The 114997-nt window shown below is 53.3% G+C and carries 111 protein-coding genes and 1 pseudogene (1 of these 112 cut by a window edge); 69 read left to right on the top strand and 43 right to left on the bottom strand.

From position 1 onward, the window contains the following. The 4 genes in view from P1S59_02730 to P1S59_02715 are tightly spaced (at most 39 nt apart) and all read left to right on the top strand, a layout consistent with a single transcriptional unit that may run on beyond the window. Positions 1-566, top strand: the 3' portion of a protein-coding gene (locus P1S59_02730) for a hypothetical protein (protein MDF1525175.1). 295 nt of this gene lie to the left of the window's left edge; the window shows 566 of its 861 coding nt (coding positions 296-861); its start codon lies beyond the left edge, outside the window; the stop codon is at positions 564-566. A 32-nt stretch (positions 567-598) separates the two neighbouring features. Then, positions 599-2770: an ankyrin repeat domain-containing protein gene (locus P1S59_02725; protein ID MDF1525174.1), complete on the top strand. Its 2172-nt coding sequence runs from the start codon at positions 599-601 to the stop codon at positions 2768-2770. A gap of 39 nt (positions 2771-2809) precedes the next feature. Then, positions 2810-3226, top strand: a complete 417-nt coding sequence (locus P1S59_02720) for a hypothetical protein (GenBank protein MDF1525173.1) — start codon at positions 2810-2812, stop codon at positions 3224-3226. A 32-nt stretch (positions 3227-3258) separates the two neighbouring features. Beyond that, on the top strand, positions 3259-3681 hold the full coding sequence (locus P1S59_02715) for a hypothetical protein (GenBank protein ID MDF1525172.1): 423 nt from the start codon (positions 3259-3261) through the stop codon (positions 3679-3681). Position 3682: 1 nt separating this feature from the next. Here the strand turns inward: P1S59_02715 and P1S59_02710 are convergent, their stop codons facing one another. Next, a complete protein-coding gene (locus P1S59_02710; GenBank protein ID MDF1525171.1) occupies positions 3683-3877 on the bottom strand; it encodes a hypothetical protein in 195 nt (64 codons plus the stop codon). Between the two features lie 190 nt (positions 3878-4067). Here P1S59_02710 and P1S59_02705 point away from each other — a divergent pair, with 190 nt between their 5' ends. From P1S59_02705 to P1S59_02695, 3 genes are all read left to right on the top strand, one after another. Further along, on the top strand, positions 4068-4550 hold the full coding sequence (locus P1S59_02705; GenBank protein ID MDF1525170.1) for a BCAM0308 family protein: 483 nt from the start codon (positions 4068-4070) through the stop codon (positions 4548-4550). Positions 4551-4800: 250 nt separating this feature from the next. After that, positions 4801-5718 carry an OmpA family protein gene (locus P1S59_02700; GenBank protein MDF1525169.1) on the top strand — a complete coding sequence of 306 codons (918 nt, stop codon included), beginning with the start codon at positions 4801-4803 and terminating at the stop codon, positions 5716-5718. A gap of 85 nt (positions 5719-5803) precedes the next feature. Beyond that, positions 5804-6127 carry a hypothetical protein gene (locus P1S59_02695; GenBank protein MDF1525168.1) on the top strand — a complete coding sequence of 108 codons (324 nt, stop codon included), beginning with the start codon at positions 5804-5806 and terminating at the stop codon, positions 6125-6127. 371 nt (positions 6128-6498) lie between these two features. On the opposite strand, the gene P1S59_02690 is transcribed toward P1S59_02695, so the two are convergent. Then, the gene (locus P1S59_02690) at positions 6499-6807 is read right to left on the bottom strand and encodes a hypothetical protein (protein ID MDF1525167.1); all 309 of its coding nucleotides are present in this window, start codon (positions 6805-6807) and stop codon (positions 6499-6501) included. Here P1S59_02690 and P1S59_02685 point away from each other — a divergent pair. The 3 genes from P1S59_02685 (at position 6782) to P1S59_02675 (ending at position 9177) form a co-directional block, all read left to right on the top strand. Next, the gene (locus tag P1S59_02685; protein ID MDF1525166.1) at positions 6782-7657 is read left to right on the top strand and encodes a hypothetical protein; all 876 of its coding nucleotides are present in this window, start codon (positions 6782-6784) and stop codon (positions 7655-7657) included. The two genes, P1S59_02690 and P1S59_02685, sit on opposite strands and share 26 nt — an antisense overlap. Positions 7658-7754: 97 nt before the next feature. Continuing rightward, a complete protein-coding gene (locus P1S59_02680) occupies positions 7755-8381 on the top strand; it encodes a hypothetical protein (protein ID MDF1525165.1) in 627 nt (208 codons plus the stop codon). Positions 8382-8430: 49 nt separating this feature from the next. After that, the gene (locus tag P1S59_02675; GenBank protein MDF1525164.1) at positions 8431-9177 is read left to right on the top strand and encodes a DUF4412 domain-containing protein; all 747 of its coding nucleotides are present in this window, start codon (positions 8431-8433) and stop codon (positions 9175-9177) included. 111 nt (positions 9178-9288) lie between these two features. Here the strand turns inward: P1S59_02675 and P1S59_02670 are convergent, their stop codons facing one another. Further along, positions 9289-9678 (bottom strand): hypothetical protein, encoded by a 390-nt coding sequence (locus tag P1S59_02670; protein MDF1525163.1) that lies wholly within the window; start codon positions 9676-9678, stop codon positions 9289-9291. Here P1S59_02670 and P1S59_02665 point away from each other — a divergent pair. The 4 genes from P1S59_02665 to P1S59_02650 all read left to right on the top strand — a co-directional run bounded on the left by P1S59_02665 (position 9650) and on the right by P1S59_02650 (position 12219). Further along, positions 9650-10267 carry a hypothetical protein gene (locus P1S59_02665; protein MDF1525162.1) on the top strand — a complete coding sequence of 206 codons (618 nt, stop codon included), beginning with the start codon at positions 9650-9652 and terminating at the stop codon, positions 10265-10267. The two genes, P1S59_02670 and P1S59_02665, sit on opposite strands and share 29 nt — an antisense overlap. 277 nt (positions 10268-10544) lie before the next feature. After that, the gene (locus P1S59_02660; GenBank protein ID MDF1525161.1) at positions 10545-10844 is read left to right on the top strand and encodes a hypothetical protein; all 300 of its coding nucleotides are present in this window, start codon (positions 10545-10547) and stop codon (positions 10842-10844) included. Positions 10845-10998: 154 nt separating this feature from the next. Next, positions 10999-11295, top strand: a complete 297-nt coding sequence (locus tag P1S59_02655; protein ID MDF1525160.1) for a hypothetical protein — start codon at positions 10999-11001, stop codon at positions 11293-11295. Between the two features lie 156 nt (positions 11296-11451). After that, positions 11452-12219 (top strand): DUF169 domain-containing protein, encoded by a 768-nt coding sequence (locus tag P1S59_02650; GenBank protein MDF1525159.1) that lies wholly within the window; start codon positions 11452-11454, stop codon positions 12217-12219. Positions 12220-12444: 225 nt separating this feature from the next. Here P1S59_02650 and msrA read toward each other — a convergent pair whose 3' ends face one another. The 7 genes from msrA to P1S59_02615 form a co-directional block, all read right to left on the bottom strand. Continuing rightward, entirely contained in the window at positions 12445-12990 is a 546-nt protein-coding gene (gene msrA, locus P1S59_02645; GenBank protein MDF1525158.1) for a peptide-methionine (S)-S-oxide reductase MsrA, read from the bottom strand. Positions 12991-13107: 117 nt separating this feature from the next. Then, complete coding sequence (locus tag P1S59_02640) at positions 13108-13239, bottom strand: hypothetical protein (protein ID MDF1525157.1); 132 nt, start codon at positions 13237-13239, stop codon at positions 13108-13110. 48 nt (positions 13240-13287) lie between these two features. Next, the gene (locus P1S59_02635) at positions 13288-13416 is read right to left on the bottom strand and encodes a hypothetical protein (protein ID MDF1525156.1); all 129 of its coding nucleotides are present in this window, start codon (positions 13414-13416) and stop codon (positions 13288-13290) included. Continuing rightward, positions 13403-13849, bottom strand: a complete 447-nt coding sequence (msrB, locus tag P1S59_02630) for a peptide-methionine (R)-S-oxide reductase MsrB (protein ID MDF1525155.1) — start codon at positions 13847-13849, stop codon at positions 13403-13405. Before msrB ends, P1S59_02635 begins: the two co-directional genes overlap by 14 nt. A 361-nt stretch (positions 13850-14210) precedes the next feature. Further along, the gene (locus P1S59_02625) at positions 14211-14636 is read right to left on the bottom strand and encodes a sensor histidine kinase (GenBank protein MDF1525154.1); all 426 of its coding nucleotides are present in this window, start codon (positions 14634-14636) and stop codon (positions 14211-14213) included. Positions 14637-14687: 51 nt separating this feature from the next. After that, positions 14688-15452, bottom strand: coding sequence for a hypothetical protein (locus tag P1S59_02620; protein MDF1525153.1), 765 nt, complete (start codon positions 15450-15452; stop codon positions 14688-14690). Further along, positions 15449-15994, bottom strand: coding sequence for a response regulator transcription factor (locus P1S59_02615; protein ID MDF1525152.1), 546 nt, complete (start codon positions 15992-15994; stop codon positions 15449-15451). The genes P1S59_02620 and P1S59_02615 overlap by 4 nt, the downstream gene beginning before the upstream one ends. A 136-nt stretch (positions 15995-16130) precedes the next feature. Here P1S59_02615 and P1S59_02610 point away from each other — a divergent pair, with 136 nt between their 5' ends. Beyond that, a complete protein-coding gene (locus tag P1S59_02610) occupies positions 16131-16535 on the top strand; it encodes a hypothetical protein (GenBank protein MDF1525151.1) in 405 nt (134 codons plus the stop codon). A gap of 53 nt (positions 16536-16588) precedes the next feature. On the opposite strand, the gene P1S59_02605 is transcribed toward P1S59_02610, so the two are convergent. Further along, positions 16589-16894 (bottom strand): rhodanese-like domain-containing protein, encoded by a 306-nt coding sequence (locus tag P1S59_02605; protein MDF1525150.1) that lies wholly within the window; start codon positions 16892-16894, stop codon positions 16589-16591. Positions 16895-16941: 47 nt separating this feature from the next. Here P1S59_02605 and P1S59_02600 point away from each other — a divergent pair, with 47 nt between their 5' ends. From P1S59_02600 to P1S59_02575, 6 genes are all read left to right on the top strand, one after another. Next, the gene (locus P1S59_02600; GenBank protein ID MDF1525149.1) at positions 16942-17334 is read left to right on the top strand and encodes a NifB/NifX family molybdenum-iron cluster-binding protein; all 393 of its coding nucleotides are present in this window, start codon (positions 16942-16944) and stop codon (positions 17332-17334) included. Beyond that, complete coding sequence (locus tag P1S59_02595; GenBank protein MDF1525148.1) at positions 17334-17660, top strand: DUF134 domain-containing protein; 327 nt, start codon at positions 17334-17336, stop codon at positions 17658-17660. The genes P1S59_02600 and P1S59_02595 overlap by 1 nt, the downstream gene beginning before the upstream one ends. Before the next feature lie 115 nt (positions 17661-17775). Further along, complete coding sequence (locus tag P1S59_02590) at positions 17776-19191, top strand: ATP-binding protein (protein MDF1525147.1); 1416 nt, start codon at positions 17776-17778, stop codon at positions 19189-19191. Continuing rightward, positions 19191-19841 carry a response regulator gene (locus P1S59_02585; GenBank protein ID MDF1525146.1) on the top strand — a complete coding sequence of 217 codons (651 nt, stop codon included), beginning with the start codon at positions 19191-19193 and terminating at the stop codon, positions 19839-19841. Before P1S59_02590 ends, P1S59_02585 begins: the two co-directional genes overlap by 1 nt. Before the next feature lie 244 nt (positions 19842-20085). Then, positions 20086-21138, top strand: a complete 1053-nt coding sequence (locus tag P1S59_02580) for a cytochrome c3 family protein (GenBank protein ID MDF1525145.1) — start codon at positions 20086-20088, stop codon at positions 21136-21138. Between the two features lie 422 nt (positions 21139-21560). Continuing rightward, positions 21561-22010 (top strand): DoxX family protein, encoded by a 450-nt coding sequence (locus tag P1S59_02575; protein ID MDF1525144.1) that lies wholly within the window; start codon positions 21561-21563, stop codon positions 22008-22010. 69 nt (positions 22011-22079) lie between these two features. Here the strand turns inward: P1S59_02575 and P1S59_02570 are convergent, their stop codons facing one another. Further along, positions 22080-22646, bottom strand: a complete 567-nt coding sequence (locus tag P1S59_02570; GenBank protein MDF1525143.1) for a TMEM165/GDT1 family protein — start codon at positions 22644-22646, stop codon at positions 22080-22082. Between the two features lie 695 nt (positions 22647-23341). On the opposite strand from P1S59_02570, the gene P1S59_02565 reads away from it, so the two are divergent. After that, on the top strand, positions 23342-24160 hold the full coding sequence (locus P1S59_02565) for an ion transporter (GenBank protein ID MDF1525142.1): 819 nt from the start codon (positions 23342-23344) through the stop codon (positions 24158-24160). A gap of 386 nt (positions 24161-24546) precedes the next feature. Here the strand turns inward: P1S59_02565 and P1S59_02560 are convergent, their stop codons facing one another. Beyond that, positions 24547-25374 (bottom strand): nitroreductase family protein, encoded by an 828-nt coding sequence (locus P1S59_02560; protein ID MDF1525141.1) that lies wholly within the window; start codon positions 25372-25374, stop codon positions 24547-24549. A gap of 518 nt (positions 25375-25892) precedes the next feature. Between P1S59_02560 and P1S59_02555 the strand changes: the two genes are divergently transcribed. The 5 genes from P1S59_02555 to P1S59_02535 all read left to right on the top strand — a co-directional run bounded on the left by P1S59_02555 (position 25893) and on the right by P1S59_02535 (position 29166). After that, positions 25893-26516 carry a TetR/AcrR family transcriptional regulator gene (locus P1S59_02555; GenBank protein MDF1525140.1) on the top strand — a complete coding sequence of 208 codons (624 nt, stop codon included), beginning with the start codon at positions 25893-25895 and terminating at the stop codon, positions 26514-26516. 152 nt (positions 26517-26668) lie between these two features. Further along, entirely contained in the window at positions 26669-26878 is a 210-nt protein-coding gene (locus tag P1S59_02550) for a hypothetical protein (protein MDF1525139.1), read from the top strand. A gap of 280 nt (positions 26879-27158) precedes the next feature. After that, complete coding sequence (gene hgcA, locus P1S59_02545) at positions 27159-28292, top strand: mercury methylation corrinoid protein HgcA (protein MDF1525138.1); 1134 nt, start codon at positions 27159-27161, stop codon at positions 28290-28292. Then, positions 28289-28666, top strand: coding sequence for a mercury methylation ferredoxin HgcB (gene hgcB / locus P1S59_02540; GenBank protein ID MDF1525137.1), 378 nt, complete (start codon positions 28289-28291; stop codon positions 28664-28666). The genes hgcA and hgcB overlap by 4 nt, the downstream gene beginning before the upstream one ends. Before the next feature lie 125 nt (positions 28667-28791). After that, complete coding sequence (locus P1S59_02535) at positions 28792-29166, top strand: hypothetical protein (GenBank protein MDF1525136.1); 375 nt, start codon at positions 28792-28794, stop codon at positions 29164-29166. Positions 29167-29255: 89 nt separating this feature from the next. On the opposite strand, the gene P1S59_02530 is transcribed toward P1S59_02535, so the two are convergent. Continuing rightward, entirely contained in the window at positions 29256-30545 is a 1290-nt protein-coding gene (locus tag P1S59_02530; protein ID MDF1525135.1) for an MFS transporter, read from the bottom strand. Positions 30546-30612: 67 nt separating this feature from the next. After that, entirely contained in the window at positions 30613-33066 is a 2454-nt protein-coding gene (locus tag P1S59_02525; GenBank protein ID MDF1525134.1) for an ATP-binding protein, read from the bottom strand. Positions 33067-33427: 361 nt separating this feature from the next. Between P1S59_02525 and P1S59_02520 the strand changes: the two genes are divergently transcribed. The 5 genes from P1S59_02520 (at position 33428) to P1S59_02500 (ending at position 37366) form a co-directional block, all read left to right on the top strand. After that, positions 33428-33592 carry a zinc ribbon domain-containing protein gene (locus tag P1S59_02520; protein MDF1525133.1) on the top strand — a complete coding sequence of 55 codons (165 nt, stop codon included), beginning with the start codon at positions 33428-33430 and terminating at the stop codon, positions 33590-33592. A gap of 172 nt (positions 33593-33764) precedes the next feature. Next, a complete protein-coding gene (locus P1S59_02515; GenBank protein MDF1525132.1) occupies positions 33765-34421 on the top strand; it encodes a LysE family transporter in 657 nt (218 codons plus the stop codon). A gap of 150 nt (positions 34422-34571) precedes the next feature. Further along, the gene (locus P1S59_02510) at positions 34572-35732 is read left to right on the top strand and encodes an MFS transporter (protein ID MDF1525131.1); all 1161 of its coding nucleotides are present in this window, start codon (positions 34572-34574) and stop codon (positions 35730-35732) included. An 847-nt stretch (positions 35733-36579) separates the two neighbouring features. After that, positions 36580-36990, top strand: coding sequence for a hypothetical protein (locus P1S59_02505; protein ID MDF1525130.1), 411 nt, complete (start codon positions 36580-36582; stop codon positions 36988-36990). A gap of 115 nt (positions 36991-37105) precedes the next feature. Beyond that, a complete protein-coding gene (locus P1S59_02500; protein ID MDF1525129.1) occupies positions 37106-37366 on the top strand; it encodes a thiamine-binding protein in 261 nt (86 codons plus the stop codon). Positions 37367-37505: 139 nt separating this feature from the next. Here P1S59_02500 and P1S59_02495 read toward each other — a convergent pair whose 3' ends face one another. From P1S59_02495 to P1S59_02485, 3 genes are all read right to left on the bottom strand, one after another. Further along, a complete protein-coding gene (locus P1S59_02495; GenBank protein ID MDF1525128.1) occupies positions 37506-37898 on the bottom strand; it encodes a hypothetical protein in 393 nt (130 codons plus the stop codon). 623 nt (positions 37899-38521) lie between these two features. Beyond that, positions 38522-39106, bottom strand: coding sequence for a hypothetical protein (locus P1S59_02490; protein ID MDF1525127.1), 585 nt, complete (start codon positions 39104-39106; stop codon positions 38522-38524). Positions 39107-39459: 353 nt separating this feature from the next. Next, complete coding sequence (locus P1S59_02485) at positions 39460-40899, bottom strand: PLP-dependent aminotransferase family protein (GenBank protein MDF1525126.1); 1440 nt, start codon at positions 40897-40899, stop codon at positions 39460-39462. 234 nt (positions 40900-41133) lie between these two features. Between P1S59_02485 and P1S59_02480 the strand changes: the two genes are divergently transcribed. From P1S59_02480 to P1S59_02465, 4 genes and pseudogenes are all read left to right on the top strand, one after another. Further along, complete coding sequence (locus P1S59_02480) at positions 41134-41418, top strand: DUF2917 domain-containing protein (protein MDF1525125.1); 285 nt, start codon at positions 41134-41136, stop codon at positions 41416-41418. Beyond that, positions 41415-42353, top strand: a complete 939-nt coding sequence (gene rarD, locus P1S59_02475; GenBank protein ID MDF1525124.1) for an EamA family transporter RarD — start codon at positions 41415-41417, stop codon at positions 42351-42353. The genes P1S59_02480 and rarD overlap by 4 nt, the downstream gene beginning before the upstream one ends. A gap of 252 nt (positions 42354-42605) precedes the next feature. Further along, positions 42606-43723: pseudogene (locus tag P1S59_02470) on the top strand (PQQ-dependent sugar dehydrogenase). Between the two features lie 316 nt (positions 43724-44039). After that, on the top strand, positions 44040-44906 hold the full coding sequence (locus tag P1S59_02465) for an epoxyqueuosine reductase (protein ID MDF1525123.1): 867 nt from the start codon (positions 44040-44042) through the stop codon (positions 44904-44906). Positions 44907-45200: 294 nt separating this feature from the next. Here the strand turns inward: P1S59_02465 and cynS are convergent, their stop codons facing one another. The 4 genes from cynS to P1S59_02445 form a co-directional block, all read right to left on the bottom strand. Next, the gene (gene cynS, locus P1S59_02460; GenBank protein ID MDF1525122.1) at positions 45201-45650 is read right to left on the bottom strand and encodes a cyanase; all 450 of its coding nucleotides are present in this window, start codon (positions 45648-45650) and stop codon (positions 45201-45203) included. 128 nt (positions 45651-45778) lie between these two features. Next, complete coding sequence (locus tag P1S59_02455; protein ID MDF1525121.1) at positions 45779-46096, bottom strand: hypothetical protein; 318 nt, start codon at positions 46094-46096, stop codon at positions 45779-45781. A gap of 655 nt (positions 46097-46751) precedes the next feature. Further along, a complete protein-coding gene (locus P1S59_02450; GenBank protein ID MDF1525120.1) occupies positions 46752-47099 on the bottom strand; it encodes a hypothetical protein in 348 nt (115 codons plus the stop codon). Between the two features lie 524 nt (positions 47100-47623). Continuing rightward, positions 47624-48052: a PaaI family thioesterase gene (locus tag P1S59_02445; GenBank protein MDF1525119.1), complete on the bottom strand. Its 429-nt coding sequence runs from the start codon at positions 48050-48052 to the stop codon at positions 47624-47626. A gap of 273 nt (positions 48053-48325) precedes the next feature. Between P1S59_02445 and P1S59_02440 the strand changes: the two genes are divergently transcribed. The 3 genes from P1S59_02440 to P1S59_02430 all read left to right on the top strand — a co-directional run bounded on the left by P1S59_02440 (position 48326) and on the right by P1S59_02430 (position 50335). Further along, a complete protein-coding gene (locus P1S59_02440; protein MDF1525118.1) occupies positions 48326-48988 on the top strand; it encodes a DUF2225 domain-containing protein in 663 nt (220 codons plus the stop codon). A 156-nt stretch (positions 48989-49144) separates the two neighbouring features. Continuing rightward, a complete protein-coding gene (locus P1S59_02435) occupies positions 49145-49378 on the top strand; it encodes a DUF2007 domain-containing protein (protein ID MDF1525117.1) in 234 nt (77 codons plus the stop codon). Positions 49379-49573: 195 nt separating this feature from the next. Beyond that, positions 49574-50335 carry a SagB/ThcOx family dehydrogenase gene (locus tag P1S59_02430; protein MDF1525116.1) on the top strand — a complete coding sequence of 254 codons (762 nt, stop codon included), beginning with the start codon at positions 49574-49576 and terminating at the stop codon, positions 50333-50335. A 339-nt stretch (positions 50336-50674) separates the two neighbouring features. Here P1S59_02430 and P1S59_02425 read toward each other — a convergent pair whose 3' ends face one another. Further along, positions 50675-52033 carry a VWA domain-containing protein gene (locus P1S59_02425; protein MDF1525115.1) on the bottom strand — a complete coding sequence of 453 codons (1359 nt, stop codon included), beginning with the start codon at positions 52031-52033 and terminating at the stop codon, positions 50675-50677. Positions 52034-52265: 232 nt separating this feature from the next. On the opposite strand from P1S59_02425, the gene P1S59_02420 reads away from it, so the two are divergent. Then, the gene (locus P1S59_02420) at positions 52266-52841 is read left to right on the top strand and encodes an RNA polymerase sigma factor (GenBank protein MDF1525114.1); all 576 of its coding nucleotides are present in this window, start codon (positions 52266-52268) and stop codon (positions 52839-52841) included. Then, positions 52838-54433: a zf-HC2 domain-containing protein gene (locus P1S59_02415; GenBank protein MDF1525113.1), complete on the top strand. Its 1596-nt coding sequence runs from the start codon at positions 52838-52840 to the stop codon at positions 54431-54433. Before P1S59_02420 ends, P1S59_02415 begins: the two co-directional genes overlap by 4 nt. Positions 54434-54607: 174 nt before the next feature. Here P1S59_02415 and P1S59_02410 read toward each other — a convergent pair whose 3' ends face one another. Further along, complete coding sequence (locus P1S59_02410; protein MDF1525112.1) at positions 54608-54994, bottom strand: hypothetical protein; 387 nt, start codon at positions 54992-54994, stop codon at positions 54608-54610. 136 nt (positions 54995-55130) lie between these two features. Here P1S59_02410 and P1S59_02405 point away from each other — a divergent pair, with 136 nt between their 5' ends. Further along, positions 55131-55607 (top strand): DUF169 domain-containing protein, encoded by a 477-nt coding sequence (locus tag P1S59_02405; protein MDF1525111.1) that lies wholly within the window; start codon positions 55131-55133, stop codon positions 55605-55607. On the opposite strand, the gene P1S59_02400 is transcribed toward P1S59_02405, so the two are convergent. Continuing rightward, a complete protein-coding gene (locus tag P1S59_02400) occupies positions 55543-55824 on the bottom strand; it encodes a hypothetical protein (GenBank protein MDF1525110.1) in 282 nt (93 codons plus the stop codon). The two genes, P1S59_02405 and P1S59_02400, sit on opposite strands and share 65 nt — an antisense overlap. A gap of 65 nt (positions 55825-55889) precedes the next feature. Further along, entirely contained in the window at positions 55890-56270 is a 381-nt protein-coding gene (locus P1S59_02395) for a DUF302 domain-containing protein (GenBank protein MDF1525109.1), read from the bottom strand. 638 nt (positions 56271-56908) lie between these two features. Here P1S59_02395 and P1S59_02390 point away from each other — a divergent pair. The 14 genes from P1S59_02390 (at position 56909) to P1S59_02325 (ending at position 78769) form a co-directional block, all read left to right on the top strand. Next, complete coding sequence (locus P1S59_02390) at positions 56909-57517, top strand: isoprenylcysteine carboxylmethyltransferase family protein (GenBank protein ID MDF1525108.1); 609 nt, start codon at positions 56909-56911, stop codon at positions 57515-57517. A 326-nt stretch (positions 57518-57843) separates the two neighbouring features. Then, positions 57844-58044 carry a cold-shock protein gene (locus tag P1S59_02385; protein ID MDF1525107.1) on the top strand — a complete coding sequence of 67 codons (201 nt, stop codon included), beginning with the start codon at positions 57844-57846 and terminating at the stop codon, positions 58042-58044. Between the two features lie 331 nt (positions 58045-58375). Beyond that, positions 58376-58744, top strand: a complete 369-nt coding sequence (locus P1S59_02380) for a hypothetical protein (protein MDF1525106.1) — start codon at positions 58376-58378, stop codon at positions 58742-58744. A 195-nt stretch (positions 58745-58939) separates the two neighbouring features. Continuing rightward, the gene (locus tag P1S59_02375; GenBank protein MDF1525105.1) at positions 58940-68140 is read left to right on the top strand and encodes a glucoamylase family protein; all 9201 of its coding nucleotides are present in this window, start codon (positions 58940-58942) and stop codon (positions 68138-68140) included. Positions 68141-68612: 472 nt separating this feature from the next. Then, positions 68613-69347 carry a hypothetical protein gene (locus P1S59_02370; GenBank protein ID MDF1525104.1) on the top strand — a complete coding sequence of 245 codons (735 nt, stop codon included), beginning with the start codon at positions 68613-68615 and terminating at the stop codon, positions 69345-69347. Positions 69348-69748: 401 nt separating this feature from the next. Then, a complete protein-coding gene (locus tag P1S59_02365; protein MDF1525103.1) occupies positions 69749-70030 on the top strand; it encodes an Lrp/AsnC ligand binding domain-containing protein in 282 nt (93 codons plus the stop codon). Positions 70031-70043: 13 nt separating this feature from the next. Next, positions 70044-70751, top strand: a complete 708-nt coding sequence (locus P1S59_02360; GenBank protein ID MDF1525102.1) for an indole-3-glycerol-phosphate synthase — start codon at positions 70044-70046, stop codon at positions 70749-70751. 4 nt (positions 70752-70755) lie between these two features. Beyond that, positions 70756-71439: a phosphoribosylanthranilate isomerase gene (locus P1S59_02355; protein ID MDF1525101.1), complete on the top strand. Its 684-nt coding sequence runs from the start codon at positions 70756-70758 to the stop codon at positions 71437-71439. A gap of 154 nt (positions 71440-71593) precedes the next feature. After that, the gene (locus P1S59_02350) at positions 71594-72265 is read left to right on the top strand and encodes a dihydrofolate reductase family protein (protein MDF1525100.1); all 672 of its coding nucleotides are present in this window, start codon (positions 71594-71596) and stop codon (positions 72263-72265) included. 44 nt (positions 72266-72309) lie between these two features. Beyond that, positions 72310-73425 (top strand): anthranilate phosphoribosyltransferase, encoded by a 1116-nt coding sequence (gene trpD, locus P1S59_02345; protein MDF1525099.1) that lies wholly within the window; start codon positions 72310-72312, stop codon positions 73423-73425. A 195-nt stretch (positions 73426-73620) separates the two neighbouring features. Beyond that, positions 73621-75852 (top strand): molybdopterin-dependent oxidoreductase, encoded by a 2232-nt coding sequence (locus P1S59_02340; protein MDF1525098.1) that lies wholly within the window; start codon positions 73621-73623, stop codon positions 75850-75852. 183 nt (positions 75853-76035) lie between these two features. After that, entirely contained in the window at positions 76036-76986 is a 951-nt protein-coding gene (locus tag P1S59_02335; GenBank protein ID MDF1525097.1) for an ABC transporter substrate-binding protein, read from the top strand. 104 nt (positions 76987-77090) lie between these two features. Continuing rightward, positions 77091-77978: an ABC transporter permease gene (locus P1S59_02330; GenBank protein MDF1525096.1), complete on the top strand. Its 888-nt coding sequence runs from the start codon at positions 77091-77093 to the stop codon at positions 77976-77978. Then, the gene (locus P1S59_02325; GenBank protein MDF1525095.1) at positions 77975-78769 is read left to right on the top strand and encodes an ATP-binding cassette domain-containing protein; all 795 of its coding nucleotides are present in this window, start codon (positions 77975-77977) and stop codon (positions 78767-78769) included. Before P1S59_02330 ends, P1S59_02325 begins: the two co-directional genes overlap by 4 nt. A gap of 336 nt (positions 78770-79105) precedes the next feature. On the opposite strand, the gene P1S59_02320 is transcribed toward P1S59_02325, so the two are convergent. From P1S59_02320 to P1S59_02310, 3 genes are all read right to left on the bottom strand, one after another. Continuing rightward, on the bottom strand, positions 79106-80266 hold the full coding sequence (locus P1S59_02320) for a hypothetical protein (protein MDF1525094.1): 1161 nt from the start codon (positions 80264-80266) through the stop codon (positions 79106-79108). Between the two features lie 128 nt (positions 80267-80394). Then, positions 80395-80859 carry a cytochrome C gene (locus tag P1S59_02315; GenBank protein ID MDF1525093.1) on the bottom strand — a complete coding sequence of 155 codons (465 nt, stop codon included), beginning with the start codon at positions 80857-80859 and terminating at the stop codon, positions 80395-80397. Next, entirely contained in the window at positions 80856-82133 is a 1278-nt protein-coding gene (locus P1S59_02310) for a hypothetical protein (GenBank protein MDF1525092.1), read from the bottom strand. Before P1S59_02310 ends, P1S59_02315 begins: the two co-directional genes overlap by 4 nt. A 623-nt stretch (positions 82134-82756) precedes the next feature. On the opposite strand from P1S59_02310, the gene P1S59_02305 reads away from it, so the two are divergent. After that, on the top strand, positions 82757-82957 hold the full coding sequence (locus P1S59_02305) for a cold-shock protein (protein MDF1525091.1): 201 nt from the start codon (positions 82757-82759) through the stop codon (positions 82955-82957). A 350-nt stretch (positions 82958-83307) separates the two neighbouring features. Here P1S59_02305 and P1S59_02300 read toward each other — a convergent pair whose 3' ends face one another. The 11 genes from P1S59_02300 to P1S59_02250 all read right to left on the bottom strand — a co-directional run bounded on the left by P1S59_02300 (position 83308) and on the right by P1S59_02250 (position 98761). Beyond that, positions 83308-86322 carry an NAD-glutamate dehydrogenase gene (locus tag P1S59_02300; protein MDF1525090.1) on the bottom strand — a complete coding sequence of 1005 codons (3015 nt, stop codon included), beginning with the start codon at positions 86320-86322 and terminating at the stop codon, positions 83308-83310. A 194-nt stretch (positions 86323-86516) separates the two neighbouring features. Further along, the gene (locus tag P1S59_02295; GenBank protein MDF1525089.1) at positions 86517-87221 is read right to left on the bottom strand and encodes a response regulator; all 705 of its coding nucleotides are present in this window, start codon (positions 87219-87221) and stop codon (positions 86517-86519) included. 394 nt (positions 87222-87615) lie between these two features. After that, positions 87616-89133 (bottom strand): DHA2 family efflux MFS transporter permease subunit, encoded by a 1518-nt coding sequence (locus P1S59_02290; GenBank protein ID MDF1525088.1) that lies wholly within the window; start codon positions 89131-89133, stop codon positions 87616-87618. 140 nt (positions 89134-89273) lie between these two features. After that, positions 89274-90455, bottom strand: a complete 1182-nt coding sequence (locus tag P1S59_02285; GenBank protein MDF1525087.1) for an HlyD family secretion protein — start codon at positions 90453-90455, stop codon at positions 89274-89276. Beyond that, a complete protein-coding gene (locus P1S59_02280) occupies positions 90452-91819 on the bottom strand; it encodes a TolC family protein (protein MDF1525086.1) in 1368 nt (455 codons plus the stop codon). Before P1S59_02280 ends, P1S59_02285 begins: the two co-directional genes overlap by 4 nt. 3 nt (positions 91820-91822) lie before the next feature. Beyond that, positions 91823-92425, bottom strand: a complete 603-nt coding sequence (locus P1S59_02275; GenBank protein ID MDF1525085.1) for a TetR/AcrR family transcriptional regulator — start codon at positions 92423-92425, stop codon at positions 91823-91825. Between the two features lie 463 nt (positions 92426-92888). Then, positions 92889-94370, bottom strand: a complete 1482-nt coding sequence (locus P1S59_02270) for a hypothetical protein (GenBank protein MDF1525084.1) — start codon at positions 94368-94370, stop codon at positions 92889-92891. Between the two features lie 342 nt (positions 94371-94712). Further along, the gene (locus P1S59_02265; GenBank protein ID MDF1525083.1) at positions 94713-95990 is read right to left on the bottom strand and encodes a 4Fe-4S dicluster domain-containing protein; all 1278 of its coding nucleotides are present in this window, start codon (positions 95988-95990) and stop codon (positions 94713-94715) included. A gap of 125 nt (positions 95991-96115) precedes the next feature. Next, the gene (locus tag P1S59_02260) at positions 96116-97009 is read right to left on the bottom strand and encodes a prenyltransferase (GenBank protein MDF1525082.1); all 894 of its coding nucleotides are present in this window, start codon (positions 97007-97009) and stop codon (positions 96116-96118) included. A gap of 124 nt (positions 97010-97133) precedes the next feature. Then, positions 97134-98078, bottom strand: a complete 945-nt coding sequence (locus tag P1S59_02255; GenBank protein ID MDF1525081.1) for an ABC transporter substrate-binding protein — start codon at positions 98076-98078, stop codon at positions 97134-97136. Beyond that, positions 98075-98761: a TetR/AcrR family transcriptional regulator gene (locus P1S59_02250; GenBank protein ID MDF1525080.1), complete on the bottom strand. Its 687-nt coding sequence runs from the start codon at positions 98759-98761 to the stop codon at positions 98075-98077. Before P1S59_02250 ends, P1S59_02255 begins: the two co-directional genes overlap by 4 nt. A 465-nt stretch (positions 98762-99226) precedes the next feature. On the opposite strand from P1S59_02250, the gene P1S59_02245 reads away from it, so the two are divergent. From P1S59_02245 to P1S59_02220, 6 genes are all read left to right on the top strand, one after another. Continuing rightward, complete coding sequence (locus P1S59_02245) at positions 99227-99454, top strand: hypothetical protein (protein MDF1525079.1); 228 nt, start codon at positions 99227-99229, stop codon at positions 99452-99454. 516 nt (positions 99455-99970) lie between these two features. After that, the gene (locus P1S59_02240; protein ID MDF1525078.1) at positions 99971-100117 is read left to right on the top strand and encodes a hypothetical protein; all 147 of its coding nucleotides are present in this window, start codon (positions 99971-99973) and stop codon (positions 100115-100117) included. Positions 100118-100246: 129 nt separating this feature from the next. Beyond that, positions 100247-101665 carry a YhjD/YihY/BrkB family envelope integrity protein gene (locus P1S59_02235; GenBank protein ID MDF1525077.1) on the top strand — a complete coding sequence of 473 codons (1419 nt, stop codon included), beginning with the start codon at positions 100247-100249 and terminating at the stop codon, positions 101663-101665. Positions 101666-102045: 380 nt separating this feature from the next. Further along, entirely contained in the window at positions 102046-102282 is a 237-nt protein-coding gene (locus P1S59_02230; protein ID MDF1525076.1) for a DUF6429 family protein, read from the top strand. Positions 102283-102582: 300 nt separating this feature from the next. Further along, a complete protein-coding gene (locus P1S59_02225) occupies positions 102583-103299 on the top strand; it encodes a diguanylate cyclase (GenBank protein ID MDF1525075.1) in 717 nt (238 codons plus the stop codon). Positions 103300-103329: 30 nt separating this feature from the next. Further along, positions 103330-103719 carry a hypothetical protein gene (locus P1S59_02220; protein ID MDF1525074.1) on the top strand — a complete coding sequence of 130 codons (390 nt, stop codon included), beginning with the start codon at positions 103330-103332 and terminating at the stop codon, positions 103717-103719. Positions 103720-104188: 469 nt separating this feature from the next. Here the strand turns inward: P1S59_02220 and P1S59_02215 are convergent, their stop codons facing one another. Further along, positions 104189-104407 carry a hypothetical protein gene (locus P1S59_02215; GenBank protein ID MDF1525073.1) on the bottom strand — a complete coding sequence of 73 codons (219 nt, stop codon included), beginning with the start codon at positions 104405-104407 and terminating at the stop codon, positions 104189-104191. Between the two features lie 251 nt (positions 104408-104658). On the opposite strand from P1S59_02215, the gene P1S59_02210 reads away from it, so the two are divergent. Beyond that, complete coding sequence (locus tag P1S59_02210; GenBank protein MDF1525072.1) at positions 104659-104865, top strand: hypothetical protein; 207 nt, start codon at positions 104659-104661, stop codon at positions 104863-104865. A gap of 132 nt (positions 104866-104997) precedes the next feature. Here the strand turns inward: P1S59_02210 and rmuC are convergent, their stop codons facing one another. Then, the gene (rmuC, locus tag P1S59_02205; protein MDF1525071.1) at positions 104998-106260 is read right to left on the bottom strand and encodes a DNA recombination protein RmuC; all 1263 of its coding nucleotides are present in this window, start codon (positions 106258-106260) and stop codon (positions 104998-105000) included. Positions 106261-106345: 85 nt separating this feature from the next. Beyond that, positions 106346-107665, bottom strand: coding sequence for a polysaccharide deacetylase family protein (locus P1S59_02200; GenBank protein ID MDF1525070.1), 1320 nt, complete (start codon positions 107663-107665; stop codon positions 106346-106348). 197 nt (positions 107666-107862) lie between these two features. Here P1S59_02200 and P1S59_02195 point away from each other — a divergent pair, with 197 nt between their 5' ends. From P1S59_02195 to P1S59_02175, 5 genes are all read left to right on the top strand, one after another. Continuing rightward, positions 107863-108027: a hypothetical protein gene (locus P1S59_02195; protein MDF1525069.1), complete on the top strand. Its 165-nt coding sequence runs from the start codon at positions 107863-107865 to the stop codon at positions 108025-108027. Positions 108028-108150: 123 nt separating this feature from the next. Next, positions 108151-109926 (top strand): aldehyde ferredoxin oxidoreductase family protein, encoded by a 1776-nt coding sequence (locus tag P1S59_02190; protein ID MDF1525068.1) that lies wholly within the window; start codon positions 108151-108153, stop codon positions 109924-109926. Then, the gene (locus P1S59_02185) at positions 109919-110542 is read left to right on the top strand and encodes a class II aldolase/adducin family protein (GenBank protein MDF1525067.1); all 624 of its coding nucleotides are present in this window, start codon (positions 109919-109921) and stop codon (positions 110540-110542) included. The genes P1S59_02190 and P1S59_02185 overlap by 8 nt, the downstream gene beginning before the upstream one ends. 111 nt (positions 110543-110653) lie before the next feature. Continuing rightward, entirely contained in the window at positions 110654-111928 is a 1275-nt protein-coding gene (locus P1S59_02180) for a sigma 54-interacting transcriptional regulator (protein MDF1525066.1), read from the top strand. A gap of 461 nt (positions 111929-112389) precedes the next feature. Further along, on the top strand, positions 112390-114654 hold the full coding sequence (locus tag P1S59_02175) for a hypothetical protein (GenBank protein MDF1525065.1): 2265 nt from the start codon (positions 112390-112392) through the stop codon (positions 114652-114654). Positions 114655-114997: the final 343 nt, after the last annotated feature.

Raw genomic sequence — 114997 nt, 5'->3', positions numbered from 1 at the left:
TTAACCTTGGGTTTAAATTCCACCGGATCACTGCTGCCGAAAGGCAAGTGGCCGCGCAAGAAAAGTCCGCCCAGGAACTCGAGAAGGAGATGATGGACGCGGCCATGACCGGGGATGTGGAAAAAATGCAGCAGGCTCAGCTGCAGCTTAACGCCATGCTCCAGAAACAGATGGAGGGGGCGATGGGTCAGGCTGCAGGGGGTGAACCGGGTTCACAACCGCCTGCAGGTAAGCCCTCCGAATTTTTTGTGAGGGTACTCGTTAACGATGGCGGAGAACATATCGGCAAGAAGTATGACATGACGGCGCCCGGCGTGACCCACGCGTTCCGTATCGACAAGAACAACCAGGATCATCTTGGTTACAAATATTATATCGGCGGGTGGGAGGTGAGCGAGTTTGACCGGGTGAACTGGAAAGTCATCTTTCCCAAGAGCGTCCAGACGCCTGCCAACCACCTCCGCGCGCTCGTCCTTTACGCCAATGTGTATGGTGACCGGGAAAGCGTTGAAAGTTATGTCAAAAATTCCCTGGACCTGAAGGGGCTTAACAGCGTTCTGGATTAAGCGAAAACGGGTTCTTTGGAGGAGTGTCAGGCATGAGTCTTTTGATAATGGGGCGGGCTTTAATAAAACAGGGCCCAGGAGCGGGGCGCTTTTATGTGTTTTCTTCAATGTTCCTTGCCTTGATGCTTGCTGCCGTCTCGCTTCAGCCGTTGGCCCTCGCTGCCAGCCCCCCTGACCCCGCCCAGAAAGAGTTTTTCAAAGCTGTTGGCAAGGGTGACCTGGAGCGTGTCAGGGGACTCATTACCCAGGGCGCGGATGTGAACATGAGTGTCAGCGGCATGCCGGTCATCATGGCCGCGCGTGATCCGGCCATGATCAGCCTCCTGGCCCAGGAAGGCGCTGATGTGAACGCCAGATCCGATCTCATGAACATGACGGTCCTCGTGAGTTTCGTCTCCCAGGGCAAGGCCGATGCCGTAAAGGCGCTTATCCAGGCCGGTGCCAATGTAAATACAAGGGACGGCAAAACCGGCGCGACGGCCCTTTCATCGGCGATCAAGCCAGGGAAGGTCGAAATCATCACGGCTTTGATCGAAGCCGGCGCGGACGTGAACGGTGTCGGGTTCCTTGGAATGAGGCCGCTGAGCCTGGCCGTCATGGCGGGGAAGGCCAACATCGTCGATATCCTTATCGAGAGCGGCGCGGATGTGGAAGCAAAGGATGAAGACGGGACGTCGCCGCTCATGCGAGCGGTCTCCATGAGGAAAACAAAGATAGCCAAAGCTCTAATCGAGGCCGGTGCGGATGTGAACGCTCCTGCGGGTTCCCCGGGCTCGAAAGGGAAGAAAAGGAAAGGTGGCGGGACGGCCATGGATATGGCCAGCTTGACCGGTGATGATGAGTTGAAAGAAACCCTGCGGGAAGCCGGTGCGAAAAAATCGCAGGGTGCACCCGAGCCCGATTACACAAAGCCCAATCCGGGTGGGATATACACCCTGGAGTGCGACCTCACCGGCTCTCCACCTCCCCAGGGTGCAGAGTTCTCATGCAGTGAGATAGATCAGATTGCCGACAGCGGAGTGGAAGAGGTTATTGCTTCAAGCGCCTATTTCGAGGGGAAACATTCGGTTCCCAAGAAAGAGGGATGCACGGTGGATCTGGGCCAGCCAGGTTCTTACACCATTAGAACCACGACCATAAATACCCCATGGGACCTGGTCTGCCGCACCAGGCTGGGAACGACAACCGGTGATACGAAATGGATCGCGTATATCGAGAGGAAAAAGCCGAAGATATTAAAAAGTGAGAAAACAATCGTGATCTCCGGGCCGCCGAAAAAAGAGCCCACCGAGAAGAAGGAACCCTCATCCATCAAGATCGTAACACCTGTAAAAGACGATCAGTTCACCTTTGGCAAAGAAAACCCTGGCGAACTTGAGATCGACGCAGAGGCGGAAGTCAAGGGGGACTGCGATGCCGACGCATCCTGGAAAATGGAGGAGCTAAGCGGGTCGAAGCAAAAGATTGATCCAGCGACGGCCTCCAACGCCGTGAAGATCAGTTTCGAAGGACTTCCCGGGAACACCTCACAATTGGGCAAAAAAAGGATCACCGCCAGCGCCTGCGGGAAGTCTGACTCTGTCGTGGTTCAACTGTTTTTCCCGCCGGATGCGTTAAACCACCCCGGTGCGGGGAGCGGAACGATACCCAACTGGTTCTTTTACTGGAAGCAAACGAAGGCCGGCAAGGGGTATAAACCGGCATACACGCCTGTAAAAATAGCTACGGATGGTTCGAAGGCTATCGGGCAGTACGATTACGCAGCAGACAAAGTGTTTCTTACCGATCGGATCATGCAGAAATCCTGTGCGCCGAGAGTAAAGGCTCTGGGTGGTAAAGAATCCAAGGGGATCGATTGCTTTGCGGAGACGGCCCGTCATGAAACCCGGCATCAAAAAGAGCGCTGGGAGTGGTGGGGGGCGACCAACCCTCAGGCCTTGTCATTTTTTGAACGCCATAAACTGGATTTTGACGGCGACCTGGTCCCGGACGAAGTGGAAAAAAAGCTGGACGGAAAAAACTGCAGCAAGTGGGATCCCACCAGCTGCGACGGAAGGCCGAAAGACAGCCTTTTTGATATAGAAATGAACGCTTACTGGATCGGCTGGGAGTGGCCGGTCGGATACGCTGATTCTGAGGATTGGTCGTGGTGCGGCAAACAGTGGGACGATATGGCTGTATGCCCGGGGAATAAACGGTGGTGATCTGAAAGATCGGATGCATTCCTGGAAATGAGGTGAAATATGAAGAAAATAGTAGTAGTTGCAGCAATGCTGCTGGGCATGGTTATGGTGGCCTCGGGACCGATGGCTGCTTATGCGGAGGATCTCTCGGCAGAGCAGGTAAAGGCCCTGGAAAGTGTCGGGGTCCAGGTGTATCCGGGCGCCAGTTACACCACCGGGGATAACGAGGTCGCCACCATCATGTGGTTCAAGTCCAAGGACTCCCCTGACAAGATCATGGACTGGTACGAGGAAAAGTTCTCCGACTGGTCTGAAATGGACGTCACGGGAGCAGGGTCATCTACAAGGGCCCCGGGGGTATGGAGGCCAAGGACCTTTCAACAAAGCCGTGCATCTTTACTCGGACCACGGATGAGACCCCGGGTTCAACAGATTCCGAGATCACCGTCCGGATACCCAAATAACGCGAAGTGTTGAGCTGATTAACTGAGGAGCGCAAGGAGATAGCCATGAAAAAAACATTACAGATATCCTTAATAATTGGCCTGGTGTTGATCTTATCGACCTTCATCGCTTTTGCGGCGGATCTGCCGGCGAAGGACGCGAAGATCCTCAAGGAAGCGGGGATACCGCTTTACAAGGGCGTGGAATTCATCAACGGAGGCCTGGGCGACGAAGTGGTCGGTGCCCGGTTCGCCAGTTCGGCACCCGTCGAAGATGTGCGGGCGTTCTACCAGGATAAATTTCCAGACTGGGCTTTAAACGCAGAGTACGGAGCCTGGATCCTTTACGTTGGTGAGCCCGGCGGCGGACCTGCCGCCTACATGGGCAAGCAGCAGATCTCGGTGGCGACCAACAAGAACCTCCCGGAATGGTTCGGGCTGGCCGGGAACATGACGACCGAGATCATAATCGTCGTGCCGCCGAAATAGCTTAATGCATTTGGGGTCCGACCCCCTGGTCTGGCAGTAGCACCGTCAGGTTGACGACAGTGTCGGCCCCGGCCAGGAAACGGACGTCGGGCAGGTCGGAGGCGGCCAGGAAAAGCCACCCCCCGGCGGTTGCGGCTGCCAAAGCTCCGGCCGCAAGGAGTAAGGTCAGGATCTTTCCGTACGCGGTTCTTTTCATTGGGGGAGGGTTATAGCACACCGCCGGGAAAAGGAAAGGGGAAAAGAGGAAAGAGGAAACCTATAAGACAGAGATGAATTCGAAAACCCCGCGGTTGGACCGGCCCCTGGATCTACCCCAGAGAGGTATAATTATTACAGGGGAATGGTTGGCTTGGAATGTCTCATGGCGTGGCCGGGGAGGTACGATCATGGCGAAGTGGAAGACCGGACGGGTAGACAGGATGAGGTTCAAGGGGGACAAGGATCCGTACAGGCTGGCGGAAAAGCCGCCCGGGGGGGCAGTGTGCAAGGATTGCGGTGCGACGGTGGTGGATGGCCGATGGACGTGGAGCGCACCTTCAGGGGAGGTTGTCAGTACGGTCTGTCCGGCGTGCAGACGGATCAGGGATAACTATCCGGCCGGATATCTTACCCTGGACGGGCCATTTTTCACGGAGAACCGCGAGGAGATCATGAACCTGGTCAGCAATGTGGCGGAAGCGGAAAAGGGGGAGCATCCGCTGGAAAGGGTCATGGCTATGGAGAATGACGGTGGTACCACCGGCATTACAACTACCGGCGTGCACCTCGCCCGCCGCCTGGGCGACTCCGTCCAAAGGTCCTATCGCGGGGAACTGACGGTCCACTATGAAGAGGGTGAAAACCGGGTGCGCGTGAACTGGGCAAGATGAGGAGGGGATCATCCCGGCCCATCTTGCCTGTTTTCGGAAGGGTGGGAGTTGGATCAATAAAGGGGTATCCGGGGCCGGTTAAGGCAAAAACGGCCCTGATCCCGCTCCGACCCCCTGGTGCGGGAAGGGTAAGCGGAGCGAAAAATGGCGGATGTGATCGCCTCCAGGACCTGCGAAGACAATGACGAAAAGAGCGTCAGAAATCTCGCGGGCAAGCTGCCTGCCGGGAACTGATAAAGGAGAATGAGCCATGTTGTATGGAAAATCATCGTTGACGGTATTTGTTCTCGTCCTGGTGGCGGCAATAATGTTCGCCTGGGTTCCCGGTTCCAGGGCCGAAGACGGCGACCATCCCTTGATCAAGCGTTATCCCGGGTCGAAGGGGGGCAAGTCCTTTGTCCGCGATTTCGACGAAGTGCAGATGCCCACGGGTAAATCAGGACGTGACGGTTTTGCTGACACCATAACCGTCAAGGGCAAGGCCACCGGGATCGTCTATCAGAACCCTAAAAAAAGGTCGACCCTGGAGATCTACCAGAACTACGAAGAAGCCATGAAGGCCGGCGGCTTCGAGTTTCTCTTTACCTGCGCCGACAAGGAGTGCGGCAAACCAGGCCCGGAGGATCCCATGCTCAACTACCGGTGGGCCTGTTTCGAGCAGCGACACGCCACGGCCAGGCTTGCGCGGCCTGAAGGTGACATCTTCGTAAACCTCCACGTGTGCAAGGGCACCGACAAGACCTTCCTGGGGATCGTGGAATCAAAGCCCATGGAAACGGGGCTGGTCAAGGTGGATGCCGATGCTCTGGCCGACGAGATCGACCGCACCGGGCACGCCTCCATCTACGGCATCTATTTCGACACCGACAAAGCAGATGTGAAACCGGAATCCGAGCAAGCGTTAGGCGAGATCGCGAAACTCCTCGCTCAGAGGCCCGATCTGAATCTTTACGTCGTGGGACATACCGACAGCGTCGGGAGCCTGGATTACAACAGGGATCTTTCCGTGCGCCGAGCCAGGGCGGTGGTGGAGGTCCTGACGGTAAAGTACGGCATCGCAAAAAGCCGCCTGCGAGGTGAAGGCGTTGGCCCCCTGGTGCCGGTGCTGGCAAACAGCAGCGATGGAGGGCGGGCAAAGAACCGGCGGGTGGAACTGGTGAAACAGTAACGCCGCAGGCTGTGATACGGCGTTCGATAGTGGCTGGTAAAAAGGTGTCTTACCAAACAGTTCCTAACCAAAAAGGAGAAAGAGGATGAAAAAGTTCGCATTTATCGTTTTTTCGCTGCTTGCGCTGGCAGTATTGGCTTCACCCTCATACGCGGTCATGCTAATGAAGCCGCAGATAGCGCCAAAACCTACACCGAGAATACCCGGTTCCATTACCAGTCCGTCGGCAGATGGGGATAAAAAATGTGATCCAGCAACTGCGGATTGGGTGGACGTTCCAGGTTCCTGCTTTGATCGCGGAACCGAAATCATTTGTCGTATCCAGAACACTTGCAGCGGCGAACAAAGAGCGGTGGTCATACAGAAAGGGAATTTGCCGGGGAAACCCTATGGCGGGATCGCCAGGTAGTCCCCCTGGTAATTAATGGAGTGGATCGCGGAGTTGTGAACAACGGGTCCGGGGCTGGAAAGGAACCGAGCCCTTAAGGTTACGCACTAGCTGAGCAATGCAATTAAGTCTGGAAGGGATTTCCAACCCGAAAAGCAATTTGTCCGGGGGGCCGCCACCTTCCAGCATCAGCCCCACGAGGAGCAATGTGTGAAAAATTTCCGGTTTAAATCCTTATTTCCCCTTACTGTAGCGGCGGGTGTGCTGTTTGGCAGCAGTTGGGCATCAGCCGGCAACCTTCCCGTCTGGGGCGGTGCGATGACCACCACGCAACCCCAGCAGATACAGCAGCCCACGCAGACCATCCCATCACAGCCAACTGCCAGCACAGTTCAAACTGTACAGGCGCCGCAGCCAGGTACATGGACGGCTCCTGCTGCAACTTCAAGTCCTTCCGTTTCAACTCCCGCCCAGCAGCAAAGCACGCAACCAACGGCCACCACACCGGTTGTGCAACCGCGCCCGGTGGGCACCACACCTGTTGCGCCACTGTGGCAGACACGCCAACCTGTCATCAGAACACCGGTCATCAGGACGCCGGCCGCAGGCACGTCTGCACCGCCTCCATCGACCTCTTCGACTCCACCACCGGCCCAGCAAAACGAGGCTGAACCGTTGCTGCCGAAGCTGACGGGTCGCAAAGCCGGGATCATCTTTTCCTATATGGCCGACAGTCCCTTCAAATCCTTTTTCCAGGAGACGGTCAAACTGAAAAAGATCATGGAACTTTACGATTTTAACGTTATTCTCAAGCATGACAATGTGGAACCGTGGCTGGATCTGTCCGAGCAGGATGAACGAACCGTCAACATCAAGGACGCGCCGACCAAAAACAACCTGTTTGCCTATATAAAGCGCCTCGCCGATGAGGGGTACACCATCGACATATGGATCATCTCTCACGGCGGGTCCGACGGAAGATTCCGGGCTAGCTTCGGGCCGTACAGCCTGACCAATAACGACCAGGTTACGGCAGCGGACATCGGTGGCCTCGCCGGACCCGACGGAGGGACGACCGGATACCGGTTCCTGCCCATCCGGCTGGTGCATCACACGAGTTGCTGGGGCAGCCGCCTCGCCTCCGCATGGCAGGGGATAGGGGTCAATACTGTTTTAGGATCGCGGTTCATCAATTTCTATCCGACCCAGACCGTTCCGTTTGCGAAACAGTGGATGGACGGGCGGACAGTCGCTAATGCCTATCTTAATGCCAATACAGCGTCCAGCCGGACGGTGGTGCAAACCTTTACCCTCGGAGACGCAGCCACAAGCAAAAAGAGTGAATGGGGGGGATGCAGCTTCGGGAATACGGTGCTCGGCAAGAAAGCGTGTGCCAAAAGGTACTTCATCTGGAGGTGGCATTTCCTGGATAGTGAATGGTCTAACACACTGTCCGGCAAGCAGAACATGAACCGCTCCTCCGAGATGTTGATCAGTGGGAATTCGGGCCTTACACATAACAATCTGTGGCGTCAGCCGCCTGCGAGGTGAAGGCGTCGGCCCCCTGGCACCGGTCATGGCAAACACCAGCGACGGAGGGCGGGCAAAGAACCGCCGTGTGGAACTGGTTAAACAATAGGAGAAACAAATGAAAAAAACCGTTATGTATATTCTGTTGGTCAGCTTTTATACAGCGATTGCCATCTCTTCCGTTCAGGCTGATGACTCAACCGCCCAATACAGCGCGACTCAGCGTATGAGTACAGAACGCGGTGATGTGGAATCGAAGGTCTTCGCAGCGCCCGGCATGAAGCGCATGGAGATGCACGATTCCATCCAGATCATCCGCTTCGACAAGGGGGTCATGTGGATCCTCATGCCCAAGCAGAAAATGTACATGGAAAAGCCCATCGCGGCGGCTCCCGGCGGGGGCGGCAACCTGAAATATCTGGAGAAGGAGAGCCTTGGCAAGGAGACGGTGAACGGCATCGCTGCGACAAAGTACAGGACGGTGGCCCAGGATCCCCAGGGCAACAGGCTCGAAGGCTTCAGCTGGCTCACCGACGACGGCATCCTGGTCAAGAACGACATGCAGGTTTCCGATGGAGCTCGCAATATGCAGGTCAAATCCGAGATCACGGAGCTGAATGTTGGAAAACAGGATCCGGCTCTCTTTGAAGTCCCCCAGGGGTTCAGCAAGTTTGCCATGCCTGCAGGAATGCCTGCAGGAATGCCTGCAGGAATGCCGGGTGGTATGAAGATACCGAGCAGGTAAAGTTAAAATTCCAGGGGGCGCCCCCATGGAAAAAACATAAGAGGAGAACATGATGAGATTTCGGAGAATTTTCAGTGCGGCCCTGGCCCTTTTGGTACTGTCTGCCTTCCCTGCTTTCGCCGGGTGGGTTGAAACGAGCCAGGAGGGTGTGTTCTACTACGGCGATGGTATTGTAAAACAGGTTCCCTCGCCGGAGGCCGGAGGCCCTGAATCGATCATGGATTTCAGGAAGGGCACCGTCACGATGGTAGATCACGATTCACGGACATACACGACCTTCAAGTTCGAGGAGTTCTGTCAGGTTCTCAAAAAGATGTACGCAGGCGCTCCTCCGGAAATGCTCGCCCAGATGAAGCAGATGAACGAATCAAGGCCGAAGCCCAATGTGACTGTAAAGAAGGTCGGCAAAGGAGAGCCCGTTGCCGGATACGCGACGACTAAATACCAGGTGATGGACAACGGCCAGCTGGAAAGAACAGTGTGGATGGCCGAGGACGCCCAGCTGGCAAATTTCTATAGATCTTTCGGGGACCAGGCAAATGAACACATGAAAAAAATGATGGTGTGCAAGGATCTCGGGATGAACGGGGACACCGTTGACATGTCATCTTCCTACCTTGATCTGATGAAAAAGGGCTGGCTCATGATGGAAGAGGTGGTGGATGAGGACTCTGTAAGCGGGGTATCGGCGCCCGTGGAAGAGCTGGTTGAGGAGAATCTGCCTGCCTCCACTTTCCAGGTCCCGCAAGGTTATAAGAAGGTCTCTCTCGATCAGTTCAATATGGGTGATCAATAGCCCTGGAATTAAATTTTTAGGGTTCGGCCTCATATTTTGCCGACCTACGGTTTGTCTTAAACTACCCTTCAGAAGCTGTGGTGGGTTAAAATTTATTATACGATGCTGTAGTTACAAACTATCGAATGAATGACTCAGGCGGCTTTCGGGCCGCCTGCTTCTTTTAGTAGCAAGTAAAATGTAAAAATAAAAAAGACTATCGTCTTCCTCGTCAATATTTTCCTCTGTTCCCTTTTGTGTGTTCATGTACCTTCCACCTTCCACTTTCCATTTTGCCCTCCGATTTCCATACACCCGTTCGAAATCCGAACGCTCATTGCAGTAGCCATGATCCTGTTCACATCCTGTGATTGTGCTCCAAGTGTCTGTTTTTATTCTACATTCTGCGTTCTTTTTTCTGCATTCTATATTTGGTCCAGCCCTTGCTCTTGTAATACCAACAGTAAGGCCAAACAAACACGGGAGCCTAACCATGAGAAGCACGTTCACAGCCATAGCCATGATCTTTATCCTGACGATCCCGGCTCTTTCCCAGGGGAGCATCGGCCCGGGTCCGTGTCTTGAACTTCCTGAACTCGAAACAGGCAGGTGGGATGCTTATCATCTCGAAATTGGCGCGGGTACTTTCAGTGTCGAAAGCCTTGATCATGGGGCGGCTGCCGGTAAAAGGAAAATGAACAGGCACTCCCTTAACGAGATCCATGGTGGCCTTTCGTATTCAGGAAAGCCGGCTCCAGGGGATATGGCGTCCATGATGAGTTTCGTGTGGGCGGAAATTTTCGGTGGTGTGGACATCGTTGCCGAAGTAAAGGATTTTGCACGTCAGATGAAAGGTCGAGGCCGGTTTGTGAATGTCAGCCGAATTGAAAGGCGAGATTCACGGAGCAAGTGGAGTTTCATCGTGGCCTGCCGTGTCGACAAGCAGACTGAAGTTGCTGCCCGGTTTAAGAACCGAGGATGGTTCCTCAGGGAAAGTAAAATGGCCCTGGAGATCAACACTCTCGATCCTGTTTCGGAGGAGGTTGGGCTGAATATGGCTTACATCGATGGTGATATCAATATCCGTGCCGATCGCATGACCCTGACATAAACTGCTGCAGCAAGGTTGGTGGTGAAGTTTTAATAATCAACGGTCAGTCATAATTACGAGAAGTGCCATCCTTGGAATATCTTTCCCTTTTCCCTTTTCCCTTTTTCCACCTTCCACTGCGAATTCCGTATCTGCATTGCTTCCACGTGACAATTTGTGATTAGTTAGTTATTAACTTCCTGTGTAATGTGTGGTGCTGTTTTGAATGTGCAGCGCCTGAACTGGAATGTTGTAATTACCATTACCCGTTTGGATCGGGAGAGGAAGGGAGTAAAGCATGTCAGACATGTCAGATAAGGAAAAAAAACTCCGTGAGCAGCTTGAAGAGGAGGCCCTGGTCTGGGTTAAGGAAGAGTCCGCAAGGCGTTACCAGACCGCCAGAGAGACCTTGGAAAGACAGGGGCGGGAATCGGAAGAGCATATGCGTCACCTGGGTGTGAAAGAGACGGGCACTATCGCTTCCGAGACCCAGTTGAGCATCTCCTACGCCAAGTCAGAGCTGTACAAGGAGGTTCGGTTTGAGGCTGACCAATGGATCGAGGATGAGGTAATTAAGCGTATGAAAGGGGGAGACTGAGATCTCCCTGGCCGTTTACTGCCCCGATCCACACCGGGTCTCCGGGTATTTTCATTTTTTCTGCAGTGTACGATCCGTCCCATCAGTTAATTGAATGTATAATAGAAACATGGTTACTTGATCCAGGCAATATCAAACAAAGGTGGTAAAGGATATGAAACGCAGGGACCCATCACTGGAGTGGAAAGACACTGTTACGGAAAGAAGAAAGTGGGTGCGGCACCCTCCCACCAAGGGAGCCATGGTTTTGCTCGATGGCAGGTCCTATCGGATGATGGATATCAGCCTTGGAGGTTTGTCTATCTTTGATTACGGAGATGAGTCTGTGCCGGAAGAAACAATAATTGGTCTCCACTGCTTTGATGAGGGTTTCTTTGTGGATGCTTTAAGATGCCGAAAGGTATCGGATCAGCGTTTTGTTTCCCAGTCGCAATACGGCGAGGTTGTTTAAAACCGCATAGGTCTTGAGATAATTGAGAACGATCCGGATCTTGAAAGCAAGCTGGCACCGTTCTTTGGGAGTTTATAGAAGAGAACCCCGATCTTAAATTGCAGGGATATCTTTGAATAGAAGTTGACCTGATATAATTACCCGAAGGAAGGAAATATGGCACCGACGTCGGCAGGGATCGAAAGGCTCACGAAAGCTCTCAGGTTGGATACCCCTATCATTGGGCTGTACGATACCGATCCTTCACCCGATTTCGAACCATCTGTCCAGGCCAAGGGCCGTGCCTGTTGCTTTGCTTACTACCCCCGTTGGCTCAAGGGGGAAACTCTTGTAGTCAAACGGGCCGAGGGCGATGATTTCATGAACCCGACACACGGCTGCCCCGGGCTGCAGAAGCATTTCGGTTTTGACAAAAAATTCGCCCCCTGGATGGCCAACTTCCTCACCGATGGAAAAAACGGGGCCCCCATGGGTGAGGGGTTAAAGGCTACTCCTGCCCTCGCTCAGGAATTCCTGGACCAGATAGTATTTCCCGAACCTGTCGGTGATCATGTCCTGATGGGCCCTCTCAAACTGGATCACTGGGACCAGGTCAAGTCCGTTACCTTCTTCGCGGACCCGGACCGACTGGCCGGACTTATGACTCTTGCCACCTTTTGGAGATCTGATCCCGATGAGGTCGCCGCGCCCTTTTCGTCCGGGTGCGGTCTCATGTGGGAGGTGTTTAACAACTTCGGGAAGGACCGGGCAGTCATCGGGGCGACCGATCTCGCCATGCGCAGGTACCTGCCCCCGGAGATCATCTCGCTGACAGTGTCGCCCGAGCGGTTCGAAAGGATGGTGGATTTTCCTGAGGATGCTTTTCTTAACAGATCCTGGTGGAATGAGCTCATGGATAGCAGAGAAAAGGGCCGTGACTCGTAATTTGAGACTCGGAACTCGGAATAAGAACCGTGATTCGTGATTCGGGAAGAACCGTGACTCGTGATTAGTGACTCGTAACTCGAACAAACCAAAGACCCCGGTCACTAACGGGACAGATGATCACAAATGAAAAGGGCCGCGCCCAGCCAGCTTAAATGGCTGCATGTGGCCCTTTTCTTTGTTGGACTATAATTTTTTTCCGAATCACCAAGCACTAATCACGAATCACGGTTTCCCCCCCCACACCTTATTCAGGTACCGGTCCCGGCCCGATCCGAAGCGGTAGAATTTGTACCGCTGCGGACTCTTCATGTAGTAATCCTGGTGGTAATCCTCGGCCGGCCAGAAATCACCTGCCCTGGTTATCTCGGTGACGATGGGCCCATCAAAGCGTCCGGATTCAGCTATTTCTATTTTCGATTCCTCTGCCAGGCGGCGCTGCTTGTCATCGAGGTAGAAAATACCCGAGCGGTATTGGGAGCCCACATCCACGAACTGTCGGTCAGGGGTCGTTGGGTTGATCTGCATCCAGAAAACCTCCAGCAGTTTTTTGTAGGAAACCTTCCCGGGATCGAAGACGATCTGAACCGCCTCCGCGTGGCCTGTCTTGCCCGCGGACACTTCCTGGTAAGTCGGGTTCTTCTCCTGCCCTCCGGTGTAGCCCGATGTGGTTGAGATAACTCCATCCAGCTTGTCGAAGGGTGGTTCCATGCACCAGAAACAGCCTCCTGCAAAGGTGGCTGTTTCATAACCCTTGTTTTTCTGATCCATTGTTATCTCCTCGGCATTTACTGAGCCTGGAACGGTAACAACCGCCGCCAGGGAGAACATCGCAATTATCATTACGAGCATTCTTTTCATGGTCTGAACCTCCTTTCCTTATTATAATCACTGAAAATCAGCTGTGCCGCGATAGATCCCGCTTTTTTTGAGGATCCCAACCATCTCTTCCACGGTTATGAGCTCCGGGTCGTACAAAACAGTGTTGATCACCCTGAAACCGCGCCATCCGCTTGACACTTTCACGACTCCCGGCCGCCCTGCCAGGGCGGCTTTGCCCAGGTCATATCAGGCTACGTAAAAGGTGGCGGTCTGAAGGTCAGCGCCATGGGTCAGGACTGTCGGTCCCATGGCCGTCAGGATCAGGGCTCCGGGAAGAGCCAGCCATAACAATAATTTAACCCTAGCCCTCCTCATTAATCATGGCCCCTTCTACCGGTACATCTACGAAGGTGAGGCTCGCCGAGTTGATGCAGTACCTCAGCCCTGTGGGTTTCGGACCGTCGTTGAACATATGTCCAAGGTGGCCGCCGCACCTGGCGCACTTTACCTCTGTCCTGCGCGTGAAAAAACTGTTGTCCTCCACCTCTCGAACCTTGCCGGCTGCGATGGGTTGCCAGAAACTGGGCCAACCTGTTCTGGAATCGTATTTGGTAGCGGAAGAGAACAGGTCAATACCGCATCCAGCGCAGCGGTAAATGCCCTTCCGATGGTTGTCCCAAAGTGCCCCTGTGAAGGGGCGTCCCGTACCTTCTTCCCTGAGGATAGGGAACTGTTCGGCCGTGAGTGCCATTTTCCACGCTTGCGCACTCTTTTCCACGTAGGAAAGGTCTGTATGAAAGGTCTGTATATACTCCCGTTTTTGCGGAATAGATGCTTACAGTACCCATTTCACCACGGGAGAAGGATTTCCTGGAAATCAACTGATTGAGTCCTGCAGACCAAGATTAAAGTTCACTTTCATCCAGGCCTGGATGACTCAATCAGCTTCGGTGAAGGGGATAGTCTCAGTGCTTTTGATTCCTCAGTCTGCCCTGAGCCTGCCGAAGGGTGTCTTCAGCGTCCTCTAGTGAGTCATATTGTTGAAGCGAGCGACGAACGGGTGGTGAAAAAGAATTGTGGTTAATTAAGCTTTTAGAGTTTGACAGTTACCCCTTTGGTAAAAGCAGGGCTTATTTGCAGGTACTTATTTCCCGGAAGAGCCGAAAATATTAAAACTCCGGCTGGGACCACGCTTCCAGGTCCAGGGTGAAAACGCTGCCCACCTCAGGATGGTTCTCAAGGCCTACGGAAGTACTGTGCAGTTCGGCGATACGCTGGGAAATGGCCAGGCCGAGTTCCACTCCGGTTTCACTGCTGGAAGATCGTGCTCTATAGAAACGTTCGAAGATATGAGGCACATCAATGGGGCTGACACCCGGTCCCGTATTTCTGATGGACAACCTGATCTTGTCCCCGAAACTTGCGAGGCTCACGGTGACTTGTTCGTTTTCGGGAGTGAACTTCAGGGCGTTGTCGATGATGTTCTGGATGGCCCGCTCCAACAGGCGGATGTCATCGTTGACGAGGTTCGTGTTTTCATCGATGTTGGCCGATAGCTGAATATGTTTGAGCCGGGCCGGTTCCTGGAAGTCCATGAGAGGGAAGCGATAGGCGTCCTCAGGTCGTGGAAAATATTACTGACCAGTTCACGCCGCAGATTGTCCTTGTTCTTGAGTTCCCCTATCTGCTCCCCGATCCTTTCGGACATTTCGGTAAACACCGTTTCCAGCAGATCGATCTCGTCCCCCCCCCATTTTCCGGGTTCCGGGGACCACCTGGACGGGTACGGAAAAGTCACTTTGGCGAAACGCTTTCATGGCAAGAACAAGCCGTCTGTGACGAACGGTCGCTATCCTGAAGAGCAGGAATACGGTGGCAAAGAGAAACAGGAGGGCTGAAAGGGAAACCAGGAGGCTGATGCGGAAGATGGAGTTGCCGGTAAAAAGGTCGAAAAGGGAGTCGTGTTCCTCACCACCAAGAATGATGTAAAGGTACCCATTTTTGAGGCCTTCCATTGAGACGACGGCAGCGGAAAAAGGTTTCTGGCGCCACATGTGGCGAGGGTCGTCACCGAGAATGGGTAGGCTTGGTGCCGGAGACAGGTACTCCACGATAGGGTTGACCGATACCTGTTCTCTCACGACATGGCCTTTGGGGGCCGAATAAGCCAGGATCGTCCCCTCAGGGTCGAGAAGGTAGAGTTCGATGTTAGGATTGATGTCCATGAGCATCTCGAAGCTGTGTTCGAGTTTTGCTCCTGCGTTCGCCAGTTCTCCTTCGTCAAATTCGTGTTTAACGAGATAGTCAGCCAGTCCGCTGTTGAGTCTCTGATCAGCACTAAGGAGTTGATATCTGACCGTGTAGAGTGTCCACACTATGTTGAACCCTGCAGCGGCCGGGAAAAGGGTCAAAAGCTGGAGTAGACCCTGCCTGGTTTCCGGGCAAAGTGAAGCAGCAGGTCAAACTCCTTTCCCGTCAGTTCAATGGGGGTGTCCGAGCGGGTAACGCGCCGTTTGCCAACATCAATAACCAGAGCATCTATCCGGATCGTCTCCTGCTGCTCTTCGGTTCTCTTTGCTCTGAGAGTAGCGTCCCGGCGCAGGATCGTTTTGATCCTGGCCATCAACTCCCGGAGGCTGAAAGGCTTGGTCATGTAGTCGTCGGCCCCCATCTCCAGGCCAACAACTTTGTCGATCTCCGAGGAGAGGGCGGTGAGCATGAGGATGTGGGTATAGCCTGGCATGGAGCGGACCTGGCGGCATATCTCCAGCCCGTCTGTCTCCGGCAGCATGATGTCCAGCACAATGAAGTCGTGGTCCTGCTTCGCGGCCAGTTCAAGCCCTGAGGCACCGTTGTGGGTGACGGTGACGGTATAGCCGGCATCCTTCAGCTGGTCCTCGATAATACCGGCCATGTCCAGGTCATCCTCAATGACGAGGAGCCTTTTGTTCAAGTGCCTTTCTTTTTCTGGTCGTGCGCGCTTATCACACAATGATACAACAGGCCGGACCGGATCTTCATCGCACTATGGTAAGGGGTGGTTATAAACAAGCGAGGTCACATAGGTAAAAAGATTGTAAAGAGGAAAGTTGCCGACAAGCTGCCAGAGTGTCAGGGTAGTGGGCAGGCGTGAAGATGGGGTGACAGGTTTTCCGCCATGCCACCCCATCGCTGTATCTATGCGTCAGGTTATTAAATGCCCTGGTTTCAGTCCTTCCAATGTGCTACTTGACGGGAAGACCCACATCCTTCCAGGCGGTGATGCCCCCCTCCATGACCCCGACAACATCGTAGCCCTTGTTTTTGAAAAATGGCGCGATCCTGGTGCCAGGTTTTCCCTGATGTCCAGGGGAAGGATAGAATCGTCCTCATTCATCATGGCCTTCACCCTGGCGGGAGGTATTCTGTCAACGGAGATGGCGGGGATCTTTTTAGCCGACTCTACCGGGAGCCCCTTCTCGGTCCAACCCTTCAGGCCCTGCGCATATAGGTAAACGCTGGTATAACCCTGTGCGACCGCCAGCCTGGCAGTCTCTGGAGCCATGGTTCACTGAAAGCCGAGGCAGTAGAAGACCATCTGTTTGTTTTTGTCATCAGGGAAACTGATCCTGCCCCTTTTCAGGTTTTCGTAGGGTATGTTGACCGAACCGGAAATGGCCTGGTCACGAAAGAGGATCGGTGCCAGGGTGTTGACAACCAGCATGTCAGCATCCGTTTCGATCATCTTTTTTAATTCATCGGTGTCCAACAGGGTGATGCCTGGTTCGAACTCCTGTAAAGCAAGTGCACCTTGTGCACCTGTCAGTATTTTGATCGACTGATCCTGAATTAGACGGGGGGTGCAGGTTGACATGGAGGAAATTTGGCTATTATACACATAATAGCCAATGGAGGTAAGCTATGAAGATCTGTTTTCCAGTTAATGTGAACGAAGGGCTAAACAGTCAGGTCCACGGACATTTCGGTTCGGCAAAAGGGTTCCTGATCTTTGACCCTGAGGCAAACGCCTTTGAGGAGCATCACAACCCTGATCGTCAGCACCTTCACGGCGCCTGCCAGCCGTTCAGTGCTTTGGGAGGGAGAGAGGTGGATGCCGTGGTTGTGGGGAGGATCGGGTCAGGAGCTCTCACTGGCTTAACCCGTGCGGGGTTGAAGGTGTACCAGGCAGGCGGCCAGACGGTAGCAGAGAACATCGAGAGCTTCAAGGAGGGAATCCTGAATGAGATCACTGCCGACAAGGTCTGCGGCGGGCACGGTCATGGCTATGGATGCGAGCACGGGCATAGCCACTGATGTCGCCTCGCCCAAGAAAACACAGGCACTGTTCTTGCCCGTTCAGAAGTGGAGAAGAAACCGTTTTCAAGCCAGCCGGGATACCCATGGTGGAACTTGAAAAGATCACACTACGCCACGACGAAGTTGAAGCGGTACTCCTTTGTGACATGGAAGGCCTTACCCAGGAAGAAGCAGGGAAAATGATGGGAGTTTCCCGGGGCACGGTGCAGCGCCTGGTCACCAGCGGCAGGCTCAAGGTCACTTCGGCTATCGCCGGCGGCAAAGCGTTGATTATAGAGTCGGCTGAAACTGTAACAGGGGAAAATGATAGACATGGTATTTAATCCTTGGGGACTGTCCCCAAGGATTAAATACGGTGCAATAATCCTCAATTCTCAATCCTCAGTTCGTAATTAATATCTTCCCTTTACACTCTGATCTGCTGAGTTAAGATTGAGCATGGAGAAAAACCTCTTTAACCTGCTTGTTTACCTTTTTTATGGGGGTGCTTTTTTTGCCATCGGTGTATCCATAACCTCGAGAGACACCAGCCTGAGCAATCTGAAGATAGCCCGCTTCCTCTGGATCTTTGCCCTGTTCGCCTACATTCACGGATCCCATGAGTGGTACGAGATGTTCCTCAAGATCAATACTCTTTATGCAGTTCCAGAGCCCTCTGTAACGACCAACATCATCAAGCTAGGGCTAGTACTGGTATCTTTCCTTTTCCTTCTCCTGTTCGGAGTCTGCGTTCTGGGGATCACAAAACCCGGCTATAGTGCCTGGCTTGGCGTCCTGTTCACGGCTCTGGTGGGGGCGGGTCTGATATCGATCCTGCTCCCTTTCCAGGGAAGTTCAGCGGACTACTTCGCGTGGGCCCAATTCCGCATCAGGAATCTCATTGCGCTGCCCGGTGCATTGCTTTCCGGGGCCGGTCTGATCCTCTATTCCGTTACAGTACGGGGTGTCAGCAAGAAGGGAGCTCTTAATTTCACCGGGGCGGGTCTTTCAGTCATCATTTACGGGATCTTCACGGGGTTGATCCCCTCAGGAACTCTCATTTCCGGGTTCCATCTTCCTGTAGAGCTTTTCAGGGGAATCTCCGCCCTAATTATCCTCCACTTCATGATGCACGCACTGCACACTTTCGATGGAGAACGAAAGGCTGTCATCGAGGAGCGCCTGGACAGGTTTGTACAATCAGAAAAGCTTAGCGCCCTCGGAAGGTTGGCCGCAGGTGTTGCACACGAGATCAACAACCCCCTTGCCAACCTGTCCCTCAACCTGGAGATATTGAAAAAAGAGATCAGTGAAGAGGGATCAAGCCAACTTCATATTAACAGGATAGGAACGATGGAAAGGGACCTTGAAAGGGCGTCGAGGATCGCACGGGAGCTCCTTCAGGTGTCCAGTGCGCGGGACTCGGAATTCGTAGAGACAAGGGTGCAGGAAGTGGTTGAGGGAGCCTTGAACCTCCTGGGGCCCAGAAAGAAAGATTACAACTTCTTTGTTGATATCGATGGTGTCGGGACAATATCTACCATGCTCTGGAAGGTGGAGGAGGCCCTGCTCAACATCCTCATTAACGCCATGGATGCCACCGATCCGGGGGGCAGGATCTCGGTCACGGGCAGAAGGGAAAAGAATTCGGTCCTTATCGAGATCGCTGATACGGGCATCGGCATCACCCAAAAAGACCTGCCGCATATTGTGGAACCGTTCTTTACAACAAAAGAGGTCGGTCAGGGTACTGGGCTCGGACTTTCCATCTGTTACGCTATTATGGAACTGCACAATGGTGAGCTTTCGATCGAGAGCGAGCCTGGAAAGGGCACGGTGGTTTCATTGATTTTTCCGACAAGGGAAGGTGACTGATGACAAGGATCCTGGTGGTCGATGACGATATCGAACTGAGGGAAACGGTGACAGAGGTCCTGTCAGGCGAGGGATTCGATGTTTCCACGGTGGGAGATGCTGAAAAGGCTCTGGATCTTCTGAACGATCCAGGTTTCGATCTGGTGCTGCTGGACCTCATCATGCCCGGGATGGGGGGTATGACGGCCGTGCCCCTCTTGAAGAAGAGATCTCCAAAAACGAGGATCATCATGATCTCCGCCTTTTCCACTGTAAGTAACGCTGTAGAGGCCATGAGGCTTGGAGCGGACGATTACATCACCAAGCCGTTTAAAATAGAGGAACTTTTAACCGCGGTGCGAAAAAACGTCGAGGAATCCAGGCTCGACAGCTGTCGGACAGTCCTAGACATGGACGGTACTTTTAACAGCCTTTCCAACGCCACCCGCAGGCAGATCATCGAGATGCTCAAAGGAGAGGGAAGTCTGCGCTTTATGGAGATCACTCGCGGCCTCGGCATCGAGGACCACACCAAGGTGAATTTTCACCTGAAGGTACTTAAGGAATCTGAAGTCATTATGCAGGACGAAAATCGAGTTTATAAATTGTCCGATTTCGGCCAGCGTGTTGCCGAGTGCGTCGCCCATTTTGTTAATACCCTTAAATCCTGACCAAAAAGACTTTTCAACCTTGTGAAGAATTCTTCACAAAGTCAACCGTTCCGGTAGGAAAAATTATCTGGAATCCTCCTGTTTTGTGCCTATCATAGGTACAGATATTAATCCGTTCCGACAATTTGTTGATTTTTTAAGTCGATATCAAGCGGGTGTCCAAAGTACCGGCTATTATTAACGGCTAGAGGGATACGGTGAAACCATTTCTTCTGGTTGAGGGAGCAGGAAAAGGAGATCGGATATGAAGAGAGTTTCTGTGGTTATCGTGCTGGTCGGCGTCATGCTGATGTTTGCGCTTCCGGCGATGGCGGCCGATTATGTCGGCTCCAACGCATGTTTCGAGTGTCACCAGGACAATTTCAACGACTGGCAGGCTTCGGGACACCCATACAAGCTCAGAACCATGGAAAAGGCGCGCTACGCCAAGCTGCCCCTTCCCCCTGGCTGGGCCTGGGAGGACATCTCCTACGTAATCGGCGGCGCCAACTGGAAGGCCAGGTACATCGACAAGAAAGGCTTTATCGTAACCTCTGCCAAGGACGGAACGGAAGCCAGGACCCAGTACAACCTGGAGGACGGGAGCTGGTCCTTCTATCACAAGGGCGAGAAAAAGCCCTACGACTGCGGACCATGCCACATGACGGCCTACAAAAAGGAAGGGAACCAGGACGGCCTGGAGGGGATGATCGGCACCTGGGCCGAAGATGGTATCGGCTGTGAAGAGTGTCACGGACCTGGCAGCGCCCACGTGGCTTCGCCTGCCAAATCCAACGTCAGGATAGACAAGACGGCAGAAGCATGCGGCAAGTGCCACCAGCGCGGTGGCATGGGCCCGAAGCCTCCCGCCCGTGGAGGTTTCATCCGCCATCACGAGCAGATCAACGAGCTCAAGGCTGGTGTTCACAAGGACCTTACCTGCCTGGACTGCCACGATCCCCACAAGCGGGCGGATCAGGTTGCGAAGAACAATTGTCTTGAGTGCCATGATGACGTAGGCGAGAGCTTCGCCAAGACCCTCCACGGTAGGACCCAGCTGGAATGTATCGATTGCCACATGCCCAAGGCCAGCAAGTCAGCTATCACTTCCGCCAGCTACACGGGCGACATCCGCACCCACATCTTCAAGATCAACACCGCCGCGGACGCCAACATGTTCCAGGAAGTTGAGGAGAAGGGCAAAAAGTCAACCTTTGCCAAGGGGTTCGTTACTTTGGATTTCACATGCCTGAGCTGCCACCAGAGCCGCGACAGGAAGTGGGCATCTGAAATGGCAAAGGATGTTCACAAGAAATAGGAAGGTTTTTAACTCGATACACAAAGGGGCCGCGCAAGCGGCCCCTTTTTTTTTGAACAGTGAACCAGAGATAGGATAGAGCCGTAATTCATGACTCGCCTGCCAGCCGAAGCTTCTGCGAAGGTTGGTGATTCTGGATGGGTAAAAACCTTTCGCAGGATCTCCTCTGAGTCACTTCCACCGTCGACCTTCGAGCTTCCTCCCTCGCACATGCCTAAGGCGGACAAGATGGCGGGCAAGTCGCCTGCCTACCGTAGCCTTGGCGAAGGTGGGCGTACTCCGCGTTAAAAATCATCCCTTTTACATAAACTGCACTTTGAGGCCGCCTCTGGCATTTCATCGTCAGGATACGGTGCAGCCTCTCAGAAAAGTGATTATAATTTTAGCAAGTATATTAAAGACCAGAATGAATGGAGGTTTTTTTGATTAAAAAATTCTTTTCGACGGAAGAAAGCCTAAAGCCCCTGGTGATCAGAGTGACCCTGGATGCAGTCATGCTGCCTCACGGCGCCCAGAAAGCCCTGGGACTGTTCGGGGGTGGGGGTTTTGCGGCTACGATGAAAGGCATGTCCCAGGGCATGGGTATACCAGCCGCTGTTGTGTTCCTGATCATCCTCTCAGAGTTCCTGGGATCCATAGGGCTTATCCTGGGTGTGGCCACCAGGTTCTGTGCCTTCGGTATCTTTTCCATTATGACGGGGGCGATATTCATGGTCCACCTGCCCAACGGGTTCTTCATGAACTGGTTCGGCAGCCACACCGGAGAGGGGTTTGAGTACCACCTGCTGGCCATCGGCATGGCCGTGGCTCTCATGATCGCCGGCGGCGGTAAGTGGTCGGTGGATCGCTTTCTTGCGGAGCTTGCTAGTTAGGAAACGGTAACTGGTGAAAGGTGAATAGCCCCGCCATTGGCGGGATTCACTTTTCGCGCCTCACTCCCTTTAGCCCAACATGGCAGCGGTCATCGTGATAAGGGCCATGGCAAGAAAGAGAGCGAAAGCGCCCCACCTGGCGTAGTTCAGGGGGAGACGATCCATGACCCAGCGTCCCGCGAACACCACAGGGACGTTGGCGATCATCATTCCCAGGGTCGTTCCGGTTATTACCCAGAAGGTCTCGTTGTATTTGGCGGCTAGGACCACCGTTGCGATCTGGGTTTTGTCCCCGATCTCGGCCAGGAAGAACAGCACCGTAGTGGCTGCAAAAGCCCCATATTTATCGATGCTGCTGGGCCCTCCGTCCTGCTTGTCGGGGATCAGGAGCCAGAGCGCAATGAGTCCAAAGCTGCCGCTGATGATCCAGGGAGCCATGTGCGGAGGCAGAAGGTCAAGCAGCCAGACGCCCAGCCAGGCAGAGACCCCATGGTTGAGCAGGGTGGCCACGAGAATGCCTGCTATGATGGCGTAGCGCTGTTTAAAGCGGGACGCTAGAAACAGGGACAGGAGCTGGGTCTTGTCTCCGATCTCGGCAATGGCGACGGCTGCGGTTGAGCTGAGAAAAACTTCCATGGTGGCGCGGATATTAGCAGAACGCTGTGGGATGAGCAATGGGATCGCCTGCCATTCCCGCATAGTTGCTATAAAGGAGATGTTGTTCACCACAGAGTTTTTGAGGACACTGAGGAAGGCTTAAATCCTGGGAAAAACGAACGTCATTACGGGCCGTTTTAACGAGGACCCGGAATCCAGTGGCGCCTTGCGTGATTGTCATCGCGAACCCTAAAACAGTCAACTTCCTAATTCTTCCTCCCCCCGACAGGCGCGGCGAAGCTTTATGCGAAGACGGCTTGAGGGGGAGGATTGAAATGGGGGTGACTGAAATTTCCCCATGTGAAGCGATCCCGCTCTTTAGAAAAAGCGACGAAAGCTTTAACGCAGGGTTTCGCAGAGCGACCAATCATGGTCGCACCGCAGGGTAAATCGCAATTCTGGGGGAAACGCGGTTACAATAAAAATGATGTTTCTAAATGGACACACAGATAGACTGACATGAACTCGGGATTTCGACTCTGTCAGCTTTCCTTTGCCTACTCCGCGGTAAAAACATCGCTTTTATGGTTACCGGGAATTTTCCAGTTTCAAGATCTTTTCTGCGTAACTCTGCGATGGTATTTTGTGATCACTTCTGCGAAACTCTGCGTTGAGGCTTTTATCCAGTATAAGTAGCGTGTCGAGGTTCTCTGATATGCTGCCAGGAGGTGAGTATGACCCGGGAGGCCAACGGTAAAACAAACCTCAAAGGCACCCTTTACGAGATCATTTTCGAGGCAGACACGCCGTCGGGAAAATTGTTCGATGTGCTTCTTATTCTGAGCATCTTTGTCAGTGTCGGGATCGTCATGGCTGACAGTGTGGGTGCCATCAGGATCTCTTATGGCCGTTTTCTCCTATTGGCAGAGTGGTTCTTTACCATAATCTTTACAGTTGAGTATGTTGTAAGACTCTATTGTGTCCATAGCCGCGTAAAATATGCCAAGAGCTTTTACGGCATCGTGGATGTTATCGCCATCGTTCCCACCTACCTTAGCCTGATCTTTCCTGCCACCAAATATTTCATGATCTTGCGTACACTCAGAATTTTACGTGTGTTCAGGGTTCTTAAACTGATCCAGTATCTCAGGGAAGCCAGTTTGCTCATGAAAGCTCTCGCCTCGAGCAGGCGCAAGATCACCATCTTCTTCTTCACTGTTCTGACCATGGTGACCATATTCGGTTCCCTCATGTACGTTATAGAGGGAGAGGCCAACGGGTTCACCAGCATCCCCAGGGGCATCTACTGGGCCATCGTTACCATGACCACCGTCGGATATGGTGACATCTCACCCCAGACACCGATGGGACAGGCCCTGGCGTCCCTGGTCATGATCCTCGGCTACAGCATTATCGCCGTTCCTACAGGGATCTTTACTGTTGAATTCAGTCAGGCCCTTTCCAGGGAAAGATCATCAGACTGTTCCTCCTGCGGCAGGGGCGGTCACGAAATGGACGCGCTGTATTGTAAATTCTGTGGGGAAGAGCTTTAAATACCGTTTGATGTTTGAAGTTTGAAGTTTGATGACTTCGCAAAAAGTCATCAATGCGCCCCGCGCGGGGCGCCCAAATCAATGACTCACTTTGTAAGTCATTGATTTGTAAGGAAAGGGAAAACGACGCTTTTCCCTTTTTGTGGAGCGAAAAGTCCCGGATTGGACTTTTTGCGACTCTATCAAGTTTGAGGTTCAGAATCCAGGATATCGTACGTGCGTGGAGCGTGTGTGCGTCTGTGTGGAAAACAAGGTACCGGAGTGTCGGAGTGCCGGAGTATCGTGGAAAAGCTGTTCCTGTCATTGCGAGACCCGCAGGGTCGTGGCAATCTCGGTCCCTGTTGAATCCGCCCTGGCTTCTCAATGGTGTCAGAGTGAAACTGCCGCTATTTGAAGATCGACACTTTCGCTTCATTCCTCGCCGGCAACCGATGGTAACCGAATTTCGGATGACCCACCATCATCGTTCCGAAAGGCTTGTGTCCTTCAGGAAGGTTCAGTGCTTCTGCCAGGGGCGGCCAGAACCCGGCGGCGGCCATGAAGAATCCGGCCCAGCAGCAGCCAAGGCCGAAAGAGGGCGCAGCCAGGTCCAGGTAGGAAAGGGCGATGGTGCTGTCGATGGCCATGATAGGGTAGGTCTCGGGGCCGTGGGCGATGACGAGAGCCGGAGCACCCCTGCTGATAATGTCGATCCCGTTGTCCCAGGCACGGACGATCCCGGCCATCTGGTAAGCTTCAGCCATGGGGTTTTTCTCCTCAATGGCGTTGCGCATCCAGTCTACTGCCAGGTCTGTAAGCTGAACCACCTTGTCTCGCGTGGGGACGATAAGCCATTGGACCTGTTGACTGTTGCTTCCCGTGGGAGCATAGCGGGCGATGTCGATGAGTCGGGTAAGGGTTTCGGCGTCCACATCCTGAGTCTTATAGGTGCGGATGGATCGTCGCGATCGCAGGAACTGCTCAATCTGGCCCTCGCTCAGGGTGAGCTTATCGTCAATGGGAGGGCATTGATCGACGCTCATACGAGCGAGGGAGATGGCCCGGTGTGGACAAACCGCGACGCAATGACCGCAGTTGATGCATCGGGTTTCCCCTCCGTCAGTCACCGTGGGGAACGACTCTTTTGTCTTCATTTCAATAACAAAGGCGGGACACTCCGCCACGCAGATACCGTCCCTTGCGCACAACTTCTCGTCGATAGTAAACAGGCTCATCTTTTTCCTCCCGGTACGGATAGCTGTCATTCCCAGATAAGTAAGATCGCAAGAGGGTAATGGATGGGATCAATTTAATCAATGAAGAGGCTGACAGCGGTCAGGACACTGCTGCCCAGTGTCAGAGCACCTAAAAATACAGGGGATGGGGAGACAAGGTTTGAAGTTTGAAGTTGCCAAGCACCCATCCACAAGATGTCCTGTCCTCCCTTTTCTGTTTCGTTTTCCAGGAATTAAATTCCCTTTATCCTTTTCATCCCTGTAAATTAGCCAGTTTTTACAGGAACTATTGTCAACCGGGATTGCTTCGGCCCGAACTCCAGCCTCGCAATGATCACATTCTTTAGCCCCGCTTTTTCTTTCTCTGCGTCCGAAGCCTGTCACGCCAGAGGCGTGACGACCTCTGCGGTTAAATTCGACGCTACAGAAGGAGTTGCTCCTTTTAGGTTGAAAAAAACGAACGGTCGTGCTAATTGTGTGCAGTAGAAATGAGGAGTTTGAGATTTGAAATCTGAGATGTGAGATTAGTTCTTATGGCCAAAGGCGAGAAAACAAAAAACAAGATCCTTGAGGAGGCTGCCGGTCTTGCCAGCATCTGCGGACTGGAGGATATGTCCATAGGCAAGCTTGCCAAGGCGACGGGGCTATCCAAGAGCGGGTTGTTCGCCCATTTCAATTCCAAAGAAAACCTTCAGACACAGGTAGTGCAGTGGGTGGCGGAGATGTTCACCGAGCAGGTCATGCGTCCCGCGTTCAATGAACCTCGGGGCATCCCCAGGATCCGGGGCGTTTTCGAGAACTGGAAGGATTGGATCGAGGGCGATTCTCTGCCTGGCGGGTGCATCATGATCGCCAGTTCCACAGAGTTTGATGACAAGCCGGGAGCTGTCCGGGATGAGATCGTCGGGATGATGAGCGACCTGCTCCAGTCCCTGACACGCACTGCACGAATCGCTATAGAAGAAGGACATTTCAAGGCCGATTCCGATCCAAAACAGTTTGCTTTTGAATTCGAATCCCTGCTTCACGGATATCATCTGCTCCAGAGGCTGCTCAAGGATCCTGACGCTCGAAAACGGTCCGATACAGCTTTCGAACGACTGATTGAGTCCTACCAGGCGGATCTTCCCAAAACACACTGAATTCCAACTGGAGTCGGGTAGTATTAAAATGCAGGCGAACTATATGAATATAAAGGAACGACCGTTGGTGCTGGCCAGCAGGGGTCCTTCCTTAGCTTTGTTTTTGGTTTAGAACTTTAACAGGCAGGACAGAACCTGCAGGAGAAAAGCCCATGTGGACAGCAAAATGGATCCTGGATGACTACGAAGCGGGGAACGAGGCCGTTAGATTGGAAATGTACATGGCCTACCCTGACCTGCGCCGCTATTTCGAAGAATTTGAGGCCCGGACAACAAACCCGGTTGTCCAGGAAGCGCATCCTGCTTCTGAAAAACCGGCCAGGGTGTGGTGGAATCACTGCTGTCGATTGGTTAGGGGTTAAAATACTAGTACCCAGTACCCCGTATCCAGACCTGACCCCAGACACTAGACCCCAGACCCTCGGGGGCGTAGCCCCGTTCCCCCCTTGTCATTTTCCGCCACTGGGTTAGACTTGCATCGTGTGGAGGTTTTCCGACACGATGCAAGTATTTGTAGAAGTAATAGAGAATGAAGGGAAACTAACAATTTCTCCTCCCTCTCCCTCGATGAGGCTCGGGACCCTGAGCTTGTCGAAGGGCTTCTCTATTCATCCTTCTGATCTTTTGGAGGTATCCTTTAACGTGAGTGATCTGTGCTGTGCGTCGTCGAAGGTCTGCTGTTATGACGGCGAAACCAAAATTGAATCTATAGCCTTGACCATTGACAGGGACGATCTTCCGGCTTCCGTGATAGGCGAAGTGATGACCTCTGTAGGTCCAGTCCCCAGAGTGTCCACCGAAATGAGCACTTCTGACCGACTGGGGATCTGGAAATTACGCTGGGGTATCGGCCGGATGGGCTACACAGTACCTCCCGGGCTTTACAGCGTGGGCGAACCGGACGCCGGATCGGATGTTCTCGTGACAGCGAACTACCGGATGACTTTCGATCTCCTCCGTTCTTGCATGAAAGAACGGAACGTCTGGCTGCTCGTCCTGGACACCAAAGGAGTCAATGTCTGGTGTGCGGCAGGTAAGGGGACCTTTGGAACCGAAGAGCTCATCAAGCGCATAGAGTTATCAAAACTTTCTGATGTCATTAACCATAAGAGGCTTATCGTGCCCCAGCTCGGCGCGCCGGGTGTGGCTGCCCATGAAGTGAGGAAACGAACAAGTTTCAAAGTAATGTATGGGCCTGTCGAACTGAGGGATATCTCTGCCTATCTTGATAATGGTCGCCGCGCTACGCCAGCCATGAGGCGAAAAGAGTTTCCGCTTGCCGAGCGGGCCGCCATTGTTCCCATGGAATTGGTTCCGGCATCGAAATGGGTTTTATATATCACCCTGGTGGTTGCTTTGATATCTGGAATTCTGGGGAGAGGGACCTTTTTTGAGGATGCTCTGCATTACGGTTCCCAGTCACTCTTTGCCTTGATCCTTGGTACCTTCGCCGGTGGGGTAGTGGCTCCGCTCATGCTGCCCTGGCTTCCGGGCAGGGCTTTCGCCTTGAAGGGCGCCTTTACAGGCGCCGCCGCGGCTCTGCTGATCCCGTTTTTTATCCTCACTACAGGCTTTGAACTGTCCGCATGGACTCTCATCACGATCTCCCTGTCCTCATACTTGACCATGAATTTCACCGGTTCGTCCACTTACACCTCACTTTCCGGAGTAAAAAAGGAAATGAAGGAAGCTGTACCGTTCCAGATCACGGCGGTTTCAGTGGGGCTGATCCTGTGGTTGGCTGCTCTTTTCACTGCTGGCGGAGGAACAGCATGACCCGCAAGATCAGATATCTGAAGGACGTTACAACCCTTGAACTTTTTGAGGAAAAATGCACCGGTTGCGGGATGTGCGTTGTGGTTTGTCCTCACGGCGTCCTGGCCATGGACAACGGCCTTGCCAGGATAGTGGATCGCGATGCCTGCATGGAGTGCAGCGCTTGCTCACGCAACTGTCCGGAAGAGGCGATCACTGTTGAGGCTGGGGTCGGCTGTGCCCAGGCAATCATCAACAGCGCTCTCGGTCGATCAGGTGATGCCTGTTGCGGTCTGGAAGATTACTCTTCCTCCGGGTCAGATTGCGGGACAACAGCTAACGGGTGTGAGTGTGAGGTTCCGGCCCCAAAACGAAAAAGGTCGGGATGCTGCTAGAATTCCGTGAACCGTGAACCGTGATTGGCTGAAAATGTTGTGGAGTACATGTGATTTTGACTTCTCACCGTGTCCCCGTGTCTCCGCGTCCCCGTATCATATTTTTTTCATTCGAAAAAAGAGCTATGACCGATCACAGTAAACTGCTGCCGCGATTGCTGGAAAAGATGTTCCCCCGGGAAGAAGATAGGGAGCAGGTTGTCGATATACTGGGGCAGTATGGGAGTGGGGACTTCCATCGGGAGGCGGATCGGGTCCGAATGGCAATCCTCAAACTTGCGGGCAGAAGCCCGGAACAGGTCCGCTACTTTACCCTGCAGGCCTGCAGGGACTACCGGGATGTCCTCGCCGGGGCTGAATACCCCAAACAAATGGGTCACTATCCCTGGAGGGAAAAAGATCCTGAGCGCCTTGCCCAGATAACGGCTGAGGATCTGGAACAGTACCAGAGTTGGTATCTGGGAATTCTCTGGGAAAAAGCCGTGAACAGTGATTCGTGACTGGTTTTCAATAAGTTAAAGATTTACTTCTGCATTCTACGTTCCCTGCCCTGTTTGTCCGTCGTAGCTCGAAGAGCAAAGTCGGAAGCTCAGTCGAAGGGTGCATTCTTTTCCAAATTCCTCGCCACTTCCCTCCCTTTACCTTCGTCCACGAAGAAAAGGAATACTCCCCCCAGCAGCAAAAGAACGGTTATAGAGAAGATCCCCTTACGCGGCTCACCGGTTGCGAGGGCCATCCATCCCATGAGGAAAGGTCCCAGGACCGCGGCGAATTTGCCCACCATATTGTAAAATCCAAAAAATTCTGCTGACTGTCCCTCAGGGATGATCCTGGTATAAAAAGACCGGCTCAGGGACTGGATCCCACCCTGTACCAGGCCGATGGCTACAGCCATCCCGAAAAACTCCGCCTCACTGTCAAGGTAGTATGCCCATACGGTCATGAGAATATAGACGGCGATCCCTATGTATATTCCTGTCTTGGCCCCCAGTTTCTGCCCCATTTTCCCGAATACCATGGCGGCCGGGAACCCGACGAACTGAACCACCAGCAGGGCAAGGATGAGACGGTTCGAATCGAGACCTATGGACATGCCGTAATCCACAGCCATGCGGATAACCGTGTGAACACCGTCGATGTAGAGCCAGTAGCCAAGGAGAAACAGGGAAACGACCTTAAGGTGTCTGATTTGGCGGAAGGTGTCGGCGAGTTGACGGATCCCTCCTTTGATGGTGTGAGCCCAGGATTCAACTTGCCGGGGTTTTGTCTCTTTTACGAAAAGAAGCAGTGGAACCGTAAATACGGCCCACCAAAGACCCACTGTGAGGAAAGATACCCGTACCGCCTGGCTTTTATCGATCAATCCGAAAAACTCGGGTTTCAGTACCATGAAAACATTGACGGCAAAAAGGATGCCGCCTCCGAGGTAGCCCAAAGAATACCCGAGAGCGGAGACGAGATCCACCTTGTCCTCCCCGGTCACATCCATGATAAGGGAATCGTAAAATGCATTTCCCCCGGAGAATCCAACAGTCCCCGCAATGAAAAAAGCCGCTGCCAGAACCCAGTTTCCTTCTCCTACGAAAAACAGGGAGACAGTCATGGCGCAGCCCATGGCGGCGAAGGCTGCCAGGAATCTTTTTTTGGCCCCGCCCTTGTCAGCTATAGCTCCGAGGACGGGTGCCAGCAGGACTACAAGGATCCCCGATATGGTGTTGGCCAGTCCGAGTTTGAAGGTGCTCTCAGTTACGTCCACCCCCACACTCCAGAATTCCTTGAAGAAGATCGGGAAGAATCCGGCTATTACTGTGGTGGCGAAGGCGGAATTACCAAAATCATAAATGGACCAGGCCAGGATCCTCCTGGATTGTATGTTCAACGTGAAGAATCTCCTTCAGATTTTGATTCCAGGTTCCAGGTTTTTCTCCGACACTCCGATACCCTCGTTACTTCGATACTGATTTTTCTTCGTCCTTCGCCCTTCGCCCTCTGCCCTGACCTTCCCCTTCGCCGTTGGATCCCTTTGTCTGCTCGGCCATCTTCCGCAGGCGGTCCTCAACTTTGCGGTTGAAAGTTCCTTTGGGGAATTTCCCGTTTTTCCCTCTTGCACCAGCTGATGTGCCGGTGAGGATCTCGATAGCCTGGTCGATGGTTTCAGCAGTATAAATGTTGAACATGCCTTGTTCCACCGCTTCGACAACCTCATTGGAAAGCATGAGGTTCTTCACGTTAGCTTTCGGGATCACAACGCCTTCGTCTCCATCGAGGCCGTGGTCGCGGCAGCTTGCGAAAAACCCCTCGATCTTCTCGTTAACCCCTCCGATGGGCTGAATGCGCCCATGCTGATCCATGGATCCGGTAATGGCGATGTTCTGGTAGGCGGGAACCTCCGCCAAAGCTGAAGTGAGGGCGATGAGTTCCGCAGCGGTGGCGCTGTCTCCATCCACCTCGTCGTAGGTTTGTTCGAAGGTAACAGAGGAGCTAAGCCCCAAAGGAAAATCCTGGGCATAACGCATTGCGAGGTAGGAAGAAACGATAAGCACCCCTTTGTTGTGGATGCTTCCGGAGAGCTTGACCTCACGTTCGATATTCACCATGCCGGATTTGCCGAGGAAAACTTTGGCAGTGATCCTGGTGGGTTTGCCGAACCGGTAGTCACCCATTGTGTAGACCGATAAGCCGTTGACCTGGCCCACGACCTCGCCTTTGGTCTGGACCATAAGTGTGCCCTCCTCAATGAGTTCGCCGATCCTCTCTTCAACCATGTTGTATCGCTGTTTTCGCTCCTTTATGGCTCTGAACACGTGGGGGCGGGAAACCGTTGAGGCTTTTTCCTCGCCTGCCCAGAAGGAGGACTCCCTGACCAGATCGCCTACCTGGTAGAAACTTGTTGTCAGGCGTGACTGGTCTTCTGCCATACGGACACCGTGCTCTATCACGGCTCCCATAGCAGAGAGGTCAAAGGGAAGGAGGTCCTCTTTATGGCAAAGGGAGGCGATAAAAATAGAGTAGTCCCTTACAGCATCGTCTGTTCGCTTCATGGTACTGCCGAAGTCAGCCTTCACTTTAAACAGCTTTTTGAAATCCTCTTCGTGGGCAAGCAGCTGGTGATAGATGAGGGGACTCCCTATGAGGATGATTTTGACAGACAGGGGGATCGGCTCCGGTTTAAGGGTAATGGTGGCAAACATCTTGTACTGTTCACCCATATCCTCGATCTTTATCAGTCCAGACATGAGGCTGTTCTTGAGCGCCTCCCATGCAAAGGGGCTACGGAGGACCTCCAGAGCATCCAGGATAAGGTATCCGCCGTTGGCGAGGTGCAGCGCCCCGGGCTGGATCTGTTCATAGCCTGTGATGGCGACGCCGGATTGAAAGGCATATTCCATCCTGCCGATAATGTTCTGAAAGGAAGGGTGGTTTTCTTCAACAACAGGTGCCCCCTCCTGATTCATCATGTCCACGATGAGATTGACCTGATAACGGGAAAAAGGAAGCTCTAATGGTGCTGGCTCACCTCCCGCGAAGGGGGTCTGGTTGGCATGGGCCGGCAGAAACTGGGGGAAATTATCCACCATATCATCGAGCAATAGTTCCAGATGCCTTTGCACCTTTCCATTGTCAGGGTAATTTGCCATCAGGAGTTCAAGAAGAGGTTCGGCGGTTCTTTCAACTTGCTCCCGGGTGATATTCTCCAACTGCTTGCGAGTTTCCACGTCCCTTTTGCCTGTTGCACGGGATATATCCATAAATCGTTTCTGCAGCTGGCGCAGGTTCTCGCTGTATAGGGACCTTTCTTCGTCGGGAAGCGCATTGAACGCCTCCTGTTGTAGCCTGACACCCTCTTTCAAGGGTATAAAAGCAAATTCACTTTCCACTTTTTCGAAGGAATAATTCTGCTGCCTGGCAAGTTGTTGAAACTCTTCAAACTCAATAGCGTTCTCACGACTCATCTGCTCGAGGTAATGGTTCCTTGTGTTTTCAAACTCCCTGTTTTCCAGCGCTGCAGGAATATCAATTTTCAGATGATCAATGAGTTCCTTCATTTGCCGCACAAAGACTCTCCCTTGTCCTGGGGGAAAGGACAGCGCTACCGGAGATCTGGCGTTTTCGAAGTTGTAGACGTAAGCCCAATCGAGGGGCACCTCCTCCGCCAGGGCCTTCTCTTTGACCATTGCTCTTACGGTTGAAGACCTGCCGCTGCCGGGCATCCCGACAGTAAACAGGTTAAAGCCAGGACCTCTCATTTTTAGTCCAAAATCCATAGACTGCAAAGCACGTTCCTGGCCCAGTGGTCCCTCAAGAGCAGGGGCATCGTCCGTTGTTTTAAAAGGGATGCAGCCCACGTCGCATGTGTAACGCAGTTCTTTTGGAGTAAGGGGTTTTGGTTTTTTTGCCATCAGGCCTCTCTTTGGATGAAAATGTTGTGTATTCAGTCAATTTTATACCATGGGTTGGTGGAAGTATAAGTATAAGAATAAGTTTAAGTATTAGTAGGAGTAGAGGTGAAAAATGAATTTACTCTGCCTGCCCTCCATGGCCTTGGCGAGGCTTGTTGCCAGGCCGGATGGCTCCTGGATCTTATTACTTTGAGATTTGGGATTTGGGATCTGAGATTGGTTTTGTTTACCCTCCTTGCTTTTCAACTATTTACCGCTAATACTATAAACAAGGGACAAAAGACAAGTGACAAGGGACAAGTGAAAAGGGACAAGAATAGCCGTGATCGGGGTGTGTGTGAGTGTTTTAAGGGGGTAAAAAATGCCTGTTTACGAATTCGAGTGCAAGAAGTGCAAGCAGATCTTCGAGGCTGTCATGACCATGGCGGAGGCGGCCATAACAAAGGTGGTTTGCCCCATCTGTACCTGTGAGGATGTGCAACAGCAGTTTTCGCCTTTTTCGGCGGTAACGGCCAAGAAAAGCTGAGAAAACCGAGACTCGTGACTTGTGACTTGTGACTTGTGACTCGTGATTTGTGATTAGTTGCATATATCCAGCTTTCCTGAAGCCACTAATAAAGTTGTTCCGTGCCTGCGCCCCGCGCCCTTCGCCCTGCTTTTCTTCGTGCAAAATCAGATCATTTCCTGTATGAAGGGCCATGTTTTTACAGAGCGTCTTTTCCGGATACCATCCGGGCCCATCCCTCTTCTTTATTTCGGTTGTCGCAGGGTTTGCGGCTGCCCTTCCTTTAGGGCCCATAAGCATCCTCACCATTCAGCGTGCCATGACCCTTGGTTTCTGGCGCTCATTCTGGCCGACCCTGGGAGCTGTGGCCGCCGACGGTCTTCTCGGATTTGTTGCCGCCCTTGGATCCGGTTTTATCACCGCTTTTGTCATCGGAAACAGCTTCTGGTTCAAGCTGTTCGGCTGTGTACTCCTGCTCGCCATGGGAGCGAAAATGCTCACCCTGAGTCCCATCGACAGGTCTATCCCGGGTAAGGATTTTGGACCATTGCATCTTTCAGCGCTGAACTTTACCCTCGTCCTTTCAAACCCCTTGACCCTTGCTTTCTTTATGGCTGCCTTCACATTCCTGAACATCAGCTCTGGAAGGTCAGTCCTCGGTCAATCCCTTGTGGTCGGGTCAGGCGTGGCCTTCGGGACCCTGGTCTGGTTCTGCTTTATCTGCGGCGCAGCCGGTATCTTTCACAGGAAGGTGGGGGATATGTTTTTGAACAGGGCCAGGGCAGGTGTCGGAGGCCTGTTTATCATTATTGCTCTTCTATCGGCTGTTTCGGTTTTGATGGCAGGGTAGGCACCCCTGGTTAATCTTGACGCGGTGACGCGAAGACGCGATGACGCGGTGAGGGTTCCTTCCCCGTGTCCCCGTGTCGCCGGGTCTTTGTGTCAGGCGATTCTATCGCTTGTCCTTTCCCCTTTTTCTTTTTCCCTGTAACCTGCCCCGATGTTTTCCATACCCAAAGTCCCGGATCGTCAACGTTCCATGCTGCGTTTCCTTTTGATCCTCAGCGTAGCCTCCATGATCGGGCTCCAGGGCTGGAGAACGCTTCTCAACAACTTCGCCGTCGAGTGGGCTAACCTGGACGGCAACCACATGGGGATCGTCCAATCTGTGAGGGAGATCCCCGGGTTTCTGGCGCTGCTGGCCGTCTGGGTCATGCTGGTTATAAAGGAACATCGGTTGTCTGCCCTTTCCATCCTGGTCCTGGGCGCAGGTGTCGGCGTAACCGGATATTTCCCCACCTTTATCGGTATCGCGGCGACTACCATGCTCCTGAGTTTCGGCTTTCATTTCTACGAAACCACCAACCAGTCCCTGACTCTTCAGTATTTCGACTCCGCTACCGCTCCCCACGTTTTGGGCTCCATCCGCAGCCTGTCTGCGGCCACTAATGTAGCCGTGGGTGGCCTGGTGTACTTTATGAGCTGGTATCTCGACTACCGCATGATGTTCCTGGCGGTGGGTTTAATAGTGGTCTGTTTCGGTATCTGGGGGTTGAGACAGAACCCTGTCGACCACGAACTTGCGCTCCAGAAAAAGGAGATGGTGTTCAAGTGGAAATACCGCCTCTTCTATTTTCTCACCTTCATGGCCGGGGCCAGGCGACAGATCTTCATTGCTTTCTCTATTTTTCTGCTTGTCAAGGTTTTTAGTTTCAGTGTGAAGGAGGTCACGGTCCTTTTCATCCTCAACAACATCATCGGTTATTTCGCCGCTCCCCTGGTGGGGAAGGCCATTGTGAGGTTCGGCGAGCGCAAGGTTCTGTCTATCGAATACGGGGGGCTGGTGATCATCTTTCTGGCCTATGCACTGACCGGGTCCCGCTGGGTGGCGGCCGGACTTTACATACTCGACAACCTCCTCTTTAATTTCTCCATGGCGATCAAGACCTACTTTCAGAAAGTGGCCGACAGGGAGGACATCGCCCCGAGCATGGCCGTGGGTTTTACCATTAACCACATAGCAGCCGTAATCCTCCCGATCATCGGCGGCATGCTCTGGGTCGTGGATTATCGGATCCCGTTCGTGGCGGGGGCGGTGCTGAGTCTGGTGTCGCTGGTGGCGGTACAGTTTATAAAAATAGGGCAGTACCCAGGAGTATAGTCTGTGTCGGAGTATCGGGGTGTCGGGGAAAGATCAAGAACAAAGGAGTCAGTAATTCTAGTCAGAATGTAGAATGTTGATGGACTCGCAAAAAGTCCATCAATGCGCCCCGCGCGGGGCGCATTGATTAATGACTCGCACTGTAAGTCATTGATTTGTAAAAAAAGGGAAAACGACGCTTTTCCCTTTCCGTGGAGCAAAAAGTCCCGGATTGGACTTTTTGCGACTTTATCAATGTTGAACGTAGAAGAGGATTAATAGCCGCTGAATGCTTATAATTTTCTTCGATTCACAGCTTCCATGATCAACAGCAAGATCAAAACATTGAGTACCGAGACTATGGGCACTGTAATAAACGCCCACATTAGTACTGCCTATCCTAAACCAGCCAGGACAAGATGAAAGGCAAAAACAGAGCCAATGCACACAAAAAAGGAAGTTTTGAATATTTTAGAGCGAAACTTCCCTTTTATATCATTGTCATCTGTTGCAAGAAGAGCCAGATGGGCGTCTTTTATGAGCAGGTTGTAGCGCGCTATTGGAAAGCCGGCCAGTATGAGTATTCCTAAGATCTCCATTACTTTATTCCATGTTTTCAACTGACAAAGGTAAGTGTGACAAAGGTAAGTGGTGGTTATTGTATCATCCCGGATGACCCTGCGTAACTTTGCGCTTCAGCCTGGGAGTGGCTGATCTGCGTCCTTCCGCCGTCGCTCTGCGAGCTATGGCGGACAGGCTGCGTTAAAGCATTTGCCGCTTTTACAGAAACTGCTGCTTCTATCTTCCTTTACAAAACAGCACTCACCCTCGTAAAATCGCTGGAAGAAACCGTAGAAAGGGGAAAAATATGGAAGTTTTCCTGAGAAGGATAAGTCTGATATTTTCGGCTGGAGCTTTGGGCGGGCTCGTTAACAGCATTGCCCTGTGGGCTCTGGGCATGTACGGCATCACAGCCATGATGGGTGTGAAACTGGCCCCCAAACTGGTCCCCATGTGGTTGTACCCCAGGGTCGTCTGGGGGGGGGTATGGGGTCTTCTTTTCCTGATCCCGATCTTCAAGCATTCTCCAATAAAAAGGGGGGTCCTCCTCAGCCTCGGGCCGACGGCGATGCAGCTTTTTCTGGTTTTTCCTTACAAGGCCTACAAAGGGTACCTGGGGCTGGAATTGGGAGCCATGACGCCGGTGCTGGTGGTCGTCCTCAACGCTGTGTGGGGGATCTCTGCGGCTTACTGGCTGGGATTGATCGGGGAAGAATAACAGCAAGTGCAGGGAGTGCAGATAGTGCAGCAGTTCAGAAGACTTATGCACGGGGAATCCGCTAAACGAACGGTTGCACTAATGCACTTGTGCACTGGCGTAGCGAGGTGTTTTTATGAATAAAATCTCAGCCCATATGAGCGTTTATCCCCTCAGACAGACAGAGGTCTCGCCGGGCATAGGGGCGGCTCTCGATGCCCTCGCCGACAACGGTGTAGAGCATGAGGTTGGCCTTATGGGGACCATGCTGTGGGGGGAGGATGAAAAGGTTTTCAAGGCTCTGCTTGATGCTTTCCGTAAAGCGTCATCTGTGGGAAAGACCACCCTGGTGGTCACGATCAGCAATGCGACTCCGTGGCCGGCAGGGGATGAGTGATCGGGGATCACTCATCCATCTCATATCCCAGATCTCAAATCTCAAATAAACAAGGAAAAAAGCCCAAGGTTACAGATTCCATGATCTGGAGTTGTGGACCGCGGCCTCTTTGAGATCTGAGATCTGAGATTCGCTTATTTTACCCTACTTCCGAAAATCCCCCACTCTGGGTTTTTTTACTGAGGATTCGATAATTAGCCGCCGCCTCCACCCATTTGAAACCGCTTTCAGGGTCCGAAGCGATGCTGATACTGGCCACATCTTGGGGAATAGAGCTGCCGACGACAACGTGTACGACGCCTTTATCTTCCCAGTTGGAACCCGAATCCCTCAGGAAAAGAATGAGGTAGCGGCCTTTGAATTCGCAGGTACGGAAGTCCTCTCCAAGATCAAGGACAAGTTTACTGTTGCGGTGGTTTCCTTCCCAGAGGAAACGAATAACGGTGCCAACGCAGCCGTCCCTGCCCTTAAGCCATTTAGGATCGTAATCGTATCCCCCGGTAACGATGAGCTTGTCCTCGATCTCAACCATGAACCTCACCCCGTATAAGGCAAGTGTAGCAGGGTGAAAACCAGTGTCTAGCGTCTGGATTCTGGTGTCTGGAAAAAGAAAACAGAACGTAGGACGCAGGAGGGAAAGAGCAATTGAGAATTCCGAATTGAGAATTGAGAATTGAGTAAAAGTGAATCGTGAACAGTTATTTTAAAGCCTGAATGTAGGATGTGGAATGTAGAACGTAGAATGGAGTGCGGTTTACGATCTGTCATCGCGAGCTGTATCCCATGCGAAGCGATCCCGGTATATGCCAAAATGGCACAAGCTTTAACGCAGCCTGTCCGCCATAGCTCGCAGAGTGACGGCGGAAGGACGCAGCTCAGCCATTCCCAGGCTGAACCGCAGAGTTACGCAGAGAAAATCTATATTCTGGTGGAGAGTATTGCCCACAAAACCGAAAAAGACTTTAACACAGGGTACACCCTTCGGCAGGCTCAGGGCAGGCAGAGCGGCCACTTGAATGCCGCACCACAGGTTTACACCGGGTGAATCCTGATGAAAAAATATTTGAAGTGAAAGTTTTAAATCCGGGATTGCTTCGTTGCCCCTGAAAGTCCCATAGCTCCTCGCAATGACATGTGCCTTTTTCGCCAAGTCGCTCAGTCGTCAGGTCGGGAGATTCCCCCCGCCCTGTGCCCTGTGCCCTGCGCCCTGACCCACTCTTCCCCCGCCTCTTTAATCACCATTCTGACTCTTCTCGCCCCCAGCTGTTCATCCTCAAGGAGCGCTTCGGCCAAGGCCTGGACCTGGAACCACCTCATGGGGTTGCCCATGATCCCTTCAGTGCGGGCGTCCAGCCACAGATAGTATTTCTCGGCCTCCTTTTCCCCCTCAGCAAATGCGTTCACAAGGCTCATGGCTATATTCTGGTCAGACCCTTCGCCGTTGACCGTTTCGGCCAGTTCTTTTTTTGCTGGATCCAGATGATGGACAGCGGCATGCCCCCCCTGGAGGACCATGACGTGGCGCTCCATGGTGAAGCGGTTGTTGGCTCCCTTGTTGTGCCCAAAAGTTGGTGCCAGCCGGTTCAGGAGCAGGGTATCGATGGCGATGTGCCCCATGCGTCCCTCGTCCGCTATGATACTGATGCCGTGAACCCGGACCCCCTGGTCATAGGCCACCACAGCATGACCCGCCTCGTGGTAGGCGGCCAGTGTTCTTCGATCGTATAGCTTACTTTTCAATCTTTCTTCTCCAAAGACGATATTTTTTTTAAACACGAAGTAAACAAAGTAAAGATATATCAGGTCTCAAAGAACCCCTTCGTGTTACTTCGTGAACTTTGTGTTCAAAATCGGACGCTTTTAAAGGAATAATGCTACTCCACAAGCACAGCCTTTCTCCGTGAACTCTGTGTCTGGTGTGAAAAAACAGTGATTCGTGATTCGTGATCCGCCGCGGCCTGAATTGCTGGATTCCGGATCACGGCACCAGGCCGTGTCCGGAATGACAGTCAGTTTTAAACCAGATTAAGGTTTTCCTCAGCGTCCTTCGCGACCTCTGCGTTCAAAACAACGCTTTTATAGTAATCATTCCTTCAGAATTTCTTCGCCAGTTTACCCAGGGTCTCCACCGCAAGTTCGGTCCTCTCGGAATAGAACGCGGCGTTAAGCCGGACACAGTTGTGAAACTTGTCTGAAGCGGTGAAGAGGGGGCCGGGAGTTATGGTGATCCCATGTTTCATTGCATCCTTGTAGAGATTCAGGGCCTGCACTTTTTCATTCATCTCCACCCACAGGTTGAAACCGCCGCGGGGTCTGGTGACCCGCGTTCCTTCCGGAAAGTGTCGGCCAATAGCTTCGCCGAGCATGGCCACCCTTTTGGCGTAGGTTCTGCGGATGTTACGCAGATGTCTTTCGTAGCCGCCGCTTATCAGAAACTCGGCAATGGCCATCTGCGGTGGTGTCGCGTTGCCGATGTTCATGAGCAGTTTGAGCCTCTGTACCTGTGCCTGGTATCGCCCTGGAACCATCCATCCTACCCGATAGCCCGGGGCAAGGGTCTTGGTATAGGAGGAACACAAGAGGACATTCCCGGTTCGATCATGGCCCTTGGCAGTGGTAGGGGGTTCATCAGAATGGGAGAGGTCCGAGTTAATGTCGTCCTCAATAAGTGGGATGCTGTGCTGCTCAAGAAGCCTGACAAGCTGGAGTTTTCGATCATGGGGCATTATCGAACCGATAGGGTTGCTGTAGTTTGGGACAACGAGACAGGCATTCACCCTGGTGGTTTCGAGGGCATAGGTAAGAGCTTCGATGCTGATCCCGCTGGTCGGTGTTGAGGGGATTTCCAGGGCTTTTAACCCCATCTGGTGAATGAGTTGGAAAAAACCGTAATAGGTCGGGGATTCAACGGCAAGGGTATCACCTGGTTTGCAGGTAGCCAGCAGGGCCAGGGTCACCGCCTCCATGCATCCGTTTGTTATGACGATATCCTCCGGTCCCACCATGCAGCCTGAATTCACCATCCGTTTGGCGATCTGTTTGCGCAGGCGTTCGTAACCTGGAGGCAGGGAATAGGAGACCGAAACGATAGGACGTCTTCTGACTTCTGACGACAGCATCCTGTTTAGCCTGTCGATGGGGAGCAGTGTCGGATCGGGGATGGATGCTCCAAACTGGATCAGATCAGAATTGGCAGTGTCTCTCATGACCATTTCTGCCAGTTCTCCCACGCCGACATCTGTAGGGTGGATCTCCCTGTTCTCGAATTCCGGTTCCGCCGGAACCTCCGGCAGGCTGGAACAGACGTAATATCCGGATTGTGGCCTGGCTTCTATGATGCGGCGCACCTCCAGGTAACCGTAAGCCTCCCGAATGGTGTTAACGCTCACCTTCATCTGTCGGCTCAGTTTCCGTATGGAGGGAATGCGGTCCCCTGGCCTGTAGGTGCCCCTTTCTACCAGGGAGGCGATCTGGCCTGCCACCTGTTCGTACAGGGGTGTTCTCTGACTGTCGGTAAGCTCGGTCTTTTGCATGGGGCCCATAGTATCTCATCTCTTCCATTTTATAGAGGCACAGTTTGACGATCCCTGAAAGGGCACAGTTGTTATTAATATAAACTGTATCAGGTACAAAAGTGAAGTAATGTATCTGGTGCTTTTTTGTCACACGTGGCAGATTATTTAGGCAAGTCGCGGATCGTGATCATAATGTGACGCTGTTATCCTACCCTGACGGCAAAGCACAATGGGTTCTGAAGGAGGAGTGATATGGTTATTTCCATGAACAGGGACGACATGGTAAGCCTCAGAAATAGTCTGGGGACTATTACGGTCCGTTGTGCTGAGGGTGCTGTCTGGGTTACCGTGTCCGGAGACAGCACGGACTACATTCTGTCACCAGGAAAAGAGCTTACCGTTTCCATCAAGGGCAAGATCGTCATTATGGCCGAAAAGAGTTCTTTGCTGCGCTTGTTTCGGCCTGTTACACCAGGAGCGTTAGTGCGAATGGGTTTAAACACCATTCCCGCCAATCATAGGATGGAGGCTCGTTGAACAGTACAGGTGACATCAGCCATCCCACTGGGAACACACAAGGGAGATCCGGTTTCTGGATGGGGCTTGCCGCCTATTCTATATGGGGGTTTTTCCCCCTTTACTTCAAGGCGTTGGCTCAAGTACCGGCTGCGGAGGTCCTGGCACACCGCATCATCTGGTCAGCAGCCTTTCTTCTCATCTTTGTCGCTGTGACCAGGTCAGGCGCACGGCTCCGATCCATGGTGCTTAACAGGCGGACTCTTGCCACACTAACCCTTACCACCCTTCTCATTTCCACCAACTGGTTCGTGTTTATTTACGCGGTTGCGGCAGGTAAGGTTCTGGAAAGCAGTCTTGGTTACTATCTCAACCCGCTGGTCAGTATTTTCCTTGCAGCAGTATTCCTTCGTGAAAAGCTCACCGGCAGACAAAAGGTTGCTATCGCCCTGGCTGCAGCAGGCGTCGGCGTTCAGACGGTGATGATAGGACGCCTGCCCCTCATATCCATAACCCTTGCTTTTTCCTTCGGTTTGTACGGTTTGATCAGGAAAGCCGCTTGCCTGCCCGCAGTGACGGGGCTTGCCATAGAGACGACACTTCTCTCCCCCTTGGCGCTGGGATACCTTCTCTGGCTTTTTTCAGCTGATCGTCTCTCCTTCATGGCCCTTGGGAAAAATATCGATATCCTTCTCCTTCTGGCTGGTGTCATTACTGTCACACCCCTTATTCTCTTCGGAGGTGCGCTGAACCGCCTTCGCCTCTCTACCATGGGTATCATGCAGTATATCGTCCCGACGGCGCACTTCGCGTGGGCGGTCTTTGCCTTTGGTGAACCGTTCACTACCAGTCACCTTGTGAGTTTCGGCTTTATCTGGGCGGGACTGTTCCTTTACTCTTCGGAGTCCTTGGGGATATCACGACTTGTGACGCAGGCGGCCCTGAAAATCCAGTAATTTCGGATTGAGAATTCCGGATTGAGCATTCAAGACCACAACCTCGACAGTAATTTGTGCTGATGACTACAGTCAGTTAAAACAGGACCTGCCGCCGCAGTTTCCGTCAAGGTGACTGCGGCGTTTTTTTTGTGACGGGATCTGAAATAGCTCGTCACGAGAACACGAACAAGGCTCAATATATTTGGCAAGGGTTGGTTTTCAGAAAATTACAGGCAGGGAGGGTCGGTCATGAGCGCCCTGACACACTATTTGTCACGGATCATTTTCCTGCTGGTTTTAGCTGCAGGTATTGGGGAAGCGTCAGCTGCCGGCAGCGATGAATATGCTACGGAGCTTTATTCCGTCCATGTTGTCACAGTTGCGCGCGGATTGGAGAACCCATGGGGACTGGCCTTTCTGCCTGATGGAAGGATGCTCGTGACCGAAAGGCCGGGACGTTTGCGCTATGTGGACCAGGCCGGCACAGTATCACAACCTCTGACCGGGGTGCCCGAGGTGTTCGCACGGGGACAGGGGGGGCTCCTTGATGTGGTTCTTGACCCGGGTTTTGAAACCAGCAGGCTGGTTTATCTTTCCTACGCGGAGCCTGGAAAGGGGGGCGGTGGTACAGCGGTCGGGAGAGGGCGCCTCACCGAAGGACGTGTTGAGGATTTTAAAGTTATCTGCCGCCAGATTTCAAAGACAAATACCGGTATTCATTTCGGTTCACGGTTTGTTTTTTCCAGGGATGGCAATCTGTTCATCACCATTGGTGAACGAGGTGAGAGGGACAGGGCCCAGGATTTTTCCATCCACAGGGGCCAGGTGATTTGCATCATGCCCGACGGGATAGTTCCCGGTGACAACCCTTTCGCCGCACGCTCTGGCTACCGGCCCGAGACCTGGTCCCACGGCCACCGCAACCCCCAGGGCGCCGCGCTTCACCCCGAAACGGGCAGGCTCTGGACCGTTAAACACGGCGCGATGGGTGGTGACGAGATCAACATCCCGCTTAGGGGGCGCAATTACGGCTGGCCGGTGATCAGCTATGGACGGCACTATTCCGGCTTTAAAATAGGGGAGGGAACAAGCAAGGAAGGTATGGAGCAGCCGGTCTATTACTGGATCCATCCATCGCACCTTCGGGAATGGCTTTTTACACTGCCGATGTTTTCCCAAGCTGGAAGGGAGATCTTTTTATAGGTGCTCTGCGTGGAGCCATGCTCGTGCGTCTGGTGCTTGATGGGGAAAAGGTAATCAAAGAGGAGCGCATGCTCCAGAAGATGAATGAGCGTATCAGGGATGTCCGCCAGGGACCGGATGGCCTAATCTACCTGCTCACCGATAGCAGGAACGGGCGCGTACTGAGGCTGGAACAGGTACAATGATTCCGGATTGAGTATTACAGCCTGAAATCCTGAATTCTCAATGCGCAATTCTCAATTTATACTCCCCTTTTCTTCAGCCTGACTTTAAACACTACCTTCCCATCATCCGGGTAGGCCATCTTCGTTTTGCACAGCGGATCTTCCTCGATCTCGAATTTTTTCATTAGAAATGATCTCCTGGCCTAAGAATAATGTGTATTCTATGGCTGGAAAGTACAGAATGCAAAGGGTATGGAGCAAGGATATGATGACATAATGCGCACTGTATAATAGATTGTTTATCAGTCGCCAATCAAATATAGGAACAGGATATCACATGAACCCTGGGGAGATTGATATCAAACAGTTACTGATAGATGTGATCGAAAACCGCGTTAAAAGCGATCCGGCCAACCGCGGTGAGGACGGCAGCCCCTATTTTGACGCGCCCCTGGTGGGGTTTGCTTCCGCTGATGATGAGCTGTTTACCAGGTACAAGACTATCATCGGCCCCTTTCACTGGACACCCAGCGAGGTTCTTGAGCAGGCTTATGGCCCAGGCGCTTTGGCGGCTGGTACTGTTATCTGCTGGGTCCTACCCATAACCGAGAAAACGAGGCAGACCAACCGGATAGAGGGTCGCTACCCTTCCCGCCGCTGGGCCCGCACAAGAAATTACGGTGAACTGTTTAACGATGTCGTCCGGCAATCCGTAGTGGATTTTATTTTGGAACATGGCGGCAGAGCCGCCGGGCCTATGCTTCTGGATCAGTGGGCCAGGGTCGATGATCCCGATATCGGATGGGCCTCCACCTGGTCTGAGCGTCACGCGGCCTATGCCGCCGGGTTGGGTACTTTCAGTCTAAATGACGGATTTATTACACCCCTTGGGATGGCTAACCGGATCGGCAGTGTGGTAACGGATCTTTTCCTGGAGCCATCAGAGCATCCATACAGCGATTATCGGGAGAACTGCCTGACGTGCAAAGGGGTGGAATGTGGGATGTGTGTTGAGAGATGTCCAGTAGGGGCCATAACCCTTGATGGCCATGACAAATATCGGTGTGAAAAGTATACGTACGGGCCTCTATTCAAGGACCTGTCGAAAAAGTTCGATGCAAAACATGTAGGGTGCGGTCTTTGCCAGACTGATGTGCCGTGTGAAAATACAATTCCGGATTCCGGATTCCGAATTCCGGATTAAAATCAAAATCCAGGATAAAAATAGTACGGTGCACATGTGCACCTGACTTTTGGACTTTCTCCGTGCCCTTTGTGACTCCGTGGTGAAAAACAACGCTATTGCAGGAAACACGCCTTCTCCCCGTTTCCCCGGTTCACCGGCATTCCGGTTCGTTCCGAAAAAACAGATTCTCCTTTTGCGTGCTGCGTCCTGCGTTCTGCGTTCTGCGTGCTGATTATTTCCGGTACACTAAAGAAAAGACCGGGATCTGTATGTCAGCAGATCCCGGTCTCTGATCCGTTTAAGGAAATAATCCTAGAATTTCTTATAAGGCAGGAACTTCCCGGACATGATCACCTTGACCCTGTCACCGTTGGGATTTTTCTCTTTTTCCACGTGGAAGGTGTAATCGATGGCGCTCATGATACCGTCGCCGAATTTCTCATGGACGACCGATTTGAAGGGATAACCGAAAACCTGAACGATCTCATACAAGCGGTAGATAAGCGGGTCGGTGGGAACGACGGGTCCCAGACCTTTGTTGGGGAAGGAGGTCAGGAAATATTCAAACGCCTCTTTGTCCTCTTCCAGTCCAAGGGCCTTCACGACCTTGGCCGCCTCTTCCGGGGTAGCCTGCATCTGGCCGTAGAGCAGGCCGGCGATCCACATCTCGCTGACGCCGATCTTCTTCCCAAGCGCTGCAAAAGTAAGGCCCTTTTCCTCTTTCGCGTCCAGTAACACCTCTGTGTACTCAGAAATATCCATGGTTTCTCCTTCCTTGTTAAAGTTACAGAAATAAACATTTCAGGCGGCCAAAAACAGGCGTTAGCCTGGCTGGATACAGCCTTGAATGTAGAGGATTTGTAAAGGTAAGACCAGTAAAAATTAGGTTCTTAAGTATACCCCATCATCAGTTTGACCACCATGAGCACCAGAAAAACCAGTACAATAACGCCAAGAACGTTGTTGAACATCTTCAGAAGCTCCACCTGGCTTTCGAACTGGGGATCGTCCAGTTCTTTGTAACCTTTGAGCCAGAATGGTTCGCTGTCAGGGGTAACCCTGTCTTTAAGGACCAGTCTGGTGGGTTTGCCCATAGCCTCCCATATGTCGGTGTGCCTGGTCCTCAGTCTTTTCATCACCCTTGAGGAAAGTGCGATGCTTGTAATGAAGGCGAGGATGATGATCCCAAAAATAACATAATAGTTCATATACTGATCTCTCCTGGATCGGCATTGATAATGGAGACCTTGTAATAGAATCATGGGAGGTAAAAGTCAAATTGGTGGATGGTGAAAGGTGAGCCCCTCGACTAAGCTCGGGGCAGGCAGTGAATGGTGAGGGTGGATGATAACTGGTTTTTTCTGTTCACGGTTCACTCTTCATAATTCACTTGGCAACCAGTTACTTTTTCCCGATTCCAAAACCACGAACTCCAAACATGTTATTATATCCCCCATGAAACCCGAGGCGGAAAGGATCAGGATCCGGTATCTCTACCGGCGGAAAATCTTAAGCGGCGAGATCAAGGTAAATCGTCATACCGCTAAAAGACTGATAGGACCAGACTGTGCCTACCATCTGTACGGAAGGCATACGCCTTCCGGCGAGGAAAAAGGAAAAAGGAAAAAGGGAAAGGGCGTGGTCTGAACTCTACACTCTGCACATTACACTTTGCACTGCCCTTTTTAACAGGGATGAAGGGGATAAAGGGGATAAGAGGGTAAATGCTCATGTAACCAGGTATCCAAGTATCCAGGTAAAACCTGAAATCCCCACCGAAGGTCGGCGTCATTTTCAGGGTTCCCATCTGTGTTTGGGCTTTTTCCCCGTTACACCGACACCCCGGCACCCCGATACCGTTTTTTAGAATGACGGGAACCTCAGGTATGCGTAGATCCCGCTGATAGAAGACAGCAGGGTGTAGCTGATCTTGACGAAGTGAAAAAATCTGTCTGCTCTGGTTCCGAACCGATTCCTGGTTTGTATCATTACACGGGCTCCGACGAGCCCCATGGACAGGGCGCCAAGGAACAGGAAACCGGTGATGAAGTGAGCATGGATGACGTGTTCGGGAATGTGATCCAACCAGAACAGTACCCAGCCCATGGTAGTCAGGATCGTTCCGCCGTCAGCGGTAGCGATGAGCTTCTGGAAATGTTTCCAGTAGTCCTCGATAGATAGTGTGCTGGTATGGATGGATCCTGTTTTCATCCGGTTGCTACCTCCCCGTGGTTATTTTAACATCCTATGGCAGGCAAAAATAGCCTGTTTGGGATAGGTAGGGCTTGTGGAGTGATTGAACTGGTATTTTCTTCTTCTACAGCTGACTCCCCTTTCACGCTTCTCTTGAACAAGTGATCAACGACAATGTAGTGTCACCGCAAAGGTTCAAAGTAACCCTGTTGACGGCCAGGGAGGCTACTTTGTCTAAAGATATGTTTGTGTGCCCTATCTGTAATGAGAGAAAGCGCGGCGAGTTGTTCCACTGTCGTGATCACTGCATGGATATGTGCAGTGACCATGTCAGGGAAACCAGCTTGGGTCGTTTTGTCTGTCGGGAATGTGAGAAGCTCGTGCATAAATTCATGCACAACGGTAGTGAGTGGGTGGAAGCGTAAAAGAAAGTCCAACGTCCAATGTCCAAAGGTTTTAATTCGCTTCCAGCCCCGGTAACCTGGATCCGGTATGCCGGGGTTTTTAGCTTGAACCTCAAACCTCAAACCTTTATTCCCCCCTTACCCTTTCCCCGCGATTTTTTTTACCTCCGCTCTTTTCATGGTAACGAACTGCCCCTCACCGGTAGCGATAAGTTCACCCTCCGGGCCATAAATTCCTCCTTCAGCTGTAAAGTGGGATTTGGAGGATTTTTTCAGCCTGGCCATGGCGTGCAGCTTTACACCAGGGGAAACAGAACATTTAAAGGTGATGTGCAGGGATTGGGTGAGGTAATACTGGTCCTGGTGAAAGGCGAGCCGGCCCAGAACTTCACTGAGAAAACCTGTGATGGGTCCTACGTGGACAACGTCACTGTAACCGCAGTGGTGTTGTTGCGGCGTAAAGAACCCCTCTACGCCCCCGTCGCTCATGTTGCGGAAGGTAGCTTTTAAACCGAATTCATTGTCAGGGCCGCAACCGAAGCATCCTTCAAAAGGCAGCTGTTCCATTATTCCCTCCAATTACATGATCCTGTTTATATACAACGCAAGATAGCGCTGGTAGATCATTTTCGGGTCTCTGAATGTTTTGTCTATTATAACACGAAAAACCCAAGCACCTTCTCAACCCGCGTCTAAAGGACAGCTGTCTGTTGAGAAAATCGTGTATACCATATTACGCAACAAACAGATGATAACTTGCTTTTTCCCTTTCCCGCGTTCTAATCTTGTTTTACCGGATTCGCTCTGAAGAGAGATTTAATATGATGGGAGGAATGTGCCATGGCCTCAACAGCCCTGGTGGAGTTTCATTGTCCTTGCTGCTATGAATATTATGAGGATACCGTTTGTAAAACGGCCGATACCCCGGGGCTGACAACCACTGACTTCTTCACCATGTCGGCCGGTGGACAGTCCATTCACCATCAGGTTCACACATGCCCGCACTGCGGATTCTCCAGAGAGGCGTTGGAGAAAGGTGATCTCATGGATGATGTTCGTGGTCTCGTCCGCAAGGTTATCACACCCCAACTGCCGGAAGAGGAGATCCCGTCCTGGAAAAAATTCGAGTTTCTGGCGATCATCGACGAAAGCCTTGGGGCGGGTGCCTATTCCCTGGGGATGCTTTACCTGCATGCCGCGTGGTGCTGCTACGACCTGAAAGAGAAGGAGTGGGAGAAACATCATCGAAAGATGGCTATCGAATATTTCATCATGGAAATGGGATCCAAGTCGATGGATGAGGACCTGATCTACATTGTTCCATATCTCCTGGGCGAACAGTACAGGCGTAACGGTGAAAGGGAAGAGGCGGCCAGGTGGTACGATCTGATAATGGAGATGGATGTGGATCACCCGGATAAAGGGTTTTTCATGACCCTGGCCGCCCAACAGAAACTCGACCCCAAGGAGTTTATGGGGGAAATAATACATGAGGAACCGTAAAAGCAGTACCCAGTACCCAGGAGCCGGGAGCCGGGAGCCGGAAGCCAGGAGAAATATGAACGCAGCACACAGCACGCAGGATGCAGTAAACCTTTGAGATATGAGATAGTTTTAGCTGAAATTTTGAACCTGGAATCACACATAAAGGAACCCCCTATGACCGAAGAACTTGAAACCGTATCGACCCACCCCAACCTGGTTGAAGCGGAGATGGCAAAGAGCATGCTGGAAGCGGCTGGTATCGAGGCCCATATACACGCGCCCCACTCCAACGCCCTTTATCCCGGTCTCCTGGGGGATATTATGCTGCAGGTCAAGGCTTCAGACTTGCAGAAAGCTCAGGATGCCCTGGAGGAGGGAACAGTACTTGAAGAGGACGAGGACGATTAGAAAAGACCGCCCGTTTGTGCGTAGAGCGTGAATGCGTGAAGCAAAGCAATACCGGTTACCGAAAAGGTGGCATATTTTAACGCAGAGTACGCGAAGGACGCAGAGGAAGGCTGAATTCGGGGAAACCACTTTGTCATTGCGAGGCCAGCGCTCTTCAATGGCCGTGGCAATCTCGATTCTATCCTTGGGGAAGAAATGAAAAACGATCTTATTAAACAGCATCGGGAGTTTCTGAAAGACACCCTGCGCAAAGAATATGATTTCCGGCAGACCGATCAGCACCAGGGTGTGCCGGCGCCTCCCGTCCAGAAGCCTTTCGATCCGGCAGCGCGCCGGGTTTCGCTTCCGGCTCCCGCGGACTGGAAAGGGGATATCCCCGGAACAGACCTGGAATCGGCCATCCTAAACCGCGAGAGCAGGCGGCATTACCTGCCGGACGACCTGTCCCTTGCCGAACTTTCCTTTCTTCTCTACTGCACTCAAGGTGTGCGGCAGACTCCGCACCCTTCGGTAGCCTTGCGCACGGTGCCGTCTGCCGGTGCCCGGCACAGCTTCGAGACCTACCTGCTGATAAGAAATGTGGAAGGGGTCGATCCCGGCCTTTACCTATACCTGCCCATGGAACATGCACTGGTTTTCCTGGGCAAGGTCGATAACATGGAGATAAGGGTCACCCTGGCCTGTTTGGGACAGCAGTTTGTGGGTGCCGGGGCCGTGACCTTTGTATGGACCACCATCCCCTACCGCATGGAGTGGAGGTATGGACCGCTTGCTCACCGGGTGATCCTCATTGATGTGGGCCACGTGTGCCAGAACCTGTACCTTGCCTGTGAGGCCATTGGCGCCGGGACTTGCGGTGTGGCTGCCTACGACCAGCAGGAGGTGGACGAACTCATCGGTGTGGACGGGGAAGAAGAGTTTACAGTGTATCTGGCGCCAGTTGGTAAAGTGCGGTGAACAGTGAACGGTAAGGTTTAGCACGCAGCACACAGGACGCAGCACGCAGAAGCAGGAGGAAATCTGCTTGCCACCCGTAGCCTTGGCGAAGGGTGGTCATTGCGAGGAGCATCGAGATTGACGAGAGCGACGCGGCAATCTCAGGGAAGAGCGGTTCCTGTTAAAGCGGGTAAAGCTAATTTACCACAGTACGGCCGCTCCCAGGCCGCACCACAGGGTGACACAGAGTTAAACTTTCAAGGTCTTGGATCACATTTGAGATTTGAGATATGAGATTAAACAGGGCGGCCCTAAGGCCGCCCTGTTTTTCTCTCTACACTCTGCACTCTGCACTGAAGTTTATTGATGCAGCTCCTGATAACTCCTGTACTTAAGATCCTTCTGCATCTCCTTCACTTCGGCCGGAGCCATGTCGTCCATTCCGTCGATGCGCCCGCCGTACTCCCGGGCACGCTCCATTTCCGCCTGTACAGCGGGGGCCGATGCTGCCGGAGAGGATTTGAGGGCTCCCATGACCTTCTGGATGATGGAGCGGGCCCCATCCCTGTCCCCCTCGTCCACCTTTTTCGCAGCCTCATTCATCATGGCGTTGGTCTCAATAACGGCTTTTTTCTCTTCGACCTTGATATCGATATTCTCCCTGTGCACCGAGGGGTCGTCCACAACGCTGAGGATGACGGGAGCCTCGTCCGTTCTGGATGTTTTTCCCGAAACAGGGACACGGTAGCGAAGGGCCACGTCGGCCACACCCTGGTTACCCAGCTTCCCGGTGGGAACATTCATCCGTGCCATAAGGGTCCGCGTTTCCCCGGCGCTCAGGTCACCGAGACCTATGACGGCCGAGCTTCCCTCCAGCCTCCAGCCGTGACCGGGAGCCGATTCAAAGCGGCAGCCATCCAGGGGGCGGATTATGATCTCGACTCCGGAAGCCACCGTGCTGGCGGCCATATTGAACTCTCTTTTAAGGGCGGCAAGGATGTCACCGGGACGGGAGATGTAGTGATAGCTGCCTCCTCCACCCGTGGCCATGGCGGTGAGCAGGTTCTCGTCAAATTCGTATCCCATGCCGAAGGTGGACACAGCAACGCCGCTTTCGTACATGGTGTCGGCCCTCCGGCTGAGCTGTCTGGGGTCGGTGACACCAACGTTGGCCAGGCCATCGGAAAGAAGAATTACACGGCTGACGTACCCTTTTTTCCTGTATCTTTTTGCCTGCCTGAAACCCTCCTCGAGGCCCCCTGAGAGGTATGTTCTTCCCCCGGGGTAGATGCCGTCGATGATCCTGTGAAACTGCTGATTATCCCTTACCTTGCGTGCCGATATGGGGACCCTGACCTGGTTGTCATATGTGACGATAGTGAGAATGTCCTCCGGCCCGAGGCGGTTTACCACCATGTGGGCGGCTTGCCTTACATAGTCCATCTTCCCCTCTTCTCCCATGGAGCCGCTCTTGTCCAGAATCAGGGCCAGGTTCAGGGGAGGCCTGTCGGGAAGGGGGAGACCGTCGGGGGCGACAACCCTTATCTGGATAGTGCTTGTACCGTTGCTCCGGTAAAGCAGGGTACTGTTTTCAGGCCGCACATCCATATCAAGCGCCGATCCGGCGGCAAGAAGCGGGGACAGGACGATGGCCAGGGACAACAGGAAAAGCATAGTGAAATAGAGCGTGGTAACTGTAAATATTGTTTTCGTTTTCATGACTGACCTCCTTTTAGTTCGAATCTCAGATCTCAAATTTCAAATCTCATATAGGCTGTGATCTGTGATTCAGTGTTTTAGAGTCACGAATTACCCGTCTTCGCTTTTAGCTTCGGCGTGGCAAGCGAGTTACCAATCACGGCCTTTCCCCTATTACCCGGGAGGCGGCGGGTTTATTCCTATGGAATAAAATCAGCCTCCTTATGGTATATAGATATGCTTGGAGGTGGCATTGGACGAAATAAAGGATGAAACTGTCGCCGAAAGGGCGGCGGCAGGAGACATAAGTGCGTTTGAGGATCTGGTGGATCGCCATCGTATGGCGGTATATCGTCTTGCTCGTTCCGTCACCGGTAACCACCACGACGCTGACGATGCTGCCCAGGAGACGTTCCTCAGAGTCTACCGTGCGCTGGGTTCCTTCGACTCGTCCCGCTCCTTCAAACCGTGGCTCAAACGTATTGCCTACAACACGAGTCTTAATACGGTAAGAGCCAGTAAGAGCAGAGCACGAGGGATTGTCGATGGTGACTTTCCTGAAGTAGCAGACCCGTCTCCCAGGCAACTGGAGACAATGGAGGCAAATCAAAGCGCCACAAGTATTGATCATGCCGTGCAGACGCTTCCCAGTGACTTGCGTGCCACACTTCTACTCAGGGCAGTGGAGGGTATGTCCTACAAGGATATTGCCATGGTCATGGGTGTGAAGATCGGGACGGTAATGTCAAGGCTGTCCAGGGCAAGGGAACGGGTCCTGGAAGTTCTGGAGCCTGCGGGTAGCGTGGCGCAAAGGGGTGAGAAGAGATGAGGTGCCAAAGAGCACAACAGCGGCTTATGGCCTACCATGATGGAGATCTCTCCCGTGGTGCGGCACGGAGAGTGGAGAAGCATCTCGAGTCATGCACCGAGTGCGGTCCGCTTCTGGAACGACTCCGACTGGCCGACCACCATGCCGGCAGCGCGGTGGACCCCAAAGGTATGGCAGGAGTGCCGGGCATGGTGCCGCCGGATGATAGATACTGGGAGAGTTTTACCGCTCGCGTCCTGGACCGGGTGGAAGAAGATGCTGCCACCCGTGCACCTGAAAGTCATAAACCCCGCCGTAACTGGAACTTCATCATACCCCGAATGGCGCCGGCTTTCTCTATCGCCCTTGTGGTTTTAGTTGCCGTTGGTGTACTCATCAAGATAGACGACCCGATACCGGTACCGAAAGCACCTGTTACCTATATGGAGTCGGCTCCGGAAAAACCTGAAAACGTTACTACCCTTGGGGAAAAGGAACTCTCACTTGAAAAGAGGGACTCCTTTGCGGATTCCTCCGGTGAAGAGCCTTCAGGTACTTTGGTTGAAGAGACCCGTGAAAATGACGGTGCTTTCAGGTCGACAGCTGCGTCCGTATCCGAACCCGAGCCCAAACCCGAAAAGATCGCAGCATTGGAAATATTGGAGGAAAAGGCGCCTGTCTTGAAAAAGGGGGAGGCGTTAGCTACTCCCGATGTCGGGGTGGAGACTCCGGGGGCCGTTACCGAGGCTGCCCCGGCCCCGGTGGTGCAGGAGGTATTGTCACAAAAGACAAAGGACCAGGAGGCGGTCCCTTCGGTGCCCGCGACAATGGAAGGTGATGTGGCTTCCATAGGGGAGGTTGAAAAGGCTGATCTCCAGGTGCCAATGGAGAGCAAACTGGATCAGACAGGGGTCTCTATAGTTGAAACCGAAATGTCTCAGGCTGCGGGGGAGCCTTTAACTGCTCCCATGGTCAGGGAATCTGACCTGAATAACTCTGCGGGAAGGGATGGCCAGCTGGAGGAAATGGCCGCGGTTTCACAGGCAGAACCTCCGCTGCCATCTGAAACTGCAGGCATAATTGCCAATGAAGATGTTGGGGCCCCTTCCGGTTCACTCACGGCGGCTGCTCTGAAGGAAGCCCCCTCTCTGGCATCTGATGTCCCGGTTCAGACCTTGGAAACGCTGGGAGAGCAGAAGGAGGCGGTTGCCCTTTCAATACCTGGTGCTCCAGCCGAGGAAAGCCCAACTGAGGACAGCAAAGTTGCTGCATCAGGGGTGAAGCCTCAGGACAGTTCCGTGTCCTCCGGGGAAACCAGAAATACTTTTGTTTCAAGACAGCACTACCGTGGGCCGGAAGACCAGTTGATCCATGCGAGGAGCCTGGCCGAGGTCAGAAAGTTCTGGGAGAGCGAGCAGGTACTGAAAGACCTTCTCTCCCAGCGCCCACCATCCCCCCTTCAGGTGGAGGCTTCCATCCTTCTCGTAAAGGTGTTGAGCAGCTTGAACCGGACCGGAGAAGCTCAGCAGATCCTGGACGATGCCAGGGCGCAGTTCCCGGCCAGCGAAATGATTCAGACTTTTGATCTGAAACAGGAAGGGGAGGGGCAATAAATTAATGTGTGGGGGAAACGGGGTATCGGAGTGTCGGGGTAAAGGCCGTAATCAGTGATCGGCTTGCCACGCCGAAGCTAATAACGAAGGCAGGTAATCGGTGATCAGTAGTATATTGAAACCCGGAACGCAGAACACAGAACACAGAACACAGAACACAGGACCCAGGACCTTTTATGGTACCGATACCGGGACCATAAGAATAACCACCTGGTCCATTCGCCCCATCGCTTTTTTCACAACCAGGTTTTCCAGAGTGCCGGACAGGGAAACCTCCTCGTCTCCCAATCTCATCGTCGTGCTGGCCTTAAAACGGTAAGTTCCCGGTGGGAGGTGGACCCGGAACGATCCGTGATAGCCGCTTCTTGTGCCCGAAATATAGCGCCATCGGGACGGCTCCCATCGGTAAACTGCAATATCGGTATCCTCCATGGCCATTTTCCCGTAAACGGTTTTTCCGGACACTATCGTCAATAGTCTGGAGGTAGGGTGACACCCGGCTTGAATGAGGGCGAGCAAAAGACCTGCCGTCAAAACTCTCTGTGAAATAATCGGCCTCATAGAGAAAGTATTATAACCCTTTCCTTATAGCTTGGAATAAAGAACGATAGCTGTCTGGAACGATTGTTTGGTGTCTGATATAAAAAGCGTCTAATTCTGGAATTTGGGATCTGGAATCAGTTTCCAGGAGGTCAAAGTGAAGGACATTCTGAAAAATCTAAACGAGGCGATTCATGACAACGCAAAACCCGCCACCTTCCCCGTGGCGGTGAGGCTGGCAAAAAAAGGGGAGGAACTCCATCAGAGGCACAGCCGCCCGGGGGCTGATTTTGGTCACCCGGTGGCCGTTTGCCAGGGCTTGAATATAGCCCGAACTTTTGGATGGACCCTTTTATTCGATAGCGCGGACCACGCCTGTCCCCTGGCATCCGTGGCGGCAGGGCACATTAAACCTGATGGATTTCTCGATAACACTGTGGGCGATTTTTATCAGGACGACCCTGAAGTGGCCAAAAGGATGGAGGCTGTCTATCCCAGGCAAGAGATGGGAGCGGTTGAGCAGATCTGGCTTTCGGTCCTCGGGCGCTGTGAGTACGATCCTGACCTGGTCATTGTTTATGGTAATCCGGGGATTCGCTTTCACGCCTTAAATGCCAGCATCCGTGACTGGTGATCTCCGGGTTGTCAGGCCAGAAAATGGCCATAAAATCCTTGCCGATCACCTTCCCGTTGATCTCCCATTTTCTGTGCGCCTGTGTAACGGGGAATTCCCTGCGGATGTTCCCCGCTATCTCCTGACCCACTTGCCTTAGAATGATGACATCCGATTTTACGACCTCACCATCAGGATCGTAAATCCTGTCTTCCCACGTGCCTGTGATCAAATCCATGCTTTCCCCCTTTGCCCCCCCGTTTCTTACCCCCCCGGGGAGTCAGAAACGGGGGGTTCGATTTTTTACTCTGATGCTTTTTCGGCAAACGCCTTTAACGCTCCGGTCATCTTTTCCAGCACCTGTCCGCAGTCGCTGATGCCGTGGCGGTCGGCAATATATCGGGGGTCGTTGTAAGACAGTTTCACCAGGCCCGAATCATCCTCCCAGATGAGTATTTTGAGGGGTAGATCGATCCCTGCCGTCTGGCCGCACTTCATGAGCGCAGTGCCAACCTTGGGGTTTCCAAAGATGAAAAGAATCGCAGGCCTGAGGGTCTCGCCTATCCCGGCTGCCCCGGCGGCGTGGTCGATCCTGGAGAAGACGGTCATCCCCTTCTCCTCTAATATGGGTTCAAGGCGGTCAGCGGTTATCTGTACGCTGTGCCTGCTTTCAATGGTGACCATACCCTGGGATCCTGAGGACAGTGTGGGGATAAGTATTAGTATTAGTATAAGTATTAGCAATGGTGTTCGATAAAAAAGCCCCATGAAAAACCTCCCTATCAGTACGTTGTGAGAGTGTACTTACAGTTTAGCAGAAAAATGACCAAGAACTGTCTAAACGCGCTCATCTCACCTTGACAACTCCGTACAACGCAGTATCTTTACCAAATAAGTAAGAAATATTGCTATATGGGCCCTTTATCCATGGTAATTTTATGTTACTGGGTGAAAAGGGTGCGGGATGTGAAGCAATGATAAGAGTAATGTACCTGCTGGTTTTGCTTTCGCTGGTAGTTTCTGCCCCTGTTCACCGTCCCGGGTGCCTCGGATTTGTCGGAACCGTTGGAATATTATAATAAATCCATTGATCTGCGCTCCGTCTCCATGACCAGTTTGAAGATCGGGTGAGATCATGTTATTGAAATTTGGCAGAATGATGAAAGGAGAAAGATGGTGGGCGAAGGTTAAGGTTTTTTTCTTCCTTCCTCCTTCCCTATTCCTCCTTCAGATTATGAGATGGCGACTAGGAATTCACTTTGAAATCTGAAATTCTTGTCCGCCATAGCTGGTCGGCGGGCGTTAGCGATGGCGGATGAAATTTGAAATTATTCTATCTCGCACTTCTCTGGTCCCTCTGGTGTGCCCTGCACAGCCTCCTTATATCCCGGGTTGTGGTTTCGCGTCTTAAAGAGAGGTATAAGGACCGTTATCGTTTTCACAGGGTTTTCTTCAACCTTGTCTCCATCTTGACCCTGACCCCTGTTTTGATCTATTCCAATTCCCTTCGAGGTGATCCTTTCTTCTCCTGGTCCGGGGCGTGGCGTCCGGTTCAGTTGTTCCTTGTCATGGGTGCCATTGTCCTTTTTTATGCAGGCGGTAAGCACTATGACCTGTGGCAATTTCTGGGTATCCGCCAGGCGACGGAGAACGAATCGAAAAAGGGCCTCACTGAGACTGGTGGGATAGATACCTCCGGTATACTTGGAGTGATCCGACACCCATGGTATATGGCGGCTATACTCATCCTATGGGCCAGGCCTCTGGACATAACAGTTTTGGTAACCAACGCTGTCCTGACTGCATATCTGTTTGTTGGGACAGTTTTGGAGGAAAGAAAGCTTGTTGAGGAGTTCGGCGAAGAATACCGTGATTATAAGAAACGAGTGCCAATGTTTTTCCCGTGGAGGAGGGGTAATAATAACGGGTAATAGTAATAGTAGTAGTAGCAGGAAAACAGGAGACACATAAAGATCTTTCCTGTTACCACTACTTCCTGCCATTAAGGTTACTTTTTCTTTCTATTATTTTCTGCTGAAATGCTGATTATCCCCTTGCAATTAACATGGATTGGGTGTATGAATCCGTTTGCTTCTGGGAATTTCCCCATGAGCAATTTAATTGTTTTTGTAGTAAGTGCGGAAAAGCTTGAAGGATGATGATCATCGGTCCTGGGTTTTACGTCCAGGGCCGTTTGTTTCGAAGGACCTTGCTGGGCTGTTCCGAAGGACTACAAAAGAACACAAGGAGTAGAAAAATGGCAGAAGGAACAGTAAAGTGGTTCAGCGATTCAAAAGGTTTCGGATTCATCGAGCAGACTGAGGGTCCCGACGTATTCGTGCACTTCTCGGCTATCTCGGGCGACGGTTTCAAAACCCTTGAAGAAGGCCAGAGAGTGACCTTCGAGGTTACGGACGGCCCCAAGGGCCCCCAGGCAAGCAGCGTCTCGGCTCTGTAAGCAGCTTCGCTTAGAGACCACCTGAAAGCCCCGCCGGCGTAAGCCGGCGGGGCTTTTTTTATGCAAGAGCAGTAAGAGCAGCAATGGTCCTTGTCACAGAGGTGGAATGAATTTAGAATAATTGATAAAGATCGAGAATGCAGAGCACTGGAGCCGGTTAATTTTCTGAAGAAATCACCTCTTTTCAATTGGCTTGCCCCTTCTGCTAATACTTCTACTGCTACTGCTTCACGCACTTTCCTGTTATTATTGCCTCATGTTCTTAACCAAAAAACGCATTCCTATGCCAATACCGCTCCTGGATGTCCTGCTGAAATCCGGCAGGAGGATCATGGCAGTCCAACTCCATGTTGGTTTTACCTACGGAACCTACACGAAGATCTTCAGCGAAGGGGACCGGATAAACGAGATCAAACTCGAACTTCTCTGGGGCGAATACCCCGCGAAGGTCCTCTGGAAAAGAGATTTCCCTTCCGTACTACTGGGACGGTACGAGTATCAATCTGCTGACCAGACCTCCCTGCCGGTCTACAAGGTGACAGCTCTTTTTGAATCCACCCCCCTTGATAAAAAGGCTGGCCGCCACAGTGCCCTGGTTGTCAGCTGGTTCCAGGGTCACACTAAACCCCTCCTCTCCAAAGAGAACCGCAAGGCGCTCAAGGAACTGGATTGGGATGGACAAGCGAAGGATTTTAATTGAACTTGGTACACAGTTATCAGTAGCCAGAAATCAGACAGATCAACGACAATTCCTCGAACTAATGCCTCGGGATGCGATTCCTGTAATCTGGAACACGGAACTTTATCTCCACATAGGACATAACGGGTCCCAACTTTCTTTTAACGGGTGGTATTATAAAGGAGGTCGCTTTAAAGTGATGAAGTTGGTTTTGGCATGAGAGATCGAGCTATTCTCGTCGCGTTCTTTCCTGGTCTGGAGAATGCCCGGGAGATACCCCAGGAGCTGAGGCAGAGAGGGCTTCGCAGGACCGCCCTCATACACCGGACGCAGAACGGGTTGATAGTCTACGATGATGTATCCCCTGCCCAGAGGATATTGCTGGGAATGCTTGTCGGGATATTCCTTGCAGTAACCGCTGTGTTTGTCGGTCACTTTTCCTTTCTTTACTCCATCCTGGCTGCCCTGATCTTCCTGTACGTCGGGATAGGAATCGGAGCCCTCCTGGCCCCCATAGTAGTCCGTAACCTCCTGCTAACGGTTCACCGGTCCATACTGGAACGCCATGCCAGAAGGCTTGTTACAGATGAAACGGCTATCATTATACGGGCCACTCCGGTAACCATCGGCAAGGCAATAAAGATCCTGAGGCAGATCAGCAAGGATCAGCCTTCCATCTTTGTTTTCCGTCGCAAGAAGAGCAAATCGAAGCCTGTGTGGGAAAGATCTTCGTGGGATCTGCTTACAGCCAGCAGGGTAGAGGAACACGCCAGAAAGCTCGCCCAGGGACACGTTGTGTCAAAAAGCACCGTGCGCAAAGCGGCTCTCCTCAGGGGCCTGGACGAGTGTGAAAAGATCATTGACGAAGTTTACCTGACCTTATCAGAATCCTCTCACCTGGAGCAGAGCATCACCACCTCCGCGGAGTGGATCCTGGATAATACCTTTATTATCCGCGGGCACATCGATGAGGTTCGGAAAAATCTGCCCGTAAAATTTTACCAGGAGCTTCCTGGTCTGGCTGATGGGCCTCAAAAGGGGGAGCCCAAGGCTTACGATCTTGCCATGGAGTTGGTCGTTCACAACGATAGCCAGTTGGACCAGCACAACATCCTCGATTTCCTGGAGGCCTACCAGTCGGTGTCGGTACTCACTTCCGGTGAACTGTGGGCGCTCCCCCACCTTCTGAGGATCGCCCTCATCGATGACCTGTCCCGTCTTGTCGAGAGGGTGGAAGTGCGTCTTGGAGAACGGGAACTGGCCGATTACTGGGCTAACAGGCTCATGATAACGGCAAGGCGGAACCCGGATCTCATGTTCACCATCCTTTCGGATATGGCAGAGGATATATCGGCACCCAGTGTAAATTTCGCGCTCCAGCTTTTGGACCACCTATACGACGAGGAATCGGTTCTGGCCGTTGTGGAGGGTTGGCTGGGAAGGAAACTTGGAGGATCCCTTGAGAACCTCCTCCTGGAGGAAAAGGCGCTCCAGGCAGCTGACGAAGTTTCTATCGGTAACGGGATCACCAGTCTCAGATGGCTCCGGCAGATCGACTGGCGGGATATTTTCGAAAAGCAAAGCCGTGTGGAAGGGATACTGCGGGAAGACCCTTCCTGGGTCTATCCCCAAATGGAATTCGACACAAAGGATCGCTATCGCCACGCAGTGGAGGAGATCGCCCGGAGCGGGAGCCTTGAGGAGGAGATCGTGGCTCGGGCGGCTGTGAGCATGGCCTCAGGAGAGATGGCCAAGGTGGTCATGGATAGAACCAGGATCCGCCTGGGGTATTACCTCATCGGTGACGGCCGCAAGGAGCTGCTTAAATTCCTGGGTACACCGGAAAACCCCCGAAGGAGGAGGTTGGAGTGGATATATAAGAATCATACTCTCATCTATCTGGGGCAGATAAGTTTGATAACTGTAGCTGTTGAATCACTCCTGCTCACGACATCTCTTTTTGCAGACGTTGGGTGGGGGATCACAACAGCTATTGTTCTGGCTGGACTCCTGCCGGCCAGCCAGTTTGCCGTTCAACTAGGCAACTACCTGGTTACACGTCTTCTGCCTCCCCGCAAACTGCCCAAGATGTCCTTTGAAAAGTCCGGGATCCCTGACGGTTTTCGCACCTTGGTGGTGGTCCCGATATTGCTGACCGACAGAAAAAACCTCAGGGAGGATCTTGAGAACCTGGAGATCCGTTATCAGGCTAATCCCGAGAATAACCTGGTTTATTCCCTCTTCTCCGATCACAAGGATGCTCCTGAGAAAGTACATCCTGATGATAAGAAGCTTCTGAACTGGGCCATTGACGGGATCAAGGAACTGGATGAAAAATACGGGCCACACCGATTTTACCTGTTTCACCGTGACAGGGAATGGGCTCCTACGGAAAACTGCTGGATGGGATGGGAGCGTAAGCGTGGAAAACTTGAGGACCTGAATCGCCTTTTAAACGGTGAACCTTCCAGGAACGGTATCGATTTTATCCGGTTCGGCGATCCCGACCGCCTTCCCCCCATCCGTTATGTCATCACCCTTGACAGGGATACCCAGCTGGCAAGAGGCACGGCAAGGCGGTTGGTGGAGACCATGGCCCACCCTCTGAATTCTCCAAGGATAGATGAGGAAAGAGGTATCGTAACCAGCGGTTACACTATTATCCAGCCCAGGGTCAGTACTTCACTGCCAAGTGCCACGGCTACCACTTTTTCGCGGCTTTTCACTGATGGGGTGGGTTCAGATCCTTATACGACAGCAGTGTCGGATGTCTACATGGACCTTTCGGGGGAAGGGTCTTATCATGGCAAAGGGATCTACGATCCCAGAGCTTTTCACAAGGTTCTGACGGGGCGTTTCCCGGACGCCCGCCTTCTGTCCCATGACCTGGTGGAGGGTGCTTACACCAGGGTGGGTCTTGCCAGCGATATTGAGCTGTTTGATGATTTTCCGGGTGACTACATTTCCTATTCGACTCGCGAACATCGATGGATCTGCGGTGACTGGCAGATCGCCCGATGGGCCTTTTCAAGGGTGTTGTCCGGTAAACGTAAAACTGTTCACAACCCTCTGACCCTCCTGAATCGCTGGAAGATCTTCGATAACCTGCGTCGATCTCTTGTCAGTCTGTCATCGATCCTTTTGCTGGGAATAGCGTGGATGTCTTCGCCGATCCTGGGTGCTGCAGCGGGTCTCCTGGTAATTTTTGTACAGTTCTCAGGTTGTCTGGCGGTATTGACCTCCTGGGTAACATCGAAAAAGGAGGTACGGAGGACGGCCCTGTCCAACTTCAGCCATGATCTGCAAAGGGGTTGGGCTGAATCAGCGCTCATGTTACACAGGACGGGGATAGCCATCGACGCCATCATCCGGGTGTTCTATCGATTGATGATCAGTCGGAAAAATCTGCTTCAGTGGACCACTGCCCAGGCGGCAGCGGATCCATCCCGTGAACGGAACCGTTCAATGAGGATCCAAATCGCTTCGGGAACGGTCCTTGCCCTGGTGCTTGGTACACTTTCTTTCATCGTTGGTCCCTGGAACTTTATTTCAAGTGCTCCCTTTATTTTCGCGTGGTTGGGAGCTCCTCTCATTCTGTGGCGTTACAAGAAAGACCGTGTTGTTCCAGGCTCCTCCCTGAATCCCGGGGAGGAGATGAGGCTCAGGGAAATAGGGAGAAGAACATGGAGAACTTTCGACGACTTTGTCGGCCCTGAAACGAACTGGCTTCCTTCGGACAACTATCAGCTTTCCCATGTAGGCGAACTGGCTCCCAGGACCAGCCCTACGAACATCGGACTTTATATGTTGAGCGTTCTTGGGGCGAGGGACTTTGGATACATAACGGGCGAGGAGTCGTTAGGCCGGATCACCCACACAGTTTCTACATTGGAGAAGCTTATAAAATACGAGGGGCACCTCCTTAACTGGTACAACCTTTTGTCCCTGGATCCCCTTGTACCCCGCTATGTATCCACTGTGGACAGCGGTAACCTCCTGGCCTGCTTCTGGACTCTGGAACACGGGATCGAGGCTTTAAGTGATGAACCGATCCTTGGACCTGTTGCTTTCAAGGGGTTGGCCGATACGGTCAGGGTCCTTCTTTCCTCCATGGAAACCGCCAAGATCGGGGGGGAAATGAGGCGCGACGCCAAAGCGTTGGAGAACCTCCTGACAGTTGAACCCGAAGACCTGAAGGCGTCCCTGGATCGACTCCGGCGGGCCCGGAAACCGATTGATCGTCTGGCTTTGTCCCTTAAACAAATGAAAGGAGAAGCTCCGGCTGAGATAATAGCGGATCCGGGAGTTATTGATCCTGTGAATGAGGTTGTCTATTGGGCTGTCCGTGTTCAGGATCAGCTGGCGGCCTGGCTGGAAATTGCCGATACCTACCTCGGCTGGGTTACGGAATTGTTTGATCTGAGTATTGATGATCTGAAGCTGCTCTTTGGCGAGGATGGAGGAAAAAGGTTAAAGACCCTTTCAGTTGCACCCTCAATGCGTCAGTTGGCAGCAGAGAAAATGCCCTTTTTCGAGGGTCTTGAAAAGGGGCCCGAAGGTTCCAAAGGCGAAATGATAAAACACCTGAAGGATCTTCTCGCACCGGTGGTTTGGCAGGCGTGGGAGGCCTTGGAGCGTGCTGATAACCTTGTTCAGCGGATACGTGATCTGGGTCAGCAAATGAATTTCCGCTTTTTGTATGACACTCGCAAGCGTCTTTTTCATATAGGTTTTAATATTAATGACCAGAAACTCGACAGCTCCAATTACGACATGCTGGCCAGTGAGTCGCGTCTTGCAAGTTTTGTAGCTATCGCCAAGGGTGACGTGCCGAGCAAACACTGGTATGCCCTGGCTCGGCCCTACAGTACATTAGGACGGCGCAAGGTCCTGCTCAGTTGGAGCGGGACAATGTTCGAGTATCTCATGCCGCTGCTCATGCAGAAGACCTATGAGAACTCCCTGCTGGATCAGGCTTGCAGGGAAGCGGTCCTGGTCCAGATGCGGTACGGCCAGCAGCGTGGGGTACCCTGGGGCATATCGGAATCCGCCTACGCTGACCTGGACTCCTCCAGGATCTACCAGTACAAGGCTTTCGGGGTCCCCGGACTGGGGCTCAAACGGGGACTTGAAGGGGACCTGGTGGTGGCACCCTACGCAACCCTTCTGGCCTTGCAGATCGAACCGCGTATCGCCCTGGCCAACCTGGAGCGGTTGGAGAAGTACGGTCTTTTCGGTGATTACGGTTTCTATGAGTCCATCGATTTTTCCCGCCGACGGATCCGAAAAGGTGAACAAGGGGTGATCGTCAGGACCTTCATGGCTCACCACCAGGCCATGGGTTTTCTCGCTCTCGACAATCTGCTTAACAAAAGGATCATGCAGGAACGTTTTCACTCAGATGTGCGGGTCAAGGCTTCCGAGCCCCTGCTTTATGAGCGAATTCCACTTAAACCCCCGGTTTATAGCATTCCCAGGACAGAGAGGGATCCCTCTGGAGCGATCCCGGCCGAGATCTACCCGGCGGAAAGTAAATTTAACACTCCTCACACCCTCCGGCCCAAGACCCAGCTGCTGTCTAACGGGGACTACTCCATACTCGTCACCGCAGCCGGGGGCGGATGGAGCAGGTGGAATGGATTGGATATCACCAGGTGGAGGGCGGATACAACCAGGGATAACTGGGGAACCTTCTGTTACATAAGGAACACCAAGTCAGACAAGAGATGGGGCACATCATGGCATCCGGTGGGGGGAAGACCGGACAACTACGTTGTGAGCATGACCCTCGACAGGATCGAGATCAGGCGATCTGACAGAGGGATAGAAACGGAGACAGAGATTATTGTCTGCCCTGAAGATGACGCCGAGATCCGTCGGGTGACGCTCATCAACAGATCCGGGAAAACGATACCGCTGGAAGTCACCAGCTTTGCGGAGCTATCGCTGGCTCCCCACGGGGCAGACGTGATGCACCCTGCCTTCCACAAGCTGTTTGTTCGTACGGAGGCCATCGAGGAGGAGGGCTATCTCCTGGCCCAGAGGAGGACAAGGGACCCTGAGGACCAACCGGTGTGGGCTGGACACTCCATGATATTTGAATCCGCCATCGAGGGGCCTTTTTTGTACGAAACAGACCGGCGCTCTTTCATTGGGCGGGGCAGGGGGCTGGCTGACCCGGAGGCCATTGGCGGTGAACTGTCCGGAAACACCGGCATGGTCCTCGATCCCATATTCAGCATCAGGCGGAATCTGACCCTCAAGGCTGGCCAAAGGGTGTCCTTTACCCTTTTTCTGTGCGCTGCCGAAACCCGGGATAAGGTTCTTGACATGCTGCGCAAGTATTCCGGCCGGGCGGTTGTGGCACGGGAATTGGAACTGGCCTGGCGCAGTGCACAGCTGGAGTTGCGCCACCTCCGGATCCAGCCTGAGGAGGCAAGGAGGTTCCAGCACATCGCCAGCTACCTGATCTTTCCCAGTGCCAAGCTCAGAACCACCGAGGACCGCATTGTTCAAAACAGGTTGGGTCAGTCAAGATTGTGGGCCTACGGTATCTCAGGTGACCTTCCCATTATTGCCATAACCATAGGGGATGCCAGGGACATTGGCCTGGTGGCTGAGGCCCTCCACGCTCACACCTACTGGCGTCGTCACGGTTTAAAGGCCGACCTTGTGATCATTAACGAGGAGTCCACCAGTTACGAACAGCCACTTTACAGTCAACTGCTCAGGCTTATTTCGGGATTGACTCCCTATACGGGTATGGATCAGCCAGGAGGAGTGTTTTTGAGGAATATGGATCAGATTCCCCAGGAGGACCTGAACCTTATTCTGGCCGTTGCGCAGATAGCCCTTGTCGCTGCCAGAGGACCGCTGGTACAGCAGCTGGGTGCACCCACGGTCTTGCATGGTTTGCCTTTAAAAGAGATTCCAGAGAGAGTTCCAAAGGAAACACCTCCTGCCGCCTTACATCACATGGACCTTGATTTCGACAACGGTTACGGGGGGTTCTCAGAGGATGGGAAAGAGTATGTGATCACTCTGCGGCATGGGATCACCCCCATGCCGTGGGTTAACGTCATGTCAAACCCTTCCTTTGGGACAATGGTAAGCGAGACCGGATCCGGGTTCACCTGGTATGGAAACAGCCAGAGAAACAGGCTTACGGGGTGGTCTAACGATCCTGTGAGTGATCCTCCGGGAGATGCGATCTATATCCGGGATGAGGAGAGCGGACAGTTCTGGACCCCGACTTTACTGCCGGTGCGTGAGGACGGACCCTACCGGATTCGTCATGGCAGTGGATACACGGTATTTGAACACAACAGCCACGGTATTGAACAGGAACTGACCGTCCTGGTACCCATGGATTCCGAAGGAGGGGACCCTGTACGCATCCAGTCCCTCCGGCTTCGAAACGACAGCAATCGCCGCCGGCTGCTTTCGGTGACCTTTTTTCTGGAGTGGGTTCTCGGTGATCATCGTGAGAACACCCAGATGCACATCGTGACCAACTGGGACAAGATCGCGAGAACCATGACCGCCCGCAACCGCTATCATCCCGAGTATGGTGATCGGGTGGCTTTCGCCGCTGTGAGGCCGTACCCTGACAGCTGCACCGGAGACAGGACTGAATTTATTGGACGGAACCGCGGACTGGTATCTCCTGAAGCAATGCGGAGAGTGAGCCTTTCCGGGCACACCGGTGCGGGACTGGATCCCTGTTCGGCCATCCAGACCATGATAGAAATCGAGCCAGGGCGGTCCACAGAGGTGGTTTGCCTTCTGGGACAGGCTGCTGACTACGATGAGGCCCGCACACTTGTCACCAGGTACGGCCACGGAGTTGCGGTCGGGGAAACCCTGGAGACAACACGTCAGTGGTGGGATAATGCCGTGGGCCGTTTGGAGGTGGCAACGCCCGTCAATGAGATCAATATTCTTCTGAACCGGTGGCTTACCTGCCAGACTCTCAGCTGCAGGCTCTGGGGCCGCTCGGCTTTTTACCAGTCAGGTGGAGCGTTCGGTTTCAGGGATCAGCTTCAGGATGTCCTGTCCCTGCTTTACACTGATCCCGGTCTGGCACGGAAGCATATCCTGCTCGCAGCCTCCCGGCAGTTCCGCGAGGGGGATGTCCAACACTGGTGGCATCCTCCCACCGGGGCCGGTATCCGTTCCAGGTGCTCTGACGATCTTCTGTGGTTGCCCTACGCGGTAGCGGAGTATGTCCGGTTCACCGGAGATACGGAGGTTCTTTCCGAGCGGCTTTCCTTCATCGAGGGAGACCTCCTTGGTAAGGATGAGATGGAGATCTTTCAGGTCCCGGTGCAGAGTCTGGAACAGGACACCCTGTATGAACACTGCCGGCGGGCCGTGGAAAAAGGCAGCACGACGGGTGAGCGGGGGCTCCCTCTTATAGGCAGCGGGGATTGGAATGACGGCATGAACCGCGTCGGGGTTAATGGGGTCGGTGAGAGCGTGTGGTTGGCGTGGTTTCTCTGCGATGTTCTGAAACGCTTTGCCGGACTAACGGAAATTATGGGTAACGATCAGATGGCTGCAGGGTACAGGGAGCATGCTCGAGGGATCGCGGCGGCGGTGGAAGAGCACGCCTGGGACGGCAAATGGTACCGGAGGGCCTGGTACGATGATGGGACGGTTATAGGGAGTTCGGAATGTGAAGAGGCTGCCATTGATTCCATATCCCAGTCCTGGGCAGTCATCAGCGGAGCAGGGGATCCGGACAGGGCCTTCACAGGGCTGAACTCAGCCTGGAAGAACCTCGTTCTGGAGGATGAGAAAATGGCTCTGCTGCTGTCTCCTCCCTTCGACCGCGGGGAGAAAGATCCGGGTTATATAAAAGGGTACCCGCCGGGGGTTCGTGAGAACGGAGGACAATACACCCATGCGTCCATGTGGTTAGCAAAAGCCCTTGCCATGGCGGGAGATGGTGAGAGAGCAGTCAGACTGCTCACCTGGCTCAATCCGGTCCAGCACACTCTGGATCCTGAGAGCGCATTGAAATACAGGACTGAGCCGTATTCGGTGGCTGCTGATGTCTCCCGTCTGGATGGGCACGTCGGCCAGGGAGGCTGGACCTGGTACACAGGAGCGGCGGGCTGGATGTACCGCGTCTGGATGGAGGATATCCTCGGTTTGAAGGTCATGGGGGACCGTCTGGTCATCGACCCCTCCATTCCGGCCGACTGGGACCGCTTCACGGCGCGATATAACAGGGGAACAGCCCTTTATGAGATCGAGGTCACAAATCCGGGCAAGGTGAACCGCGGAGTGGTCAGCGTCGAGATGGATGGGAAACTCCTGGAAGATGGAGTTGTTCCACTGGCCCCTGACCAGCCTGCCGCTGAAGCGAAGGTCAAACACAAGGTGAAGGTGGTTATGGGGAAGAAGATGTGAGTCCATTCCGGACTCACATCTTCAGTGTCTAGTATCTAGTGTCTGGGGTCAGAATGCAGAACACAGAACGCAGCACACAGGAGGAAAGGCAGGGCGAAGGGCCAGAAGCCAGCATCCAGGAGCCAGGAGGAAAACCTGTAACGAAGTTCCTGGGTGACAAATATTTCAATCACCATCGTTCCGGGTCTCAAATCGTCCAACCCTCTGCACTTTACACACTACACTTTGCACTGCCACTTTCTAACAGGGATAAAGGGGATAAGAGAAACCCCATAATTATCGTTCGTCATTCCGGATGCGGCGAAGCCTTGAGTTGGAATCCAGCCGTGCTTGTCATTGCGAGCCGATCCCATGCGAAGCAATCTAGATTAAAGCCTTAACGCAGAGGACCGCAGAGGTAATCACAAGAAACCATCGCAGAGTTACGCGAAGGGAAACCTGAGAGTCTGAGGTGCAGTTCTACTGGATGCCTATGGAAAAAATGATTATAGACATTGATGATTCCAGTTCTGTGAAAAACTTTGTGGCTCAGATGACCGAAGGCTGGTTTGATCCTGAAAGAATTTACTTCGATCTTAAGGCCAATGGAAATACCGACTCACTTGACTTTTGGTGCGGAAATCCGACGCACCTATTGTCCGCTGTTTCTGCTTCGCTCCACCAAACAGCAGAGGAATTTCTTATTTTATGGAATCAAAAATGCATCGCCCATGACGCTAAGATCATGGGGTATCATTGTACTCGTCACAGCGATAAAAAAGTCTTCACCGAAAAGGGTATTTTACCATTGTCCTCTGAGATTATAAAAATCTTCAAGGACGGAAACCAGAGCGTGAAAGCTAAGGGAATGTGGGAGTACAGATCGCAGCAGACACCAGGACCTTATTTTCTATTGAGTTATAGAGATGCAAAGAAGCCGGACAATCACTTCTGTACACACGGCCCCGAAATTTTACTGGCCTGCGCTGACTATCAAGTCAATGCTGATAAAGCCAAGTCGATTCCATTGATAATACACTGTGCTATTCCATATTCTATTCTTAAAGGAAAAAACTACTTTGCATTTTGCATATTGAGATCGTATTTTAATTTCCTCGATCCTGAAGGCGATTCAACCAACTTTTTTGATGGTTATTCCATCGATTTGGGAGGAAATACGCTTGCTCCCCAATATGTCATTGAAGCAGAAGAATACGAGGCAAAATAACCTTCCTTAGGTAAAGTTGAGAGCAGGTGACCCCCGGAGATGTTTAATGATCTAGCTCAAAGACGCGGGGTGATCCGAGGTTAGCCCGTTGATCTGGCCTTCCTCTGCCTCTCCGCGTCTCTGTGTTAGGCCGCCCTTGCCGCCCTAACAGGAACCCTGTCCCCGCGTCACCGTGTCCAATGGCTTCTCAGCCAATCCCAGCCCCCCGACCCTTGACCTTCCTTTGGACATTGGGTTTCGCTCCTTGATATGTTTTTTCGCCCCCATGCCCCCATGCCCCCATGCTCAGTCGCTTCACACCCCATTGCACACTCAAACACTCCTGCAGTATTATAGCCCTTTCCGCGCGGCCAAAATTCCCTGGCCGCCAACACCAGACAGAAAAAATAAAGGAGCAAAGTATGATCACGGCCATTGTTGTCATGAACTGTGAGGTTGGCAAGGTACACAGCGTGGCGGAAGCCCTCACCCAGTTGGATGGGGTGGCTGAGGTGTACTCCGTGTCCGGCGAGTTCGATATACTCGCCATCTGCAAGGTGGCCCAGTATGAAAGTCTGGCCACTCTTGTGACTCAGGAAATAGGCAGCCTGGCGGGTGTTGCCAAGACCAACACCCACATGGCCTTCCAGGCCTATTCCAAGCACAACATGGAAAAGGTTTGGGCTGAGACTATGGGCCTTTAGGGAGTCTGTAGTTATGCCCAACGCTTTTTCCCGGGCCGTACTCGGAGCACGGGAGAATGGTCGATTTCCCCTGGTGGCGGACATCAAACCTGTTTCCCCCAGAGACGGAGCCCTTGTGGGTTCCCGTGATCCGGTGGCCCTGGCCAAAATACTGGAACAGGCCGGGGTGTGTGCCCTGTCGGTTGTCACGGAGGCCCAGCATTTCGGCGGGAGCCTTCAGATGCTCCAGGACATCGCCGCGGCTGTGTCCCTGCCAGTCCTGAGGAAGGACTTTCTCAGGTCTCCGGAGGATGTAGATCAATCCCTGGAGGCGGGAGCTGCGGCGGTTCTTCTCACCCTGTCAACCGTCTCCGAACTTGAATCCCCTGGTTTGTATCGCAGGATCGTCTCCCTGGGTATGGAACCGCTGGTGGAAGTACACACACTCGAAGAGCTTCATTTTTCTCTGGGCCTGAATCCGCTGCCGACTATTATAGGTATTAACAACAGGGACATCACCCGTCTTGAAAAGGACGATGGGGATGTAGGAATTACAGAGGCTCTAGCTCCGTTAGTGCCCGACGGTATGGCGATCCTGTCAGAGAGTGCCATGCTCACCCCCGGGGATGTGTCTCGAGCTTTTGCGGCAGGGGCCCACGGGGTCCTTATCGGAACTGCGGTATTGCAGGCAGCGGATCCCGCAGCAGTCGTCGTGCAGCTTGCCAGGGGCCTGGGTAGCTGAAGTTATGGTACGGGTCAAGTTGTGCGGATTGATGTCCCGAGAGGATGTTGAAATGGCCGAGGCCGCCGGAGCGGATGCGCTGGGTTTTGTCACCGAATACCCCGTACCGGTGCCATGGAACCTCGACCGGGAACAGGCCGCTTCCCTGGCAGCATTGGCGTCCCCTTTTGTTACCACTGTCGCAGTTGTAGGAGGGCCTCCTGAGGAGATGGTCCGCATCGCCAGAAGGGTCCGCCCCCGGGTCCTGCAGCTTCACGGCGACGAATCCCTGGACCATATACGGCAGGTCCTTGAGGGGCTGAAGGGAACCGGGATCCGTGTCATAAAAGCTCTGCGCATAGAGGTGGAAACCGGCCAGGCCAGGTTTGAGGAGACCGATCCCATATTAGCAGGAACAGCTCTTGCCGGATCGGGCATAGCGGCTCTCATTGTGGATTCAAAGACCTCCTCCCGGCCAGCGGGAACCGGTGTCACCCTCGACTGGGATGTTTCGGCCCGGATGGTTAAGGGTATCGATCTTCCACTCATCCTGGCGGGGGGGTTGACCCTGGAAAACGTGGCTGGTGCAGTCCAGAAGGTGAAACCCTACGCTGTGGATGTCATAACGGGTGTGGAAATAGAGCCAGGAGTGAAGAGTGGAGAGAAGATGCGAGCCTTCGTCGCTGCCGCGAAAGGGATAAAGTTATGAAACCTGGGCGAGATTTTAAAGAAGGATGAAGGAAGAAGGACGAAGGACGAAGGGGAAAAGCATGTGTATTTATTCCTCCTCCCTCCTTCCCTATTCCCCCTTCTGATGCTGTGACTTGGACTAGGACCACGACCACGACTAGGACACATTCATTATGAGACCCTTCACTTTCATGCTCGTTGCCGTCAGCCTCGATGGCAAGATCTCGCCAAAGAGGCGTCCGGGGCAGCCCAACCCTGTTGGGCCCGCGTACATAAACGAAGAGATCATGCATCTGCATAACTCCCAGAGGGCCGGCGTGGATGGCATCATGGTGGGCCTTAACTGCATCCTGATGGACGACTCCAGGTTGACCCTCAGGGAAGGCGAAGGGCATAACCCCACCCGTGTGGTGCTGGACGGCCTGGCAGAAATGCCGCCCACCGCCAGGATCCTGGGTCCGGAAGCGCCCACAGTGGTGGCGGTTACGCGGGATGCCCCGCCTCGGCGCATCCGGGCTCTGGAGGAGAAGGGCGCCCGGATCATCGTCAGCGGGAAGGGAAGGTTCGTAGATCTTCCTCCTCTCATGGAAGAGTTGAGGCAGGCTCACGGGATCAAGAAACTCATGGTCGAAGGAGGGGGAACGGTCCACCGTTCCATGATCGCCCAGGATCTGTACGATGAGCTTCATCTCATCATATGCCCCTTCGTGATCGGTGGTTCGGGCTCCATAACACCGGCTGGCAGGGCCTCTTTCTGGCCAAAGGGGCGGATCCCCTTTTACAGCTTGGCTCAGAACCGCCAGATAGGAGATTACGTATACCTGGTTTACAAGCCCAAAGAATAATCTCAGGACAAAACTAAATAAAGGATAAGCAAAGGAGGGATAAAATGGGAGACAAGGAAGCACGCTGGAGAGAATTCGGAGCCATAGTGGTCAAGCTGATCCACGGGCAGGACCTTACCCGCGAGGAAGCCTACGAGTGCTGGAAGCAGGTCTGTGAGGAAGCCCAGAGCGATCTTCAACAGGGTGCTTTCATTGCTGCCTTAAAGGCCAAGGGCGAGACACCGGAAGAGGTGGCCGGTACTTTTGAGGCGCTGTACGAATACGATACCATCAAGGTGAAGGTCAATACACCCGAGCCCCTCATCGATAACTGCGGAACGGGAGCCGATACGCTCAAGACGCTGAACATCAGTACAGGGGCGGCAATCATCGCCGCGAGCCTGGGACTGTATGTGGTGCGTCACGCGGCACGGGCTATTTCATCCAACTGTGGATCTGTGGATGTTGTGGAAGCCTTCGGTGTCAACGTTGAATCGGCCCCGAACCTGCCTAAAAAGAGTATCGAGAACGCCGGCATCTGTATCTGGAACGCCTTTCTGACTTCTGTTCACCCCAAGACCCTGGGTCGCGTCCTGTCCCAGATCCGTTTTGGTTCAGCCATAAACCTGGTCGGGCCTTTGCTTAACCCCACCATGCCTGAATACAAGGTCATGGGTGTGCCGAACCGTGAGATGATCGATATCGAGGTCCGGACCCTTAAGGAACTGGGATTTAAGAGGGCCTTCGTTATGCACGGTCTCGATGACAACTCGGAGCAGGGGATGGATGAGGTGTCCACCCTCGGCGTCACACACATTGCGGAGCTAAAAGATGACGGTTTTATTGAGAACTACGAGATCACTCCTGACGATTTCGGAATTAAACGAGGTACTTTTGCAGAGATAGCCTCTACGAAAGTTGTTCAACTCGATGCCATGAAGCTCCTGAAAGTTCTGGCGGGCAAAGACACCGGACCAAGGTCAGACATCATCTGTCTTAACACGGCACCCCTTCTTTACGTTATGGGGAAGGCGAAAGATCTTAAGCAGGGCGTGGAGATGGCCCGCCAGGCCATCGCCGACGGAAAACCTGTGGACAAGTTAAGGGACTGGGTCACCTGGCAGAATGACAAACCTGAAGATGGGATTCCCACTCTGGAGAAGATGATCAGTCAACTGTGAAAATAGAATGTGGAATGTTGAATGTAGAACGCAGAATAAGATCCAAAGCAGATAAGCACTACGAATCGCAGGAATAGTTTCATATCCTGTGTTTTGCGCCAGGAGTTCTTGCCTCTGTGGACTGGATTTCAGAGTGCAAATTCTACGTTCTACATTCTGCATTCTACATTCTTCAAATTTATGGTGAGCCACTATATGGAAACCAAATACTCGACCTGTTATTTCTGTTCCAGCCGGGGCTGCGCCATGAAGGTGCAGGTGAGCGATGGGCGGATCAAGCGCGTTACCGTGGACACAAAAGCTCCGGTCGTACCGGGCGCCCACTGTGTGCGGCCAACCCTGGCCAGGGAGTATCAGGAGAGTCCCTTTCGTCTCAACTTCCCCCTGAGGAGGAAGGGAGCGCGGGGTGAAAACAGCTGGGAACAGGTCTCCTGGGATGACGTTCTGGGGGAGATCGCCGGAAAGCTGAGCGATCTGCGTGACAAGCATGGTGCTGAATCCGTTGCCACCAGTTCAGGTACCGGACGCGGCGCCTGGGATTTTGCCAAAACAAGGTTCATGAACCTCTTCGGAAGCCCCAACCGCATGGGGGCTGTGACCATCTGCTATGGCCCCCGGAGCATGGTGTGGCTGACCACCTTTGGGGGTGCCCTTGTCCCGGATCGCAAGGAGGGTGTGACGCGTCTCGTAACGATGTGGGGAAGGAACCCCCATGAGGGGAGCCCCTCCTCCTGGGACAGCTTTCTCAAGGCCAAGAAAGCCGGGATGCGGACAATGGTGGTGGATCCCCGTCTCACCGAAGCGGCTCGGCAGGCCGACCATTGGGTGTCCATAAATCCGGGTACGGATGCCGCTCTGGCCCTGGGGATGATGAACGTTATCGTCAGGGAAGGGTGGCATGATGATGAGTTTATAGACAAGGCCTGTTCCGGATTCGAAGGGCTGACCTCCCGATTGGCCGAATTCCCACCCGAGCGGATTGGAGCTATCTGCGGTTTGCTCCCTTATAAAGTGGTGGAGACGGCCCGTTTCTTCGCCCAGAACCAACCCTCCAACATTGTTATCGGTGTGGCGGCCGAACACAGCCCCCCCAATAGCATCCAGGCCATAAGAGCTATTAACATTCTCCTTGCCATATGCGGAAGTGTGGATCGCGAGGGTGGGATGCTCATCGCAGGTCCCTCCGAGGGTTTCATCCCCGACGCGGCCATGGAAATGAACTACACCCTTTCAGCCGAACAGCGGGGCAAACAGATCGGTGCGGACCGGTTCCGTTTTTTAAGTTATCCCGGGTGGGAACTGGTGGAAGAACAGCTTCAGAAGAAGTGGGGAGAGAACCACCCAGCCGGTGCCTATCTTAACTGCATGGCCCACGCCCCATCCATATTTCGCGCCATGCTGACCGGGCAGCCGTACCCTGTGCGGGCGCTTATCTCCTCGGCCAGCAACCCCCTGCTCGCTTACGCCAACACCCGGCTGGTGTACAAAGCCCTCATGTCCCTGGACCTTCTTGTAACACTGGACCTGACCTGGACACCCACGGCCCAGGTCTCGGATTATGTTCTTCCCGCCGCCAGCTGGATGGAACGCCCCGATATGGGCAATTTCAGTTCAATAGGCGCCTATCCCCTTGTCCAAATGGGAGAGGCGGCTTTGCCTGACTTTGTGGAAGGAGAGTACGACCGTTACGACGATTACCGGTTCTGGCGGGAACTCGGGGTCTGCCTCGGCCAGATAAATCACTGGCCCCAGAAGACCTTCGAGGAGGTCTGGGAGTATCGTCTGGCAGGGATCATGAAAGACAGGGAGGTAGAATCCATCGGGGAGTTTGTGCGCCAGCAGCGCTGGGAAAAGGGGACGGTTTTGCCCGGTAGATGCGCCGAAGGTCTGGTCACCCCATCCGGGAAGGTGGAGCTGAGTTCAACCATATTTCAGCAGTTGGGTTACGATCCGCTGCCAGACTACACAGAGCCGGAAGCTCTTCACGGCGAGTGGGGGAAATATCCGCTCCTGAACCTCTCCGGGGTAAGAACCATCCCCTATCACCACAGCGAATTCAGACATGTGGACGGTTTTCGCCGGATGCACCCTGACCCCATAGTTGAGATCCACGTGGACACAGCCCGCAGGCATGGTATTGCCGACAGCGACTGGGTGTGGATCGAAACACCCATTGGAAGGTGCCGCCAACGGGCCCGTCTCGTGACCTCCATTGCGCCGGATTGCATAACCACCCAGCATGGGTGGTGGTTCCCGGAAATGGAACCAGAAGCCCCTTCACTGTTCGGTCTCTGGGAATCCAACATCAACGTCACCACCGATGATGATCCCGATAAGTGCGATCCTGTCTCCGGGGGTTGGCCTTTCAAGGGGCAGTATATGCGCTGTCGCATTAGAAAAGCTGAAGATCAGGACGCAGGATGCTGAAAATAGAACATAGAACGCAGAACCCGGAACGCAGAAAAAACAAGAATGTAGACTCTAGACTCTGGACCCTCTCCTTCCCTTGACGTAAAGGCCACTTCCCACTACATTAGTCGCCTGCATAAAAAATCAGTCTTCAGTTTGAAACAACAGGGTTTCCCCGCCACAAGGGGAAGGAGGATCTCAATGAAAAAGATTACCGTTCTTCTCGTTATCCTGTCGCTGGTCGTGGCTGCCCCGGCGGTTTTCGCAGCCGACAAGTACACCGTTTCGGTGAACCAGATCGTTGAGCACCCGGCCCTTGATGCTGTGAGAAACGGTTTCCAGGACGTGCTCAAGGAGAAAGGTTACGATGTGACCTACAATGTCCACATCGCTCAGGGAAACATCTCCACGGCCAACCTCATCGCCAAGCAGATACTGGGAGAAAAACCGGACCTGGTGCTTGCCATTGCCACACCCACCGCCCAGGCGTGTGCCCAGGTGATAAAGAAAACACCCATTCTTATTACTGCGGTCACCGATCCCGTCGGTGCCGGTCTTGTTGCCAGTCTGGAAAAACCGGGGGCCAATGTCACCGGGATGACCGACATGAGCCCTGTTGACCGTCAGGTGGAGCTCATTCAGGAGTTCATACCGGGGATCAAAAAGCTTGGGATCATATACAATAGCGGCGAGGCCAACTCGGTGAGTATTTTGGATGTCCTTAAAAAGGAGTGCGCGGCCAGGGGCATCGAGGTTGAGGAGGCCACTGTGACCAACGCGAGCGGTGTGACCCAGGCCGCCAAAAGTCTGGTGGGCCGGGCCGAAGCCATCTATATCCCTACCGACAACACGGTAGTATCGGTATTCGAGGCCATTACAAAGGTGAGTGTGGAGAACAAGCTTCCTCTCTTCGCGGCGGATGTTGATTCCGTGTCAAGAGGGGCTATCGCGGCCCTCGCCATCGATTACTACCAGATGGGCAGGCAGACGGCCCTTATGGCTGAGCGCATATTCAAGGGTGCCGGTACTGCCGACATGCCTGTGGAGACCCTCCTGGACCTGAAACTATACGTTAACCCGGCCAATGCCAAAGATATGGGTGTCAAGGTCCCGGATTCGGTCACAAAACGGGCGGATGAAATCGTTAAATAATAGAGATAAGTGATAAGAGATAGGAGATAAGAGATAAGGATAAGAGATGTAGAGCAATGTAATTGTCTTATCTCTTCAGCATTTATCTCTTAGTACTGTATTTAATGACCTGGTACTCATTTTTCGGAGCCCTGGAACAGGGGTTCGCCTATGGACTGATGGTCCTGGGTGTCTACCTCACCTTCCGGGTCCTCGATTTCCCGGATCTAACTGTGGACGGCAGCCTCCCACTGGGGGCTGCTGTTTCGGCTGTGGCCATCACAGCCGGAGTACACCCTTACCTTTCCCTGGTCCTGGCCCTGGGGGCAGGTTTCCTCGCCGGGATGGTCACTGGTATCCTCAACACAAAGTTCAGGATCCTGCACCTTCTGGCATCCATTCTGACCATGATCGCCCTTTACTCCATAAATATCCGGATCATGGGCAGGCCCAACATGACACTGCTGGGCAAGAGCACCATTCTGGATCCCTTCTACGCCATGGACCTGAGCCCCTCGGTGGCGGCGCCCATCCTGTTCGGGGTCGTAAGCCTTCTGGCTGTAGTATTCCTCATATGGTTTCTGCACACGGAGTTCGGTCTGGCCATGCAGGCTACGGGGGATAACAAGCAGATGATCACGAGCCAGGGTGTGAATACCCACAGGGTCATCATCTTCGGGGTAGGGCTCTCCAACGGCCTGGTGGCCCTTTCGGGTGCCATGATCTGTCAGAACCAGGGCGCGGCGGATGTGAATATGGGCGTTGGCACCATTGTGGCAGGTCTGGCCTCGGTTATTATTGGGGAAACCGTCTTTGGCAGCAGATCCATAAACAGGGCCATTATTGCGGCCCTTCTCGGTTCCATCGCGTACCGGCTTGCCATAGCCCTGGCCCTGGGACTTAAATTGGGACGTTTCTCCTTTACGCCCAGCGACCTTAACCTGATCACCGCTATCCTGGTGGTTGCGGCGTTGACCCTGCCGCAGGTACGGGCGAGGTTCCGGCTCAAATGATATCTCTCGAGAAAATAACGAAATATTTCCACAGGGGAAGCATCAACGAGGTCCTTGCTCTTGAAGATGTAAGCCTGGATGTGGGCAGGGGAGACTTCATTACCATCATTGGTTCCAACGGCGCCGGAAAATCCACACTGCTCAACTGCCTTGCCGGCAGCTACCCGATAGATGAGGGGTCCATCTTCATTGACGGTGTGGAGGTCACTTCCTGGCCAGAGCACAGGCGCGCGGCGGACATAAGCAGAGTTTTCCAGAACCCTCTCCTCGGGACCTGCGCTTCCCTCACGATCGAACAGAACCTGGCCCTGGCCGCGAGAAGGGGAAGACCCCACGGCCTCGGGTTGGGAGTAAAAAACCGTGACCGGGACCTCTTCCGGGAGAAGCTCAAGCACCTGGGCCTGGGGTTGGAGGATCGCCTCAAGGACAAGGTAGGCCTTCTCTCCGGCGGGCAGCGTCAGGCCCTCACTATGCTCATGGCCACCATGGTCCGGCCAAAGGTGCTTCTTTTAGATGAGCATACCGCCGCTCTGGATCCCAAAACGGCTCATCAGATCCTGGATCTCACTACTGTGGTTGTATCGGAAGAAAGGCTGACCACCCTCATGGTGACCCACAACATGAAACAGGCCCTTCAGTTGGGCAACAGGCTCGTCATGATGCACCGGAGCAGCGTCATTCTGGATGTTCAGGGGGATGAGAAGGGGAAGTTGACGGTGGAGGACCTCATCGAGCGGTTCTACACGGCCCGGGGGGAAGAGTTTTCCCAGGATAGGATGCTGCTGGTTTAAAGACAGAATGTAGAATGTAGAATGTGGAACGTGGAAGAAGACCCAGGAACACAGAACGCAGGAGAAGAGCTAGAATCAATTCATTGCGCTTGTCATTGCGAGGAGCATCGAGTCTGCCGAGGGCGATGTGGCAATCCCGATTCTATTATGTTCCAGAACGCAAAACGTACCCTTCGACAAGCTCAGGGCAGGGAACACAGAACACAGAATAAAACCTCAAACCTCAAACCTCAAACCTGTACTTCCCTCTCCCCGATAAAACCCCAAAAAACAGGGTGCAAAAGACTTACATTTCCTCTGCACCCTGAATTCAACACTCTACACTCTGCACTGGATTTACTTCCAGCTATCGCCGTGTCCCGTCCCGTGGCAGTCACCCGTACAGCTGGATCCGTTGTAGGTGATATTAATAGCAGTAGGAAAAGCAACATCCGCAACACTATCGTAGAAATGGTTCAGACCGCTGCCTGAACCGGCACCCTGGTGGCACTCCTCACAGTTGATACCTTCGTTTTCATGTTTGTTGTGTCTTCCGGTGTCGGGAGGGTTCCCGTGGCATGATCTGCAGCTGGTACGGGTGTAGGGGCTGCCGAGTTCGTGGCAGGTGACGCATTCCGGTGCGCCTTCGTTTGGCGATGTCCCACTGATAGCGTGGCAGGTGGAGCACAGGGTGGTGAAATCGCCTGATGTCGGGACTACCAGGTCGTGGTCGAGATACTCAACGTCGTGGGTGGGGACGGCGTGGCAGTTGTGACAGTTGTCCTCGGTGAGGTGGCCGAACCTGAAACTGACCTCGTGGCAGGCAATACAGACCGGTGCCTCGGGAGATCCGAAAAAGTCGCCGTGATTGTCATAAGGAATAGTGTGGGACCAGCCGTCGGGAGCTTTTTTGCCTCCTCTGTCAAAGTGACAAATAATGCATTTTCCTGCGTCAGGGAAGATCACCCCGAGTGGATCATGGCAGTCCACGCAATCGAGGCCGTTTACTTTGATCCCATCGCTGTAGGCATTGCCGTGAAATGTGTAGCCTGGTGCGCTTTTGTTAAGCCAATCCTCCGGGTGAAAGGCGGGGCCGCCGGCATGGCAGCTCTGTCCGTTAAATGAGTCCGTTGAGCAGGAAACCCCCGATGTTCCGCCTGCGAGGTCATCTCCGTGGCATTCCATACAAGGGGAGCCGTCCGGCGCGGCATACGCTCCGTGTGTTGTAACCCAGTCGGCTGGGTGAAAGGCCGGTCCGCTGGCGTGGCAGCTCTGGCCGTTGTACATGTCCGAAGAACAGGAAACTCCGGAAATACCACCCGCCAGGTCATCCCCATGACAGTCCATGCAGAGGGAACCGTCGGGCAGGGCATACCCCCTGTGGGTCGAAACCCAGCCACCCGGATGCTTCCCGTCGGCGTTTATCAGGCTTAAGGGCGAATCCTGGTTGGCGGTGGAACAATTGGCTACCGCAACAGCAAAAATAAGGCAGACAAATATATATTTAAGATTTTTCATATAATATCCCTTTTTCCCCTTCCGCAACCTTTGATGCTGCCGATTCGTCGATTGAGCTAAACGGCCAAATACCTATTTTAATCAGGACCTTTCTCCTGGCTCCTGGATTCTGGATTCTGACTCCTGTTTTAATTATGGCACTGCACACATTTCCCGTCGTTTCTGTTCCCGTGACATACGACACAGGAACCAGGATCGATGCGTCCGTCGATCTGGTGCTGGACAATGTAGTCACCCCGGTGAGGCAGGTCACGGTCCGGGTTGCCACCGCGCTTCAGGGCAGGTGTCAGCGCATCGCTGGTGGCGTGACACTCCAGACACAACGGTTCGCCGTGACATGAGTTGCAGAGGTCCTGAGCCTGCCTCGCATAGGTTCCGTGGCGGAGGAGAAACGAGTTCGTGTGGCGGAAGGTCCCGTAGGGTTTAAGGGTACCCGTGAGTTCGTTGTCGTGGCACTCGAGACAGTCTGTCTCCTGGAGGGTCAGTTCTTCGGGATGACGGGCGGGTGCTTCCTTTCGGCCCGGTCCGACACAGCCGAGGAAGATGGTACACGAGACAACAAGGGTGCAGATCGCTGTAACGGTTTTCATCATTTCGCTCCACTTCCAGTCCCGAAATCGTAACGGGCTCTTAACACCACAGCCAGGTCCTCATCGAAGACAGGGCTCTTTGTCATACGTAAGTCCCCGGAAAGGTCAAGGTTATCAGTCATCTTCCATCCGGCCGATCCCACGAGCCGGGTCGTCTGATCTTCCCCGCTTATCTTCTCCTCATACGTCAGCGCAAAAGCGTCGAGAGACCACCGGAAGGATCCCATGGAGGCCATACAGTACGCCCGCATTTCGTTATATTCGTTCTCGGGAAGATCACCTGTCTGGCTGGCAAACCGGACCCCTATTCTGTCCAGGAAGACCGCCGTGTCCAGGTCCAGCCCGATCTCGGTTCGGGTGTTATCTCCGGGGGCAGCCTCTGAATGGTCAGTATTTTTTATAGCTCCGTGTAAATCAAGTTGGCCAGCAGGGCTCCAGTTGATCTCGCCTCTCGTTATCCGCACTTCATCTGCCAGATTGATGTTCGACGAAAGAAAGGCCGGGTTGGTAACTGTCTGGAAAAGGTTTTCATAAATGTAGCCTTGCGACGCGATTACGACATCCAGGCTGGGGGACAGGGAAATCAGGATAGAAAGGTCATCAGACGCCATTCCCGAAGTTGAGAGGTTATAAAGGGCGTGGCCTGTGATCTCCAGGGAATCTGACGGTTTGAGCCATAGGTCGGTTCCCGCCTCTTCGCGTTCGTCACCGCCATAATCACCGTCCTCGGTGAGGTAATTCAACCCGATCTCCATCTTCCCCGGAAAGATGAAGAAACCCCGGGCTCCCGCTATGGTCTCGCCCCTTGAGCCTTCGGAGCCGTCACCTTCGTTGGGATTTCCACCGAAGAGGGAAAAACCGATATTCCACAGGGATTGCCTGTAGTGTAACCCGTCCAATGCTTCAAGTGTCGTGCCCTCGGTTAGAAGCATCCGTCCAACGCGGAGCTGCCAGTCGCCATTGTTGCTGCGGTACCTGACCTGGGCGCTGGAAAGGTGCCCTTTCCCGGTGTCGGAGGCCGATTCCTCCCCCAGGTCGGTACTTCCCCAACCGTAGAGATGAAAGGAAAGTTCGGGTCGCCCGACCTCCCATAAATCGAGGGAAAGGTGTTCGTAGAGGGGGGCATAATCGGCATCAGGTCCAGAGAGCTGATCCACCTGGTACAAATGAAGGTAGGTGGATGATTTTAGGTCCAGCTCATAAGCTGCGGCTGGTACCGGCAAGGATGCCATCAGGAAAGCCAGAATGATCAAAATTTCGGTTTTGAAAAAATCCATCAGGTCTCTCTTCTTGTAATGTTGTTAGTGAACAAGCTTCAAAGATGATAGGGTCGCAAAAAGTCCATTATTGGCTTTTTGCTCCACGGAAAGCGAAAAGTGTCATTTTCGCTTTCCTTACAAATCAATGACTTATACTGCCGGTCATTGATTTGGGCGCCCCGACAGGGGCGCATTGATGACTTTTTGCGAAGTCATCAAAGATAAAAGACAAATAAAGGCCCGGTTTAGTGACAATAAAGATCAGTCCCACATGATTATTATACAATTGGACATTTTAAATCAATAAACATTACAGATTAAACATCAGCTTGAAATTTTATATTCGATCCGTTTGTCCCGGGTTTTCTCAGGAGGGGGTGCGGGCCTGTCTGTGGTTTACCGAGATTCCAGTATCTGGATACTCCGCATAAAGCCTTTAAAAGGAGTAAAAAAGCAGTTGCTTTCCCTTGTCAGGTGTCGTATGTTTTTCGTGTCAGTAGGGTATGCCGCTGACGAAGATTAAGGTTTGCATCTTTCGGAAAAACCAGGGTATCACAAAAGGTCCCAGGCTTTATGTCCGGGCCTTTTTTGGGTTCTGGTGGAATTTCCGGGAGGCAAACACAGAACAAGGAGCTGGTTAAATGGCAGAAGGAACAGTTAAGTGGTTTAGTGATTCAAAGGGTTTCGGTTTTATCGAGCAGGCTGACGGTCCCGACGTTTTCGTGCACTTTTCGGCTATTGGGGGTGATGGTTTCAAGACCCTCTCGGAAGGTCAGCGCGTAAGCTTTGAGGTTACCGATGGTCCCAAGGGTCCGCAGGCCGCCAACGTCGAGGCCCTGTAATATACCAGGACAGCCACGACAACAAGAGCCCCGGAGGGATATACCTTCCGGGGCTTTTTTTATGCTGTCCATTGACAGCATAAAAAAAGCCTGTATCTCATATCTCAAATACTTCTAATCCAAAATCCAAAATCCAAGGAGAGATAAAATACGTGGTTGTCACGCATAAGGCACCCTTCGATGCTGCCATAGGCGGGGCTCTGGGCATGGAACGCAGGGCGCAGAAGAAATCCTAAAACCCTTGACAGCGATCCAGGCGGAGGCATTGCTTTACCTGCGTGCTGCGTGCTGCGTGCTGCGTGCTGCGTGCTGCGTGCTGCGTGCTGCGTGCTATATTCTCTACCTGGCTTCTAACTCCTCGATTCTTCCCTTGTTGAAGCGTACACCCTCTTCAGGTGCCCCCGTATTCGGTCAATAAAATCGGTTTCGCGGTTGCTCTTGTAGACGAGTGATGAAGCGATCTCGCTCGCCATGATGGCGTATCTGTACTTTTCGGGTATCTCGTTGAGCCTGTTCCGGTATTTTCTACTTACCCTGATCAAACGGGGTAGATGGTTGAGGAGGGCCTTTCGCAGCAGTTTGTCATTACATAGTTCAGGGTTTTTCCTGAACATATCGAAGAGTCTGCTGTAGTGGGCGTTGATCTCTCGGCTGATATCATCTGATATTTCGGTGTACAGGCGGGTCCCATCAGATTCTTTGTGCCTGGCAAGGATAAGACGCGCTTCATCCGCTGCCCTTTTATCAAGTATTTCAATAACATCGGACACATACTGTTCCTTTTCGGCAAGAAACTCCTCGTCGCTCATAAGCAGGTTGGCTATGACCTCGTAGGAGGAAGAGATCACACCGCACTTGTTGGCGGAGGCATCTCTCATTATCACGACACCCTGGTCCTGCAGACGCTCACGCGCTCCCGGGGTGATAAAAGAGTTGGCGCCTTCAACAATGGCTTGTGCTGTTGGTGATCCGTCTGCAGCAAAGAACCTGCTGTAATTATCCTCGTCCACGGTTTCAGGCCTTCCCCCCGCCGGGATGAAAAGGTCTGCCTTCGTTGAGAAAATAAGATCCTCATACTCCTGGTAAAAATCGTCGAGAGAGACCCATTTCTCTTCAAGGCCCTTCCCGGTTTGTGAAACCCTTTTGAATTTTTTTATGAGACGATCTCTTTTCTGATGGGTCCGGTAAAGGATGAACCCTCCCTGGTGAAGCCTGGAAGGGCGGAAACTGTCGATATCTCCTTTGAACAGAATCCTTCTAAGCTCTGTTCGATGGGCGCCGGCCGGGTCGAAAAGGGCTCCTGAACCATCGAGAATGAGGTTGATCTTCACTTTGGGACATCTATCAAGGAGAAGCCGCATGGCGTTTCCGGCTACATCACCATCGGGCCCTCCGGTGATCTTGACCGTGAAGGGATCTTTGCGAATATCTTTACCTAACGCTGCCAGTGTGATTTCGGCAAAGGTGACGACCCCGGTGGAGGTGACGCCGTACTCCTTGTGGCCAATACCTATCCTCTTGCTGGAGATAATGCCTGAACCCAGCACATACCCTCTTTTCACCGAAATTCGTGCAATCTCCTCGATCATCTCGTCGTGCATGTTTTCATCAGGACCCATTTCGATAGGTTCGTCCTCACCGTAATAATCCACTATCGATGGATCTTTGGCGCGCCCGTTCTCGGTGATGAAGAGATCCAGGAACGCATTGATGAAACCGTACTGCAGCTTGTACATCCTCTGGGTGACCAGCTTTTCATCGACCAGGCCCTCCGCGTCTACAACCACCGCCATCTTGGAACCGCCCTCGAAGATGTCCTTGTTCTTCAGGTGCTGAGTGTGGGCCAGAACATAGACTTCCTTGAAAATGTGGTCCGCTGTTAGGGCATAATCGTGTTTTTCCCTGGCAAGGATGGTTCTCCAACCGCCGCGGGCGATGTCGGAAAAGCCGATATGGTAACCGGCGCCGTAACGGCCGAAGAAGAAGGTTATACGGAAGGGACGGTCTGCTGGAAGATCCGATGTAAATGAGTAATCCAGTTCATTGAGGTAAGCAGGATCCAGCCGGAAAGCCAGCGCCTGTTTCCCCTGTACAAAGAAGTTCGTCTTTAGAGTTTGTTGAATAAATGACAGGCAGCAGTGGAAAATTGTCCGGTGCAGTTCGTCCTGGTGGCGGTGCCCCGTGTTGTATCCCTTGATCGCCTTCTTAACAACTTCCAGTGATTTCCTGAAGGTGACCTCCCGATCCGTAGCTTCAGGGTCGAACCTGCTGCGGAACAGGTTGACCAGTTTCAAGGCTGTTTCAGGGTGGGACCAGAAGGCTTTCGCGACGGTGTCCATATCGTAGACATCGGGGTCACTGTGGGCCAGATTGGTGTGGCAGAAGCTGGCAAAAGCATTGACCAGGGAGGCATCCTCACCGCACATGATCTTTTTTGTAACGAAATCCATGTAAGTTAAGGATTCCGTAGAGAGGATTTGCGAGTTGTAGATTTCAGATCGGAGCGCAGCAAACTGCTGCTCGCTGGGGGAAAGGTCAGCGGTTTGCATGGTTCTGACATAGAAAGTGCCAAGGAAAAATGGGTGAATCCCCGTATGGAACACCAGACAGTATGTCCGCCTGATCCCTATACCGAGTCGGTAAAAGGCCTCCATCAGCTGCAGTAGAAAACCCTTCTGAGGCGGGTTACCTACTGCGAATAGAATGCGGTGCTCTCCGGGAAAACCTGACCAATCAGTACGTTCAAAGTCAAAGTAGACCCCTCCATGTTGATTGCCCTGGTAGTACAGGTGCAGACTCTGGGCAATTCGCTGAAAAGGTGACAGACGCACATAGTCTTCATGGTTGAGCCACAGGATCTGAAGATACCTGTCCAGCTTGGCAAGGTCGAAATCCGGATAGTTTTGTTTCAGCTCCTTTAAGGTTCCCTGGCGTATATCGGCGGGAACAGAAGCGTTGCCAGCCTGGGAGAGGAATTCGGATCCCTTGCGCTGGAACTTGAAGGTCTGGATCTCGATACTGGTGTCGAGACCCGGTGGGGCCTTCTCGGAATGGATGATCTCCGTATAGGATATCTCCTTCTCCTGCAGGGTGTTCAAGGTGTCGTAAAGAGAGCCGGGCCCGTCCTGACGGGCCAAAATGAGAGCATCCTCTCTGTCGGCAAGCACCAGCTGTTTGTTGACCTGAAGGCTCTGGAGTCCGAAAGCCAGCGTGGCCAGGGCATGGGTCTCCTCCTTCATGGTGATGAAAAAGTAGGGGTGCATGTTTTCCCTGAGCCACTCCAGGTTCTTCTCGGTGCCTTGGCGGGTTTGGTTGATGGTCAGACGGACATTTTCCAGCAGTTGGTTCTCTGGTCCCTTGGGCATCGCTCTTTCCCCCTGTCGACAGGCTGCTTGAAGGTTGTTCCGGATGCCGGCGCTTCCGGCATGAAAGATGTGAACCTGAGGGAACCTTTTACGTCAGGTTCCGGACCCGGTTTTACTGGAGCAGCGTGTTGGAAATCCTCTACACGCTGCCAGGTATTTGTATGAATTCTCTGACAGACTCCGGGTCTCCCATTTTACAGGTGTGAGCTGTTGGGCATGGCAGCGAGTATATCCTGCAGGATCTCCAGCTCACTATCTGGGGTGTCCATGAATTCTACACCTGATACAGAGTGACCCTCACCTCCCCGGTGATGCACGCTCCAACGTACGATACCGCTCCATTTCACCGGTTGTTCGGTATCCGGCAGGTTGAACCCCACACCCAGGACGGTACCCTTCCCAAGAGAGTCTTCAGCTGTTATCCGGCATCCTATCTCCGAAATGTCGAGCATGGTACCAGGGACTCCCTCTCTTTCCAGGTAGACAGCGCAGGGCAAATTTACCCGAAAGCGCGGTTTCCGGCGAAAGGTTTCGCCGAGGAGCTTCTGAACGGTTTCGAGAAGATTCCCCTTGTCGAAGGGTCTGGTGACGATCCCGTCGCATCCGGCGTCCACACACCTGGTAAGGGTGTCCTCACCGTATTCATCCGTTACGATGACGATCTTGATGTTGGAAAAACCAAGATCTTTTTTGATCGCAGAGCAGACCTCGTCACCGGGCATGTCGGACAGGGCAAAGGACAGAAGAATCAGGTGGGGCTGAAGTTTAATGGCACAGTCCAGGGTCTCCTTGCCTGTCCGGGCTGTGTACAGATCGAAGCTGTCACGATTTAAAAAGGTCCGCTCCATCTCAATAAACAACTTTGAATCGTCAGCCAGCAGGATCTTACGTTTTTCCATGGCAAATCCTCTTTGACAGGGTCGCAAAAAGTCCATTCGCGGCTTTTTGCTCCACAGAAAACGAAAAGTGTCATTTTCGCTTTCCTCACAAATCAATGACTAACGATGCTGGTCATTAAACCAGTCATTGATTTGTGCGCCCCGCTCGGGGCGCGGCACGTTGATGTGTTAAAAAGTACTCAGTACAGTGTAGCGAAGTCAATGGTAAAGACTAGAATGCAGAACGTAGAATGTAGAACACAGAATAAGATCTTTAACCCAAAACTCCTAATATTGAGCTTCAGCTTTCCTATGGAGTTTCAGTTGTAAGCTTAAAAAGTGATCCACCGATTTGTTGAAAGCAGGCATCTGATTTCCTTCTACGTTCTACATTCTGCATTCTACATTCGAGTTTCTAGTTTTCCGGTTTCTGCATGATCAGAACCAGGCCCAGCACTGAAACCAGGGTAACTGAAACAACGAAAAAAGCATCATTAAACCCGAGCATGTTGGATTGGCGCAGAAGCTCCCTGTAAATAGCCCCATCCGCCGGCAGGTTCACCCCTTTTGCCGCTAGAAGAGCGGTCGCTTTTGCCTTGGCCATCACATAGGAAGGGTTCAAGGGGGTAAGATGCTCCACGAGCCTTGTCTGATGGAACTGGGCTCTCCTCGCCGCTGTCGTAATGGCGAAGGCGATTCCCATGCTGCCGCCAAGGTTGCGGATCATATTGTAGATAGATGTGGCTTCTCCCATCCTCTCTTTAGGAATATGGGACAAGGTCAAGGTTGTTGTCGGAATGAAAATGCAAGCCATCCCGATACCCAGGGTTACTCGCGGCCACACGAAGGTCCAGAAGTCTGTCTGCATATTGAAAAGGGACATGGCATAGGTGGTACCCGCACATATGACGATACCCGTGGCGAGGATCTTCCTGGGGTTGACCCTGGTGACAAGCCTTCCCACGATAGGCATGGCCAAAAGGGCTGCAAGGCCACCTGGCCCCATGACCAGTCCAGCGTGAAAGGAGGTGTAACCCATGAGAACCTGGAGGAAGATCGGCAGGAGTACGATGCTTCCAAAGAGGTTGAAGAACACAAAGAACATGACGAGACAGCCGCTTGTAAAGCTCCTGTCCCTGAAGAGGCTCAAATTGACGATGGGATGTTCATGATACTTCTCATTAATGATAAAGAAGGCCAGGGTTACCGCGGCCACGATGGTGAAGGTTACGATTGTTTCGGAACCGAACCAGTCGGATCTCTGACCTGTATCGAGGACGTACTGCAGGGACCCAAGTCCTACAGCCAGAAGGGCAAAGCCGGTGTAGTCGATACCCATTTTCCTCGCCCTCATGTAGGGCGGGTCGTGGATGAAAAGAACGCTCAGGAAGATCGCCAGGAGACCGATGGGGATATTGATGTAGAAGATCCAGCGCCACGACCAGGTATCTGTGATGATACCCCCCATAAGGGGTCCCACAATGGGCCCGAACATGGCTCCTATCCCGAAGATGGCCATAGCCATACCGTGCTCCTTGCGGGGGAACGCTTCCAGCAGGATGGCCTGGCTTACCGGTACCAGGCCTCCCCCCGCCATCCCCTGCAGGACCCGGAAAAAAATGAGGCTTTCCAGGCTCCATGCGGAACCGCACAGGAAGCTGCTGATGGTAAAGAGGGCGATGGAGCCGATCTGGTAGCGCTTGCGGCCGAAGAGCCTGGAGAACCAGCCTGACATGGGGATGACAATGGCGTTTGACAGGAGGTAGGAGCTAATAGCCCACGTGGCCTCGCCCATTCCTGCCGAAAAGGCGCCCCGGATATGGTCGAGGGACACGTTAACGATGGAGGTGTCTATGATCTCAATGAGGGTGGGGAGCATGACCGTCAGGGCCACGATCCACTTGTTCACATGTCGCTCGGCCTTGTCATTCATCCGCGCCCTGCTCCAGTGTAAAGTGCAATGTGTAAAGTGTAGAGTGTAGAGCAGTGATAAAAAAGATCAGTATCGACAGTGCAGGGCGTAATTTAAACATACTCTACACACTACACTCTGCACTTATTGCTACGTGCCGACTATTCGATAAGAATGGTTGGCTCGACAGACATCCCTATCCTCAGTAACGGTCGTACCTCATCCAGGTTGTCAAAGATGATCTTGACCGGGACCCGCTGGACCACCTTGACGTAGTTTCCGCTGGCGTTTTCCGGGGGAAACAGGGTAAAAGCAGCGCCGGTTCCGGCCATAATGCTGTCCAGTGTTCCGGCAAATTCCCGCCCTGGAAAAGAGTCGAGCTTGATGATCACCTTCTGCCCGGGCTCGAAGCTTCCAATGCGGGTCTCCTTATAGTTGGCCACGACGTAGGCCGATTCCATGTTCACCAGGCTCATGAAGGGCTGGCCCGCCTGCACGGTGTTGCCCTTTTCTGCCGACAGGCGGGTGACAAAACCGTTGGCGGGGGCGGTGACCTCTGCGTAAGACAGCTGGAGCCTTGCCGAATCCGCCATGGCCTTCCGCCGCGCGACCTGTCCCGCCTGGGTTTCAAGTGAAGCACGTGTGCTTTCCAGGGAGGCTTGCTCTGCACTTAACTGGGCACGAACCTGGGCAACAGTGCTCTTGTGTGCCTCGAGGCCCACCTGTGCCTGGTTCTTCAGTTCTTCGGCCACAGTGAGGGCCGCGCTGGCTACCTCGAGGGCCGTCCGGGCCCGGTCATATCGGCTTTTGGGGATCACCTTCTGATCGTTCAGTCTTTCTGCTCTGGAAAGATCAAGCTGACTTTGCTTAAGTGAGGCGCTTTTAGCCAGGACTTCGGCTTGCCGGGCTGAAACAGCGGCATGGAGTCCCTTTTCAGCTGCCCTCGTGCTGGCCAGGGAGGCTTTCATGGCCGATACTCGCTTCTCCTGAGCCGTGATCCGGGCCCTGGCTTCTGTGAGCCGTCCCTCCTCGGACCGCATGGAGGCTGCAGCTTCGTCAACTGACTTTTGAAACGGTTCCGGATCCATTCTCACAAGGAGGTCGCCTGCCTTTACCTGCTGGTTGTCGCTTACCAGTATCTGGGTAACGGTGCCGGCCACCCTGGGCGCTATCATGTGCACCGATCCCTCCACGAAGGCGTCGTCGGTGGATACGTGGGTCCTGGCGTATCCCCTGTAGAGGAATAGAACTGACAAACCCACAGCGACAACGACACCGAGGATAATAAAACTTTTGATCTTCTTGCTATTGCGTGTTGCCTGGTGTTCGTTAGGTGTGTTCATTGATTCTCTCCGGTTTGTGCGTTAAAGATGTTGCTGCTGCTCACTTGTTCTGCATTGGAATATAGGGTTCCAAGGTCGTCCCCGGCAGCGTACAAGAGCCGGGCTTCAGCCTTGAGCCTTCCGTATATGGCATTCAAATGGTTTTCCTCAGCTCTTGCCAGAGCGGTCACCGCATCGGTTACATCAGTAGCGTTAGCCTCTCCCTCCGTATACATGGACCTGAACAGTCTGAGGCTCTCCCTGGCCTGGGAAGCCGCCTTTCTGGTGACGGAGGTGCTTTCCACAGCTCCGGTGAGAAGACGGTGGAAGTCTCTCACCCCCAATAAAACCAGCTCTCTTGCCTGTTCCCTTTGAGCGATAAGAACTGCCAGTTCGTCCATGGCCTGTTTTTGAGCGGCTGACTGTGCTCCTCCGGTATAGAGATCCCAGGTGAGTCCGAGCCTCGCAGACCAGTTGCCTTCGTGAACCCGGTAGCTGTTTTCCTCGTAGGCATAACCGCCGCTTACGAACAGGGTCGGTAAGCTCTCTGCTTCCTTTGAACTGAGTTGGGCTTCTTTTGCAGCGATCCTCTCGTCGAGTATTTTCAGTACCTGCTGGTTGGCGCTGGCCCTGGTCGATATATCCGCAAGGTCGGGTATCGGGTCCAGTTGAAACGGAAAATCAGCAACTGTGGTTGGGATATCCAAAGGGCGCAGTATCAGGTAATTGAGCTTCGATTCCGCAAGGTTTCGTTCGTCACGTAAGGTGATGCGCCTTAAGCCCGCATTGGCCAGAGCCACTTCGGTGACCAGAACATCGTTCAGTGTGACTTCTCCGGCCTCATGCAGCATTTTGGCGTCCGCGACGTGGGATTCGAAACGCTGAACTTCAAGATCTGCCACGATCAACGTCTTTTCTGCCTGAAGAAGGGAAACATAGGCGATCAAAAAATCGAGGGCGACTTTATTCCTGATACTCTCTGTTTCCGCTGCCTGCCCCCTGGCATTTGCCCGTGCGGCTTTAATATCTGATCCGGTCTGGCCAAAGTCGGTGACGAGCTGGTTCACTGTAACCCCGTAGCGCATGAAACTTTCATCGCCGAGGGGCACTGTTCCTGCACCGAAGATCGATTCCGGTTGATATTGGAGCCAGGTCTGGTCGGCGTAGGCGTTTACATGGGGCAGCCATCGCGAGCGGGCGAGATCCTCACCCTTGCCCGCTGCCTCCTCCGTAGCCACAGCCATCCTCATCTCATACCCCTGGGTGGTGACAAGGTGGAGCCCCTCCTGAAGGGTCAGGGTCTCAGCATGAGCAAGACCAGGACCAAGACCAAGACCAAGACTTAGACTTAGACTTAGACTTAGGGTGGCTATCTTTGCGATCATTTCCTACACCTCTTCTTTCCGGGCGATCCCGTTAAGAAATATCTCTACTATTTCACTGACCATGAACTCCATCCGTTCATTGTCAATTTCCCCCCCCAATATTATTGTTTCATTGAGAAAAGTCGCAAATAGAACACGCTGGAATGAAAGCGCCGCGATATTCATGTCAATGGGACGTAACTCTCCACGGTTTCGGCACTTTTGCAGGTAGCTCTCGAGCATTTTCCCGATATTTTCAATCATATGAAAATAGGTGGATCTCACTATCTCAGGATAGTGAGAGATCTCGGAAAGAAGGATCCGGACAAGGGGGCTCCGTTGTTGCAGATTATGTAGAAACCGGACCCCGATGGTGTTCAGACCCTCCTTTACATGCATGTCACCGATCTCGTCCAACAGGTCCCTCAGGCGAGAAAGAAATGTATATTTTTCAAGCATTTCCTCAAATAGATGCGCTTTTTTCCCGAATTTTCTGAAAAGAGTGAGCTCTGACACTCCAGCCAGAGCGGCGATCTCCCTGGTTGTCGCCCCCAGGTAACCCTTTTCTGAGATCAGTTCGAGGGTGGCCTCCAGAAGCTTTTCTCTCGTCTCATCAGAACGCGGCATATAGACACTCCGGCAAATGTAAGTAAGCACTTACATAGCAATGTTGGGGAATGGAAGTCAATGGCAGAATCCAGTACCCAGGAGCCAGGAGTCCGGAGCCAGGAGGAGGAACAGTGGGGAGGGTTTTTAGAGCAGGAGCCAGAATCCAGGAGCTATAAAAGCAATGCTTTCACCACGGAGACGTTGAGGCACGGAGCAAAGCGGAGGAGGGCTCAACTATTGGAAGAGCCAGTTACTGAAAAGGCGACAGTTTAGTTTTTACCACTGAGGACATTGAATCCACTGAGGTTACTGAGAAAACGTCCAATAATTGCTTGCTGCGGCGAAGCTATGCCGCAGACATAACGAAGACGGACACCCCCATGGAGTCATGACCTGCTGTCTGACGTTTTGTTAAACCAACCTTTGTTTTTGCCTGATGGCGCGACAATAAGAAAGCAAGCACCGCCAGGCGCGGAAAACATTAAAACCCCAGGCTTAGCTTATGATATTTGTCTATCTCGTCCTTGAGCCAGCCTGGCCAGTACTCTTCGGAGATGGGGTAGCTGGCGTCCATAGCCTGGAAGGACCCGGGTCCAGTGACCGCTTCGATGTTCTCTCTCGTATTATAGCAGACACGGTCCAGGCCTGTCAGTTCAGCGACCCTGGTGTTGATCTCCTCGATAGATTTATCGTAGGGATGTTCACCTTTGAAGGCCCTCTGGACTGCAAGTTCGTCCAGACACTCCCGTCCCCTGCGCCACTCCTTGAAAGAGGGGAAGAACATGGGTCCGTAGGAGATCCAGAACTCAACGTTGGTTGCCCCGGAGTTGTAAACGGTCCAGACGCTGCCCCCTTCGCTGACGCTTCCCTTGACGATGCTGTCATCGCCCATGACGATCTTCTTTCCCTTCAGCACGGAATCAACGCCGGCAAATTTCAGTCCCACCTCGATTGTGCGCCTTCTTATATGGGATTCCTGGAAGGTGCGGATAGCCTGGGCCTGTTTCACAAGCCCGTGGGAGATGGGCATGCCCAGACCCTCAGCGATACCGTAGGATACACCGCGACCGGAATCCGGATTGGGCATGACCACATCTACATCCGGTTTGCCATAAAGGTCGGCCAGTTTGAGACCCAGTTCCTTGCGCAGAAGAAAAATCTCCTTACCCTGGTAAACGGAGGCCACGTTGCCGAAGTATATACCCTGGAAGACATCCGGAAGTGGGGTCTCCTCACGGAGCCTGCGTGTCTCAATACCTGATGAGGAACAGATCGTCATTTCGGCACCGGTGTACTCCCTGTCCATAAAGCCGCCCAGCCGTCTGTGGGAAATACTTTCGGTACTGGCTAGAAAGGCACCGTCCACAAACCCGAAACAGAAAGGCTCAAAGGCCCTCGTATCGGTTAAGGTGATAAGCTTGATTTCCTTCCCATCGTGAACGAGGGCTGTCAGCGAAAAGGTGCCTCGACCGTGGAGTGCGTCCACCAGAAGGCGACCCGCTTCGAAGCTGATACCAGCTTTTTCGATGCAGGAGTGCAGATGCGCTCCCATCCACTCTGCACGGTTGGCAGTGTCGAAGGTATAGTCGTTCTCAAGACTTTCATCTATCTGTTTATCTTCCAGGATGCGCCCGCTCATGGTGATGGCAAGCTGATTTATGGACTCGAAGCGCGGCTTGACGAGGATCGGTTCGGCGTTTCTCTTTTCGGCGATCTTGTTCTTGGTGTAACCAACGTTACCGATGGCCGCCACGGGGCCCAGTTCCTGGAACAGGCGGATCAAGTCCACGTCCATGACGTCCACTATACCGCCCACTCCTTTAAGGATATTTATCCCCCGGGCGGTCCCGATGGCAATTCCAGCGCCAGTTTTACCGCGATGCTGCAGTGCGCCGGTGGCCAGAAACGCTTTTTGAACAAGATCTCCGTCTCCCGGAGAGTATAATCCTGTGATCCCATCCATGCTTGTCTCCTGGTAAGAAAAACGGGTGTAAAGTGCGAGGTAAGGAGTGCGAAAAATGAACTCCACGCTATCTTGTCACAGCACTGATTTAACATCAAGAAAAGGGAGTGTCTCGCTCAAAAAAATCGGTGAAAACATGGGCAGGAGGCAGTATCTCGGAGCCGGGAGTAAGAAAACCATTAGACACGGGGAAATCACAGTATGGGGGTATGGGTGTGAGGGAGTATGGGGGTAAAGCCAGCAATCCGACATCTCTTTTACCAAATCCTTCCGTCGCCCAGTCGCCAGCCCGGATTGTTATCTGTTCAGTCTTTCTATTGACTCCTGACTACTGGCTCCTGGCTACTGAACTTTCCTTTCCGCCCACTCCAGATATCTTGATTGTATCTGCTTCGAAGCCATGGCCCTTTTAACCGGAGGCAGTTTGAGGATGACGCCGAGCATCGCGGCCAGAGCCCGGCGGGACATGAGAACCTGGTTGTCGAATATGAGGTTCTGGAGCGTACCTCGCTCGATGGCCATGAGAACGGTGCGCCGTGTTGTAGTGAGGGGGGTCATGATCCTTTCGGGCCTGGACTTGAAGGCAAGGGCGTCAATATTACAGTTCCTCACGCAAACGCCGCACCCCAGGCATACCTCCTCCTCGACCCGGGCGAGTTTTAGGCCAGGGCGGTGCGGGTCGTTGGCAGAAACGAGGGCGATGGCTTCTACCGGGCAGGCAGCAACGCATTTTCCGCATCCGTTGCACGATTCCTGCCTTACCACAGGCAAAAAGTTGGTTGTGTGAACGGGCTGAAGAATACCGAACTTCCGGGCCGCGATCATGGCTTCACAGCAGCATCCGCAGCAGTTACAGATGAAACTCACCCTGCGCTGAACGTTCTCTCCGAACTGAACCAGGTTTCGTTCGTATGCCTCATCGAGGAGATCCCTGGCCTCAGCTCTGTCGACCTTACGGGCGATGCCGTGGCGGGTAAGGGATGCCGCGGTTCCGCCAAAGGTCATGCAGATGTTCATGGGAGCATCGCATGACCGGTCAAGGTGCTGCATCTTGTGGCGGCAATAGCAGGCACCGATCCCGATGTGTTTTGCCGTGTCTACAACGTGACTTGATCGTTCGTAGTCCAGCACGTGGATCGCGTTTTCAGCAGACAGCACCGGCTCGTGGACAAAGGCCCTTCCCAGCTGCGTTTCGCCAGTGGCGAACAAAGCCTTGATAAAATCCTCTTCCACATTCAGATACTGATGGAAAAGCTCGGAAAGCAGCTTTTGGTCGATATCGTCCCGTATCCGCATAAGGGAAAATTCGAAGAACCCGGCCATGGGTGGGGGCAGGACGTAGATCGTCGTACCCCTGATCTCCATGTCGATGAGGATCCCGCGGCTGGCAAGTTCATCCAGAACCTTTCGACTCTCGTTTATCCCCAGTTTCCAGATCCGGTCTGCCTTCAGGGCGGTGAACGGCTTTATAGGCAACTGCGCCACAAGGCCGGCTTCCCGCTCGGAAAAGAGCATCTCCAGGATCTGGAAAAGAAGTTTGGAGGGTGGAGCACCCTGGGGAAACCGGTTGATCCTGTCGGAAAGGTTTTTATATGCGGATTTTGGTGTGAGATGGGCCAAATGATTTTCTCCGAAAATGAATCGTCCTGGTCAGGACATCAGAAGGAGGAATAGAGAAGGAGGGAGAAGGAATGATACGCTTTTCTTCCACCTTCCACCTTCCACCTTCCACATTCCAATTATTACTATCCCAATACGATACCAATCACAATGATCGCCCCGTTAATAAGGTACAGCTTCCTTATGTAGTGACCATGTCGGTCAAGTTCCTGCCAATCTTCAACTTTCGGCATGATCCGGAGAAGACGCACAAGGATGGGGATCGTGAGCAGGCAGGTCAAAACGACAGGCGAGAGGATCCTGTCGGCGGCAAGACCCAGTATGAGAAGATAAACAACGATCCACTGGAAGACAAGACCTGCGTAAGCTCCAGCCCTTCCGAGGTGCACGGTGAGGGTTATTTTGCCCACAGACTTATCCGTTTCCATGTCGGGGATGCTCTGGAAGTAGAGGATCCCCGCAACCATAATGCCGATAGGGATGGAGATAAACACGGCTTCCCTGGAAGGATGGCCGGCCATTATCCAGTAGGTGCCAAGCACCATGACCGGCCCCATGTTAATCCCGGCGAAAACCTCTCCAAGGCCATGATAGCCGTATCTGATGGGAGGGGCGGTGTAGAATATGCTGGAGAAAATAGAGATAGCCACGAAGGGAGAGAGGATCCACATCCCGGCCACTGTCATGTATCCAACTGCAAGAAAAAATGAGCCCAGATACAGGACCAGCAGGGATGCGCGCAGCTCCCCGATGGTGATCAACCCGGCCTGCAGCATTCGGGAACCCCCGATAGACCCACCGGAATCGGCTCCCTGGAAGTGATCGAAATAGTCGTTGGCAAGGTTGGTGGCGAAGTGGACCATAATGGAGTAGAGGTTGATGAGCAGGAAAAGACCCACCTGGCGCGGTGCCCCGTCCCTGACCGCCAGCATCCAGCCCGCCAGGAGAGGGACAAAGGTGGCGATATAAAAGGGTGGGCGGCTCGCTTTCCACCAGGCGCGTAAGCGGTCTCGGTTCATAGGCAGCAATGTAGCATCATCGAATAGGGAATAGGGAATAGGGAAAGAAGGACCATGAAATTAGATTTTATTCCTCCTTCCTCCTTCCTCCTTCCTCCTTCCCAATTCATTCTCCCCGGGCGATCTACTCGGGGAGGAGATCGCCCCTCACCATTTCGTCGAAAGTAAGCACGGACTTGAGAACACCTTTGTCATTAAGCCAGTTATAGACGTCCATGACGAGCTCTTTTTCAGGTGCGGCCGGTGGCAGAAACACCGGTATGGAAATGGACTGCTGCAGCGGTTCGGGAATGCGGGCGAACTTGATCATGATGGGCCTGGCCATTTCCGGGTCCTTGTTGATGAGGGCTGAGGCGCGGGCGGTCCCTCGCAGAAAAGCCCTGACAGTGTCTGTGTGTTCTTCGATGAATTCGTTCGTAAATAGCAGGGTGGTCGCAGTTATCCCCAGACCCCGATCATCCGCCACGACGGTAGCCCCTTTCCCTTCCATCAGGGTTACCAGGGGTTCCGGAAGGACGGCACCGGCCACCTGGCCTTGCAGGAGCATGGGCATTCGGGTAAGGATGTTCTTTGTCTCGATCATGTTGAGGTTCGCTCCGGGTGTCTCGTTCTCCAGGAGTCTTGTGGTGACGTACTCGATGACCGTGTTGGAGCTGCCGGCGATCCCCTTTCGGGCCAGATCAGTGAGTGAGGGTTTGCCGGTTCCAGGGGCTGCGAGCACCGCGAACATCCTCTGACTTCCCGTGGTGTTGAAGATGGTGGCTACCATCCTCATGGGCGCCTGATTCGCTCCCAGAATGATGGAGGTGAGCATGTCCCCGAAGTAGCCCTGGGTCTGTCCCGCAGCCATGGCGGCGTCCTTTTCCAGTCCGGACCGGAAAGGAATGAGCTCAACCTCCACACCTTCTTCCGCGAAGAGCCCCTTTTCCTGAGCCACAAAGAGGGGCAGAGCCTGCATGACAGGCAGTACGCCGAAAGTGATCTTCTCACCGGCCTGGGAAGCAGTAGGGATTAAGGCTGCAGTGACAGTGAGAAAAAACAGTGAGCAAATAGCAACGATCTTATTCATCTTTCATCTCTCCTTATGCTGTTCACCAATCCGCATCTGAAAATATCCATAATTTCCAGAATCCATTTTTCGGAAGTTGATGAGGGATCCGGGCCCTTTTTGTTAGTGAGGTGGTTCAGGGCGGGCGCCATGAACTCCAGGTAGTGGGCCTGGAGGAACCGGTCCAGAACGCTCTGGATAATAAAGGCGCTTTTTTCGGCGTCGATATCCGGCCTCAGTTCACCTTTTCTGACTCCATCTTCGATAAGGTTTTTAAGAAAACGTTTCGAAGTTTCCTGGATCTGAGACAGGATTCTGTTACCGTGGGGAGCGTCCCCTGTGTATATGACCCGGTAGTAGATCGCAGCTGATAAGGGCCGACGAGTGGTGAAATCAAGGCCCGTCCGAAGCACCTTCTCAAGCCTGCCAAAGAACGGTTCGGTCCGGGAGCTGTCCCTCACCGTGCGCAGCTGCACCTTCACCTCCTCAAGACTGGAGCGGTAGATGTAGTCGAAAAGTCCTGCCTTGGTGCCAAAATAATTGAAAATAGCGCCCTTGGAGATCCCCGCGCCTTTCACCAGACGGTTCATGCTGGCCGCCCCATACCCGAAACGGCCGAACTCCTTTGCCGCTGCGTCCAGGATGCGTTGGCGCACTGTGGGTTCAAGCTTTTCGAATCTGGGGAACGCGGTATTTACCTGCATGAGGAACCTCCCAAATGACCGTGTGTGACCGGGTGGTCACGGGTGAGAGAATAATCGAAATCAAGGGAAGTGTCCAGGGTCTGGCGTCTGGTGTTTTGGAAAAATGTAGAATGTAGAACGTAGAATAAGATCAAAGGCTTATGGTCGCCTGGAGTCGCTGGTTTTTTTGAACCATATAATCAAAGCTTTGAATTCCGGTTGTAGGCCGGTGTGTATGTGCGTAAAGCGTGAATGCAAAAGATCTAAAGCCGTTTCCCCCCCACGCTCCACCCACCCACGTGGTTGTCCTGACACCGGGATAGAGGGAAGGGTTAAAGGGAGAGCTGGAACTTGACGGAAGGATGAAGGAAGAAGGATGGAGGATGAAGAAAGGTTGAAAATTACTCCTTCCTCCTTCCCTATTCTTCTTTCTGCTATTTCGACTAGGACTTAGACTAAGATTAAGACTTAGTCTATTATATCCCCATGAATGTGCTCATTTCTCTCGTCGTGGTTATCACCGTCCTGGTTGTTGGGCTGGTTTTTACCCTGTTCCCCCAGTGGGGTATGAGGGTTGTCTGTCGATGCGCCCGTTCCTACATGAACGAGGACCTTTCCTCTGATCCGGTCTATGTATTGGCATTCCGATTTTACGGCATGGCCGCTGTCGGTCTGAGTCTTTACGCCCTCTATCAGGTCCTCCAGGCGTTCTGATGCCGGGAAAAAGAAGGGCAAGGGGACAAGATAAAAGGGACAAGTGTTCGTGATTGCTTGTGCCTTGTACCTCGTATCTCTTTAGTGCCTCTTACCTGTTACCAGGACTGAGGCTAATACTAATACTAATACTTGTACTGCCTTCACCCAAGGAGCATCCCATTGTCCGATATCTACCAGATATGAACCGGCACGTTAACCACGTCCATTACGTTCAATGGGCTTTGGAATCGGTGACCCGTTATACCTCAGAAGGCAGCCTACCTCTAGCCCGGCCTATTCACGAGGTTCTTTTCCGTTCTGTCTGCGTTGCTGTGTCGTTCCCTTGTGCGGAATACTAAAGTATGCCTCCGCGCTCCCTGGACAGTCGCCTTGCCGGAACGAAAAACTCCTCTCGTGACTATGTCCGGACAACCCCGCATAATTCATGATGTTTATCGTGCCATTCCCATTTATCCATATTTGCCACACAGTTAGCTCACATCTCATCGCCATCATGAATAATGCGGGCTAGAAATGGAAGCCGGCTACAGGGCCGAGGCTCGTTTTGGAGACAATGTCGTAGCCAAGGTTCAGGATCTGGGGGCAGGTCTTTTCAACCACCAACTGGTACGTGAATCGGATGGGAAAGAGCTTACCCGTCTGGTGACAAGGTGGGGTTAGCAGGGTTGTCGATCTCGGATCTCAGTGATCGAAGTTCCGATCCCAGGTGATCATGCCGGGTCAAAGTTTTATAAAAAAAGGGCACTGCATAAGGTATTTATGGCCGTTCTTTTTTGATAGGATATTTTCATGGTATACAGAGTGAAGGAATCTCCAGAGCCTGCCAGGCAGGAAAGTACAGGGGTCACCCCCGGGAATATTCTTTTCTTTCTCAAAACCGGGGTCTGGAGGGTGCGAAAAAGTGATGTTTCCATCTTGACCTGGTTCTTCATCAAGGTCCTCCGTATCCTCCTGTTGACCTTCCGCGGTTTCGTCGAGAACAAGTGCCAGCTCCGTGCCAGCTCGCTGACCTTTTACTCCCTGCTGTCCATCGTTCCCGTTATGGCCATGGCTTTCGGTGTGGCCAAAGGGTTCGGTTTCCAGAAAACGCTGGAAAGGGAGATCGGCAAGGTCCTGAGCGCCCACAGCGAGATCGCCAGCCAGATAATGAATTTTGCCAACAGCCTCCTGGACAATACAAAGGGCGGGCTGGTGGCGGGGATCGGGTTCGCCTTCCTGGTCTGGGCAGTCCTGAAAGTGTTGTTCACCATCGAGCAGAGCTTCAACGAGATCTGGGGCGTTCAGGAACCCAGAAACTGGGTCCGGAAGGTCAGTGATTATCTGTCCCTCATGTTCCTGCTGCCGGTCCTGTTCCTTCTTTCCAGCGCTGCTACCGTGGTGGTCGCCAGCCATATCCAGACGGTCGCAGGCAAAGTCGGGTTGCTCGGTTATCTGGGGCCGCTTACACAAGTCTTGATCTGGCTGCTGCCCCTTGTGGTCATCTGGTTAATGTTCACCCTGCTTTACATTTTCATGCCCAACACCCAGGTGCGGATCCGCCCGGCCCTCATCGCCGGGATAGCCGCCGGGACCGCCTTTCAGCTTTTCCAGTATTTCTATGTCACCTTCCAGATCGGCATGGCCAAGTACAACGCCATATACGGCAGCTTTGCGGCGCTTCCCCTGTTCCTTATCTGGCTTCAGGCAAGCTGGATGATCGTCCTGTCGGGGGCGGAACTTTCTTTCGCGACCCAGAACGTGGACACCTATGAGTTCGAGCCTGACGCCAACCTGGTCAGCGACGCTTTCCGCAAGCTCCTTGCCTTGAGGATCGTCAACCTGCTGGTGGAGCATTTCTCCCTTGGGGAAAAGCCGCTGGACGAGGATGCCCTCGCCCATGAACTGGGTATCCCTATCAGGCTTCTGCGTTACCTTCTCCATGACCTTTCGGAAGCCGGGGTGATAACCTCGGTGAGGCTGCCCCAGGAAAGGATCTACGCCTACCAGCCTGCCTTCGATCCCGATGCGATGACCATAGCCACGGTTCTCGAATCCCTGGAGAACACGGGGACCGACAACCTGCCTGTACTGCCATCCCCTGAACTGGATCAGATCAGAAGATCAATGGAGATCTTCAGTGAGGAGAACCGGGCGTCGGAGGCCAACAGGCTGCTCAAGGAAATTGGTGAAGGAAAGTCCAGAGTCCAGAGTCCAAAGTCCAAAGTTTGATGGACTCGCAAAAAGTCCATCAATGCGCCCCGCGCGGGGCGCCCAAATCAAGGACTCGCACTGTAAGTCATTGATTTGTAAGGAAAGGGAAAACGACGTTTTTCCCTTTCCTTGGAGCGAAAAGTCCCGGATTGGACTTTTTGCGACTTTATCAAGTCTGAAACCCGGAACGCACATACGGAATTTATATCTGACACAGCCAGCTAAATGAGACGTGCGTGCGTGAGTGCGTAAAGCGTTCGTGCGTCAGGCTGAGCCAGTTAATGTTTTTCGCCATCACGCATTCACGCACGTACTCACTTACGCACATACGTATTATTGGCCTTGCATTTGCACTACCCTTTTCCTACGCCAACCAAAACCGGCGGGGAAAGGAGGTGATGAGGGTGAAGTACGAAGAAAACAGGGTTGACGAGATGGTATTGGCACTGATGCATCTGACGACTTTCAGGGAGTCGTCCGGATACCGGACGTGGAAAGGACATGATTGGGAAGTGTTGGACCGCTTGCATCAGAAGGGGTTTATTGGAAACCCCAAGAGCAAGGTTCGCTCGGTGGATCTTACCAAAGAAGGGCAGCTAAGGTCAGAGGAGCTGTTTAAAAAACAGTTTACCTAACCCTTGTCTTCCTGGACATTGTCCGACGTTTCGGACCACCAAGGGCTGCCCCAGGGCAGCCCGTTTTTTTTGCGAAAGTGCAGCTGTCCGAATGCCGGACAAATAGTAGAAATAGAAGGGGAAACATACCAGGGGCGCAGTCCAGGCATAACAGTTGGGTAACAGCCAAAATATGGACGCTTTTATCAATATCAAATCACGAGTCACGGTATTTCTTCTACTTCTACTCAGACTTATACTTATGCTAATAATTATATCCTGCTATGATATGCGCACGGCTATTATTCACAGGAGTGTGAGATGAAACATGTTCGTTCCATCATTTCAGGGGTCGTCTGGACGGCCGTACTGCTTATCTTCTATAGGATGCCCATCGGTGCACAGGGAGCTGACTGGCGTCTCCCCCTTTTTCTGGTCATCTCATGGGTCCTGGGTCTCGTTCTGATAGGCTGGGTCGTTTTTGGCAGACAAGTGGACCCGACAAAGGGGATATTGATCACAGTGGACGAAAATACCGGGTTGGCAAACCGAAGGGCGTTCCAGGGGCATGTGGAACCCCTGCTCAAGGCTGCTGAAAGGTTCATCGAAAAGAGCCTGGTGGTGATCCTTAATATCAACAACCTGGACAGGATCATCGCAGACGAAGGCGATGAAGTGGCAGAGGAGATCGTTATCCATGTTGCCCAGGCCTTCCTCGATTCTCTCCGCGGATCGGACATTCTTGCCCGGTATGACAAGGATGAACTGGTGGCATTTCTTCCCAAGGCATCTACAGTGTTTTCGGACACGGTGACAGAACGGATCATGATGAACGTGGCAGCTCAGCGCAGGGAGATGGAAAATCCCAAGGATCTCAATGTGAGTATTGGCTATGCGGAATTCGATCCCGTGGCGCCGCAATCCCTCGATTATCTTATCAGACAGGCTTACAAGGATATGATCAGGAGCATGGGAGAGACGAACGCTAACGCGGAGAACGCTGACGATGCTGAAACTCAATCCGAGCCCGAACCATAAATTAAAATAATATATCGGAGTCCCAGGCCCATGGTCCTCTGTTTTTCTCCTGGCTCCTGGCTCCTGGATACTGCCTTGCCCCCCGGCCGCACCTATACCCTCACCGATAGTACAGGGGAATCTACCCTATATTACCGGCTTGTCAGAAAACTGGCTGACAGGTTCCTGGACATCATCACCGATGAAGTTGTCCTCCGGAAAAGCATCCGTAACGCCTCCACCTGGAAAGGTGCTCTGAGGAGATTGTCCCGGCGTGAGCGCCCTGTCAGGAAGATCCTGCGGAATCTGGATAATGTTCTAACCCCTTTCCTCACAGGTGTTGACGAACACCTCCGTACCCTTTCCCTGGCCGACCGGCTGGACCCAACAATAAGGACCAGCAGGGATCAATACCTTTTGTATGGGAATGAGGTTGTGTGAGGGTTTGGGTATTCCGGTTGTGGGAGTTCCTCTTGATGCCAACAGGTGCTCACGGTGGCTGGGGGAGTGTCTGGAAACGTCCTTCAGTCTTAAAGAGCTGGAGAAACTTGTAAAACCCGGCGTCTAGTGTCTGGTGTCTAGAAGGGGCCAGAGCTTGAAACATAAAACACAGAACCCAGAACATTGAACACAGAATAAAGTCAAAGGACTGTAATCAAATGCAAGGGACTAACTCCTGTGCTGAAGTTATGGTTTGCCTCTAACCTTTTAACTCAAACCCTATCGAAGGTTACAGGCGGTATGTTAACAGACCACATGTTCAGAGAAAAATATTGAAAATTTCACAACAGAATGTGGGGAAAACCCTATGGTGTAATCCTGGAGAGGTTTACTGTGATGAGTTTGTTTTTGGTTCTTTCTGCGTTCTGCTTTCTGGGTTCTGCGTTCAGGTTTTGCCAGACACCAGAAACTAGATACTATCTCTTTTCCTTCTATCCATTATTCGGATCCGGCGATCCCTGAGTCCCATCCAGAGTTCATCGTATCCCTGGCGTCTGTCCATAGTCCGACCGCGCCGTTCAAACAGGCTGAACCGCCGGTCCCCGCTGCTGCCACGTCTCTCCTCTTCCCTGGAAACAGGTTCCCGTGAGCGTCGGCGGCTACTGTCGGGTTGTCTCCTCCTGAACATCTCGTCTCCTTTGAACTCCCTCAGTTAAATATTGTAACAAAATTGAGTTTACCGGGGGAAGGGGAGGAAAACAGGTATCCAAGTGTCTAAGTAACTATGTATCTATGTGCCAAAACGTCATGGCTTTAAGATATGCGGATAGTTCAATTTTAGTTGCATTGCTGATTAGTTACGTAGATACCTGGACACATAGATACATAATTTACCGGGAATCTAAAAATAAATGGAACATTGTGTGGTAAATTAAAACCATGATCTGGCTGGCACTCCTCGGATTGATCTCCCTTGCATTCATCCTTGTGGGATGGAATCTCGCCGTAAGGCGTATGCGCTGTTATAGCCAGGAGGCGGAGACGAGAAGATTAAGGGCTTTCGCCCAGATGGTGGAGATAGCTGAAAGGCAGGACGCAGCACGCAGAACGCAGAACGCAGGAGAAACCGTTCGAAGGGACGACTGAGCGACCCTTCGACAAGCTCAGGTCAGGGAACGCAGCACGCAGAATAAGATCCGGGGCCGTAAGCTTACAGCCTACAGCCGAAGTCTTTGAGATATGAGATTTGAGATCTGAGATGAAGACAGCTATCAGCTACTAGCTGTCTTGCTCCTTCTCCCCGGAAAGTTCAGCTGATTGCAGAACTCGCGTGTCTTTTTCCACAGGGTCAACATCAGGGATCTCTTTGGATGTGTCGGCCCCATATTCAGAGAAACGCCTGGCGCTGACAAGGACCCTTGTTTCCAGAGACCCCACAGCCCGGTTGTATGAATCCACGGCTTTATCGAGACCCCTGCCAACATTCTTGAAGTGCTCTGCCATGAGCCTGATCCGCTCATAGAGCTCTTTGCCCAATTCACTGATGTGTTGGGCGCTTTCCGCAATAGTTTCCTGGCGCCACCCGTAAGCGACAGCTCTTAACAAGGCTATAAGTGTTGTGGGTGTGGCCAGGATGACACGTTTTTCCACCCCCTGCTCAATAAGTCCGGGATCCTGCTCGAGAGCCGCTGAAAAAAAGTTTTCACCGGGAAGGAACATGACTACGAACTCTGTTGTTTTGGGGATCTGCTCCCAATACCCCTTTGAACCGAGTTTGGTCATGTGGTCCCTGATCTGTCGGGCGTGGCTTTGAAGGTGGATTTTTTTCTCATCCTCATTTTCCGTTTCCAGGGAATCCAGGTAGGCCTGTAACGGGGCTTTGGCGTCTACGACAACATTCTTTCCACCAGGAAGCTTGACGATGAGGTCCGGGCGTATTCGACTTCCTTCAACCGTAATGGATTCCTGCTCAGTGAAATCGCAGTAGGCGAGCATTCCAGCGATCTCAACGACCCGTTTGAGCTGTATCTCTCCCCATCTTCCTCGAACAACAGGAGATCGGAGAGCCTTGACCAGGTTGCCGGTCTCAGTTTTCAACCCTTCCTGATTGGCGTTCAGTTGGCGAACCTGTTCCCGCAGTTCAACGTAGGCTTCCACCCGTACCTTCTCCAGGCCCTGAACGCGGGTGTCAAATTTATTGAGTGATTCCTGTATTGGCGCCACAAGGTGTGATATGGCGTCTTTACGTTTTTCAAGATCTCCCCTGGCCTCCGACTGCATTTTTCCCAGTTCCAGTTTGGCAAGCTCAAGGAACTGGGTGCTGCTGCTTTTCAGGGCATCGGATGACAGAGCTTTAAAGGCGTCACTTAAGGATTCTTTGGCGGTATCCAACATTTTCACGCTGTTTTCAGCCGCCTCCCTGGTGATCCTCAGTTCGGTCTCGAGGGACGCGACCCTGGACCTGCCCACGAGCCACGCAGCGGCATAGCCCAGGACCACACCGGCAACAGCAGCAATTATAATGATGTAGGGAGTCTGCATAGGGGGTTTAGTTCCTGATTCCAGGTTCCAGGGTTTGTGTTCCAGCCTCTGCACTCTGCACTCTGCACCCTGCACTTTGCATTTTTTATCCCCCCGTATTCAGCATCTGTGTGATCGATCCCACTTTGTAACCCTTCTCCTGGAGCCGGTCGATAAGTTCACCCAGCCTGGGGTGAAACGGGTCCGAGGCCCGTTCTGTGCCAAGGTGCAGAAGGACGATACCTCCGGCCAGCCCCATCTCCGTTTCGCTATCAAAGGAAATTATCTTTTGTATTATCTGATCCGAGCTCAAATATAGCGCTGAATTACGGTCCGAAACCCAGTCTAGGCCGTCCAGACTTTTTCTCGTTTTGGGATCGTAGGTCCAGCTTACATGCCTGTATCCGCTGTTTATAGCCCACTGGCGGATCTCTTCGTTCTGCTCTCCGTAGGGTGCCCTCCAGAGCTTAACCATCCTTTTCCCTGTAAGCTCCTCGAACAGCTCTTCGTTTCGGATAAGCTCCTTTTGCACCAGCTCTTTCGTTACGCCGGGGAGGGTTTCCTGACGGTAGTTCTTCCCGAAGGTGGTCAGGTGGAGGTGACTGAACATGTGGTTTCCCACCTCGTGCCCCTGGCTCGCGATCCGTCGGGTTACTTCCGGGAAACGTTTTATGAAATCCCCGGTGAGAAAGAACGTGGCTTTTAGGCCCCTGTCCGACAGGACATCCAGGACCTTTCCTGACGCGTTGCTGTAGCTCCCCCCGTCGAAGGTGATCGCGACGATCCCTGTATCAGGAAAACCTCTGGTCAGGTCATCTTCGGGTGGAAAGATCACCTGTGGTTTTCTACGGGTCACCTTGGCCGGTTTCGGTTCCGGTTCGGATGGCGGGGCCATGGCGACCTTGTCCAGGGTTGCTGGTTCAGCGGCAGCTGCAGGCTCTGAAACCTTGGGTTTTTCTTTAACAGTGGCCAGGGAATCAGAGACAGGCATGGCCCGGGTATACATGGTGGGCAGACCATCGCCATAGACCTGGATCTGAAATGTTCTGACACTGTTGTCTGCCTTGAAGGTGAAGGAATAACGCCCCTCACTTACGGTACACAAATCCCTCTGTGTCCCGTCGGCCAGAAGCACTGCTACGGCAAAGTCAGGCGCACTGCCTGCAACGGTGGTCCACTCGCCCTTATGAACGATGTCGACGGTGGGTAAAGAGGGCAGGGATGAGGTGCCTGGATGAATACTGGATGTTTCCCGGACGGCGCCGACAAGAACGCTTGTCTGGTAGAGGAGAAAAAGGAGGAGCCCGATAGTTAAAAAACGGAAAGGGCCACCTCCCGTTAACCTTAGCGTGAACTTTTCCACTCTCCGGTAGCGGAGGGTCAGGCGCAGGGCGATCCTTTTTGCCTTCGCGACCTTCTCGGCCACCCAACACAGAACCTGACACCTGAGTGAACAGAATGTGTGTCCGAGAGCCTTCCTCTGGCATTCAGGACATACGAGGGACAGGCATTGGAAACACTTACGCCTGGTTGCAGTGTCAGCGTGGTTTTTACACACACTCGCTTCATTTATCATATGGGCAATCAATAGCAGAATGAAGGGATAGGGGCAAGAACAGTCCAATGTCCAATGTCCAAAGGAAGGGCAAGGCGGAAGAGCAGGGCGAAGAGCGAAGGGCGGAAAGCGAAGGGCGGAAGGGCAGGAGCAGAAAGCCGGGAGCCAGGAGCCGGGAGGAAGAGCAGGGCGGAGGGCAAAATGCGTGGGGCGGAAGAATATGTGATCGGTAAAACCTGGAACTAGGAACTTGAGGCACGGTAGTGCCGGGTGCGCCCCTCGACAGGTTCGGGGCAGGGAGTGTAAAGTACAAAAAATATTAACGTTACTGATAGCCGGGATTCAAAGGAACTTTAATGACCAAAGATTGGAATGCGCTCAATATCGACCTGTCTTCCGGGACCGTCGAGCGGGAAACCCTTTCCTGTGAGTATGTTCGGCGGTTCATCGGAGGAAGGGGCCTGGGGGCTGCCCTGATAGCTCCCTATGCTACTGAAGGAGTCGACCCCCTCGATGGCAGCGTTCCCCTGGTCCTGGCTGCAGGTCCCCTCACCGCGGCAGGGATCCCCTCCGGAGACCGGTTCAGTCTCAGCACCATCTCCCCCCTAACCGGAACCGTCATGGATACGAACTCCGGAGGACGCCTCGGAAGATCTTTAAGGAGGGCCGGCAGCGACCTCATGATCATATCGGGCGTATCCGCAGATCCTGTTGTCCTCGTCGTTGAGGATGATGAGGTTCGCCTGGAAGGGGCATTGGATCTGTGGGGGTGCACTGTGTCGGAGACGATCCTGCGCCTGACGGAGCGCTGGGGAAAAACAGCCGGAATGTCGGTAATCGGCCCTGCCGGGGAGAACGGTGTCAGGTACGCTTCCATCATGACCGAAAGGATGCGCGCCATGGGACGGGGCGGCGCGGGGGCGGTCATGGGTTCGAAGAACCTCAAGGCAATGGTAGTTATCGGGAGCGGGAAGGTTCCCGTCCACGACAAAGAAAGGCTCAAGGTGGTGCTGGAAGAGTCTAACAGGTGGCTCCGGGCCCACCCTGTTACCTCCAAGGCCCTCCCTGCATTGGGTACTCCCATGCTGGTGAAGATATGTACCAGGGCCGGGATATTTCCCCTCAGGAACTTCCAGAGTGTAGCTGTTGGTGAGGATCAGGCCTACACCGGAGAGGAACTGGCCAAGCGCTTTACGGTGAGCAGTTCCGGCTGCACCGGGTGTTACATCCAGTGCGGCAGAGTGACGGAGGCCGAAGGGTCCCGGGGTGAAGGGCCGGAATACGAGAGTCTCTGGGCCCTGGGCCCCGACCTGGGGATCGAGGATCTGGCTAAGATCATCCCCGCGGCCCACCGCTGCAATGAACTGGGAATGGACACGATCTCCGCGGGCGGAACTCTTGCCTGCGCCATGGAGCTTGCCCAGAGAGACGTCCGGCCCTCCACGGTTCGTTTCGGGGAGGCTGGATCCATAATGAAAGTCCTGGAAGACATTGCATACCGGAGGGGGGAGGGGGACGAAATGGCAGAGGGATCTCTGATAATGGCCCGCAATGCGGGCGCACAAGAGTACGCCATGCAGGTGAAAGGAATGGAGCTTCCCGGGTACGATCCCAGGGGTGCCCAGGGACAGGGCCTGGCCTACGCCACCTCCAACCGGGGGGGCTGTCATCTGCGGGGAGGGTACCTTATTGCACGGGAGATCCTGGGAATCCCCAAAAAAGTTCATGGGACCCAGGTTCTGGGTAAGGGCGGCCACGTGGCCAGGGCTCAGGATTTTGGCGCTGTGGCCGATTCTCTTTCAGTGTGCCGTTTTGCCACCTTTGCCCTGGCTCCCGAATACTGGTCGAGGATGCTTCACGCTGTCACCGGATGGGAGCTGGGGGGAGAAGATCTCATCAGGACCGGGGAGAGGATCATCACCTTGGAACGGATCTTGAATCTTGAAATGGGGGTTGGGCCTGATTCGGACAGACTGCCGCCCCGCTTCACCAATGAACCCCTCACCGAGGGGGCCTGCACCGGCGAGGTGGTCCACCTGGATGATCTTCTGGCAGAGTACTACGCCCACCGGGAATGGCCAGGTGGAATACCGTCCGAAAACAAGATAAAGGAGCTTGGGCTGGATGAATAAAGAGGGAGAGTCCTTTAAAAGGTTGATCGAGGAGTTTAGTCGCGTCGGCCGCGTACTGTTTACGGGTGGTCTTAACAACTCTCACAGCGGTAATCTGAGCGTTCGGCTGGGGGACAGGGTGGTCATTACCCGCCGCGGCGCCATGCTGGGCGAACTGTCGGCGGACGACCTGGTAGATGTGGGCTTGATTGAGGATGATTCCGGGATCGCCCTCGCATCCACCGAGGTAAAGGTTCACAGGGCGGTATTTGCCGCGACATCACACCTTGCCATCGTTCATACCCACCCCAGAACGGCTACAGCTCTGTCCATGGGCCGGGATTTTCTTGTGCCCGTGGACGATGAAGGCCGTTACTACTTCAAGCGCATCCCGGTTCTTGCCGTCAGAGCGTCCATAGGGTCCGATGACCTGGAACGGGAACTTCCCGCCATGCTCAAAGATTACCCCATTGTTATGGTTAGGGGCCACGGAGCGTTCGCGGTGGGGGGGAACCTGGAGGAGGGCCTGCAGATCACCCATGCCCTGGAGTGGTCCTGTGATATCCTCTTAAGGTGCCTGGCCCTGGGGATGACGGAAGAGGATCTCATGGATGATCGCACCCATGGAGAATGGTAGGGTACCTGGTCAGGCTATACCTGACCAAGGAGTGGAAAGTGGACAGTGGAAAGTAGAAAGGGCAAGCGGCATAGGAAATGATTGTGAGCGAGGATGCAGGGGAATGACACGATGAGGCTGGATGTTTACAGGGACGACCGTTATCTGGGGGGCTACCATATCGGGGATGCCTCGGAGATCCGTATTGGAAGGGACCGTCGAAACGCCATAATTCTTCCCCACACCACCGTGAGCAGACATCACGCAAACCTTCTCAGGCAGGGACGGAAATATCTCCTCATGGACAGGAGTTCCAACGGGACCTTTGTGAACGGCAAGAGGGCCGACAAACTGCTTGTTGATCCCGGAACCGAGATCCACATTGGCCCCTTTCGCCTCATAGTGACCGAAGAAGAGATGCCGATCTGGGCCAAACCTACCGAGGAAAGTCGTGTCAATGATACCGTTCACTCCCGAACAGGTCTCATTGGCACCTCCGAGCAGATGGCAAAGCTGAATCAGGCTATTGAAAAAATGGCCTCCGTAAGCGCCACGGCTCTTATCATGGGGGAGACCGGTACCGGCAAAGAGCTGGTGGCACGGGCCCTTCACGATCTTTCCGAAAGGGCCCCGGCGCCCTTTGTCGCCATCAACTGCGGGGCCATCTCACCTGAACTTGTGGAGAGCGAACTTTTCGGTCACGAGAAAGGATCCTTTACAGGGGCAGGCAGCGAAAGGAAAGGCGCTTTTGAGCAGGCAGATGGCGGGACCCTGTTTTTGGATGAGATCGGTGAACTGTCCATGGACCTGCAGCCCAAGCTTCTGAGGGTTCTGGAGTCGGGGGAGATCAGGCGGGTTGGTGCCCAGAGCGCCATCAGCGTGGATGTCAGAGTGGTGTCTGCAACCCACAGGAACCTCAAGGCGGAAGCAGAAAGGGGCGGTTTCAGGTCCGACCTTCTTTACAGGCTTTATGTCTTCCCTCTCCTGGTGCCTCCCCTTCGTGCCAGGAAAGAGGATATCCCGGAACTGGCCGAATTTTTTTATGGGGACAGGAACGCAATTACGGGGCCGGCCATGAAACGGCTCCTGGACCATGACTGGCCTGGGAATGTCAGGGAACTTAAGAACGTCCTGGAACGGGCACGGATACTTACAGGGGGTGGAAAGATCGGGTCGGAGGACCTTATCTATCTGGATGAGTCGCCCCTTTCCAGTGTAACTCCCACAGATCCACTTCCTGAGACCTTCCAGGAGTTGGAGCGGCTTTACTATACCAGGGCTCTGGAAAAGTCCGACGGCAGCATTCGCGCCGCGGCCAAGTCTTTAGGAATCCCGAAAAGCACACTGTATGATCGATTGAAAAGGTACGGACTCTCTCCAGAAAAAGACGACAACGATTCCTCCTGAAACGGAGAATGGGGGTTACGGTAGATAAACCGTTTGACACGGCGACACGATGACGCGGAGACGCGGGGAAACAACACGGTGTCATCGCGAGCTGATTACCGGGCGAAGCGATCTCGGTTTCTATAAATACGGCAGAAGCAGCCTCACACAGGGAACACAGAGCAAGGCGCAACCGGGAGCAACAGAGGTTCCTGTAAAAGCGGTTTAAGCTGATTTATCGCAGTTCATCACGAAAGAGCTTGAAATTCGATGAATAAAACTGAGAACAGACTTAACACTAAAAATATAACCTGTTCCTCAAAAAATTATATGCTTGATCAATGATTTTACTCTGCGATGCGACCTTAAGTTGGCCGCGCTGCGTACCCTGCGGTTAGTTCTTGATATTGTTTTTCCTTCGCGTAACTTTGTGTCCTTTGCGTTTAGAATGATCCTGGATCGTAAAACCTGGAACCCGGAAGATGAACTCTGAAACCCCGACACCCCGACACCCCGATACCCCGATACGTATTTATCTCGCGCTGGGGCTCATGGGCTTCCTCACCTCCCTGGCCCAGATCACCTTTCTGCGGCGAGGTATTGCCAACTTTTCCGGCAATGAGCTCAGTCTTGCCATAGGCCTGTTCGCCTGGTTTGCCTGGGTGGGCCTCGGAGGTTTGTTAGCCCGACGTCTGTTCCCCCGGGTTACCCGTCCGGACAGGGCCCTTTATCTGGCGCTTCTTTTCCTTGTGGTTCTTTTTCCCCTGACAATAGCGGCCCTTGATCTCGCCCGTCCCCTGATGGGTATCTCTGTGGGGCAGGTGGTGGGGTTCGGGTTCATAGGTTTAGCTTACACGCTGCTTTTAGCCCCTTTCTGTGTAGTGGACGGTTCCGATTTCACCTTTGGAGCGGCTGCGGCCGGGTCGGGAAGGGCCGCCACGGTGTTCGCTGCCGAATCCCTGGGAGCGGCACTGGGCGGTATATTCTACTTCTTTGTCAGTGTCAGGTATCTGGACAGCGTTGAACTGGCCTGGATCATGACTGTCTTTGTGGCAGCATCTGTTTCCTTCCTGGCCTGGTGTGAACGGTTGGTGAGATGGTGCTGTATCGGGGTGCTGATCTGCTCATTTTCTCTCGTCCTTTTAACCGGTTGGCCTTCTGATGACCTCACCCGGGGGAAACGTTACGCTCCCTATTTTCCGGTAATGAGCGCCCAGTCCCCCCTCGGCCATCTCACCTGGGCAGTTCCTGTGAATGAACGGTTCAAGGAAAGCGACAGCGCTGAAGATGTTTTCAAGGATCAATCGGTCCTGTTTTACGACGGCTCGCCTCTCGTGACCGATCCCGATCTGAAATTGGCGGAGCAGGCCGTCCACCCCGGTCTTATCGTCCATCCCGCCCCTGAAAAGGTTCTCCTCATCAGTTCCCACCTTACAGGGGTTCTTCAGCAGATCCTCCTGCACCCGGTGGAGAAGGTGGATGCGGTAGTCCTCGATGAGGCGGTTGTCCGGATGGAGAGTCACAATATCAGGAGTACCGTTAAAGCTATGGCCGATCCCAGGTCAGCTCTCGTCACCGGGGATCCTCGGCACTACCTGAGGCTGGTACCGGACGGCCGCTACGATGTGATCCTGGTCAACCTTCCCGATCCGGGAACCTTACTATTCAACCGGTTTTATACGGCTGAGTTTTTCCGGGATGCGGCAAGGGCCCTTGCCGCAGACGGCGTCCTTGCGCTGTCTATAGGTGAGCCTTCCAACTATATTCCACCGGCCATGGGCAGATACCTGGCTTCCATCGATACCGCTTTATCCCCCTTCTTTTCCCACAGGGACTGGTATCCCCTGGACCGCTATCTGGTCCTGTGTTCGAAGGTGGATGCGAGGCGCCTGACGGGGTTCCTTGCCGATACGGTGGCTGATGAAAGAGGGATGGATCTTAAATTCATGCATTCCGGTTACCTGGACGCGGACCTGTCTGTGGAAAGGCTATCGGCGGTAGAAGGTGCCATGGACAAAGCGTCCGGTCAGGTGCGTCCAAACTCTGACCTGACCCCTTCCGCGGTGCGGTACCGGCTCCTCCTGTGGCAGGGCCAAACCGGTTACGCTGGAATTCTTTCGATCCCTGATATGGGAGGGGAATGGCTCGCCTTCGTTGGGAGCCTGGTGGTAATTCTGTTCGGTTGCTTTGCTCTAAGTCTTATGGGGTCCGGGGGTACCAGGGGGCTGGTACTGCTCTCTCTGGGCGGCTTTGCCGGTATCGCCGCCGAGACGGTGCTGATGTATCTGTACCAGGCCGGTTACGGGTTCCTTTATTCACGTATTGCCCTGCTCCTGGCGGCCTTCATGGCAGGCATGGCTTTAGGAGCCATGGTCCGAGTCCGCACTTCTGATAACCCTGCCTGGCTGTGGACCGGATATTTCCTCGCGGTGACGGTGGTGGTTTGGGTCGATCCCGGTGCCTGGCTGCCCGAGTGGACGGGTCTTGCCCTTTTTCTCCTTCTCATGACTGGAGGAGGAGCGCTTACCGGGATGAGCTTCCGTGCGGGCAGTGGCCTTCTTGAGTCAGCCGGATGGCGGCACCCGGGTGGGGCCGCCTACGGAGTGGACCTCATCGGGGCGGCCCTGGGGACGGTAGTGTGCGGCCTCATCTTGCCTCTTGCCATCGGGTTGTATGCTCCGGTGCGGTATTGCCTGCTGCTTTCGGTGAGTATTGCGGCTGGACTATCAATAGGGAAAGATCGCTAGACACGGCGACGCCCTTCGATCCCGCCATCGGCGGGACTCAGGGCAGGCGGGGACGCGGAGAAACGGGTATAAATCACGGTGTCATTGCGAGGATCATGGGGTTAGTGAGGGCGATGCGGCAATCTCAAATTACCATAAAAGCGATAAAAGCTTTAACGCAGAGGACACAGGACGGCCATTTGCAGGCCGTATCGCAGGGTTACGCAGAGTAAACCTGAAATTGGAGTAAAGGAACTTTTCCTGTTACAGCGTTAAAACAGCCTCACACATCTAGCCCGCATTATTCATGATGGTGATGAGATGTGAGCTAACTGTGTGGCAAATATGGATAAATGGGAATGGC

The sequence above is a fragment of the bacterium genome, assembly GCA_029210965.1.
Classification (GTDB): Bacteria; BMS3Abin14; BMS3Abin14; order BMS3Abin14; family BMS3Abin14; genus JALHUC01.
The sequence above is the reverse complement of the archived record's forward strand: the minus strand, read 5'-3'. Positions and strand labels throughout refer to the sequence as shown.

Coding starts and splice junctions, on each gene's coding strand:
- P1S59_02725 (MDF1525174.1), top strand. CDS start 599: ATGAGTCTTTTGATAATGGGGCGGGCTTTAATAAAACAGGGCCCAGGA.
- P1S59_02720 (MDF1525173.1), top strand. CDS start 2,810: ATGAAGAAAATAGTAGTAGTTGCAGCAATGCTGCTGGGCATGGTTATG.
- P1S59_02715 (MDF1525172.1), top strand. CDS start 3,259: ATGAAAAAAACATTACAGATATCCTTAATAATTGGCCTGGTGTTGATC.
- P1S59_02710 (MDF1525171.1), bottom strand. CDS start 3,877: ATGAAAAGAACCGCGTACGGAAAGATCCTGACCTTACTCCTTGCGGCC.
- P1S59_02705 (MDF1525170.1), top strand. CDS start 4,068: ATGGCGAAGTGGAAGACCGGACGGGTAGACAGGATGAGGTTCAAGGGG.
- P1S59_02700 (MDF1525169.1), top strand. CDS start 4,801: ATGTTGTATGGAAAATCATCGTTGACGGTATTTGTTCTCGTCCTGGTG.
- P1S59_02695 (MDF1525168.1), top strand. CDS start 5,804: ATGAAAAAGTTCGCATTTATCGTTTTTTCGCTGCTTGCGCTGGCAGTA.
- P1S59_02680 (MDF1525165.1), top strand. CDS start 7,755: ATGAAAAAAACCGTTATGTATATTCTGTTGGTCAGCTTTTATACAGCG.
- P1S59_02675 (MDF1525164.1), top strand. CDS start 8,431: ATGATGAGATTTCGGAGAATTTTCAGTGCGGCCCTGGCCCTTTTGGTA.
- P1S59_02665 (MDF1525162.1), top strand. CDS start 9,650: ATGAGAAGCACGTTCACAGCCATAGCCATGATCTTTATCCTGACGATC.
- P1S59_02670 (MDF1525163.1), bottom strand. CDS start 9,678: ATGGCTATGGCTGTGAACGTGCTTCTCATGGTTAGGCTCCCGTGTTTG.
- P1S59_02660 (MDF1525161.1), top strand. CDS start 10,545: ATGTCAGACATGTCAGATAAGGAAAAAAAACTCCGTGAGCAGCTTGAA.
- P1S59_02655 (MDF1525160.1), top strand. CDS start 10,999: ATGAAACGCAGGGACCCATCACTGGAGTGGAAAGACACTGTTACGGAA.
- P1S59_02650 (MDF1525159.1), top strand. CDS start 11,452: ATGGCACCGACGTCGGCAGGGATCGAAAGGCTCACGAAAGCTCTCAGG.
- msrA (MDF1525158.1), bottom strand. CDS start 12,990: ATGGATCAGAAAAACAAGGGTTATGAAACAGCCACCTTTGCAGGAGGC.
- P1S59_02635 (MDF1525156.1), bottom strand. CDS start 13,416: ATGAGGAGGGCTAGGGTTAAATTATTGTTATGGCTGGCTCTTCCCGGA.
- P1S59_02625 (MDF1525154.1), bottom strand. CDS start 14,636: ATGGACTTCCAGGAACCGGCCCGGCTCAAACATATTCAGCTATCGGCC.
- P1S59_02605 (MDF1525150.1), bottom strand. CDS start 16,894: ATGTCAACCTGCACCCCCCGTCTAATTCAGGATCAGTCGATCAAAATA.
- P1S59_02600 (MDF1525149.1), top strand. CDS start 16,942: ATGAAGATCTGTTTTCCAGTTAATGTGAACGAAGGGCTAAACAGTCAG.
- P1S59_02595 (MDF1525148.1), top strand. CDS start 17,334: ATGTCGCCTCGCCCAAGAAAACACAGGCACTGTTCTTGCCCGTTCAGA.
- P1S59_02590 (MDF1525147.1), top strand. CDS start 17,776: ATGGAGAAAAACCTCTTTAACCTGCTTGTTTACCTTTTTTATGGGGGT.
- P1S59_02585 (MDF1525146.1), top strand. CDS start 19,191: ATGACAAGGATCCTGGTGGTCGATGACGATATCGAACTGAGGGAAACG.
- P1S59_02580 (MDF1525145.1), top strand. CDS start 20,086: ATGAAGAGAGTTTCTGTGGTTATCGTGCTGGTCGGCGTCATGCTGATG.
- P1S59_02570 (MDF1525143.1), bottom strand. CDS start 22,646: ATGGAAGTTTTTCTCAGCTCAACCGCAGCCGTCGCCATTGCCGAGATC.
- P1S59_02565 (MDF1525142.1), top strand. CDS start 23,342: ATGACCCGGGAGGCCAACGGTAAAACAAACCTCAAAGGCACCCTTTAC.
- P1S59_02560 (MDF1525141.1), bottom strand. CDS start 25,374: ATGAGCCTGTTTACTATCGACGAGAAGTTGTGCGCAAGGGACGGTATC.
- P1S59_02550 (MDF1525139.1), top strand. CDS start 26,669: ATGTGGACAGCAAAATGGATCCTGGATGACTACGAAGCGGGGAACGAG.
- hgcB (MDF1525137.1), top strand. CDS start 28,289: ATGACCCGCAAGATCAGATATCTGAAGGACGTTACAACCCTTGAACTT.
- P1S59_02535 (MDF1525136.1), top strand. CDS start 28,792: ATGACCGATCACAGTAAACTGCTGCCGCGATTGCTGGAAAAGATGTTC.
- P1S59_02525 (MDF1525134.1), bottom strand. CDS start 33,066: ATGGCAAAAAAACCAAAACCCCTTACTCCAAAAGAACTGCGTTACACA.
- P1S59_02520 (MDF1525133.1), top strand. CDS start 33,428: ATGCCTGTTTACGAATTCGAGTGCAAGAAGTGCAAGCAGATCTTCGAG.
- P1S59_02515 (MDF1525132.1), top strand. CDS start 33,765: ATGTTTTTACAGAGCGTCTTTTCCGGATACCATCCGGGCCCATCCCTC.
- P1S59_02510 (MDF1525131.1), top strand. CDS start 34,572: ATGTTTTCCATACCCAAAGTCCCGGATCGTCAACGTTCCATGCTGCGT.
- P1S59_02505 (MDF1525130.1), top strand. CDS start 36,580: ATGGAAGTTTTCCTGAGAAGGATAAGTCTGATATTTTCGGCTGGAGCT.
- P1S59_02500 (MDF1525129.1), top strand. CDS start 37,106: ATGAATAAAATCTCAGCCCATATGAGCGTTTATCCCCTCAGACAGACA.
- P1S59_02495 (MDF1525128.1), bottom strand. CDS start 37,898: ATGGTTGAGATCGAGGACAAGCTCATCGTTACCGGGGGATACGATTAC.
- P1S59_02485 (MDF1525126.1), bottom strand. CDS start 40,899: ATGCAAAAGACCGAGCTTACCGACAGTCAGAGAACACCCCTGTACGAA.
- P1S59_02480 (MDF1525125.1), top strand. CDS start 41,134: ATGGTTATTTCCATGAACAGGGACGACATGGTAAGCCTCAGAAATAGT.
- P1S59_02465 (MDF1525123.1), top strand. CDS start 44,040: ATGAACCCTGGGGAGATTGATATCAAACAGTTACTGATAGATGTGATC.
- cynS (MDF1525122.1), bottom strand. CDS start 45,650: ATGGATATTTCTGAGTACACAGAGGTGTTACTGGACGCGAAAGAGGAA.
- P1S59_02455 (MDF1525121.1), bottom strand. CDS start 46,096: ATGAACTATTATGTTATTTTTGGGATCATCATCCTCGCCTTCATTACA.
- P1S59_02450 (MDF1525120.1), bottom strand. CDS start 47,099: ATGAAAACAGGATCCATCCATACCAGCACACTATCTATCGAGGACTAC.
- P1S59_02445 (MDF1525119.1), bottom strand. CDS start 48,052: ATGGAACAGCTGCCTTTTGAAGGATGCTTCGGTTGCGGCCCTGACAAT.
- P1S59_02440 (MDF1525118.1), top strand. CDS start 48,326: ATGGCCTCAACAGCCCTGGTGGAGTTTCATTGTCCTTGCTGCTATGAA.
- P1S59_02435 (MDF1525117.1), top strand. CDS start 49,145: ATGACCGAAGAACTTGAAACCGTATCGACCCACCCCAACCTGGTTGAA.
- P1S59_02430 (MDF1525116.1), top strand. CDS start 49,574: ATGAAAAACGATCTTATTAAACAGCATCGGGAGTTTCTGAAAGACACC.
- P1S59_02425 (MDF1525115.1), bottom strand. CDS start 52,033: ATGAAAACGAAAACAATATTTACAGTTACCACGCTCTATTTCACTATG.
- P1S59_02415 (MDF1525113.1), top strand. CDS start 52,838: ATGAGGTGCCAAAGAGCACAACAGCGGCTTATGGCCTACCATGATGGA.
- P1S59_02410 (MDF1525112.1), bottom strand. CDS start 54,994: ATGAGGCCGATTATTTCACAGAGAGTTTTGACGGCAGGTCTTTTGCTC.
- P1S59_02400 (MDF1525110.1), bottom strand. CDS start 55,824: ATGGATTTGATCACAGGCACGTGGGAAGACAGGATTTACGATCCTGAT.
- P1S59_02395 (MDF1525109.1), bottom strand. CDS start 56,270: ATGGTCACCATTGAAAGCAGGCACAGCGTACAGATAACCGCTGACCGC.
- P1S59_02385 (MDF1525107.1), top strand. CDS start 57,844: ATGGCAGAAGGAACAGTAAAGTGGTTCAGCGATTCAAAAGGTTTCGGA.
- P1S59_02380 (MDF1525106.1), top strand. CDS start 58,376: ATGGCAGTCCAACTCCATGTTGGTTTTACCTACGGAACCTACACGAAG.
- P1S59_02375 (MDF1525105.1), top strand. CDS start 58,940: ATGAGAGATCGAGCTATTCTCGTCGCGTTCTTTCCTGGTCTGGAGAAT.
- P1S59_02370 (MDF1525104.1), top strand. CDS start 68,613: ATGGAAAAAATGATTATAGACATTGATGATTCCAGTTCTGTGAAAAAC.
- P1S59_02365 (MDF1525103.1), top strand. CDS start 69,749: ATGATCACGGCCATTGTTGTCATGAACTGTGAGGTTGGCAAGGTACAC.
- P1S59_02360 (MDF1525102.1), top strand. CDS start 70,044: ATGCCCAACGCTTTTTCCCGGGCCGTACTCGGAGCACGGGAGAATGGT.
- P1S59_02355 (MDF1525101.1), top strand. CDS start 70,756: ATGGTACGGGTCAAGTTGTGCGGATTGATGTCCCGAGAGGATGTTGAA.
- P1S59_02350 (MDF1525100.1), top strand. CDS start 71,594: ATGAGACCCTTCACTTTCATGCTCGTTGCCGTCAGCCTCGATGGCAAG.
- trpD (MDF1525099.1), top strand. CDS start 72,310: ATGGGAGACAAGGAAGCACGCTGGAGAGAATTCGGAGCCATAGTGGTC.
- P1S59_02340 (MDF1525098.1), top strand. CDS start 73,621: ATGGAAACCAAATACTCGACCTGTTATTTCTGTTCCAGCCGGGGCTGC.
- P1S59_02335 (MDF1525097.1), top strand. CDS start 76,036: ATGAAAAAGATTACCGTTCTTCTCGTTATCCTGTCGCTGGTCGTGGCT.
- P1S59_02330 (MDF1525096.1), top strand. CDS start 77,091: ATGACCTGGTACTCATTTTTCGGAGCCCTGGAACAGGGGTTCGCCTAT.
- P1S59_02325 (MDF1525095.1), top strand. CDS start 77,975: ATGATATCTCTCGAGAAAATAACGAAATATTTCCACAGGGGAAGCATC.
- P1S59_02320 (MDF1525094.1), bottom strand. CDS start 80,266: ATGAAAAATCTTAAATATATATTTGTCTGCCTTATTTTTGCTGTTGCG.
- P1S59_02315 (MDF1525093.1), bottom strand. CDS start 80,859: ATGATGAAAACCGTTACAGCGATCTGCACCCTTGTTGTCTCGTGTACC.
- P1S59_02310 (MDF1525092.1), bottom strand. CDS start 82,133: ATGGATTTTTTCAAAACCGAAATTTTGATCATTCTGGCTTTCCTGATG.
- P1S59_02305 (MDF1525091.1), top strand. CDS start 82,757: ATGGCAGAAGGAACAGTTAAGTGGTTTAGTGATTCAAAGGGTTTCGGT.
- P1S59_02300 (MDF1525090.1), bottom strand. CDS start 86,322: ATGCCCAAGGGACCAGAGAACCAACTGCTGGAAAATGTCCGTCTGACC.
- P1S59_02295 (MDF1525089.1), bottom strand. CDS start 87,221: ATGGAAAAACGTAAGATCCTGCTGGCTGACGATTCAAAGTTGTTTATT.
- P1S59_02290 (MDF1525088.1), bottom strand. CDS start 89,133: ATGAATGACAAGGCCGAGCGACATGTGAACAAGTGGATCGTGGCCCTG.
- P1S59_02285 (MDF1525087.1), bottom strand. CDS start 90,455: ATGAACACACCTAACGAACACCAGGCAACACGCAATAGCAAGAAGATC.
- P1S59_02280 (MDF1525086.1), bottom strand. CDS start 91,819: ATGATCGCAAAGATAGCCACCCTAAGTCTAAGTCTAAGTCTAAGTCTT.
- P1S59_02275 (MDF1525085.1), bottom strand. CDS start 92,425: ATGCCGCGTTCTGATGAGACGAGAGAAAAGCTTCTGGAGGCCACCCTC.
- P1S59_02270 (MDF1525084.1), bottom strand. CDS start 94,370: ATGGATGGGATCACAGGATTATACTCTCCGGGAGACGGAGATCTTGTT.
- P1S59_02260 (MDF1525082.1), bottom strand. CDS start 97,009: ATGAACCGAGACCGCTTACGCGCCTGGTGGAAAGCGAGCCGCCCACCC.
- P1S59_02255 (MDF1525081.1), bottom strand. CDS start 98,078: ATGAATAAGATCGTTGCTATTTGCTCACTGTTTTTTCTCACTGTCACT.
- P1S59_02250 (MDF1525080.1), bottom strand. CDS start 98,761: ATGCAGGTAAATACCGCGTTCCCCAGATTCGAAAAGCTTGAACCCACA.
- P1S59_02245 (MDF1525079.1), top strand. CDS start 99,227: ATGAATGTGCTCATTTCTCTCGTCGTGGTTATCACCGTCCTGGTTGTT.
- P1S59_02240 (MDF1525078.1), top strand. CDS start 99,971: ATGGAAGCCGGCTACAGGGCCGAGGCTCGTTTTGGAGACAATGTCGTA.
- P1S59_02235 (MDF1525077.1), top strand. CDS start 100,247: ATGGTATACAGAGTGAAGGAATCTCCAGAGCCTGCCAGGCAGGAAAGT.
- P1S59_02230 (MDF1525076.1), top strand. CDS start 102,046: ATGAGGGTGAAGTACGAAGAAAACAGGGTTGACGAGATGGTATTGGCA.
- P1S59_02225 (MDF1525075.1), top strand. CDS start 102,583: ATGAAACATGTTCGTTCCATCATTTCAGGGGTCGTCTGGACGGCCGTA.
- P1S59_02220 (MDF1525074.1), top strand. CDS start 103,330: ATGGTCCTCTGTTTTTCTCCTGGCTCCTGGCTCCTGGATACTGCCTTG.
- P1S59_02215 (MDF1525073.1), bottom strand. CDS start 104,407: ATGTTCAGGAGGAGACAACCCGACAGTAGCCGCCGACGCTCACGGGAA.
- P1S59_02210 (MDF1525072.1), top strand. CDS start 104,659: ATGATCTGGCTGGCACTCCTCGGATTGATCTCCCTTGCATTCATCCTT.
- rmuC (MDF1525071.1), bottom strand. CDS start 106,260: ATGCAGACTCCCTACATCATTATAATTGCTGCTGTTGCCGGTGTGGTC.
- P1S59_02195 (MDF1525069.1), top strand. CDS start 107,863: ATGTCCAATGTCCAAAGGAAGGGCAAGGCGGAAGAGCAGGGCGAAGAG.
- P1S59_02190 (MDF1525068.1), top strand. CDS start 108,151: ATGACCAAAGATTGGAATGCGCTCAATATCGACCTGTCTTCCGGGACC.
- P1S59_02185 (MDF1525067.1), top strand. CDS start 109,919: ATGAATAAAGAGGGAGAGTCCTTTAAAAGGTTGATCGAGGAGTTTAGT.
- P1S59_02180 (MDF1525066.1), top strand. CDS start 110,654: ATGAGGCTGGATGTTTACAGGGACGACCGTTATCTGGGGGGCTACCAT.
- P1S59_02175 (MDF1525065.1), top strand. CDS start 112,390: ATGAACTCTGAAACCCCGACACCCCGACACCCCGATACCCCGATACGT.